The 110,203-nt window shown below is 66.6% G+C and carries 115 protein-coding genes and 2 tRNA genes (2 of these 117 cut by a window edge); 29 read left to right on the forward strand and 88 right to left on the reverse strand.

Going from position 1 to position 110,203, the window contains the following annotated elements:
- The 4 genes in view from HZF05_RS16800 to HZF05_RS16815 are tightly spaced (each overlapping or abutting the next) and all read right to left on the reverse strand, a layout consistent with a single transcriptional unit that may run on beyond the window.
- Positions 1-371, reverse strand: partial view of a carboxymuconolactone decarboxylase family protein gene (locus HZF05_RS16800; RefSeq protein ID WP_181638902.1) — the 5' portion only. 178 nt of this gene lie to the left of the window's left edge; the window shows 371 of its 549 coding nt (coding positions 1-371); its start codon is at positions 369-371; its stop codon lies beyond the left edge, outside the window.
- Entirely contained in the window at positions 368-1,345 is a 978-nt protein-coding gene (locus HZF05_RS16805; RefSeq protein ID WP_160362946.1) for a DODA-type extradiol aromatic ring-opening family dioxygenase, read from the reverse strand. The genes HZF05_RS16800 and HZF05_RS16805 overlap by 4 nt, the downstream gene beginning before the upstream one ends.
- Entirely contained in the window at positions 1,342-1,851 is a 510-nt protein-coding gene (locus tag HZF05_RS16810; RefSeq protein ID WP_160362947.1) for a nuclear transport factor 2 family protein, read from the reverse strand. Before HZF05_RS16810 ends, HZF05_RS16805 begins: the two co-directional genes overlap by 4 nt.
- On the reverse strand, positions 1,851-2,858 hold the full coding sequence (locus HZF05_RS16815) for a nitrilase-related carbon-nitrogen hydrolase (protein WP_160362948.1): 1,008 nt from the start codon (positions 2,856-2,858) through the stop codon (positions 1,851-1,853). Before HZF05_RS16815 ends, HZF05_RS16810 begins: the two co-directional genes overlap by 1 nt.
- A 272-nt stretch (positions 2,859-3,130) precedes the next feature.
- Here HZF05_RS16815 and HZF05_RS16820 point away from each other — a divergent pair, with 272 nt between their 5' ends.
- Positions 3,131-4,108, forward strand: a complete 978-nt coding sequence (locus HZF05_RS16820) for an AraC-like ligand-binding domain-containing protein (RefSeq protein WP_246332057.1) — start codon at positions 3,131-3,133, stop codon at positions 4,106-4,108.
- Positions 4,109-4,144: 36 nt separating this feature from the next.
- Here the strand turns inward: HZF05_RS16820 and HZF05_RS16825 are convergent, their stop codons facing one another.
- From HZF05_RS16825 to HZF05_RS16855, 8 genes are all read right to left on the reverse strand, one after another.
- Positions 4,145-4,780, reverse strand: a complete 636-nt coding sequence (locus tag HZF05_RS16825) for a glutathione S-transferase family protein (protein ID WP_160362950.1) — start codon at positions 4,778-4,780, stop codon at positions 4,145-4,147.
- 29 nt (positions 4,781-4,809) lie between these two features.
- Complete coding sequence (locus tag HZF05_RS16830; protein ID WP_160362951.1) at positions 4,810-5,898, reverse strand: phenylacetaldoxime dehydratase family protein; 1,089 nt, start codon at positions 5,896-5,898, stop codon at positions 4,810-4,812.
- Positions 5,837-6,475 (reverse strand): DsbA family protein, encoded by a 639-nt coding sequence (locus tag HZF05_RS16835; RefSeq protein ID WP_160362952.1) that lies wholly within the window; start codon positions 6,473-6,475, stop codon positions 5,837-5,839. The genes HZF05_RS16830 and HZF05_RS16835 overlap by 62 nt, the downstream gene beginning before the upstream one ends.
- Before the next feature lie 20 nt (positions 6,476-6,495).
- Complete coding sequence (locus HZF05_RS16840; protein WP_160362953.1) at positions 6,496-7,347, reverse strand: SDR family oxidoreductase; 852 nt, start codon at positions 7,345-7,347, stop codon at positions 6,496-6,498.
- A gap of 137 nt (positions 7,348-7,484) precedes the next feature.
- On the reverse strand, positions 7,485-9,935 hold the full coding sequence (locus HZF05_RS16845) for a TonB-dependent receptor (RefSeq protein WP_246332058.1): 2,451 nt from the start codon (positions 9,933-9,935) through the stop codon (positions 7,485-7,487).
- 133 nt (positions 9,936-10,068) lie between these two features.
- Positions 10,069-10,173, reverse strand: coding sequence for a hypothetical protein (locus HZF05_RS22445; protein ID WP_425505633.1), 105 nt, complete (start codon positions 10,171-10,173; stop codon positions 10,069-10,071).
- Positions 10,174-10,219: 46 nt separating this feature from the next.
- Positions 10,220-10,627 carry a hypothetical protein gene (locus tag HZF05_RS22195; RefSeq protein WP_281367530.1) on the reverse strand — a complete coding sequence of 136 codons (408 nt, stop codon included), beginning with the start codon at positions 10,625-10,627 and terminating at the stop codon, positions 10,220-10,222.
- A 332-nt stretch (positions 10,628-10,959) separates the two neighbouring features.
- Positions 10,960-11,034: transfer RNA gene (locus HZF05_RS16855), tRNA-Gln, on the reverse strand.
- 97 nt (positions 11,035-11,131) lie between these two features.
- Between HZF05_RS16855 and HZF05_RS16860 the strand changes: the two genes are divergently transcribed.
- On the forward strand, positions 11,132-11,626 hold the full coding sequence (locus HZF05_RS16860) for a MarR family winged helix-turn-helix transcriptional regulator (protein ID WP_160362954.1): 495 nt from the start codon (positions 11,132-11,134) through the stop codon (positions 11,624-11,626).
- A 2-nt stretch (positions 11,627-11,628) separates the two neighbouring features.
- Here HZF05_RS16860 and proC read toward each other — a convergent pair whose 3' ends face one another.
- From proC to HZF05_RS16915, 11 genes are all read right to left on the reverse strand, one after another.
- Positions 11,629-12,432 carry a pyrroline-5-carboxylate reductase gene (proC, locus tag HZF05_RS16865; protein WP_343046912.1) on the reverse strand — a complete coding sequence of 268 codons (804 nt, stop codon included), beginning with the start codon at positions 12,430-12,432 and terminating at the stop codon, positions 11,629-11,631.
- Positions 12,429-12,941: a type III secretion system chaperone family protein gene (locus HZF05_RS16870; RefSeq protein WP_160362955.1), complete on the reverse strand. Its 513-nt coding sequence runs from the start codon at positions 12,939-12,941 to the stop codon at positions 12,429-12,431. The genes proC and HZF05_RS16870 overlap by 4 nt, the downstream gene beginning before the upstream one ends.
- 95 nt (positions 12,942-13,036) lie before the next feature.
- Positions 13,037-13,303, reverse strand: a complete 267-nt coding sequence (locus HZF05_RS16875) for an accessory factor UbiK family protein (RefSeq protein WP_160362956.1) — start codon at positions 13,301-13,303, stop codon at positions 13,037-13,039.
- A 17-nt stretch (positions 13,304-13,320) separates the two neighbouring features.
- Entirely contained in the window at positions 13,321-13,875 is a 555-nt protein-coding gene (locus tag HZF05_RS16880; protein WP_160362957.1) for a TspO/MBR family protein, read from the reverse strand.
- 55 nt (positions 13,876-13,930) lie between these two features.
- Positions 13,931-14,686, reverse strand: a complete 756-nt coding sequence (locus tag HZF05_RS16885) for a TlyA family RNA methyltransferase (protein ID WP_160362958.1) — start codon at positions 14,684-14,686, stop codon at positions 13,931-13,933.
- Positions 14,687-15,021: 335 nt separating this feature from the next.
- A complete protein-coding gene (locus HZF05_RS16890) occupies positions 15,022-15,519 on the reverse strand; it encodes an SMI1/KNR4 family protein (protein WP_160362959.1) in 498 nt (165 codons plus the stop codon).
- Between the two features lies 1 nt (position 15,520).
- Positions 15,521-16,942, reverse strand: a complete 1,422-nt coding sequence (locus HZF05_RS16895) for an NAD(P)(+) transhydrogenase (Re/Si-specific) subunit beta (RefSeq protein ID WP_246332077.1) — start codon at positions 16,940-16,942, stop codon at positions 15,521-15,523.
- Positions 16,943-17,110: 168 nt separating this feature from the next.
- On the reverse strand, positions 17,111-17,410 hold the full coding sequence (locus HZF05_RS16900; protein WP_160362961.1) for an NAD(P) transhydrogenase subunit alpha part 2: 300 nt from the start codon (positions 17,408-17,410) through the stop codon (positions 17,111-17,113).
- A gap of 18 nt (positions 17,411-17,428) precedes the next feature.
- Positions 17,429-17,803: a hypothetical protein gene (locus HZF05_RS16905; protein ID WP_160362962.1), complete on the reverse strand. Its 375-nt coding sequence runs from the start codon at positions 17,801-17,803 to the stop codon at positions 17,429-17,431.
- On the reverse strand, positions 17,800-18,927 hold the full coding sequence (locus HZF05_RS16910; protein WP_160362963.1) for an NAD(P) transhydrogenase subunit alpha: 1,128 nt from the start codon (positions 18,925-18,927) through the stop codon (positions 17,800-17,802). The genes HZF05_RS16905 and HZF05_RS16910 overlap by 4 nt, the downstream gene beginning before the upstream one ends.
- Positions 18,928-18,939: 12 nt before the next feature.
- Complete coding sequence (locus HZF05_RS16915; RefSeq protein WP_160362964.1) at positions 18,940-19,071, reverse strand: aa3-type cytochrome c oxidase subunit IV; 132 nt, start codon at positions 19,069-19,071, stop codon at positions 18,940-18,942.
- 154 nt (positions 19,072-19,225) lie between these two features.
- Between HZF05_RS16915 and HZF05_RS16920 the strand changes: the two genes are divergently transcribed.
- Both HZF05_RS16920 and HZF05_RS16925 read left to right on the forward strand, forming a co-directional pair.
- The gene (locus tag HZF05_RS16920; protein WP_160362965.1) at positions 19,226-20,653 is read left to right on the forward strand and encodes a sigma-54-dependent transcriptional regulator; all 1,428 of its coding nucleotides are present in this window, start codon (positions 19,226-19,228) and stop codon (positions 20,651-20,653) included.
- A 341-nt stretch (positions 20,654-20,994) separates the two neighbouring features.
- The gene (locus HZF05_RS16925) at positions 20,995-21,138 is read left to right on the forward strand and encodes a hypothetical protein (RefSeq protein ID WP_181638903.1); all 144 of its coding nucleotides are present in this window, start codon (positions 20,995-20,997) and stop codon (positions 21,136-21,138) included.
- A 237-nt stretch (positions 21,139-21,375) separates the two neighbouring features.
- Here HZF05_RS16925 and folP read toward each other — a convergent pair whose 3' ends face one another.
- From folP to msrA, 4 genes are all read right to left on the reverse strand, one after another.
- Complete coding sequence (gene folP, locus HZF05_RS16930) at positions 21,376-22,503, reverse strand: dihydropteroate synthase (RefSeq protein ID WP_160363151.1); 1,128 nt, start codon at positions 22,501-22,503, stop codon at positions 21,376-21,378.
- Positions 22,500-23,636: a site-specific DNA-methyltransferase gene (locus HZF05_RS16935; protein WP_160362967.1), complete on the reverse strand. Its 1,137-nt coding sequence runs from the start codon at positions 23,634-23,636 to the stop codon at positions 22,500-22,502. The genes folP and HZF05_RS16935 overlap by 4 nt, the downstream gene beginning before the upstream one ends.
- 196 nt (positions 23,637-23,832) lie before the next feature.
- Positions 23,833-24,432: a ribonuclease HII gene (locus HZF05_RS16940; RefSeq protein ID WP_160362968.1), complete on the reverse strand. Its 600-nt coding sequence runs from the start codon at positions 24,430-24,432 to the stop codon at positions 23,833-23,835.
- A 330-nt stretch (positions 24,433-24,762) separates the two neighbouring features.
- Complete coding sequence (msrA, locus tag HZF05_RS16945; RefSeq protein WP_160362969.1) at positions 24,763-25,305, reverse strand: peptide-methionine (S)-S-oxide reductase MsrA; 543 nt, start codon at positions 25,303-25,305, stop codon at positions 24,763-24,765.
- Positions 25,306-25,449: 144 nt separating this feature from the next.
- Here msrA and HZF05_RS16950 point away from each other — a divergent pair, with 144 nt between their 5' ends.
- Positions 25,450-26,763 carry a nucleotide sugar dehydrogenase gene (locus tag HZF05_RS16950; RefSeq protein ID WP_160362970.1) on the forward strand — a complete coding sequence of 438 codons (1,314 nt, stop codon included), beginning with the start codon at positions 25,450-25,452 and terminating at the stop codon, positions 26,761-26,763.
- A 6-nt stretch (positions 26,764-26,769) separates the two neighbouring features.
- Here HZF05_RS16950 and HZF05_RS16955 read toward each other — a convergent pair whose 3' ends face one another.
- The 3 genes from HZF05_RS16955 to glmM all read right to left on the reverse strand — a co-directional run bounded on the left by HZF05_RS16955 (position 26,770) and on the right by glmM (position 28,656).
- Positions 26,770-27,000, reverse strand: a complete 231-nt coding sequence (locus HZF05_RS16955; protein ID WP_160362971.1) for a hypothetical protein — start codon at positions 26,998-27,000, stop codon at positions 26,770-26,772.
- A 94-nt stretch (positions 27,001-27,094) separates the two neighbouring features.
- Positions 27,095-27,319, reverse strand: a complete 225-nt coding sequence (locus tag HZF05_RS16960) for a DUF1272 domain-containing protein (RefSeq protein ID WP_160362972.1) — start codon at positions 27,317-27,319, stop codon at positions 27,095-27,097.
- On the reverse strand, positions 27,319-28,656 hold the full coding sequence (glmM, locus tag HZF05_RS16965; protein ID WP_160362973.1) for a phosphoglucosamine mutase: 1,338 nt from the start codon (positions 28,654-28,656) through the stop codon (positions 27,319-27,321). The genes HZF05_RS16960 and glmM overlap by 1 nt, the downstream gene beginning before the upstream one ends.
- Before the next feature lie 110 nt (positions 28,657-28,766).
- On the opposite strand from glmM, the gene HZF05_RS16970 reads away from it, so the two are divergent.
- On the forward strand, positions 28,767-29,696 hold the full coding sequence (locus HZF05_RS16970) for an L-threonylcarbamoyladenylate synthase (protein ID WP_160362974.1): 930 nt from the start codon (positions 28,767-28,769) through the stop codon (positions 29,694-29,696).
- Here the strand turns inward: HZF05_RS16970 and HZF05_RS16975 are convergent.
- The 3 genes from HZF05_RS16975 to HZF05_RS16985 form a co-directional block, all read right to left on the reverse strand.
- The gene (locus HZF05_RS16975; RefSeq protein WP_160362975.1) at positions 29,693-29,896 is read right to left on the reverse strand and encodes a hypothetical protein; all 204 of its coding nucleotides are present in this window, start codon (positions 29,894-29,896) and stop codon (positions 29,693-29,695) included. The two genes, HZF05_RS16970 and HZF05_RS16975, sit on opposite strands and share 4 nt — an antisense overlap.
- A 118-nt stretch (positions 29,897-30,014) precedes the next feature.
- Positions 30,015-31,184 (reverse strand): formate-dependent phosphoribosylglycinamide formyltransferase, encoded by a 1,170-nt coding sequence (gene purT / locus HZF05_RS16980; RefSeq protein WP_160362976.1) that lies wholly within the window; start codon positions 31,182-31,184, stop codon positions 30,015-30,017.
- 75 nt (positions 31,185-31,259) lie between these two features.
- A tRNA-Met gene (locus tag HZF05_RS16985) sits at positions 31,260-31,336 on the reverse strand.
- A 150-nt stretch (positions 31,337-31,486) separates the two neighbouring features.
- Here HZF05_RS16985 and HZF05_RS16990 point away from each other — a divergent pair.
- Positions 31,487-31,894, forward strand: coding sequence for a DUF3775 domain-containing protein (locus tag HZF05_RS16990; RefSeq protein WP_160362977.1), 408 nt, complete (start codon positions 31,487-31,489; stop codon positions 31,892-31,894).
- Positions 31,895-31,906: 12 nt separating this feature from the next.
- Here HZF05_RS16990 and HZF05_RS16995 read toward each other — a convergent pair whose 3' ends face one another.
- Positions 31,907-32,125, reverse strand: coding sequence for a hypothetical protein (locus HZF05_RS16995; RefSeq protein ID WP_160362978.1), 219 nt, complete (start codon positions 32,123-32,125; stop codon positions 31,907-31,909).
- A gap of 73 nt (positions 32,126-32,198) precedes the next feature.
- Complete coding sequence (locus HZF05_RS17000) at positions 32,199-33,413, reverse strand: hypothetical protein (RefSeq protein WP_160362979.1); 1,215 nt, start codon at positions 33,411-33,413, stop codon at positions 32,199-32,201.
- A gap of 256 nt (positions 33,414-33,669) precedes the next feature.
- Between HZF05_RS17000 and HZF05_RS17005 the strand changes: the two genes are divergently transcribed.
- Positions 33,670-35,820, forward strand: a complete 2,151-nt coding sequence (locus HZF05_RS17005) for a coiled-coil domain-containing protein (RefSeq protein WP_160362980.1) — start codon at positions 33,670-33,672, stop codon at positions 35,818-35,820.
- Between the two features lie 117 nt (positions 35,821-35,937).
- Here the strand turns inward: HZF05_RS17005 and HZF05_RS17010 are convergent, their stop codons facing one another.
- From HZF05_RS17010 to ndhC, 21 genes are all read right to left on the reverse strand, one after another.
- The gene (locus tag HZF05_RS17010) at positions 35,938-36,210 is read right to left on the reverse strand and encodes a DUF1467 family protein (protein WP_160362981.1); all 273 of its coding nucleotides are present in this window, start codon (positions 36,208-36,210) and stop codon (positions 35,938-35,940) included.
- 6 nt (positions 36,211-36,216) lie between these two features.
- Positions 36,217-37,857: a ribonuclease J gene (locus HZF05_RS17015; RefSeq protein ID WP_160362982.1), complete on the reverse strand. Its 1,641-nt coding sequence runs from the start codon at positions 37,855-37,857 to the stop codon at positions 36,217-36,219.
- Between the two features lie 4 nt (positions 37,858-37,861).
- A complete protein-coding gene (locus HZF05_RS17020; RefSeq protein ID WP_160362983.1) occupies positions 37,862-38,650 on the reverse strand; it encodes a type III pantothenate kinase in 789 nt (262 codons plus the stop codon).
- 4 nt (positions 38,651-38,654) lie between these two features.
- Entirely contained in the window at positions 38,655-39,365 is a 711-nt protein-coding gene (locus HZF05_RS17025; RefSeq protein ID WP_160362984.1) for a biotin--[acetyl-CoA-carboxylase] ligase, read from the reverse strand.
- Between the two features lie 121 nt (positions 39,366-39,486).
- Positions 39,487-40,944: an NADH-quinone oxidoreductase subunit NuoN gene (gene nuoN / locus HZF05_RS17030; protein ID WP_160362985.1), complete on the reverse strand. Its 1,458-nt coding sequence runs from the start codon at positions 40,942-40,944 to the stop codon at positions 39,487-39,489.
- A gap of 3 nt (positions 40,945-40,947) precedes the next feature.
- The gene (locus HZF05_RS17035) at positions 40,948-42,489 is read right to left on the reverse strand and encodes an NADH-quinone oxidoreductase subunit M (protein WP_160362986.1); all 1,542 of its coding nucleotides are present in this window, start codon (positions 42,487-42,489) and stop codon (positions 40,948-40,950) included.
- A gap of 28 nt (positions 42,490-42,517) precedes the next feature.
- Positions 42,518-44,635, reverse strand: a complete 2,118-nt coding sequence (gene nuoL, locus HZF05_RS17040; RefSeq protein WP_160362987.1) for an NADH-quinone oxidoreductase subunit L — start codon at positions 44,633-44,635, stop codon at positions 42,518-42,520.
- A gap of 10 nt (positions 44,636-44,645) precedes the next feature.
- A complete protein-coding gene (nuoK, locus tag HZF05_RS17045; RefSeq protein WP_110154549.1) occupies positions 44,646-44,951 on the reverse strand; it encodes an NADH-quinone oxidoreductase subunit NuoK in 306 nt (101 codons plus the stop codon).
- Complete coding sequence (locus HZF05_RS17050; RefSeq protein ID WP_160362988.1) at positions 44,948-45,565, reverse strand: NADH-quinone oxidoreductase subunit J; 618 nt, start codon at positions 45,563-45,565, stop codon at positions 44,948-44,950. The genes nuoK and HZF05_RS17050 overlap by 4 nt, the downstream gene beginning before the upstream one ends.
- Before the next feature lie 36 nt (positions 45,566-45,601).
- Positions 45,602-46,087, reverse strand: coding sequence for an NADH-quinone oxidoreductase subunit NuoI (gene nuoI / locus HZF05_RS17055; RefSeq protein WP_160362989.1), 486 nt, complete (start codon positions 46,085-46,087; stop codon positions 45,602-45,604).
- A 4-nt stretch (positions 46,088-46,091) separates the two neighbouring features.
- On the reverse strand, positions 46,092-47,162 hold the full coding sequence (gene nuoH, locus HZF05_RS17060; RefSeq protein ID WP_160362990.1) for an NADH-quinone oxidoreductase subunit NuoH: 1,071 nt from the start codon (positions 47,160-47,162) through the stop codon (positions 46,092-46,094).
- Complete coding sequence (nuoG, locus tag HZF05_RS17065) at positions 47,159-49,147, reverse strand: NADH-quinone oxidoreductase subunit NuoG (RefSeq protein WP_160362991.1); 1,989 nt, start codon at positions 49,145-49,147, stop codon at positions 47,159-47,161. Before nuoG ends, nuoH begins: the two co-directional genes overlap by 4 nt.
- Before the next feature lies 1 nt (position 49,148).
- Positions 49,149-49,853: a hypothetical protein gene (locus tag HZF05_RS17070; RefSeq protein ID WP_160362992.1), complete on the reverse strand. Its 705-nt coding sequence runs from the start codon at positions 49,851-49,853 to the stop codon at positions 49,149-49,151.
- Positions 49,850-51,151 carry an NADH-quinone oxidoreductase subunit NuoF gene (nuoF, locus tag HZF05_RS17075; RefSeq protein WP_160362993.1) on the reverse strand — a complete coding sequence of 434 codons (1,302 nt, stop codon included), beginning with the start codon at positions 51,149-51,151 and terminating at the stop codon, positions 49,850-49,852. The genes HZF05_RS17070 and nuoF overlap by 4 nt, the downstream gene beginning before the upstream one ends.
- Complete coding sequence (locus HZF05_RS17080) at positions 51,151-51,411, reverse strand: hypothetical protein (protein WP_160362994.1); 261 nt, start codon at positions 51,409-51,411, stop codon at positions 51,151-51,153. Before HZF05_RS17080 ends, nuoF begins: the two co-directional genes overlap by 1 nt.
- Positions 51,408-52,076: an NADH-quinone oxidoreductase subunit NuoE gene (locus HZF05_RS17085; RefSeq protein WP_160362995.1), complete on the reverse strand. Its 669-nt coding sequence runs from the start codon at positions 52,074-52,076 to the stop codon at positions 51,408-51,410. The genes HZF05_RS17080 and HZF05_RS17085 overlap by 4 nt, the downstream gene beginning before the upstream one ends.
- A complete protein-coding gene (locus HZF05_RS17090) occupies positions 52,069-52,260 on the reverse strand; it encodes a hypothetical protein (protein ID WP_160362996.1) in 192 nt (63 codons plus the stop codon). Before HZF05_RS17090 ends, HZF05_RS17085 begins: the two co-directional genes overlap by 8 nt.
- Positions 52,257-53,465: an NADH-quinone oxidoreductase subunit D gene (locus tag HZF05_RS17095; protein WP_160363152.1), complete on the reverse strand. Its 1,209-nt coding sequence runs from the start codon at positions 53,463-53,465 to the stop codon at positions 52,257-52,259. Before HZF05_RS17095 ends, HZF05_RS17090 begins: the two co-directional genes overlap by 4 nt.
- A 44-nt stretch (positions 53,466-53,509) precedes the next feature.
- Positions 53,510-54,169: an NADH-quinone oxidoreductase subunit C gene (locus HZF05_RS17100; RefSeq protein WP_160362997.1), complete on the reverse strand. Its 660-nt coding sequence runs from the start codon at positions 54,167-54,169 to the stop codon at positions 53,510-53,512.
- 9 nt (positions 54,170-54,178) lie between these two features.
- On the reverse strand, positions 54,179-54,733 hold the full coding sequence (locus tag HZF05_RS17105; RefSeq protein ID WP_160362998.1) for a NuoB/complex I 20 kDa subunit family protein: 555 nt from the start codon (positions 54,731-54,733) through the stop codon (positions 54,179-54,181).
- Complete coding sequence (gene ndhC / locus HZF05_RS17110; protein WP_110154559.1) at positions 54,724-55,101, reverse strand: NADH-quinone oxidoreductase subunit A; 378 nt, start codon at positions 55,099-55,101, stop codon at positions 54,724-54,726. The genes HZF05_RS17105 and ndhC overlap by 10 nt, the downstream gene beginning before the upstream one ends.
- Before the next feature lie 163 nt (positions 55,102-55,264).
- On the opposite strand from ndhC, the gene HZF05_RS17115 reads away from it, so the two are divergent.
- Positions 55,265-56,860, forward strand: a complete 1,596-nt coding sequence (locus tag HZF05_RS17115) for a glycosyltransferase family 39 protein (RefSeq protein ID WP_160362999.1) — start codon at positions 55,265-55,267, stop codon at positions 56,858-56,860.
- A gap of 91 nt (positions 56,861-56,951) precedes the next feature.
- On the opposite strand, the gene HZF05_RS17120 is transcribed toward HZF05_RS17115, so the two are convergent.
- From HZF05_RS17120 to HZF05_RS17155, 8 genes are all read right to left on the reverse strand, one after another.
- Positions 56,952-57,764, reverse strand: a complete 813-nt coding sequence (locus HZF05_RS17120) for an inositol monophosphatase family protein (protein WP_160363000.1) — start codon at positions 57,762-57,764, stop codon at positions 56,952-56,954.
- Between the two features lie 194 nt (positions 57,765-57,958).
- The gene (gene efp, locus HZF05_RS17125) at positions 57,959-58,522 is read right to left on the reverse strand and encodes an elongation factor P (protein ID WP_110154562.1); all 564 of its coding nucleotides are present in this window, start codon (positions 58,520-58,522) and stop codon (positions 57,959-57,961) included.
- A gap of 85 nt (positions 58,523-58,607) precedes the next feature.
- The gene (locus HZF05_RS17130) at positions 58,608-59,045 is read right to left on the reverse strand and encodes a GFA family protein (protein ID WP_160363001.1); all 438 of its coding nucleotides are present in this window, start codon (positions 59,043-59,045) and stop codon (positions 58,608-58,610) included.
- Positions 59,046-59,047: 2 nt separating this feature from the next.
- Entirely contained in the window at positions 59,048-59,629 is a 582-nt protein-coding gene (locus HZF05_RS17135; RefSeq protein ID WP_160363002.1) for a M23 family metallopeptidase, read from the reverse strand.
- Positions 59,626-60,678: a L,D-transpeptidase family protein gene (locus tag HZF05_RS17140; RefSeq protein ID WP_160363003.1), complete on the reverse strand. Its 1,053-nt coding sequence runs from the start codon at positions 60,676-60,678 to the stop codon at positions 59,626-59,628. The genes HZF05_RS17135 and HZF05_RS17140 overlap by 4 nt, the downstream gene beginning before the upstream one ends.
- 57 nt (positions 60,679-60,735) lie before the next feature.
- Positions 60,736-61,146, reverse strand: a complete 411-nt coding sequence (locus HZF05_RS17145; RefSeq protein ID WP_160363004.1) for a hypothetical protein — start codon at positions 61,144-61,146, stop codon at positions 60,736-60,738.
- Positions 61,143-61,832: a thiamine phosphate synthase gene (gene thiE, locus HZF05_RS17150; RefSeq protein ID WP_160363005.1), complete on the reverse strand. Its 690-nt coding sequence runs from the start codon at positions 61,830-61,832 to the stop codon at positions 61,143-61,145. Before thiE ends, HZF05_RS17145 begins: the two co-directional genes overlap by 4 nt.
- A 136-nt stretch (positions 61,833-61,968) precedes the next feature.
- On the reverse strand, positions 61,969-63,420 hold the full coding sequence (locus HZF05_RS17155; RefSeq protein ID WP_160363153.1) for a leucyl aminopeptidase: 1,452 nt from the start codon (positions 63,418-63,420) through the stop codon (positions 61,969-61,971).
- 222 nt (positions 63,421-63,642) lie between these two features.
- On the opposite strand from HZF05_RS17155, the gene HZF05_RS17160 reads away from it, so the two are divergent.
- The 4 genes from HZF05_RS17160 (at position 63,643) to rsmA (ending at position 69,249) form a co-directional block, all read left to right on the forward strand.
- Positions 63,643-65,970 carry an LPS-assembly protein LptD gene (locus tag HZF05_RS17160; protein ID WP_246332059.1) on the forward strand — a complete coding sequence of 776 codons (2,328 nt, stop codon included), beginning with the start codon at positions 63,643-63,645 and terminating at the stop codon, positions 65,968-65,970.
- A 119-nt stretch (positions 65,971-66,089) separates the two neighbouring features.
- Entirely contained in the window at positions 66,090-67,433 is a 1,344-nt protein-coding gene (locus HZF05_RS17165) for a peptidylprolyl isomerase (RefSeq protein ID WP_160363155.1), read from the forward strand.
- A complete protein-coding gene (pdxA, locus tag HZF05_RS17170) occupies positions 67,430-68,425 on the forward strand; it encodes a 4-hydroxythreonine-4-phosphate dehydrogenase PdxA (RefSeq protein ID WP_160363006.1) in 996 nt (331 codons plus the stop codon). Before HZF05_RS17165 ends, pdxA begins: the two co-directional genes overlap by 4 nt.
- A complete protein-coding gene (gene rsmA, locus HZF05_RS17175) occupies positions 68,422-69,249 on the forward strand; it encodes a 16S rRNA (adenine(1518)-N(6)/adenine(1519)-N(6))-dimethyltransferase RsmA (RefSeq protein ID WP_160363007.1) in 828 nt (275 codons plus the stop codon). Before pdxA ends, rsmA begins: the two co-directional genes overlap by 4 nt.
- Positions 69,250-69,251: 2 nt before the next feature.
- On the opposite strand, the gene HZF05_RS17180 is transcribed toward rsmA, so the two are convergent.
- From HZF05_RS17180 to guaB, 3 genes are all read right to left on the reverse strand, one after another.
- The gene (locus tag HZF05_RS17180) at positions 69,252-69,788 is read right to left on the reverse strand and encodes a tetratricopeptide repeat protein (RefSeq protein ID WP_160363008.1); all 537 of its coding nucleotides are present in this window, start codon (positions 69,786-69,788) and stop codon (positions 69,252-69,254) included.
- A 31-nt stretch (positions 69,789-69,819) separates the two neighbouring features.
- The gene (locus HZF05_RS17185) at positions 69,820-70,971 is read right to left on the reverse strand and encodes an SAM-dependent methyltransferase (protein WP_160363009.1); all 1,152 of its coding nucleotides are present in this window, start codon (positions 70,969-70,971) and stop codon (positions 69,820-69,822) included.
- Positions 70,972-71,088: 117 nt separating this feature from the next.
- Positions 71,089-72,546 carry an IMP dehydrogenase gene (gene guaB / locus HZF05_RS17190; protein ID WP_160363010.1) on the reverse strand — a complete coding sequence of 486 codons (1,458 nt, stop codon included), beginning with the start codon at positions 72,544-72,546 and terminating at the stop codon, positions 71,089-71,091.
- A 137-nt stretch (positions 72,547-72,683) separates the two neighbouring features.
- Between guaB and HZF05_RS17195 the strand changes: the two genes are divergently transcribed.
- The 9 genes from HZF05_RS17195 to HZF05_RS17235 all read left to right on the forward strand — a co-directional run bounded on the left by HZF05_RS17195 (position 72,684) and on the right by HZF05_RS17235 (position 79,476).
- Positions 72,684-73,673 carry an alpha/beta hydrolase gene (locus HZF05_RS17195; RefSeq protein ID WP_160363011.1) on the forward strand — a complete coding sequence of 330 codons (990 nt, stop codon included), beginning with the start codon at positions 72,684-72,686 and terminating at the stop codon, positions 73,671-73,673.
- Positions 73,674-73,715: 42 nt separating this feature from the next.
- Entirely contained in the window at positions 73,716-74,420 is a 705-nt protein-coding gene (locus HZF05_RS17200; protein WP_160363012.1) for a response regulator transcription factor, read from the forward strand.
- Entirely contained in the window at positions 74,410-75,993 is a 1,584-nt protein-coding gene (locus HZF05_RS17205) for a sensor histidine kinase (protein WP_343046913.1), read from the forward strand. Before HZF05_RS17200 ends, HZF05_RS17205 begins: the two co-directional genes overlap by 11 nt.
- Before the next feature lie 106 nt (positions 75,994-76,099).
- Positions 76,100-76,525: an HPr kinase/phosphatase C-terminal domain-containing protein gene (locus HZF05_RS21985; protein ID WP_160363157.1), complete on the forward strand. Its 426-nt coding sequence runs from the start codon at positions 76,100-76,102 to the stop codon at positions 76,523-76,525.
- On the forward strand, positions 76,522-77,403 hold the full coding sequence (gene rapZ, locus HZF05_RS17215) for an RNase adapter RapZ (protein WP_160363013.1): 882 nt from the start codon (positions 76,522-76,524) through the stop codon (positions 77,401-77,403). The genes HZF05_RS21985 and rapZ overlap by 4 nt, the downstream gene beginning before the upstream one ends.
- A 60-nt stretch (positions 77,404-77,463) precedes the next feature.
- The gene (locus tag HZF05_RS17220) at positions 77,464-77,871 is read left to right on the forward strand and encodes a PTS sugar transporter subunit IIA (protein ID WP_160363014.1); all 408 of its coding nucleotides are present in this window, start codon (positions 77,464-77,466) and stop codon (positions 77,869-77,871) included.
- Positions 77,868-78,143 carry an HPr family phosphocarrier protein gene (locus tag HZF05_RS17225; RefSeq protein ID WP_160363015.1) on the forward strand — a complete coding sequence of 92 codons (276 nt, stop codon included), beginning with the start codon at positions 77,868-77,870 and terminating at the stop codon, positions 78,141-78,143. Before HZF05_RS17220 ends, HZF05_RS17225 begins: the two co-directional genes overlap by 4 nt.
- Positions 78,144-78,239: 96 nt before the next feature.
- The gene (locus HZF05_RS17230; RefSeq protein WP_160363016.1) at positions 78,240-79,037 is read left to right on the forward strand and encodes a TrmH family RNA methyltransferase; all 798 of its coding nucleotides are present in this window, start codon (positions 78,240-78,242) and stop codon (positions 79,035-79,037) included.
- A gap of 130 nt (positions 79,038-79,167) precedes the next feature.
- Positions 79,168-79,476, forward strand: a complete 309-nt coding sequence (locus HZF05_RS17235) for a hypothetical protein (protein WP_160363017.1) — start codon at positions 79,168-79,170, stop codon at positions 79,474-79,476.
- Between the two features lie 6 nt (positions 79,477-79,482).
- On the opposite strand, the gene HZF05_RS17240 is transcribed toward HZF05_RS17235, so the two are convergent.
- From HZF05_RS17240 to recR, 3 genes are all read right to left on the reverse strand, one after another.
- Positions 79,483-80,886, reverse strand: a complete 1,404-nt coding sequence (locus tag HZF05_RS17240; protein WP_160363018.1) for a DNA recombination protein RmuC — start codon at positions 80,884-80,886, stop codon at positions 79,483-79,485.
- Positions 80,887-80,948: 62 nt separating this feature from the next.
- On the reverse strand, positions 80,949-81,485 hold the full coding sequence (def, locus tag HZF05_RS17245) for a peptide deformylase (RefSeq protein ID WP_160363019.1): 537 nt from the start codon (positions 81,483-81,485) through the stop codon (positions 80,949-80,951).
- An 80-nt stretch (positions 81,486-81,565) separates the two neighbouring features.
- The gene (recR, locus tag HZF05_RS17250) at positions 81,566-82,162 is read right to left on the reverse strand and encodes a recombination mediator RecR (protein WP_160363020.1); all 597 of its coding nucleotides are present in this window, start codon (positions 82,160-82,162) and stop codon (positions 81,566-81,568) included.
- Positions 82,163-82,215: 53 nt separating this feature from the next.
- Between recR and fmt the strand changes: the two genes are divergently transcribed.
- Positions 82,216-83,121 (forward strand): methionyl-tRNA formyltransferase, encoded by a 906-nt coding sequence (gene fmt / locus HZF05_RS17255; protein WP_160363021.1) that lies wholly within the window; start codon positions 82,216-82,218, stop codon positions 83,119-83,121.
- The gene (gene truA / locus HZF05_RS17260; protein WP_160363022.1) at positions 83,118-83,861 is read left to right on the forward strand and encodes a tRNA pseudouridine(38-40) synthase TruA; all 744 of its coding nucleotides are present in this window, start codon (positions 83,118-83,120) and stop codon (positions 83,859-83,861) included. The genes fmt and truA overlap by 4 nt, the downstream gene beginning before the upstream one ends.
- A gap of 41 nt (positions 83,862-83,902) precedes the next feature.
- On the opposite strand, the gene HZF05_RS17265 is transcribed toward truA, so the two are convergent.
- From HZF05_RS17265 to HZF05_RS17325, 13 genes are all read right to left on the reverse strand, one after another.
- Positions 83,903-84,274 carry a hypothetical protein gene (locus HZF05_RS17265; RefSeq protein WP_160363023.1) on the reverse strand — a complete coding sequence of 124 codons (372 nt, stop codon included), beginning with the start codon at positions 84,272-84,274 and terminating at the stop codon, positions 83,903-83,905.
- A gap of 155 nt (positions 84,275-84,429) precedes the next feature.
- Complete coding sequence (locus HZF05_RS17270) at positions 84,430-86,325, reverse strand: XrtA/PEP-CTERM system amidotransferase (protein ID WP_160363024.1); 1,896 nt, start codon at positions 86,323-86,325, stop codon at positions 84,430-84,432.
- A gap of 4 nt (positions 86,326-86,329) precedes the next feature.
- The gene (gene xrtA / locus HZF05_RS17275) at positions 86,330-87,853 is read right to left on the reverse strand and encodes an exosortase A (protein ID WP_160363025.1); all 1,524 of its coding nucleotides are present in this window, start codon (positions 87,851-87,853) and stop codon (positions 86,330-86,332) included.
- The gene (locus HZF05_RS17280) at positions 87,850-89,028 is read right to left on the reverse strand and encodes a TIGR03087 family PEP-CTERM/XrtA system glycosyltransferase (protein ID WP_160363026.1); all 1,179 of its coding nucleotides are present in this window, start codon (positions 89,026-89,028) and stop codon (positions 87,850-87,852) included. Before HZF05_RS17280 ends, xrtA begins: the two co-directional genes overlap by 4 nt.
- A gap of 4 nt (positions 89,029-89,032) precedes the next feature.
- Complete coding sequence (locus HZF05_RS17285) at positions 89,033-90,091, reverse strand: FemAB family XrtA/PEP-CTERM system-associated protein (RefSeq protein WP_160363027.1); 1,059 nt, start codon at positions 90,089-90,091, stop codon at positions 89,033-89,035.
- Positions 90,088-90,924, reverse strand: coding sequence for an XrtA system polysaccharide deacetylase (locus HZF05_RS17290; protein WP_160363028.1), 837 nt, complete (start codon positions 90,922-90,924; stop codon positions 90,088-90,090). The genes HZF05_RS17285 and HZF05_RS17290 overlap by 4 nt, the downstream gene beginning before the upstream one ends.
- A 19-nt stretch (positions 90,925-90,943) precedes the next feature.
- A complete protein-coding gene (locus HZF05_RS17295; protein ID WP_160363029.1) occupies positions 90,944-91,987 on the reverse strand; it encodes an XrtA/PEP-CTERM system-associated ATPase in 1,044 nt (347 codons plus the stop codon).
- Positions 91,988-91,999: 12 nt separating this feature from the next.
- Positions 92,000-93,610: a porin family protein gene (locus HZF05_RS17300; protein WP_160363030.1), complete on the reverse strand. Its 1,611-nt coding sequence runs from the start codon at positions 93,608-93,610 to the stop codon at positions 92,000-92,002.
- A complete protein-coding gene (locus HZF05_RS17305) occupies positions 93,607-94,563 on the reverse strand; it encodes an AAA family ATPase (protein WP_160363031.1) in 957 nt (318 codons plus the stop codon). The genes HZF05_RS17300 and HZF05_RS17305 overlap by 4 nt, the downstream gene beginning before the upstream one ends.
- Before the next feature lie 14 nt (positions 94,564-94,577).
- Positions 94,578-96,116, reverse strand: a complete 1,539-nt coding sequence (locus HZF05_RS17310) for an XrtA system polysaccharide chain length determinant (RefSeq protein WP_160363032.1) — start codon at positions 96,114-96,116, stop codon at positions 94,578-94,580.
- A 27-nt stretch (positions 96,117-96,143) separates the two neighbouring features.
- On the reverse strand, positions 96,144-96,785 hold the full coding sequence (locus HZF05_RS17315; RefSeq protein WP_160363033.1) for an XrtA/PEP-CTERM system exopolysaccharide export protein: 642 nt from the start codon (positions 96,783-96,785) through the stop codon (positions 96,144-96,146).
- A gap of 103 nt (positions 96,786-96,888) precedes the next feature.
- On the reverse strand, positions 96,889-98,130 hold the full coding sequence (locus HZF05_RS17320) for a pyridoxal-dependent decarboxylase, exosortase A system-associated (protein WP_160363034.1): 1,242 nt from the start codon (positions 98,128-98,130) through the stop codon (positions 96,889-96,891).
- The gene (locus tag HZF05_RS17325; protein WP_160363035.1) at positions 98,127-99,641 is read right to left on the reverse strand and encodes an AMP-binding protein; all 1,515 of its coding nucleotides are present in this window, start codon (positions 99,639-99,641) and stop codon (positions 98,127-98,129) included. The genes HZF05_RS17320 and HZF05_RS17325 overlap by 4 nt, the downstream gene beginning before the upstream one ends.
- 44 nt (positions 99,642-99,685) lie before the next feature.
- Between HZF05_RS17325 and HZF05_RS17330 the strand changes: the two genes are divergently transcribed.
- Genes HZF05_RS17330 through HZF05_RS17345 form a run of 4 tightly spaced genes read left to right on the forward strand, consistent with a single transcriptional unit; the run spans position 99,686 to position 102,421 of the window.
- Positions 99,686-100,693 (forward strand): GNAT family N-acetyltransferase, encoded by a 1,008-nt coding sequence (locus HZF05_RS17330; protein WP_160363036.1) that lies wholly within the window; start codon positions 99,686-99,688, stop codon positions 100,691-100,693.
- An 11-nt stretch (positions 100,694-100,704) separates the two neighbouring features.
- The gene (locus HZF05_RS17335) at positions 100,705-100,959 is read left to right on the forward strand and encodes an acyl carrier protein (protein WP_160363037.1); all 255 of its coding nucleotides are present in this window, start codon (positions 100,705-100,707) and stop codon (positions 100,957-100,959) included.
- Positions 100,956-101,618, forward strand: coding sequence for an alpha/beta hydrolase family protein (locus HZF05_RS17340; RefSeq protein WP_160363038.1), 663 nt, complete (start codon positions 100,956-100,958; stop codon positions 101,616-101,618). Before HZF05_RS17335 ends, HZF05_RS17340 begins: the two co-directional genes overlap by 4 nt.
- Complete coding sequence (locus HZF05_RS17345; protein WP_160363039.1) at positions 101,603-102,421, forward strand: hydrolase 1, exosortase A system-associated; 819 nt, start codon at positions 101,603-101,605, stop codon at positions 102,419-102,421. Before HZF05_RS17340 ends, HZF05_RS17345 begins: the two co-directional genes overlap by 16 nt.
- Here the strand turns inward: HZF05_RS17345 and trxB are convergent.
- The 5 genes from trxB to HZF05_RS17370 form a co-directional block, all read right to left on the reverse strand.
- Positions 102,370-103,344 (reverse strand): thioredoxin-disulfide reductase, encoded by a 975-nt coding sequence (gene trxB, locus HZF05_RS17350; RefSeq protein WP_160363040.1) that lies wholly within the window; start codon positions 103,342-103,344, stop codon positions 102,370-102,372. The genes HZF05_RS17345 and trxB overlap by 52 nt on opposite strands.
- A gap of 100 nt (positions 103,345-103,444) precedes the next feature.
- A complete protein-coding gene (locus HZF05_RS17355; protein ID WP_160363041.1) occupies positions 103,445-103,690 on the reverse strand; it encodes a hypothetical protein in 246 nt (81 codons plus the stop codon).
- Positions 103,690-106,398 (reverse strand): pyruvate, phosphate dikinase, encoded by a 2,709-nt coding sequence (gene ppdK, locus HZF05_RS17360; protein ID WP_343046914.1) that lies wholly within the window; start codon positions 106,396-106,398, stop codon positions 103,690-103,692. Before ppdK ends, HZF05_RS17355 begins: the two co-directional genes overlap by 1 nt.
- 5 nt (positions 106,399-106,403) lie before the next feature.
- Positions 106,404-108,533: a glycine--tRNA ligase subunit beta gene (gene glyS, locus HZF05_RS17365; RefSeq protein ID WP_160363042.1), complete on the reverse strand. Its 2,130-nt coding sequence runs from the start codon at positions 108,531-108,533 to the stop codon at positions 106,404-106,406.
- Positions 108,530-109,426, reverse strand: coding sequence for a glycine--tRNA ligase subunit alpha (locus tag HZF05_RS17370; protein ID WP_160363043.1), 897 nt, complete (start codon positions 109,424-109,426; stop codon positions 108,530-108,532). Before HZF05_RS17370 ends, glyS begins: the two co-directional genes overlap by 4 nt.
- A gap of 83 nt (positions 109,427-109,509) precedes the next feature.
- On the opposite strand from HZF05_RS17370, the gene HZF05_RS17375 reads away from it, so the two are divergent.
- Positions 109,510-110,203: the 5' portion of a TraB/GumN family protein gene (locus HZF05_RS17375; protein WP_160363044.1), read on the forward strand. The gene runs 218 nt beyond the window's last position; 694 of the gene's 912 nt are visible here — the first part of the coding sequence; the start codon lies at positions 109,510-109,512; its stop codon lies beyond the right edge, outside the window.

A 110,203-nucleotide genomic window follows, 5' to 3' on the forward strand; every position in this document is an offset into this window, starting at 1 on the left:
GCCGTGATCTCATCGGTACATCGCAGCACGATCCGCTCGCGCGGATCGAAGATATCTGCGGCCTGCCAATATTCGATCGCCTCGATCCTGGCTTCGTCCATACCGGCCCTGCGGGCCATGCCGACGTGCTGTCCCCATTCGTAGAGCGATTTCTGGAGGATCGCGCTGCGCAAGAAGATCAGCTCGCGCAACGCGCGCGGCAACGTGCAACCGTGTCGCACCTCATTATTCCATTCGGTCCAGGCGCTGACGATCCGCGGCTGGTGCGCGAGGACACGATAGAGATTGATCGGCGGACGGCCCCAGAGTTCGCGGACGCGTCGATCAGTCTCGGGCTCGAGATCGATCAGGTCGAAGCGCGCGTCCATCATGCCATCCCCGTCTCGAAGGTGTCGGCCATGCCATAGCCCAGGCCATATTCCAGCGCCGGCGCGTAGATCGAATGCGGCCGAACGCCCCCTCCAGCGGCGTCATAGGCGGCCGCAGCGGCAAGCCACGCATGCAGTTCCAGCGCGCCGAAACCCGCGACGTCCATGACCTCTTCGGGCGTGCGACTATCGAAAGCCGACAGATTCCCGTCCTCGATCACGGCCAGGAATTGCCTGTCGAAATCCGGGTTGAGATGAATGTCCTTCGCCGTGCGGCGCCCATCGACGAGCATCTCGGCCCCCTCGACGTGCATGTCGTGAAGCCTGGTCAGCCACTGCTCGTCAGTGAAGCTGCCGCCGGCGCTGCCGTCGAGCTGATAAGCGTAAACGTCGGGCGTCGCATGCCCGAGCAGCGGGAAATACCGGTCCGGATGATGCGACAAACCGCCGCTCCCGATGTAGAGCGTGCGACCATCGAGGCGCGCCAACGCTTTCCCCACGGCCGTTCCGAAATCCCGAGTCCGGCGATACGGCAGATGTGGCGGGACAAGCGAGCCCAGAAAGATCGGGATAACCGGATAGGCGCCGACGCCTCCGAGCAGGCGGTGGAGTGGTTGCGAGAAAGCATGATCCACCCGCATCTCCTGCGACCATGACGGGTCGAACCCGGTTGCGCGGAGATCCCGAATCAGGCCGAGCGCTTCCTCGCGCGGGACGTCGAGCTTTCCGTCGAAACCGCCAATGTCCCCGATCGCATGGCCTGCAAGGCCGATACAGAAAGCCGGCATGTTGCTGTAAGGGAAACCGGCAAAATGATCGGTCGCGAAGATGACAACGCGGTCGGGCCGCATCGCCTCGATGGCGGCGACGCAGCGGGAATAGTCTGCGAGGAGCGCCGGTTCCTCGATCGGCGCGCGGGCGCGATGCAGGATCAGCGGGGAATGCGAAACGCACACCAGCTGGGGTCCGGCCGTCATGATCCGACACCCAATCGAAGGACATCCTGGAAGCCCGCGCCGACGAACAGGCGCCGTGTTTCGCGGGACGCGAACAACCAGCGATCGCCGACCCGTTCGTAGCAATCGACATAATCCTGGACGAGTGCGACCTCCGCGCGAAGCGGTACCGTGCCATCACCGGCGAACAGTGTTAGGGTCGACAGACCGGCGGCGGTATCCTCCGTTTCGAAGCGGATCCGCAAATTGCTGAACAGATGGCGGCATATGCGGCCCGGACTGCCCTCGCCGCGACGAAGATAGGCATCGCGGATCGCTTCGCGTCCGATGCTGCGTGCGCCGTCCTCACGGCCATACCATCCCTCAGGCGTGAAGAGTTCGGCCACGCGATCGGTCTCTCCGAGATCGATCCGCCAAGCGAATTCAGCGACGAGAGCCGCGATCTCCTGATGGTCGACGATCCGAACATGATCGAACCACGGCCCTTCCGCCTCGCCCAAGACAAGGCTGCCTGCGAGGGCCGTCATCAGACCGGCTCCGCCTCGATGTCGACGGGCTCGTTGCGGGCATCTGAGGTCTCCGGCCCCGACATATCCTCGGTCGGGCGAAGCGGATTGCGGTTGAGCAGCAGTCGGGTCACATCGCGGCGGGAATAATGGCCGACCGGGTCAGCCGCCGACTTGGCGAGCGCGATCTCGCCCAGATCGAGCTCCGCATAGACGATCCCCTCTTCATTCTCGGGCAGATATTCCGCCAGTTCGCGGCCATCGGGACCGTAAATCATCGAATAGGCGCCACCCACCGGCAGGAGCTCGCGCTTGGCCGGTGTATCGCACAGCATGTCCTGCATCTCCTGCGAAAGGACCGCACAGCTAGCGATGACGAAGCACTGGCCCTCGACGGCATAGACGCGCGACACCGACTTGCTGACGAGCGGTCCGAGCGCGTGGGCTTTACCTTCATAGAGCGAGAAGCTCGGCCAGGAGGCGACGTGGATCTGCTCGTGCATCGAGAAGAGCGCATATTTGGTGAGCGGCTGGACATGCTCCCAGCAGCACAGGGCGCCGAGGCGTCCGATTGGGGTGTCATGCACGGCCAGGTGGCTGCCGTCTCCTTCGCCGAAGACGCTGCGCTCGACATGGGTGGGCTTCAGTTTTCGCCGATCATGAAGCACCTGTCCGTCGGGCGCGATCAGGGTCTGGCCGAGATAGAGCGAGCCGTGATCTCGTTCGCTCGTGCCGATCACGACATGGATGCCCGCATGCTCGACACAGCGACGGATCCGCTCCATCTCCCTGCTACCAACCGAGATCGAATTCTCGTGGTAGCGCTCGACGAACTGAAAGCCCCAAGCCGGTGCATCGAGCCAGATCCACCACGGATATCCTGGGATCCAGGCTTCGGGAAAAGCGACGATGTCCGAACCGTTCGCGGCTGCCTCCTCGATCAGCCAGCATGTCTTCTCGACGCCAGCAGCGAGGTTGAGGAAGGCTGGCGCGGCCTGAACGGCTGCGGCTTTGATTTTCTGGCCCACGGGGCACTCCTCATGCTTCCTGCACAGCAAAGGTTGCTGCCGGCTCTCGCAGAACCTTATGCCGATTTGAGTCGGGACCGCTTGCCTGCCCCGGTTGCGATGGTTGACCGGACCGGACCAGATCCCAAGGGCTTGCGAGGCCGCGATACACGATTTGACCGGACCGGCCTGCGCCCTTGCCTCGGGCGGCCATCGACCTCGGATCGCCGCTCCAATCTTGACGAACGGGGATGTCGCGCCCAGCTTCACGGAATCCTATCGGGACGATGCAGATGGAAGTGGATCTGAGCACCGAGCAGGTGGCAAAAAAGGATCGTGTGGCATTCTGGCGCGACGTGGTCTGCCAGACGTTCGTGGAACTCGAATGTGGCGGCATCGCCGCCACCGATTTCCAAGGTTCCGTATCCACTCGAAATCTCGGCAACGTGCAGTTTTCCAGCGTGCGCTCATCCTCACATTTCGTCTCGCGGACGCGCTCGATGATCGCTCAGTCGAGCAAGGACTATTTCCTGCTCAGCCTGCAGACCGACGGCGTCGGATTGGTCGAGCAGGATGGCCGCACCGCGGTGCTTCGTCCCGGCGACTTCGCCCTCTACGACACGACGCGCCCCTATGATCTGCGCTTCCATGGCCATTCCGACCAGCTGGTCCTGCGGCTTGCGCGATCGACCGTGGCATCGCGTCTTGCCGACCCAGAGAGCTGCACGGCGCGCCGGATCGCGGGCGATAGCGCGGCGGGTCGCCTCGCATCCACCTTCATTCGTCAACTGCACGACTCGCTCGATCAGCTCGATCCTAACAGCGTCTCGCGGTTGCACGGGAGCATGGTCGATCTGATGGCGACCGCGCTGGCGGAACAAGCCGGCGCTGCGATCGAAGGGAGCGAATGGCAGGTGCTTCTACGCCGGAAGGTGCTCGCTTATATCGACAGCAATATGGCAGACCCTCGCCTGACGTGCGAGAGCGTCGCCGCCGCGCACGGCATTTCGGAACGCTATATGCGCAAGCTCTTTGAAAACTCGTCGATGGGCGTGTCCGAATGGATCTGGACGCGACGGCTCGACCAAGCGAAGCGCGACCTCGGCGATCCGATGTTGACGCATATCGGGATCACGGCGGTCGGCTATGACGCTGGGTTCAAGGATCCGGCGCATTTCAGCCGCGCCTTCAAGGCGCGGTTCGGGATGACGCCCAGCCAGCACCGTGCGCAAACCATCGCGTCCCGAGCAGCGTCGGCCGCCGGTCATTAGAAATGGCGCGGCCGGTCACGGGCCGCGCCACGCCTGTCACATCGTCAGCAGGACGCTCTTTTCACGCTCCAGGGCGCGGCGTGCGGCTGGACGCTCGATCACGCGGTCTTTCAAAGTGGTATAATTCTCGAGTTCATGCACCGGCAGCCCGAGCTCCTTCCCCCATGGATAGAAGACAAGGGCATAAGGATCCGCGACGGTGAAGCTCTCGCCCATGATCCACGGCTGCCCTGCGAGCATCTTGTCGATCTCCTGAAGATAATCCCAGAAGTTCGCCCTACCGAGCGCCTTCAGGTCGGCATAACCTGATGCATCCTCAAGGAAGCGTTCCGGATGTACGAAACGGGCGAAGGCCGGATGTACTGTGCTCGATAGCCAGGCGCAGGTTGCAATCGTCCGCGCGCGATCGAGATCATCGTCACCCAGTAGCTTCGCCTCGGGAAAGTTGTCACCCACCCACCCGAGGATCGCCGTGCTTTCCAGCAGCACTCTCCCGTCGTCGAAGCGCAGCGCCGGTACCTTCGCTCGCGGGTTGATTGCGCGATATTCCGGCGTGAGGTGCTCACCACGAAAAATGTTGATCTTCTGCGTCTCGAATGTCGCACCGGCTTCTTCGAGCGCGACATGTGACGCCATCGAGCAGGCGAGCGGGCAGTAATAGAGGGTGGGCATGATGAACTCCGATGAAAGATGCCGACGGGTCAGGACGCGTCGGTTTGGGGGAAGAAACCCAGCAGACCAGTCCGGTCGTGGCAGTTCACATAGTCGAATGTTGCGCCCCCGGCCGGGATGACGGCGACCTCGTGCCAAAGGCGAAGTTGCAGATCAGCCCCTTGCGCCTGCGCATAGCGGGAGAATACGTTGTAGATCGCAAGGTGGGTGGGGTGGCTCTTGGACCAGCGTTCCAGATCGCCCAGCGTCAGGAACCAGGCAAAGCCGAAACTACGCTCGCTGGGCTCGCCGTCCTTCTCCACCTCTGTCATGAACCGGCACGCGCAGCAGCCGGATTCCAATGGATGATCCCGGAGGTAGTCCATGCCGCGCTCGAGCACCGGGCGGATCGAGCGCTGATATTCCGAGAATTCCTCGACCGAGCAGAGCGAAGCATCCTGGCCGGACCGGATCAGCGCGAGATTGGCAGGCGCTCGGACCGAAATCCGGCGGCCGCTGCCGTCGCCGCTCGCGCGCACGGCCAAGGCTTCTCCCCAATCGCTTTCCAGCGCATCGTGACGCGAGACCGGCAGGCGATCGCGCATCGATCCCCAATAGCCATGCGTCTTAATCGGACCTTCGACCTGGGGCGCGATCCTGCCCGATCCGATCCGGATGGCAGGCTCCGACAGTATCGTCTCAAACCGGGCCGAGGGAACCACGACGATCTCCCGCCAGATGCCGACCGGACCCAAGACGCGATCGTCATGCCCCCACCAGGAGACAATGGCGGCCGAGGATAGCCAGGCTCTGTGCTCAAGCGGGTCGCGCCAGTACAGGATAAGGACTTCGTTCATCCAGCCTGCGGCATCGACGAAGCGCGCGCGCTCGCAGACGTCCGGGCCGTTGGCCTGCTCGACCGCTGCACCGATCCACATTCGCCAAGCGCCGAGATCACTAGGACTACGCGCCTGCGCGCCGTAGAGTGCGACGGTGATCTCGGCCTTTTCCGCAAAGGTCGCGGACCAGGCCGGCGGCGGGGCGGTCTTGGATTTGCGGCTCACGATCCCGACCCCGTCAGACCGGCACGCCAAGCGCCTGCGCAGTGAGCGCGGCGGCGAACGCCTCCGGTCGCCCATAAAACGCCTCGTGTGCGACGTGGGCAAGCTCGCCGTCACACTCGAGGAGGAAACTCGGATAACCCTGCAAGCCCCGGCCCAGCATCAGCGCACGCGTCTCTGCGATATGGCGATCTACCGGCACTTGCTCGAGCAGTTCGGCAAAATGCTGTCCATCGAAACCGGCCGCTATCGCCGTCGCGACCAGAATATCGGCGTCGACGACGCGCAACCCGCCGACGTAATGGGCACGCTGGATGGCCGACATCATCGCCAGGCCCGAACCGCCATCGATTGCCTCGCCGGCCAGCACGGCCGCGATGGTCGGTCGGGACCACCAGACCGTCTCGGGATCGGCGAGCAGACCGTCGAGGTAGGCAGCGCCGAACAGTTGACCGGTCATCGTGGCGATGCGCTGGTCGGATGCACGAATATAGGCCCGCTTCGTCGCATCGGAGCGGCTTGCTGGATCCCACAGGCCGCCACCATGAAGCACGAGTGGGAAGCCGGCTGCGGCAACCGCCTGCACCAGGGGTTCTGCCGCGTAGCACCAGCCGCACAACGGATCGTGGATATAATGAAGGATGGCGTCAGCCATGGTCGGCCTCTCCGTTGCGATCATGCAAGCTCACGCAGGACAATCTCGCGCAAAGTCTCGGTAGGCCGACCGATCAGGCGGCTGAGGGTCTGGCTGTCGTCGGCGAGGATGCCGCCGGCGGCGTCTGCGCTGTAGGATGCCAGCGTCGCGGCAAAGGCCGCAGGTACGCCTGCATTTGCCAGTGCATCGCGGTAGGCCTCCTCTGGCAAGTGATGGTAGGTGACCGGCTTGCCGGAAGCCTCGCTCAGCGCGGCTGCGACATCGGACAACGTGAAGGCATCGTCCCCGCCGAGCTCGTAAACACGGCTATCCGGCGTCGGCTCTGTCAAGACCGCGACGGCGGCAGCCGCATAATCAGCGCGGCTCGCCGCCGAGATCCGGCCTTCGCCAGTGCTGCCGAGCAGCGCGCCGTGAGCGACCGCTGCGTCTGCCCCGATAAGGTAGTTCTCGATGTACCAGCTGTTGCGCAGCACCGCATAAGTGATCCCGCTGTTGCGCAGCATGGCCTCGGTTTCGCGGTGCGACGGGGCGACGCTGATCGGATTGTCATCGGCGTGGATGACGCTGGTATAGGCGATGAACTCGACCTTCGCGGCAATGGCAGCATCAATCACCGCGCGGTGCTGGCCGATCCGGCGCACGACATCGTCAGACGAGATGAACAGCAGCCGCGTCACGCCCTGCAACGCCGCCGCCAGTTGATCAGGCGCGTCGTAATCGAACGGTCGGACGGTCACGCCCGTCTGTGCAATATCCTGCGCTGCCGAAGGGTCACGCGCGAGCGCGATCATCTCGCTCGGAGAGACCTTCTCGAGCAGGCCATTGATCACCAGGCGGCCCAGCTGGCCTGTCGCTCCCGTCACGGCGTACATAATATTCTCCGTTTCTGATCCTGTGCGGCCCTGATCCGCCGCAGCTGTGATTTGGGGTGTGGAATGAATTTGATCACCGGTTCGTTCAAGAGAGAGCCGGTTGCGGCCATCGGTCGATCCGCTCCATCCAACAGGCGTCAGCGAAAGCTGACGCTGAAGCGCCCCCCGAACGTGCGCGGTGCCCGCAGGATCACGACCGGCAAGCCGACAACCGGTTGCACGAAAGAGAAGGTCTTGATCCGGCTGTCCTCGATATTGTCGATGAAGAGACCGACGGCATAACGATCGCCGTGCAGATGCCAGGTGAGGCTGGCATTGGACGCGGTACTGAACTTTTGCAGCTCGCCAGGCAGATATTCCTCTCCGGTGAAGTAACGGCTCTGGATTTGGGTACCGATCTGCGCATCGATCTTGGTGTCACGCAATTCGAAGGTATGGCGGTAGGAAAGGTTCGCGGTCCATGTCGGCGCGAGCGGTAGCGGCCGGCCCGAACAATCCACGGTGACGGCAGAGGCGCCTGCGATCGGGATGGTCGGGCAGGCGGTCTGCGGTGGCCCGCTCACCGTCGTCTGCGAGTAGCGGAAATCCTTGTAGCGGGCGTGCAGATACTGGAGGTTGGCGCTGAACGCATCGTCGTGGGTGGGCTGCCAGATGATTTCGAGTTCGGCGCCCTTGATAGTCGCCTTACCGGCATTCTCGGTGATGAGGTTGAAGCCCGATGGCAGGATCGGCCCGAGATGGGTGACCTGCTTGTTCTTGTACGTCCAATAGAAGGCCTCGGCATTGACCTGCAGACTGTTGTCGAAGAAGCGATTCTTTGTGCCCAGCGTGTAGGCGGTCAACGTCTCCGGCTTGTAGCTGTTTGGTGGCAGCGAGCCGAAGAAGCCGCCTGCCTTGAAGCCCGTCGCGACATTGCCGTAGATCAGCGATCGAGGACCGGCATCATATTCGAGGCCGGCCTTCCAGGTCACGCTCTGCTTTTTCAGATCACCGGTCAGGCCAAAATAGCATGTCGCCGTGCTCGGGTCGTAAGGCTGGCAGGCCGCATTGTAATAAGCTGCGGGAGACCCGTTATAGCCCGCAGGAAGCGCGGGAAGCGGGCCGCCGTTGCGTCCGGCCTGGGTTTTGTGTTCGTCGGTGTAGCGCAGGCCACCCGTCGCCCTGAGATGCGGGAGGATCGCGTAGCTGAGCTGCCCAAACGCTGCATAGCTGCGGGTATGAAGCAGCGGTTCCGTGCGTGCGAAGGCGACGCCTTGGTCGGCGAATAGATCGAAACCGATCTTCTCGTTGTAGAAATAGCCGCCGATGATCCACTGCAATGGCGAATGGCCGGTGGAGGTGAGCCGCGCTTCGATCGACGTGGCGCGTGACCGTTCCGAGGAAGATACCGGAAAGCCCGGATTATATTGAAGATAGTCATTGTCGGAGTGGCGATAGGCCGGCAATACGGTCAGTTTGGCCCCGCCCAGATCGAGATCGATCGTGGCGCTAGTTCCCCAATTCCGCTGGTCGACGAAGCCGTTATCAAGGATGGGCGGAAGGAGCGTCGGGTTGGTGCCGCCGCTGATGGCAAGCGAAATGTCCTTGAGCAACGCGTTCGAGCCATCCTTGGTCGATCCAAGGAACGGGTTTGAAGGCACCAGATAGGGCGAGAAGACTCCGTTTGGTCCCTTCCCACCGACATGTTCATAATCACCGACCAACAACACCGAGAGGCGGGCCGTCGGCAGCCAACGAAGCTGCAGCCGCCCGGCCTGAGTCTTGTCATCGTTATAGCCATCGCTCGAATAGCCGTCGCGATGGGTGAGCGTGCCTGATGCGCGAACCTGCAGCGTCGGCGAAACAGGCACGTTGAGCGCCGCCATACCGCGCCAGAGCCCATAATTGCCTGCCTCCAGGCTCGCATCCAGCGACAAATCCTTGGTGGGCTTCTTCGTGATGATATTGATCGCACCCGCTGTCGCGTTGCGCCCATAAAGCGTCCCCTGCGGCCCCTTCAGCACTTCGACACGGTCAAGATCGTAAAAGAGGCCGTCGGGCCCGCCCGAACGCGCCAGATAGACGCCATCCAGGTTAACCGCGACAGCTGGCTCCGCATAGGGGTTGCCGGCGAAGTTGCCGACCCCGCGCACCGTCACCTGCGTGCCGCCACCTCCGACGCCCGCCAGCTTGAGCGCGGGAACCAGCTTCGTCAGATCCTGCGGCTGGGAGACGCCGGCACGCATCAGCTCATCGCTGCCGACGGCCGTCACCGCCACGGCGGCACGTTGCAGGTTTTCGTTTCGCCGCTGGGCCGTGACGACAATGTCGGCGATCCCCTTACCCGAAACAGGGACGGAGGTGGCGTCGGCCGGTCCGCGAGCGACATTGTTTGCGACGGGCCTTTCGTGGCCCGATGGTTCGGGGAGGGTTTGCGCTCCCAGACAAGAGGGCCCTGCAAGCCAGGCAGCTGTCGTCAAAGCAACATGGAATGATGGCTTCGCCATATGGACCCCCCTCAGGTATGACCGGTGCCTGGCGCACCTCGTTTCACATGTCGGGGAATGATATCGCGAACAGACGGGGGTAACTTGCTTGTGGCGGTTCAAAACCCTGCACGGAAGGGATTATCCATATATCTTGCAGCCGCGGCCTCGGTACCGCGCTCGACTTGGAATCTCGGTGTGACCGGCCGCCATTCCCTTATCGAGACTGACTGGGAGAACCAGGCGAGACGTGAGGTCAGCCGGGACTTTGGTAGATCTCGAGGAATCCGGCAGCCATGAAGCGCGCCATGTAGGCCTTGATCGCCTCAAAATCCTCCGACCCGCACAGGCCCTCGGACAACCGGTCGATACGTCCGGTACGCGCGAGGGAAAGCCCAGGCCGCCTATCACGAAATGATATCCCAGAAGATCCTGTCCTTCGGACAATCGGGGAGTGCTCGGCTCAACAGACTGATGAGCCTCAACACGACCGGGTCGAAGTGGGTGTCAAACCACGCAGTTCCCCATTCTGGCGTCATCGCGACCTGTGCACCGAGCGTCACATAGTTGCGCCACCCTTCCCCGCCCATGATGTAAAGATCGAGATCCGTGTCGAGATAGGCGTGAAGTGCACCCTCGACCGTCGGATCGTCGCCGCATTCCTTCTCGTACCGGTCAAGCGCTGCCATTCGCAACTTGGCGGTGATGGCCGCGCGCCTAGCGAATACAGCATCGAAAATCGCTTTCTTGTCGTAGAAATAATAATGAAGCAGCGAAGTGTTGATTTCGGACTGTCTCGCGATATCCTTGAGCATGACGCCATGCAGGCCGTGCCGGGAAACAAGAGTTCAGCAGCATCTAGGCCGTGTTGACAAAGTGGATTCCCAAGCGGGTTGATCTCTGATTCAAAGCTGCTCTTTGGGGGGAGCAGCGATGGCTCGGGGTGATCTGACGGACGAGGAATGGAACGTGATCGGCCCCAGGCACCATCCGCCGGAAGTGATAGACGCCTCCGCGCCTGACCGTATTCGGGATGCCTCCTACGTCCACAGAACCCCGGTTCTGTAGCAGGGCGCTGTAGCAAAGCCCCACCACGGTTCCGGCACCGTCCGAAAAGCCATTTCAGGTCAGTTCGTTGGGAGAAACTTGGCTGGGGCGGCAGGATTCGAACCTGCGAATGCCGGTACCAAAAACCGGTGCCTTACCGCTTGGCGACGCCCCAGTGCGGAGGCGCGTCCCTAGCGCGGGTTGGCGCCGGAGGGAAGCCCAGCGCCATACCTCGCTTGCATATCGGTGCGAGCCGGGACTAGGCCGAAGTCATGGCCTTGCCTCAAAGCCCCGCCTCCCCCCTGTTCCTGCGAGAAGCCGAGATAAGGCGCGGGATCGAACTCATGCATTTCGGTCATGGCCGGCTGTTCGAGGCAGTCGATCGCAGACTGGAGGACGAGGGACTGGGGCGGGCGCACCATCGTACGCTCTACTTCATCGCCCGCCAGCCGGACCTGAGCGTCAGCCGGCTGCTGGCGCTGCTGGGCATCACCAAGCAGTCGCTGGGTCGTGTGGTGACCGAACTCGCCGCGCGGGAACTGATCGAGACGCGCGTCGGGCGAGACGATCGGCGCCAGCGCCTGCTTCGGCTCACGCCGACCGGGGCCGCGCTGGAAAGCGAGCTGTTCGAGATACTGCGTGCTCGCATGTCGGCGGCCTATGTCGATGCCGGGCCGGCGGCAGTGGCGGGATTCTGGCTGGTGCTGGAGGGGCTGGTGCCACCCGAGGAGCGGCCGATGCTGCACAAGCTGCGCGGCGGCGCCTGAGATCAGCGCGCGGCAGCCGCCATCTCTTCGTTGCGCCGGGCCGAGGCCGTCAGCACGTTCTGCATCAGGCGATCGAGCGCGGCGCCTTTGTCGATCACATTGAGGCCAGCGCGGGTCGATCCGCCTGGGCTGGCGACGCGATCGGCCAGCTGAGCCGGCGTCTCTTCCGAAGCTGCCGCCAGTTCCGCCGCCCCGCCGACCGTCGCTAGCGCAAGCCGCGCCGCCTGATCGGGAGCGAGACCCTGCGCCTCGCCGGCCTTTGCCATCGCATCGATGAAGCGGAACAGAAACGCAGGGCCGCAACCCGACAGGGCCGAGACACGGCCGAACAGGGCCTCGTCGTCGATCCACTCGGCAAGGCCGAGCGGCCTCACCAGCGTCTCGGCTTCCACGCGCACCGCTTCGTCACCGTCGGTGTGAAGCAGCGAAACGCCCTTGCCGATCGCAGATGGCGTATTGGGCATCACCCGCACGATCGCTCGGTGCTTCGGGAAGCGCTTTGCCAGCGACGGCAGCTCTACGCCGGCAAGCACCGAGACGATCAGCGTCCCCTCGCCCGTCGTGGGTGCCAGCGCGGACACCGCTTCGTCGAGCTTCTGCGGCTTCATCGCCAGCAACATCACGGCCGGCACTTCGCCGTCGGGCGGTGGCGCCTTGAGCACGGTCACGCCCTCGATCGGCGTGCCGGAGGGACGGATCACGGTAATGCGGGCCGGATCGATGCCGGAGGCGAGCCAGCCGCGCAGCATCGCGCCGCCCATATTACCCGCGCCGACCAGCCAGATCGGCCCGTCGCCCGCGATCACGCCTCGCCCCGGGTCTCGATCAGCGCGGAGGCGATCGCGTCGGCCGGGGTCTTGTTGCCCCAAAGGACGAACTGGAACACCGGGTAGAAGCGCTCGCACTCGTCAATCGCGGTCTCGATCAGCGTCTCCGCCTGGTCGAGCGAGAGGACACTGCCCTCTTCGCCCTCGATCAGCGTGGCATTGCGGTAAAGCGCAAGGCCAGAGGCGACCCATAGCTCGAAATGGCCGAGCCAGAGCTGCTCGTTGATCAGGCCGATCGTCTCGTAGATCGCATTGCGCTTATCGGCGGGCACGCGGATGTCGGGCAGGCACAGGAACTGGAGGACGCGATCTTCCGGGCGCCACACGCCACGCAGCTCGTACTGCGTCCAGCTGCCCTGCACTGTGGCGACGATCTCGTCGTCGCCCATCCGCTCGCACGACCAGCCATGCGCCTGGAAATAGCTTTCCAGCATGTCGATCGGCGCCGACGGCTCGGACCGTTCGTCTTCGAGATCGTCCAGGTTCATGACAGCGCCCCTACTCTACCCCACCGGGCGCGCCAAGCTGTGCCGCGCCGGGACGGGGCGGGCAAGTGGCCCGCATCACGAAATCTGTGGAAGAATCAGGCTTTCCCGGCCTTTGTCGTGGACAACTTCGCCTCCAGCGCATCGAGGCGCGCCTTGAGCAAATCCGCCTCGTCGCGCGCGGCGGCGGCCATCGCCTTCACCGCGTCGAATTCCTCGCGGCTGACGAAGTCCATGCCACCGAAGAAGCCCTTGGCCTTCTCGCGCATCTGCGCCTCGGCCTCGCGCCCCGCACCGGCCACGGTGCCGGCGAGACCGTTCATCATCTTGGCGAAATCGTCGAAAAAGCGGTTCTCGGACTGCATCTCTAATTCCCTCCGGATCAGAGCTGCACTTGGGTGCTCCCGGCCGCCGGCGCAAGCGTTTCCGCGTTGGGGTTCAAAACCTCGATCGCGTGATTGAGGTAGGCCGCGAAGCACAGCCAGACCAGATAGGGCAGCATCAGCAGCGCCGCGCGCGAGCGGATGCGGGCGAATGACAGGATGGCGGCGATCGTCACGACGATCATCAGCAGGATGATCGCGAAGGCCGCGCCGATCTTGTGGCCTGCAAAGAATACGGGCGACCAGGCGAGGTTCAGCGCGAACTGCACGAGGAACAAGCCGATCGCGATGCCACGCCCGCTCGCGCCCCGCGCCCACACGATCATCGCCAACGCGAAGCCGATCAGGATGTAGAGCAGTGTCCACGCCACCGGGAACACCCAGCCCGGCGGCATCGCGGCGGGCTTGGCGAGCGAGGCGAACCAGGGGTTGCCAAAGCCCGATCCCGCCAACGCGCCGGACAGGATACCCAGAAACAGGATCAGCGGCACCGTCACCAGCGCCACGCGCAGGAACGACATCCGCAACTGCCCCGCCGACGCCAGCTCGCTCATCCGTCCGCCCCGTTAACCAATTCCGTGCGAAGGGGTAAAGCGTTGCTGCGGCGCGTCAACCTGCCTTGTCGATCGACTGTCTCATAGCGGCAACCAGAAACTCTATATTGCCCTCCGGGCCGGTGATCGGGCTGGTGGTGACGCCGATCACGCCCCAGCCGATCGAATCGAGCCACGCCACGACATCATCGCACACGCGCTGATGGACGACGGGATCGCGCACCACGCCACCCTTGCCCACTTCGCCCTTGCCCGCCTCGAACTGCGGCTTGATCAGAGCGGCGAGGCGCGCGCCGGGCTTCGCTAGTTCGAGCGCGGCGGGCAGCACCTTGGAAAGCGCGATGAAGCTGGCATCGCAGACCACGATGTCGATCGGATCGATGATCTGCTCGGCGGTGAGGTGGCGGGCGTTGGTCCGCTCCAGCACGACGACGCGGGGATCCTCGCGCAGCTTCCAGGCGAGCTGGCCGTGGCCGACGTCCACCGCATAGACCTTGGCGGCGCCGCGCGTCAGCAGCACGTCGGTGAAGCCGCCGGTCGAGGAGCCGACGTCTATCGCAATGGCGCCGTCCACGTTCCATCCGAAATGGGCCAGAGCATGATCGAGCTTGAGCCCCCCGCGCGAGACCCAGGGATGATCCTTGCCCTTCACCTCCAGCGGCGCGTCGGGCGGCAGCGCCTGCCCCGCCTTCTCCACCTTGCGATCGCCCGTATAGACGAGGCCCGCGAGGATCAGCGCCTGCGCGCGCGTGCGGCTTTCGGCGAGGCCGCGATCGGCCAGCAATTGATCGGCGCGGATACCCTTGGTCATTGGGAAGCCTCGTGTTGCATTTTATGCAATCGTGCGAACATTACCCGCACTTGAAATAATATTTCGTCCGACTTATCTCACGTTTCGTCGCAGGGCAACGTCTTGTCCCCCCTCTCCAAGAGGCGTTGCCCTGCGCGCACAACAATAGGAAATCAATATGCGTATTCTCGAGAACGTGGCGATGGCCGCGGCCCTGCTCGGCGCCCAGTCGCTGGCGATCGCCACCATCCTGATCCACTAAGGCACGGCGGCACTCACGCCGTCCGCCTCTCCGGCCGCCGAGCCGGGTGTCCAAGCCGCTTAGGGAAACCTTGGCGGCTTTCGCATGTGTGGCGCTATTCGAGGAAGCCAGACCAGAACCGGATAGACCGAGGCTCACGCGCGAGAGGCCATGTCGGTCGAGCGCTAAACTCCCGAGCGAAATAATCGGCCAGATCATAACCGTAGTGAATGATGTCGGCTTGATGGACCGATAAGACGGGGTTGCCACGCTCATCCGGTTCGCCGGGTAGATAGCGATGGCCATACAGCGGAATCAGCTTGGGAGCAGTCGCCACCAATTCGATAACGGCCGCCTTACGATCCGCCAGTTGCTTGGGCCTGTCACCCCATTCGGAAAGCCACAGGCTGTTGTGCTCAACATCGAACAACAGGCCTTCAAGCGGCCAAGCTAACGCCTTGTGTGTCGGCTCGCCGCTCCCGGTCCAATCATAGCCCCGAGCCGGTCTCTTCTCGATCAGCAGTTCGACCAAGTCCGGCGGAAAGCGCAACTCGAACCGCTCCTGCGCCCTATGCAGATCGCTCCAGTGGTAGCCGGGCGCCCAATCGGACACGTTAGCCCATCGCCTTGACGATCTCCTCGACCATCTTCTTGGCATCCGCCAGCAGCATCATCGTGTTGTCCATGTAGAAGACCTCGTTGTCGACGCCGGCATAGCCGACGCCGCCCATCGAGCGCTTCACGAACAGCACGGTCTTGGCCTTCTCCACGTCGAGCACGGGCATGCCGTAGATGGGCGAGCTCTTGTCGGTCTTGGCGGCCGGATTGGTGACGTCGTTGGCGCCGATCACGAAGGCGACGTCGGTCTGCGCGAACTCGCCGTTGATGTCCTCCAGTTCGAACACCTCGTCATAGGGGACGTTGGCCTCGGCGAGCAGCACGTTCATGTGGCCCGGCATGCGGCCCGCGACCGGGTGGATGGCGTATTTCACCCGGACACCCTCTTTCTTGAGGATGTCGCCCATCTCGCGCAGCGCATGCTGGGCCTGCGCCACCGCCATGCCGTAGCCCGGCACGATGATGACCTGCTCGGCCTGCTGCATCAGGAACGCCGCGTCCTCGGCCGAGCCGCGCTTCCACGGGCGGTCGATCGCCTGTCCGCCGCCGCTCGCGCCGCCGGTCTCCGCGCCGAAGCCGCCGGCGATCACCGAGATGAAGCTGCGGTTCATCGCGCGGCACATGATGTAGGAGAGGATCGCGCCCGACGAGCCGACCAGCGCGCCGGTGATGATCATCGCCGTGTTGTGCAGCGTGAAACCCATCGCGGCGGCCGCCCAGCCCGAATAGCTGTTCAGCATCGACACCACGACCGGCATGTCCGCGCCGCCGATCGGGATGATCAGCAGGAAGCCGATCACGAAGCTGAGCGCGGTGATCGCGGCGAAGACGGGCAGGCTGTCGTCGGTGACGAAATAGGCGATCAGGCCGATGATCAGCGCCAGCGTGCCGAGGTTGATGACGTGGCGGCCGGGCAGCATTATCGGCTTGCCCGACATGTTGCCGTTGAGCTTGAGGAAGGCGATCACCGAGCCGGAGAAGGTGATCGCGCCGATCGCGATGCCGAGGCCCATCTCGATACGGCTGACCGGCTCGATGTGATCCATGAACGGTATTTTGATGCCGAACGCCGCGGGGTTAGCGTAAGCCGCCACCGCCACCAGCACCGCCGCCAGGCCGACCAGAGAGTGGAAGGCTGCGACAAGCTGCGGCATGTCGGTCATCTTGATCTTGCGGGCAGTGACGAAACCAATTGCGCCGCCGATTGCGATCGCGGCAACGATTTCCAGCATCGTCGGAAGGTCGAGGGTGAAAATTGCCATGCCGCAGTCAATGAAACCCGGCCTGCAGGGCGCCGATGGCGTTGCATTAGGGGCGTGCGTAACGAGCGTCGTCACCACCGCGATCAACATGCCCGCCATGCCGTAGCGGTTGCCCTTGCGGCTGCTCTCGGGGCTGGAAAGCCCGCGCAGCGCCATGATGAAGCAGATGCCTGCGATCAGGTAGGCCAGCGCCACCCAGGGATTTATCGCGATTTCTTCCACTACCTCTGCCCCCTACCGTCACCCCGGAGTTGATCCGGGGTCCCGCTCCCTTCCCGCATTCAAAAAGCGGGCCCCCGGATCAGGTCCGGGGCGACGAATGGATCAATGCTTGGCCGCTGTCGGCCGCTCTTTCTTCTTGTACATCGCCAGCATCCGCTCGGTGACGGCGAAGCCGCCGAAGATGTTGACACTAGCCAGCACGATCGCCAGCAGCCCCAGCCATTTCGAGGTCGCGCTGCCCGCCGCGGCGCCCGCGATCAGCGCGCCGACGATGATCACCGAGGAGATCGCGTTGGTCACCGCCATCAGCGGCGTGTGCAGCGCCGGCGTGACCGACCACACCACGTAATAGCCCACGAAGCAGGCCATCACGAAGATCGACAGGATCGAGATGAAATCCATGGCCTTCCCCCAGTAAACTCAGTCGTTTGCCCGCTTGTCGGCCTTGGCGACCACACCCGCCGCGCAAGCGTCCACCTCGGCGGTGCGGCACGTGCCGGTGAACGAGGCGAGCCGATCGGGCGTCACCATGTCGCGCGCCTTCATCAGATCGACCGCATAGCTGAACTTCTTGCCGTCCTCTTCCACGGGGAAAAGGATCGCCAGATAAAGATCATCCGCATCGTCGCCGGACCAGGGCTTCATGTGCCTGGCATGCGGGATCGCCTTGCGCAGTGCGTCGGCGAACTTGTCGGTGAGCGGATCGCTCGCGTCCGACTTGACGTCTGTGGCGTGGAGCACCGGCCCGTTGGCCTGACCAGACGCCAGGAGGACAGAGAGAAACAGCGCGTTCATGTCAGCAACCTCGGATTCACGACCTTGCCGCCCTGCGTCAGCCGGATGGCATCGCCGATTTCCGCGTCGAGCACGGGCGCTCCCTTATCCTTGTCCCAAAAGGCTGACAGGAAGTTGAACAGGTTCCGGGCGAACAGCGCCGAGGTGTCCGCCGCGAGGCGGCTGGGCACGTTCCTGTGGCCGACGATCTTGACACCGTGGCGCTCGATCACTTCGCCCGCGACCGCACCCTCGACGTTGCCACCGCTCTCCACCGCGAGATCGACGATCACGCTTCCGGATCGCATCGAGGCGATCTGCGCGTCGCTGATCAGGCGCGGCGCCGGCCGGCCCGGGATCAGCGCCGTGGTGATGACGATGTCCTGCTTGGCGATGTGCGAGGAGACCAGTTCGGCCTGCGCCTTCTGATACTCTTCCGACATTTCGGTGGCGTAGCCGCCGGAGCCCTCGCCCTCGATGCCCTTCACGCTCTCGACGAAGATCGGCTTGGCGCCCAGCGAGAGGATCTGCTCCTTGGTCGCCGATCGCACGTCGGTGGCGGAGACCTGCGCGCCGAGGCGCCGCGCCGTCGCGATCGCCTGCAGGCCCGCGACGCCGACACCCATGATGAACACGCGCGCCGCCGACACCGTGCCGGCCGCCGTCATCATCATCGGGAAGGCGCGGCCATATTCGCCCGCCGCGTCCAGCACCGCCTTGTAACCCGACAGGTTGGACTGGGAGGAGAGGATGTCCATCGACTGCGCACGGGTGATGCGCGGCATGAACTCCATCGCCAGCGCCTCGATCCCCGCCGCCGCATAAGCGTCGACACGCGCCCGCTCACCGAAAGGATTGAGGCCGGCTGCCAGCCACGCGCCGCTCTTCGCGCTCGCGATCGACGCCGGCTCCGGCCCCTGCACGCCCAGGATGATGTCGGCATCGGCCAGTACGCTCGCACGATCCGCGACGGTCGCGCCGGCGTCGGCATAGGCCTGGTCCGCGATCGATGCCGTAGCACCCGCACCGGCCTCGACGGCCAACTCCGCGCCAAGCCCGATGAATTTCTTTACCGTCTCCGGCGTGGCCGAGACACGGCGCTCACCCTCGGCCTGCTCGCGCAGGACAGCGATCTTAACCCCCATGATCGCTCAGGCTCAGTGCGAGATCAGATAGACGACGATGGCCGCCACGATCAGGCAGGCAACCGTGCCGAACTTCAGCAGCGTAAGGAAACCGCCGTAGGTCTGCTCGTGCGCCTTCATCTCCATACCGCCATGGTCCGACATGTCCGCCCTCCTCAAGTCTTTGGCGCGGTTTGGCGTGCCCTGCCCGGCACTGCAAGCGCAATCGTCCCTTGTGGCAGTTGCCGGTGCTTGCAGGCGCTTAAGCCTGTCTTTACCCGGGCAAGGTAGCACTCCCTCCGATTTCGAGGGAAACGGGATGCCGCGCGAGACGATCCGGAGCCTGCTGCTGATTGACGAGGATGCCGGGCAGCGCCGTCTGGTGTCGGCGATCGCCGCGCGTGCGGGCTGGCGCACGGTCGTCGCCGATTCGAGCGTCGCCGCGCTCAAGGTGCTGAAATCGCCGCAGGGCGCGACGATCGAAGCGGTACTGATCGATCAGCGCGAGGATACGCCCATCGTCGTGGCCGAGCTGCGCGGCGCGCATCCGGACAAGGTCGTACACGTCCTCACCACGCTGGACGATCTGGCCGTCGCCGTGGAAGCGATGCGGCAGGGCGCCACCGACTATCTCGTCAAGCCGATCGCCCCCGAGCGGCTGATGGCTGCGCTCGACACGGCCGCGAACCGCGATTCGATCGAGGGTGAGCTCCGCCCGATGGCCGAGAAACTCTGGCAACCGCTCAGTTTCGACGAAATCGTCGGCACCGTGCCTGCCTTCCGCGCCGCGCTCGCCACCGCCGAGCGCGCCGCCGAAAGCCGCGTCCCCGTGCTGATCGAAGGCGATCGCGGCACCGGCAAGGAGATGTTCGCCGAGGCGATCCACGCGGCCTCCCCCCGTGCACAACGTCCGCTGATCGTGATCGATTGCGGCGCGGTGCCGGCCAACGTGATCGATTCGACCCTATTCGGCCACGAGCAAGGGGCCTTCGCCGGCGCCTTTGATCGCAAGCATGGCCGCTTCGTGGAGGCGGACGGCGGCACGTTGTTCCTCGACGATGTCGCAGCGCTGCCGCTCGACACGCAGGCGCGGTTGCTGGCGGTGCTCGAATCGGGCCGTATCTGGCCGCTCGGCGCGCGCGGTTGCCGCGAGGTCGACGTCCGCGTCGTCGCCGCGAGCCGCGTCACGCTCGCGGAAGAGGTGGCGCAGGGACGTTTCCGCGAGGATCTGCTCTATCGCCTCGCGGGCGTGCACGTCGCCCTGCCGCCCCTGCGCGAGCGCGCCGCCGATCTGCCGGCGCTGGCCCGCCACCTGCTCGATCGCATCGCCCGTCAGCCGGGCCTGCGCGAGCTCGACATCACCGACGACGCGCTGGCGCTGCTCGGCGCCTATGACTGGCCGGGAAACATCCGCCAGCTCCAGAACGCCCTGTTCCGCGCCGCCGTGCTGTGCGACGCGCCCTCGCTCACCACCGCCGACTTCCCGCAGATCGCGCAGGAGAGCTTCTCCCGCCGCCGTCCGCGCGTGGAGAGCGGCCACCGCATGCCCTCGGTCGCGACCGGCGGCGTGCTGCTCTACACGCCGGAAGGTCACCTCCGCCCGCTCGAGGATATCGAGGGCGACGTGATCCGCCTGGCGATCAGCCACTATCGAGGCCGGATGAGCGAGGTTGCCCGGCGGCTCGGGATCGGGCGCTCGACACTGTACCGCAAGCTCGGCGACCTCGGGATCGACAGCGCGGCGTGATAGCCTTCGCGAAGTTGACGAAGTTGACAGCGACAGGACTGAAAAGAAGACATTCCTACAGGCTGGGCACGACATCAGGATGCGCGCCACCGGACCAACCGGTGCGTCGACCGTGACACACGAAATCCTACATTGGAAGGGCTGCTATCGCCCCAAAGTCAGCCCTAGAGCAGCCCTGAGCTGCCTCCCATTAGCGGACGGTGTTGAGCTACGTAGCTGCACCACAAAGGCCAAATTTCATCGATCGCTACCGCGGCATTCTTGGTTGCCGTGAGCGTGTTCGCTTCGTCTCGGGCCGGCCGGTATGTGGGGTTGCTGGCGGGTGACACGATCACAGGCGCGTGGCCGAACTGGTCAGCGGTTATGTCGACCAGGAACTCATTCGCCTCTACCCAGGCATGGCCCATCCATCCATCGGCGGTGAACAGGCCGCAATCCTCACCAGCCATGCCCGGTGCTTTCTCCGGAGGCTGACCGCTTTGTAGCCTCGCCTCGATCCCGCATCGATGAAGCGCTTTCACGAGAAACATGCTCGATCGAACACACGTCCATTGGGATGCCACGGCCGGCAGGGGCGGCCCCCATAACTGATGCCAACGCGACCAGTGAGGAAGCAAGAACGTCCTGGCGGTGGTCGCGACAGCAAGGAGCATCCTTTGAACGTCCGCTAATCGTCCGCGGAGATCAATAGCCGCCCGACCGCTTACCACCCCTAACGGACATCACCCAGGCGTCAGCGCCTCGTCGCGCATCCCGCGCCACACGCGCACCGCCTGCACCGTCTCGAACACGTCGTGGACGCGCAGCAGTTGCACGCCTTGCGCCGCGCCCTTCAGCGCCAGCGCGATCGAGCCGCCCAGCCGCTGCTCGACCGGCGCCTCGCCCGAGAGCGCGCCGATGGTGCGCTTGCGGCTCGCGCCCAGCACGATCGGCAGGCCGAGCCCGTGGAACAGCGACAGGCCGTTCAGGATCTGGAGATTGTGGCGCAGGTTCTTGCCGAAGCCGATGCCGGGATCAATCAGCAACCGCTCGCGCGCCACGCCGGCGGCGACCACGCTGTCGATCCGCGCCTCCAGCCAGTCGTACACGTCGAGCAGGGCGTCGCGGTAGCGCGGGTCCTGCTGCATCGTCGCCGGGTTGCCCTGGTGATGCATCAGCACCACCGGCGCCGTGGAGCGCGCGGCAACCGCCAGCGCCTCGTCGTCCCATGTCAGCGCGGCGACGTCGTTGATCAGGTGCGCGCCGGCCGCCAGCGCCGCCTCCATCACCTGCCCCTTGCGCGTGTCGATCGAGAGCGCGAGGCCGGCGTGGTGGAGCTTCTCCAGCACCGGCTTCACGCGGGCGATCTCGTCGCCCTCCCAGACGGTGCGCGCGCCGGGGCGGGTGGATTCGCCGCCGATATCGATGATCGCGGCGCCGCTTTCGGACATCTCGACGGCGCGGGCGGCGGCGGTGTCGGGATCGCTCTCCAGCCCGCCGCCCTCGGAGAAGCTGTCCGGCGTCACGTTGAGGATACCCATCACCTGCGGCTGGTCGAGCCGGACGGTGCGCTGGCCGAGTGTCAAGGCAGCGCGCGGGCTGGTGAGGCGGCGGAGCTGGGTGCAGGCCGAGGAGGATTGCGGCTCGGGCAAGCTCTCGACGAAGTCCTCGATCCGCTCGACTGGAACCAGCGCGCTGGCGAAGCGGCCATTCTCGTCGGCGGCGATCGCCTCGACCATCGCGAACCACAGCAGTCCGCCGGCCAGCCTGAGCGTTTGCCCGTCATAGCCGAACGGCGCATCGACGAAGCCAGTGGGGCGGAGATAGACGCGCGCGGAGTGGCCGCGGCGCGCGATTTCGGCGGAGATCATCCCGCCGGCTGCATCGCCAGCCATTGCTGGCGCAGCGTATCGATCGACTCCAGCCTGCCTTCATGCTCGACATGCCAGAAGGTCCAGCCGTTGCACGACGGCGCGCCTTGCAGTGTCGCGCCGAGCTTGTGGATCGACCCCTCGACCGACTCACAAAATAGCGAACTGTCGGCGCGCACGCTCGCCTTCCAGCGGCGCTTGGCGTCGGTCAGCACCGTGCCCGGTGGCAGTATCCCCGCTTCCACAATCGCGCCGAACGGCACGCGCGGCGCGGTGCGCTTTGTTGGCATCACGGTCATCGCGCTCTCGTCGAGGGGGAGCGCGGCGGCAATCCGCTCACGGGCGACGCGGATATATTTAGGCTCGCGCTCGATGCCGATCCAGCGGCGGCCGAGGCGCTTCGCCACCGCGCCGGTCGTGCCCGTGCCGAAGAAGGGATCGAGCACCACATCGCCCGGCTTGGTCGTCGCCAGCAACACGCGATAGAGCAGCGCCTCCGGCTTCTGCGTGGGGTGCGCCTTGGCGCCGTCGTCATCCTTCAAACGTTCGGCGCCCGAGCAGATCGGCAAGCTCCAGTCGGAGCGCATCTGCAGTTCGTCGTTCAGCGCCTTCATCGCCTGATAGTTGAATGTGTAGCGTGCGCCTTCCGACTTCGACGCCCAGATCAAGGTCTCGTGCGCGTTGGTGAAGCGCGTGCCCTTGAAATTGGGCATGGGGTTGGCCTTGCGCCAGACGATGTCGTTGAGGATCCAGAAACCCTCATCCTGGATCGCAGATCCGACCCGGAAGATATTGTGATAGCTTCCAATTACCCAGATCGTGCCGTTGTCCTTCAGGATGCGCCGTGCCTGAGCGAGCCATGCCTGGGTGAATCGATCGTAGCTGGCGTAGCTGTCGAACTTATCCCAGTCATCATCGACCGCGTCGACCTGACTGCCGTCCGGCCGGAACAGATCGCCGCCCAGTTGAAGATTGTAGGGCGGATCAGCAAAGATGCAGTCGATCGATTTGTCGGGCAACTGGGACATCGCGCGGATGCAATCGTCCCGCAGGATCTGGTCGAGCGGCAGCACGCCCGCTGCCGCCCGCGCCCGCGCGATCTTCGAACCCGTCCCCGTATCGACCTGATGCATGCTTCGCCCCGAACCGTTTCGGCGCGCAACCTGAGTCGGCGGGGACTCCGGGTCAAGCGTAAAAGTTTAGGGATTCCGCCGAGTCGCGCAATAAGCGGGGCGAGTTATCCACAGGCAACACAGGATGTTGAGTCCGCCGGACTCGACGGACTCAATCCCTAGTGGTGTGGCCGCAAGGGCTCGCCTTGTCGCTTTCTCAGATCGACAGGCAGAGTTGCGCCACCGGCGCGAAGCTGCGGCGGTGAAGCGGGGTAGGGCCGAGGCGGATCAGCGCGGCCTTGTGCTCGGGCGTGCCGTAGCCCTTGTTCTGCCGCCAGCCATAGCCCGGCCAGTCGGCATCGTGCACATGCATGATCCTGTCGCGCGTCACCTTGGCGACGATCGAGGCGGCGGCGATCGATCGGCTGAGCGCGTCGCCCGAAACCAGCGCGGTCGCCGGATAGCGCCATTTGGGCAGTGCATTGCCGTCGACCAGCACCATGCCCGGCTCGATGCCCAGCGCGTCCACGGCGCGCGTCATCGCCAGCATGGTCGCATGATAGATATTGAGCCGATCGATCTCCTCGACATCGACGATACCGACGCCCCAACCCGCCACGCGTGTGATCTTCGCGTAGAGCGCCTCGCGAGCTGGTTCGTCGAGCTTCTTGGAATCGTCGATGCCGTGCGGCAGGCGCCGCCGGTCGAGGATCACGGCGGCGGCGACCACGGGACCTGCGAGCGGCCCGCGCCCGGCCTCGTCCACGCCCGCGCAGGGCTCGGGATGATCGCGCTCGAAACGGAAGCTCGGTGGCATGGCCCGTACCTAGCGCCCTCATCTGCCCGTGCAAAGATGGCAACCGGATTAGACGAAGGTGGAACCTCCCCGACGCTCGCCCATTAATAAGTCGCTAAGCGAACGCGAAGTATAAGTGGCTTAGTGTGAGGACCCTGAAGATGGTGCGCAGAGAAATCGACATCATGCCGCGTCAGTTCGCGGTCACGCTCATGGTCGGTGCCTTCGCGGGCATGACCTTCTGGGCGAGTCTGATCGCGATCGTCGTTCGCTGAATCGAAACCGGCCCCGCTGCACTGCAACGAGACCGGTTGCTCGTCAGCCTTTACGCCCCTTTTACCTTGATCGCCATCACGCCGTCTGACGCTTGAGCCGCGCAGCGTAGCTCTTCCGGAACTTCTGCAGCTTGGGCGCGACCACCGCCATGCAATAGGGGTTCGAGCTCCCTTCCCGCTCGAAATATTCCTGGTGATAATCCTCGGCGACGTACCATGGCGCTTTGGCCTCGATCGTGGTGACGATCGGCTGGCCCCAGTCCGCCTGCGCCCGCTCGATCGCCTTGCGCACGGAGGCCTCCTGCTCGGGCGAATGCGGGAAGATCGCCGATCGATACTGGGTGCCGACATCGTTGCCCTGCCGGTTGAGCTGGGTCGGATCGTGGATGTGAAAGAAGATGTCGAGGATGTCGTCGTAGCTGATGACGGCCGGATCGAAGGCGATGCGGATCGCCTCGGCATGGCCGGTGTCACCGCCGCAGACCTGCTTGTAGGTCGGATTGGAGACGGTGCCGCCGGTATAACCGCTCTCGACGGATTCGACGCCGATCACGTCGTCGAACACCGCCTCGACGCACCAGAAGCAGCCGCCTGCCAGCGTGGCGATTTCATGGGTCATGATGGATGGCTCCTAAGGGAGGAATTGACGCCCATTTCGGCGGCGCCGGGCGATTTTTCAAGGGCCGATGGCTCATTCCGAAACGGATGCAAAAGTGTATGCGGTTGACGAAGCCTTTACGGCCTCGTCCTATGGAGTGTGGCCATGGACGCACGCATCGCCGATCTCCGCTCCGTTCCGGCCGCCGCCGAGGTGGCCGTCCAGTCCGTCGTCGTGGTGGGGCTCGGCTATGTCGGCCTGCCGCTGGCGGTTGCGCTGGCGAAGAGCTTCCCGACCGTCGGCCTCGACATCGACGAGAGCCGGATCGCCGAGCTGAAGGCCGGCCACGACCGCACCGACGAGATCGACGACGCACGCCTCGCGGCGTCCCAGCTCCAATATGCCGCCAAGGCCGATGCCTGCACCGCGGCTGATGTCTATATCGTCACCGTTCCCACGCCGGTGGACGAGCGCAACCGGCCCGACCTGCGCGCCCTCCTCTCCGCGTCCGAGATGGTCGGCAAGATGCTGGACGGCAGCCGCAAGCCGCTGATCATCTTCGAGAGCACCGTCTATCCGGGCGTCACCGAGGAACTCTGCGTCCCCGCCATGGAGCAGGCCTCTGGCCTGATCTGGAAGGAGGATTTCTTCGTCGGCTACAGCCCCGAGCGGATCAATCCGGGCGACCGCGAGCATACCGTCGATCGCATCATCAAGGTCGTCTCGGGCGATTGCCCCGAGACCACAGATCGCGTGTCCAAGATCTACGAGCGAGTGACCACGGGCGGCACGTTCCGCGCCGCCTCGATCAAGGCGGCCGAGGGCGCCAAGGCGATCGAGAACGCCCAGCGCGACGTCAACATCGCCTTCATGAACGAGGCGACCCGCATCTTCCAGAAGCTCGGCGTATCCATCTGGGACGTGATCGACGCGGCGAAGACCAAGTGGAACTTCCTGCCCTTCACGCCGGGCCTGGTCGGCGGCCACTGCATCGGCGTCGATCCTTATTACCTCTCGCACCGCGCGATCGAGCTGGGGCATCTGCCGGAAGTCATCCCCGCCGCCCGCTCGGTCAACGACGACATGGCGCGCTGGATCGCCGATACTTTGCACCTGACGCTCAAGCGCCGCTCGCTGCGCGTGCTGATCCTCGGCGTGACCTTCAAGGAGGACGTGCCGGACCTGCGCAACTCCAAGGTCGGCGACATCGTCAAGCGCTTCTGGTTCCACGGCCATTCGGTGACGGTCCACGATCCGCACGCCGATGCCGCCGAGGCCGAGCGTGATTATGGCGTCCACCTCGATCCGGAAGCTCTGGACCGGAAATACGACTTGGTCGTCGCGGCGGTGTCGCACCGTTTCTATCGCGAGATGGACGATGCCACGCTGGCCGGGCTGGTCGAGGAAGACGGTCTGTTCGCCGACGTGAAGGGCGTGTTCCGCGGCCGCGACTTCGGCCGGAGCATGTGGACGCTGTAAGTCCGCTCATTCCTCGGGCGGCGGCGCGATCAGGATGCGCAGGCAGGCGACGAAGGTAACGATGCCGACCATCCGGCCGAACGGCGCCAGCTCGCCCGTGCGCACCGCGAAATAGATGGTGTAGAGCAGGATCGTGCCGAACAGCACCAGCGATATCCCGAGCACCAGCGACGCGACGTCGCGCAGCCAGAGCATCAGCCCGGCGAGCCGTCCCTTTCTGTCGCTCTCGGAATGCACGTCCGGTCCTTCCCCGGCCGCCCGGCCGGCCCTTCGACCTTCGTCTAGCGCCGGCCGGTAAAGGCGCTATCAGGAAGCAGGGTTAACGGAACGCTCAGCCCTTGTGCCGGCGCTCCGTCGAGGCGGGGTGTTCCTTGAGCGCCGCTCCGACGCGCGTGGGCCGGTCGAGCAGTTCCCCGCCGCAATTGGGACAGTGATCGTCGAGCGCATCCGAACATTCGGCGCAGAAGGTGCACTCGAACGAGCAGATGAACGCGCCCGGCTGGCTGGCCGGGAGGTCGACGCCGCAGCGCTCGCAATCGGGGCGCATCTCCAGCATCAGGCGGCGCGCCTCACGGCCTCGCAGACATCCTCCACGACCGCGGAGACGAGCGCCGGATCCTCGGCCTCCGCCATCACGCGGATCAGCGGCTCGGTACCGGATTTGCGGATGACGAGGCGGCCCGAGCCTTCCAGCCGCTTCTCGGCATCGGCGATCGCCGCCTTCACGCCGTCGGTCTCCAGCGGCGCGCCGCTCTTGAAGCGGACGTTCTGCAGCTTCTGCGGCAGGGGTTCGAAGCAGGCGAGCAGCTTCGAGGCGGGCTTGCCGCTCTCGACCAGCTCGGCCAGCACCTGCAGCGCGGCGACCAGGCCATCGCCGGTAGTGGCGTAATCGGACAGGATCAGGTGGCCCGACTGCTCACCGCCGACGTTGAAGCCGTCGCGCCGCATCGCCTCCAGCACGTAGCGGTCGCCCACCGCCGTGCGATGGAGCGTCAGCCCGGCCTTCTCCAGATATCGCTCCAGACCGAGGTTGGACATCACCGTCGCGACGATTCCGCCGCCCTGGAGCAGCCCGCGCCGCTGCCAGCCGGTGGCGATCAGCGCCATGATCTGATCGCCGTCGACGATCTTGCCCTTCTCGTCGACGATGATCAGGCGATCGGCATCGCCATCGAGCGCGATGCCGATATCGGCGCGCGTTTCCAGCACCTTCTGCTGGAGCGCCTGCGGGGCGGTCGAGCCGACGCCGTCATTGACGTTGGTGCCATTCGGCTGGACCCCGATCGCGATCACGTCGGCACCCAATTCCCACAAGGCGGCAGGCGCGACATTGTAGGCTGCACCGTTGGCGCAATCGAGCACCACGCGCAGCCCATCCAGCCGAAGATCCTCGGGGAAGGTCGCCTTTACCGCGTGGATATAGCGACCGCGTGCATCCTCGATGCGCTGGGCGCGACCGATCGCCTCGGCGGCCGCCAGCCTGGGTGCCTTATCCAGCGCCTTCTCGATCGCCGCCTCGTCCTCGTCGGAGAGCTTGAAGCCGTCCGGTCCGAACAGCTTGATGCCGTTATCCTGATAGGGATTGTGGCTGGCCGAGATCATAACGCCGATATCGGCGCGCATCGCCTTCGTCAGCATCGCCACGGCCGGCGTCGGGATCGGGCCGAACAGGATCACGTCCATGCCGACCGAGGTGAATCCCGCGACCAGCGCCGATTCCATCATGTAGCCGGAAAGCCGCGTGTCCTTGCCGATCACGACACGGTGGCGGTGATCGCCGCGCAGGAAGTGCGCGCCCGCCGCCTGGCCGACCTTCATGGCCAGCTCCACCGTCATCGGCGCCTCGTTGGTGCGCCCGCGAATGCCGTCCGTGCCGAAATACTTACGCGCCATAGAATCCTCTTCAGGCTCTGGCCGAGGCTCTTACACCCGGGAAGGTTGACGGTTCCACCCCGGCAACGATCATTGCGGAGCTTTCATGCGTGGGGTAGCGGGGCGGCGCCATGATCCTGCCCCTCGACGATGCCGCCATCGCGCGCGCTGCGGACCTGATCCGCGCAGGTCAACCGGTCGCGGTGCCGACCGAGACGGTCTACGGCCTGGCTGCGGATGCGACCTCGGGCGAGGCGGTGGCACGGATCTACGCGGCGAAGGGACGGCCAAGCTTCAACCCGCTGATCGTGCATGTCGCGAGCATGGCGCAGGCGGAGACACTGGCGGTGATCGGCCCGGTCGCCCGGCGGCTGGCGGATGCCTTCTGGCCCGGCCCGCTCACCATGGTGCTGCCGCTTGGCGCAGGATCGCCGGTGTCCTCGCTGGTGACGGCCGGTCTGCCGACGCTGGCGCTGCGCATGCCGGCGCATCCGGCGATGAAGGCCCTGATCGAGGCATCCGGCCGCCCCCTCGCCGCGCCCTCCGCCAATGCAAGCGGCCGGATCAGCGCGACCCGCGCAGAGCATGTCGCCTCATCCCTGGGCGATCGCGTGCCGCTCGTGCTCGACGGCGGCCCGACGCGGCACGGTATCGAATCGACGATCGTAGCGGTCGAACCGGAACGGCTGCGCCTGCTCCGCCCCGGCCCGATCACGGCAGAGCATCTCTCGGACGCTGGCGGGCTGCCGGTCGATACGGTCGAAGATGGCAGGATCGAAGCGCCGGGCCAGCTCTCCAGCCACTATGCGCCCGGCAAGCCGGTGCGGCTCGAGGCAACCGGGCGGCTCCCCGGCGAATGGCTGATCGGCTTCGGCCCGATCGAAGGCGACGATAACCTCTCGCCCATCGGCGACCCCATCGAGGCGGCGGCGCGGCTGTTCGACGCGTTGCATCGCGCCGATGCGGCGGAGCCACCGGCTATCGCCATCGCGCCGATCCCGCGGACAGGGCTCGGCCATGCGATCAATGACCGGCTGAAGCGGGCAGCGGCGCCGCGCTAGAGTTTCTCTCGCTCGGTCAGTGCCGGCAGCGCCCTGATAGCGAGACGATAGACCTGCCTGCGGGCCTTGCTGTCGGTGCGCGCCATCCGGTCGCGCAGCGCCTGCTCCGCACCGGCGCCCTTCACGCGAATGGCGTTGACCGCCTCCTCGCGCGCCATGCGGCGCGTCGCTACCGAAGCGAAATAATCCAGCAATGCCATGGCTTCCCCCGATCCGCCTTCGATCAGGACCCGCTCCCACCCCATATTATGAACGAATCTCACCGGGAAAGATTAACGGATTGCCAACCGCCATCCCCGTGACGACCGCGAAACGATCTCAGTCACCGTAGCCAATCCGGATCTTGCCTGCCGCCTCGGCCGCGATCCGGCGCGCATCGTCGGTCGTCTCCGCCAAAGCGAGCGTCACACCCATGCGACGATAGGGGCGCGAGTTCGGTTTGCCGAACAGTCGCACGTCCACCTCGCCACCCGGCATGGCCAGAGCCTCGGCCAGCCCGTCATAGCGCAGCGTCGTCGCGTCGCGATCGGCGAGGATCACGGCGGAAGCGGAAGGCCCACGCAGCACGATCGAGGGGATCGGTAAGCCAAGGATCGCGCGCGCGTGCAGATCGAATTCGCTCAGATTCTGCGAGATGAGCGTCACCATGCCGGTATCGTGCGGACGCGGCGACAGCTCGGAGAAGATCACCTCCTCGCCCTTCACGAAGAATTCGACGCCGAACAGGCCGTAGCCGCCGAGATCGTCGACGACCTTGCGCGCCATGTCCTGCGCGGAAGCGATAGCGGCATCGGACATCGGCGTCGGCTGCCAGCTCTCCTGATAATCGCCGCGTTCCTGCCGGTGGCCGATCGGCGGGCAGAACAGCACACCGTCGCGGGTCCGAACGGTGAGCAGCGTGATCTCATAGTCGAAGGCGATGAACTCCTCGACGATCACGCGCCGCCGGTCGCCGCGCATGTTGGCGACGGCATAGTTCCACGCCGCCTCCAGCTCGCTTTCGGCTCGCACCGTGCTTTGCCCTTTGCCAGACGAGGACATGACCGGTTTGATCACGCAGGGCAGGCCTGTGTGCGCCGCACCGGCGCGCACCTCTTCCAGCGTCTCGGCATACCGATAGCGTGAGGTGCGCAGGCCGAGTTCGCCGGCCGCCACCTCGCGGATGCCGTCGCGATTCATCGTCATCATCGTGGCGCGGGCGGAGGGGACGACAGTGACGCCGTGCTTCTCCACCTCGGCCAGGATCTCGGTGCGGATCGCCTCGACCTCGGGCACCACGAAATCGGGACGGTGCTTCTCGATCGCGGCGCGCAGCAGATCGCCGTCGAGCATCGAAAAGACCTCGAACCCATCCGCCACCTGCATGGCCGGCGCGCCAGCATAGCTGTCGCACGCCACGACCTCGCAGCCGAGCCGCTTGGCCGAGATCACGAACTCGCGCCCGAGCTCGCCCGATCCGAGCAGCAGGATCTTCGCGGTGAACGCCATGCTTCTGCCCTTTCGCGGATGATCGGCCGTGATTGGCCGCATCCGTCGATTCTGTCCATTGCTGAAGGGCGGCGGTGGTAGCGGAGGAGGGACTTGAACCCCCGACACGCGGATTATGATTCCGCTGCTCTAACCAGCTGAGCTACTCCGCCCCGCCGCGCATCGAAGCGCGCGGGCGCTTCGGAAGCGCGGCCTATAGGCATGGCCGCGCGTACGGTCAACAGGATGTCGCGATCATCCGGAACCGGTACGGCCAAGCGTCGTTTCGCCGAGAAGCCACGCCCATCTGCCAAGGACCGACGATGGATCTTTCGACCCCCCTCGACCTCATCTGCCGCATCATCATCCGCGCCCGCGAGGTCGAGGCGCAGGTGCCGGGGATCGATCCGGACAATGACGATCCCGTCGATGATTCGGATGACGAGCGCGACGTGCTGGAAGACGAGCTGGACGAGACCGCGGTCGACGAGCTGCGCACCGCGATCGACGATCTCGCCGACGATCAGCAGATCGAGCTTCTGGCGCTCGCGCTGGTCGGCCTCGGCACCTACGACGCCTCCGAGTGGGACGACGCACTGGAAGAGGCCGGCGATGCGAATTCCGAACCACCGGTCGATCTGCTGATCGACATGCCGACCCTGTCCGAAAATCTGGAGGCGGGCCTCGCCGCCTTCGATCTCAGCTGCGAAGGCGTCGGCCAGATCGACTGACGCCCGCGAGGGCTATTGGACGTTCGCCATACGCATTGTGCCGTTCTCGTCCGGAATCATGCCCAGCACCGCATCGCTCGCGCCCTGCGCATCGTTGTTCTCTGCCTGCAGAGTGTTGAGAGCAGCATCCTCGTTGGCATCCTCGGCAGTGTAGTTGAACGTCTGCTGACGCTCGCAGGCCGTCAGGAACGCCAGCGCGGTGACGGCTACGGCGAATGCAATCTTGCGCATGATGGGCGATCCCCCAATTGTCCATCACTCCCGCATCGGGTTGTAGGGAGCCGGATCGATCGCGTCCACCGTCTCAGGCGCGGATCCGCGCAAGGCCGATCAAACGCTGCTGGACGACCGCGAAGGACGCGGCCGCATAGAGGCCGAGCGCACCGAGCCCCGGCAGGGTCTGCTGGACGAGCGCGAACGGCAGGAACAGCAGCACCAGCGCATCGGCATCGGCTACCCACAACGGTGCCGACAGACCGCCCAGCCGCCGCAATATCCAGCGTTCGCGCGCGGTAGCGACCATGACGGCGATCGTGCTCAATGCGAGCACCAGCGGCGTCGCGCCGGAATCCACGCGATGCCAGGCAAAGCCCAGTAACCCGAGCGCCATCGCGCCTGCCCGCCCGAGTGCCAGCCGATCGTCGGGCGCGGCGGGCGAGAGCCGCAAGGCCGCGAGCAGTCGCCCCGTTGCATCGAATAGCGCTCCGATCACCAGCAGCACCAGCCCCAACAGCAACCAGCCCTTCAGCATCGCCGGCATTGCGAGCAGGGCCGCCGCGATGCCGCCCCAGCGCAGCCAGCGCGATTCGAGGTTGCGATCGAGCACCAGGCCGACGAGCAAACGTGCTGCCGGGCCGTAGAGCAGCCGCGAAGGCCAGCCCTCACCCGCGCGATCGACCGTGAAGCTCGCCTCGGTCGCGGCCCGCGCGCCCCCCTTGGAGCGCACCAGCATTGCGGGAAAGGCCTCGCCCAGCCCCGCTCCGTCCGCCATGTCGACGCGCCGCGCCGAGGCCCCTACCGCGCGGCGCAGCAATGTCGAGTGCAGGTCCCAGTCGCCCAGCATCGCCACCGTCTTGCGCAGCATGTCGCCCGTGACGAGCGCGAGCCCGGCCCAGCGCGTCGCCGCATCGATCCGCTCGAACGGACCCGGCGGCGCGCCCTCGCCCAGCGTCAGCAGTGCCGGAGCGTTTCCCGTGATCAGCCGCTCGATCGCACCGCTGCCGGCCACCGCACCGTCCGCGAAGACCAGCACGCGCTCATCGGGATGGAACCGATCGGCCGCATCCCCGGCGCTGCGCGCGACATCGACCGCGATCCCGTCGCGGCGCAGCCGGTCGATCGCGCCGGTCAGGCCGGCAGGCAGGCGTTCGACGAGCAGCACGACATGTTCGGCCCCGGCGCGTGCCGCGAGCCGGGCCTGCCGCTCGATCAGCGTGCGACCGGCGACCGGCAGCGTGCCGACCAGGCCGCTGCCATCCTCCGCATCGCGCACCGCCGCGATCAGCGCCGCAAGCGCCATGTCGTTTCCTGAACCCGCATCATGACCGGATAGCTTGGGCGGGCGCCCGGCGCCAGTCGTTCCGGGTGTTCTTCGATTCACCGCTTCGCTACACGGTTCGGCTCTCGGCCCGCTTCCGTTCCGCGCACTTGGGTGTAAAGTCCCGGTCATGAACCAGGGGGCCTATTGGGCGGGATCGCCGCTGTCGCAGAGCAATGAACCGGGAACCGTGCGCGCCGTGGAGCCGCAGCAACCCCAACCACAATTGGGAATCGCCTTGACCGACCTCGACGACGAGCCGCTGGCTCCCCCGCCCGTCTCGACGGGCGAGAAGCTGGTGCTGGGCGGGCTCGGCCTCGTCGCCTTCCTGTGGATCGCCGCGATGATCGGCATGGCGATGAGCGCGTTCGGGGAGCGCACGCTCGATCCGGTCGATGCGATCAAGGGAATCAGCATGGCCTGCGGACCGCTGGCGCTGATCGTAGCCGTGCTGATCCTGTGGCAGCGCAACTCCGCGCGCGAGGCGCAGCGCTTCGCAGACGTAGCGCGCAACGTGCGGATGGAGAGCCTTGCGCTCGACGCCGTACTCGGTCTCGCCTCACGCCGGCTGGCCGAGGACCGCGTCGCGGTGGCCGACCAGGCCGACAAGCTGCTGCTGCTCGCCGACCAGACCGCGCTCAAGCTGCGCGAGGCGACCGACGACATCGCCCGCGAGATCGCAGAACTCGGCCGCCGCACCAAGGACCTGGATGCCGCCGCCGGCACCGCGCGCGTGGACATGGGCGTGCTGCTGGCCGATCTGCCCCGCGCGGAGGAGCAAACGCGATTGCTCGCCGAGACGATCCGTTCGACCGGCGTCGGCGCACACGAGCAGGCCGCCGCGCTCGACGCCGTGCTGGCCGGCATCTCGTCGCGTGCCAAGGATGCCGAGGAAAGCGCCGCAGGCGCTGCCAACCGCCTCTCTGGCCAACTCTCGCACATCGGCGGCGCCAGCGAGATCGCCGCGCGCGCGATCGAGGACGCCTCGCAGCGGATGACCGCGTCGGTCGATGGCGTGCTCGGGCGCGCCACCGAGGCTGTCGAGCGCACGCGCCAGGGCATTATCGCGCAGGGCGAGGCGATCGGCACGATGATCGATCGCGCGCAGGCCTCGTCCGAGGCCGCCGCCAAGCAGGCTGCCGACGCGCTCGAGCGGCAGGATGGCCTCGGCAGCCAGATGATCGAGCGGCTGCAGCGCGGCCTCGCCAATGTCGAGGCGCGCTTCACCGAGCTGGACGAGACGGGCCGCGCCCGCACCGAGAAACTGGGCCAGGCGCTGGGTACGCTCGGCGGCCATGTCGAGCGGGTGATGGCCTCGCTCAACGACGGCGGCACCGCGGCGACCACCTTCATCAACCGCGCCGAGACGCTGCGCGGCGCGATCAACGCCTGCCTCGCCGAACTGGGCGAATCGCTCCCCGCCGCGCTTTCCGAACTGGAGGCGCAGGCCGGACGCAGCCGCGAGCTGATCGCGAGCGCCGGGCCGGAGGCGGAGAAGCTCAATGCCGCTGCCAGGGAGGCGTCCAACGCCCTCGATGCCGCCCGCACCGCGCTGGAGGAACGGCGCGCCGCGATCGACACGCTGGCAGATGCGATCGACTTGCGCCTTACCGCCGCGCATGAAGGAACGACATCGTTGGGGGACGCGATCCGGGACGTCGATGCCGAATCCGCCAAGCTCGCCGACAGCACGTCTCCGCAGCTGGTCGACGCGTTGATCCGCGTGCGCGAGACCGCGACACAGGCTGCGGAACGCGCCCGCGAGGCGCTCGGCACGATCATCCCGCGCAGTGCGGAGGCGCTCGGCGATGCCGGCCGCGAGGCGCTGGAGAAGGCCGTCGAGGGGCAGGTGGAGAGCCAGATCGAGCGGGTCCGCACCGTCTCGCAGACCGCGATCGAGGCGACGCAGGCCGCCGCCGCCCGGCTGGAAGAACAGCTCGCCCGCATCGCCGAGACGAGTGCCTCCGTCGACCAGCAGATCGCAGAGGGCAAGGAATCGGTCGAAAGCTACGATCGCGACAATTTCTCGCGTCGCGTCGCGCTGCTGATCGATTCGTTGAACTCGACCTCGATCGACGTGACCAAGCTGCTTTCCAACGAGACCAGCGACAGCAGCTGGGCTTCCTACCTCAAGGGCGATCGCGGCGTGTTCACGCGCCGCGCGGTACGCCTGATCGACAATGGCGAGGCGCGCGAGATCGCCAAGCATTACGAGGAAGAGCCCGAATTCCGCGAGCAGGTGAACCGCTACGTCCACGATTTCGAGACGTTGCTCCGCCCGATCCTTTCGACCCGCGACGGATCGACGCTGGCGGTGATCCTGCTGTCCTCGGACATGGGCAAGCTGTACGTCGCGCTGGCCCAGGCGATCGAGCGGCTGCGGGCCTGATCCCTTATCTCCGTTCGTCCTGAGCGAAGTTGAAGGACGTGCTGCAAGCGATGTCGCTGGGGCACGCACTTCGACAGGCTCAGTGCGAACGGTGTGAGATGGCGTTCGGGAAAGGCCTCACGGCATCCGGTTGAGCGCGTTGTCCGGAATGTCGACGTTGAGCGCGCCGGTCCGGTAAATGCCGTAGAAGCCCGCCGTCAGGATCACCGCCGCGATCGTCGTGCGGATCACGATCGACCACGGGCGGAAGACGTGCGGCGCGCTCTCGGCATGGCCGATCTCAGGTTTCTCCCCGGCTTCCTCGGCCGTCCCTGCGCTGAACGGCAACACCGCGAACAGCGACAGGAACCAGAACAGGAAGAAGATCGCGAGGATCGAGAACCAGCGCATGCCGGCCTACACCCGCACCAGCATCACATCGACGACCGGCTTCTTGCCTGTCCACTGGGTCGCGCGCCTCCGCACCGCAAGCCGCACCGTCTCGCGCAGCTTGGCCTCGTCGCGCGGCGCGCCCTCCAGCGCATCGAGCACCGCCTCGGCGGTCTCCTCGAGGAAGTCCTCGCGGTCCTCTTCGACCGGAATACCCTGTAGCGCGACCTGCGGCCGCCCCTTCGCGCGATTGCCCTTGTCGAGCGCAACCGCCACGGACACCAGCCCGTTGGCGGCGATCTTGCGACGATCGTTCATCGTCGTGCCGTTCGCTGCTAGGATCACGTCGCCGTCGAGCACCAGCCGTCCGGTCCGCTCGCGGCCGACGATCTTAGGCCCCTCGGGCGCCAGGCGCACCATGTCGCCGTTCGACTGGACCAGCGTGCGCGGCACGCCGATGGAGGCTGCGAAGCGGGCATGCTCGGCCATGTGACGGCGCTCGCCATGCACGGGGATGACGATCTCGGGCTTGAGCCAGCCGTAGAGCTGCTCGATCTCCGGCCGCCCCGGGTGGCCCGAGACGTGGATGTGCGCCTGCCGCTCGGTCACCATGCGGATGTTGCGGCCGGCCAGCGCATTCTGGACGATGCCGATCGCCTCCTCGTTGCCGGGGATCTGCTTGGACGAGAACAGCACCGTGTCGCCCTCTGTCAGTTTCAATTTGTGGCTGTCATGCGCGATGCGGCTGAGCGCGGCACGCGCCTCGCCCTGCCCGCCGGTGGCGATGATCATCAGCTCCTTGGGCGGCAGCCGCATCGCCGCATCGAAGTCGACGGTCGGCGGAAAATCGAGCAGGTAACCGGCCGCCTTGGCGATGCGAATGATGCGGTCGAGCGAGCGGCCCGCAACGCAGACCTGCCGCCCGGTCGCGACCGCCACCTGCCCCAGCGTCTGCAGCCGCGCGGCGTTGGAGGCGAAGGTGGTGATCAGCACGCGCCGGTCGGCCTCGCCGACGAAGCGCTCGAGATCGGCCTTCACGCTCGATTCCGAGCCGGAAGGCTGCTCGTTGAACACGTTGGTGCTGTCGCCGAGCAGCGCCAGCAGGCCGTCCTTGCCGATCTTCTTCAACGCGTCGGCGCTGGCCGGCTCGCCGATCACCGGCTTGTCGTCCAGCTTCCAGTCGCCGGTGTGGAAGATCTTGCCGAACGGCGTCCCGATCAGCAGCGCGTTCATTTCCGGGATGGAGTGCGCCAGCGGCACCCACTCAACGGTGAAATCGCCTAGCTTCAGCGTCTCGCCGACCTTGACGATCTTTACCTTCACGCGATCGGCCAGCCCCTCTTCGGAAAGCTTCTCGCGTATCAGCCCGGCGGTGAAGGCGGTGGCGTAGATCGGCACGCCGAGATCCAGCGCCAGATAGGGGATGGCGCCGATATGGTCCTCATGCCCGTGCGTGATGACGAGGCCGAGCAGATCGTCGGCGCGCTCCTCGATGAAGGCAAGGTCGGGCAGCACCACGTCGATGCCGGGATAGTTCGCGTCGGCGAAGCTCACGCCGAGATCGGCCATGATCCACTTGCCGCGGCAGCCGTAGAGATTGACGTTCATGCCGATCTCCCCCGAGCCGCCGAGGGCCAGGAAAAGGAGCTCGTCTCCGGGTTTGGTCAAATTCTTATCCTTGTTGGGGTTCGGCCCAGCGGCGGTACATCATCGCGAGGCCGTTGATAGTGAGGTCGGGTTCGACCTGATCGAACACCGAACTATGCTCGTCGAACAGGGTTGCAAGGCCGCCGGTGGAAATTACCTTGGTCGGGCGGCCGATCTCGGCCTTGATGCGGGCGACGAGGCCCTCGATCATGCCGATATAGCCCCAGTAGATGCCGCTCAGCATCGCATCCTGGGTGTTGCGGCCGATGACGTTTTCCTTGTCCGGTATCTCGATCGCGATGCGCGGCAGCCGCGCGGCGGCGGCGAACAGGGCGTCGAGCGACAGGTTGATGCCCGGCGCGATCACGCCGCCTTTGTAGGCGCCCGAATAGTCGACGATGTCGAAGGTGGTCGCCGTGCCGAAGTCGATCACGCAGAGGTCGCCCTCGTGCAACGCATGGGCGGCGATGGCGTTGACGACGCGGTCGGCGCCCACCGCCTGCGGCTCGTCGAGATCGATCGGAATGCCCCATTCCACCGGCGCGCGGCCGGCGATCAGCGGGGTCACGCCAAAATATTTGTCCGCCAGCACCTCCAGATTGTGGAGGGCGCGTGGCACCACCGTGCAGATGATGACAGCGCTCACCTGGGTGCGGTGATAGCCCTCCATCTCGATCAGCTGGTTGAGCCAGACGGCATATTCGTCGGCCGTGCGGCGCGGATCGGTGGCGATGCGCCAGCGCGTCTTGATCTCCGTGCCTTCGACGAGCGCGAAGACGACATTGGTGTTCCCGGCGTCGATCGCAAGCAGCATCGGTTCAATCCCGGATCAGGAAGACGTCGGCGGCGTGAATGACATGCACTTGGCCATCCGCCAAGCGCAGCCTGAGCGCGCCCATCGCATCGAGGCCGTCGAACAGGCCTTCGAGGCTGCTGCCGTCGGGCAGGCGCGCGGTGAGCGCGGTGCCGATCGGGTGGGCCTTTTCGAGCCAGCGGGCGCGGATGGGGGCAAGGCCCTCGGCGCGCCAGCGGTAGAGCCAGCGGGCGAAGCTTTCGGCGAGCGCGGTGATGAAGGCATCCGGATCGGGCGCGTGGCCGAGGGCGGCGGCAAGGCTTGTGGCGGGCCGATCGATGTCTTCGGGATGATGCGCGAGGTTCACGCCTATACCGACCACGACCGCGCCATCGGCACGCTCAAGCAGGATACCGGATAGTTTTGCGCCATCGACCAGCAGGTCGTTGGGCCATTTGATCTGCGCGGTGGCGCCGAACGCTTCGACGGCTTCGGCCACCGCCACCGCCGCGACGAGCGCGAGACTCGGTGCCGGTGGATCGTGCGGCTGGAGGCGGACCAGCACGCTCGCATAGAGGTTGCCCGGCGGCGAGACCCATGTGCGGCCCTGCCGCCCGCGCCCCCCACGCTGCTGCTCGGCGCGGACCCACACGCCCTCCGGTGCGCCCGCCTGCGCGAGCGCCAACACCTCGTCGTTGGTGGAAAGCGTGTCGCGGATGGTGCGGATGTCGGTCATGACCCGCCCCATAACCCGTTCGCACTGAGCTTGTCGAAGTGCTGCCCTTCTTCTTCGATCGCAAGAAAAAGTAAGGGCAGGGCTTCGACAGGCTCAGCCGGAACGGTGGGAATGCGGTGCGTCAGAACAGCGATTTCGCCGCCGCGTTGGTGCCGAGCTCGATCGCCGGGATCAGCAGATAGCCGAGCGGCGACACGAACAAAGCGGCGATCGCGATCAGCACGCCTTCGATCAGCGAGCGCGAGGGCGCCAGCTCCACGGCCGGCTCGTCGAAATAGATCGTCTTGACGATCTTGAGGTAATAGAAGGCGCCGATCACCGAAGTAGCGATGCCGATCAGCGCCAGCGGCCAGAAGCCGGCGGCGACGAGGGCGGAGAACACCTCCCACTTCCCCCAGAAACCGAAGAGCGGCGGGATGCCGGCAAGGCTGAACATGAAGATCGCGAACGCCGCCGCGAGCCCCGGGCGCGTGCGCGACAGGCCGGCGAGCGAGGCGATCTGCTCGGTCGGAAGCCCATCCTTGGTCCGCATCTGGAGGACGCAGATCAGCGAGCCGAGGGTCATCGCTATATAGATGGTCAGGTAGAAGAGTACCGAGGAAGCGCCCTCCGCCGTGCCCGGCACGAGGCCGAACAGGATGAAGCCGACATTGTTGATCGACGAGTAAGCGAGCAGGCGCTTGATGTTGGTCTGGCCGATCGCCGCGACGCCGCCGAGGATGGTCGAGGCCAGCGCGCAGAAGATCACGATCTGCTGCCAGTCGTGCGTCGCCGGCCCCATCGCCGAAATGGCGACGCGGGTGGTCAGCGCCATCGCCGCGACCTTGGGGGCCGAGGCGAAGAAGGCCGTCACCGGCGTCGGCGCGCCTTCGTAAACGTCGGGCGTCCACATGTGGAAGGGCACGGCGGCGATCTTGAAGGCGAGGCCGGCCAGCACGAAGACGAGGCCGAAAAGCAGGCCGTAATAGGCCGGATCGCCGTGCGTCGTGCCGTGGAAAGCCTGCGCGACCGTGGCGAAGCCGGTGCCGCCGGAGAAGCCGTAGAGCAGCGAGATGCCGTAGAGCAGGATGCCCGAGGCCAGAGCGCCCAGCACGAAATACTTCAGGCCCGATTCCGCCGAGCGGCTGTCCCGGCGCAGGAAGCTCGCCAGCACGTAGGAGGCGAGGCTGTTGAGCTCGAGGCCCACGTACAGCGTCAGCAGGTCGGCGGCCGAGACCATCATACCCATGCCGACGGCGGCGAGCAGGATCAGCACGCTATATTCGGCGCGTAGCGGCTCGTTGTCGGTCTCGAAGAAGCCCGGCGCGATCAGGATGGCGACCGCGGACGAGACATAGATCAGCAGCTTGGCGAAGCCGGCGAAGGTATCGGCATGGAAGGCGCCGGCATAGCCGACCGCGCCCGAGGTCGGCGCGCCGATCAGGGCGACGGCCGCCGCCGCCAGCAGCGCCACGCTCACGTAGCCGATCACGCGCGCGCTCTTGTCGCCCGCCCAGGCCACCACCAGCATCAGCACGATCGCGCCGGCCGAGAGGATTTCCTCGGGCAAAGAGAGCGCGAAGGACGAAACGTAATCCATGTCTCAATGCTCTCCGGCGACGGCGGCAGCGGCCGGCTTATGGGGAATCTTCAGCGCGGCGTCGCTCGCCGGCGCGGTCGGGTGGAGGCGCTCCAGCAGCAGGACAACGTCGCCGCGGATCGGCTTCAGGAAGCTCTCCGGATAGACGCCCATCCACAGCACCGCGAGCGCGATCGGCGCCAGCGTCAGCCACTCGCGCGGCTCGAGGTCCGGCATCGCGGCGGCGTCGGCATTCTTGCGCGGGCCAAAGGCGATGCGGCGGTAGAGGTACAGCATGTAGGCCGCGCCGGTGATGATGCCCGTCACCGCGATGAATGCCGCCCAGCTCGATTGCTCGTAGGTGCCCATCATCGACAGGAACTCGCCGGGGAAGTTGGAGAGGCCGGGCAAGCCCACCGACGCCATGGTGAAGAACAGGAAGAAGGTGGCGTAGGCCGGCATGTTGTCGGCGATGCCGCCGTAGCGGCTGATCTCGCGGGTGTGCAGGCGGTCATAGACCACGCCGACGCACAGGAAGAGCGCGCCCGAGACGAGGCCGTGGCCCAGCATCACCAGGAAGCCGCCCTCGATGCCCTGCTGGTTGAAGGCGAAGAGGCCGAAGGTGACGAGCGCCATGTGCGCGACCGACGAGTAGGCGATCAGCTTCTTCATGTCCTTCTGCACCAGTGCGACCAGCGCGGTATAGACGGTCGCGATCATGCTGAGCGCGAAGACCAGCCACATCCAGTGGGCGGACGCCTCCGGGAACATCGGCAGCGAGAAGCGGATGAAGCCGTAGCCCGCGAGCTTCAGCAGCACGCCCGCCAGGATCACCGAACCGGCGGTCGGCGCCTCGACGTGCGCGTCGGGCAGCCAGGTGTGGACCGGCCACATCGGCATCTTCACCGCGAACGAGGCGAAGAAGCAGAGCCAGAGCCAAGTCTGCGCCTGCGACGTGAAGTTGTAGGCCATCAGCTGCGGGATGCTGGTCGTGCCGGCATGCTGCGTCATGTAGAGCATGGCGATCAGCATCAGCACCGAGCCGAGCAGCGTGTAGAGGAAGAATTTGTAGCTGGCGTAGATGCGCCGCGCGCCGCCCCAGATGCCGATCGTCATGTACATCGGGATCAGGCCGCCTTCGAAGAAGACGTAGAACAGGTACAGATCCTGCGCCATGAAGACGCCGAGCATCATGATCTCGGTGACGAGGAAGGTCGCCATGTAGAGCGGCACGCGCTTGGTGATCGACTTCCACGAAGCGAGGATGCAGATCGGCATCAGGAACACGCTGAGCACGATCAGCAGCATCGCGATGCCGTCGATGCCGAGCGCCCAGCTGAACTTGCCGAACAGATTGCTGTTCTCGACGAACTGCCAGCGCGGGCCGCCGGGGACGTATTGCACCCACAGCACGATGCCGAGCGCGAAATCGATCAGGGTCGCGGCGAGCGCGGTGACGCGGGCATTCTGGTCGCGGCTCTCGGCCGATCCGGGCGCGAACAGGCACCAGAGCGCGCCCAAGAACGGCACCGCCAGCATGATGGAGAGGATCGGGAAGCCGCTCACGCGCCAGCCCCCATCGAGATTACGCGGCTCATCGAGTCATCGCCCAGGTCGCGACACCGGCCAGCCCGAGGAGCATGACCAATGCATAGGTGTAAACATAGCCCGATTGGACGCGGGCGGTGATGCGGTTGCCGACGACCGCCAGCTTGGCGATGCCGTCCGGCCCGAAACGGTCGATCGTGCCCTCGTCGCCCTTGTGCCAGAGGAATCGGCCGATGGCGAAGGCAGGCCGCACGAAGATCAGGTCGTACAGCTCGTCGAAATACCACTTCCTGAGCAGGAAGACGTAGAGCCCGCGGAAGGTCGCGGCGAAGCGGCCGGGGATCGACGTGTCCCTGATGTAGGCGAACCAGGCGATCGCGAAGCCGATCAGCATCACGATGCTCGGCGCCAGCGCCCAGGCGCCGAGCTTCTCGGACGCCTCGTGCAGCTCCGGCGAGTAAGCGACGCTGCCCTGCCAGAAGGAGCCGTTGAGAAAGGTCGGCGCGAAGGCCCAGCCGGCGAACACCGCGCCGAGGCTCAGCACCAGCAGCGGCACCGTCATCGTCCACGGGCTTTCGTGGGGATGATAGTCCAGCGTGCCGTGCTCGACCTCGGTGAAGCCGCGCATGTCGGGCTTCGGCTCGTGGCCCGCATCCTCGGCGTCCGGCTCGGCATGATGCGCGTCGTGGCCGTGATCGTCATGCGCCGCATGAGCGACCGCATGATCGGCATGGGCATCGTGCGCGTGGTCGTCATGGCCGTGAGCATGGGCAGCGTGCTGGATATGCTCTGAGGCGGCCCAGCGCGGCTTGCCGAAGAAGGTCAGGAAGATCAGGCGCCACGAATAGAAGCTGGTCAGCAGGGCGGCGAACACGCCCATGAACCAGGCGAAGCCGCCCACCTCCGTGCCCGACGCGAGCGCCGAGGAGATGATCGCATCCTTCGAATAGAAGCCCGCGAACCCGAACACGCCCTCCAGGCCCACGCCGGTGATCGCCAGCGTGCCGGCCACCATCACCCAGAAGGTGAGTTTGATGTGCTTACGCAGGCCGCCATAATAACGCATGTCCTGCTCGTGGTGCATCGCGTGGATCACCGAACCCGCCGAGAGGAACAGCAGCGCCTTGAAGAAGGCGTGCGTGAACAGGTGGAACATCGCCGCGCCGAACGCGCCGACGCCGGCGGCGAAGAACATGTAGCCGAGCTGCGAGCAGGTCGAATAGGCGATCACGCGCTTGATGTCGGTCTGCGTCGTGCCGATCGTCGCGGCGAAGAAGCAGGTGCAGGCGCCGATCACCGTCACCACCGTCATCGCGGTGGGACTGGTCACGAACATCGGCGAGAGGCGGCAGACCATGAACACGCCGGCGGTCACCATCGTCGCGGCGTGGATCAGCGCCGAAACCGGGGTCGGGCCTTCCATCGCGTCGGGCAGCCAGGTGTGCAGGCCGAGCTGCGCCGATTTGCCCATCGCGCCGATGAACAGCAGCAGGCACAGCAGGGTCATCGTGTCGACGCGGTAGCCGAGGAAGCCGATCGTCGAACCCGCCATGTGCGGGGCTGCGGCGAGGATCTCGGGAATCTGCACGGTGCCGAACACCAGGAAGGTGCCGAAGATGCCGAGCGAGAAGCCGAAATCGCCGACGCGGTTGACCACGAAGGCCTTGATCGCGGCGGCGCCGGCCGAAGGCTTGTAATACCAGAAGCCGATGAGGAGGTAGGATGCGAGGCCCACGCCTTCCCAGCCGAAGAACATCTGGATCAGCGTGTTCGCCGTCACCAGCATCAGCATCATGAAGGTGAAGAGCGAGAGATAGGCGAAGAAGCGCGGCTGGCTGTCGTCTTCCGCCATATAGCCCCAGCTATACAGGTGGACGAGCGCCGAGACGCTGGTGATCACCACCAGCATCACCGCCGTCAGGCTGTCGACGCGCAGCGCCCAGTCGACCTTGAGATCACCCGAATGGATGAAGGTCAGAACGTTGGCGACGTAGGCGTGCGAGGTGCCCTGCAGGAAGGGAATGAAGATCGACCACGCAATCGCGCACGATACGAACAGGCCGGCGGTCGTCACCGTCTTGGCGACGGTGTTGCCGATGAAGCGGTTGCCCAAACCGGCGATCGCCGAACAGAGCAAGGGCAGGAAGACGAGGAGCTGGATCATGGGAGGCGGCTCAGCCCTTCATCCGGTTGATGTCGTCGACCGCGATGGTGCCGCGGCCACGGAAATAGATGACGAGGATGGCGAGCCCGATGGCCGCCTCGCCCGCCGCGACGGTCAGCACGAACATCGCGAAGATCTGGCCGACCAGATCGTGCAGGAAGGCCGAAAAGGCCACCAGGTTGATGTTCACCGCCAACAGGATCAGCTCGATCGCCATCAGGATGATGATGACGTTCTTGCGGTTGATGAAGATGCCCAGCACCCCCATCACGAACAGGATCGCCGAGACGGCGAGATAATGGGGAAGGCCGATCACAGCTCGACTCCCTGGCCGACGGGCGGATTGGTCATGCGGGTGGCGTCCTGCGGGCGGCGGCGGTTCTGGTAGGCGATGTTCTGCTTGCGCACGCCGCCGCGATTGCGGTGGGTCAGCACGATCGCGCCGATCATCGCGACGAGCAGCACGAGGCCCGCGCCTTCGAAGACGAAGAGATACTTGGTGTAGAGCAGGGTGCCGAGCGCCTGGATATTCGGCACGGCGGCCGGGTCCGGCGTCGGCGCGGCGCGGCCGGCGGTCTGGATCGGCCCGGCTTCCCACGCACCCACCGCGACGACGATCTCAACCGCCATAGCCGCCGCCAGCGCGAAGCCGAAGATCGCATATCTGGCGACACCCGCGCGCAGCTCGCTGAAATCGATGTCGAGCATCATCACGACGAACAGGAACAGCACCGCGACCGCGCCGACATAGACGATGACGAGCAGCATCGCGATGAACTCGGCACCGAGCAGCAGCATGAGGCCGGCGGCGTTGAAGAACGCCAGGATGAGCCAGAGCACCGAGTGCACCGGATTGCGCGCCGTGATGGTGAGCAGCCCCGAGAGGCACACCATGATGGCGAACAGGTAGAAGGCGAGGGTCTGGATCACGGTGCCGGCTGGCTCCCTTGCGGTCGGAACGGGCGATTAACGATAGGGCGCATCGGCGGCAAGGTTCGCGGCGATCGCGCGTTCCCAGCGGTCGCCGTTATCCAGCAGCTTGCCCTTGTCGTAGATCAGCTCCTCCCGCGTTTCGGTGGAATATTCGAAGTTCGGCCCCTCGACGATCGCATCGACCGGGCAGGCTTCCTGGCAAAAGCCGCAGAAGATGCACTTGGTCATGTCGATGTCGTAGCGCGTGGTACGGCGCGAGCCATCGTCGCGCGGCTCGGCCTCGATGGTGATCGCCTGCGCCGGGCAGACCGCCTCGCACAGCTTGCACGCGATGCAGCGCTCCTCGCCGTTCGGATAGCGGCGCAGCGCATGCTCGCCGCGGAAGCGGGGCGAGAGCGGGTTCTTCTCGTAGGGATAGTTGATCGTCGCCTTCTTCCTGAAGAAGTATTTCAGGGTCAGCGCATGGCCCTTCACGATCTCCCAGAGGGTGAAGGACTTGACGTAGTAGCCGAGGCTCATGGCGTCAGGCTCCGATCGGATGGTAGCGGGTCAGCATCAGCCAGCCCGAGACGAGGAAGACGAACAGCAGCGACAGCGGAAGGAATATCTTCCAGCCCAGCCGCATCAGCTGGTCGTAGCGATAGCGGGGCAGCGTCGCCTTCACCCAGGAGAAGACGAAGAAGCAGATGCCCATCTTGAGCAGCAGCCAGAACAGGCCGAGGCCGATCGTCGTGCCGGGGATGACATAGAGGAACGGCAGGTCCAGCGGCGGCAGCCAGCCGCCCCAGAACAGCGTCGCGTTCAGCGCGCACATCAGGATGACGTTGGCATATTCGCCCAGCCAGTAGAGTGCGAAGCTCATCGAGCTGTATTCGGTCTGGTAGCCGGCGACGAGCTCGCTCTCCGCCTCGGTGAGGTCGAACGGCGTGCGGCTGGTCTCGGCCATGGACGAGATCAGGAACACGATGCCCATCGGGAACAGCAAGGGATTGAAGATGTTAGCGTTGATGAAGCCCAGCACCTCGCCCTTCTGCGCCAGCACGATGGTCTGCAGGTTGAAGCTGCCCGCCCACATCACCACCGAGATCAGCACGAAGCCGATCGCGACCTCGTAGCTCACCATCTGCGCGGCGGCGCGGATCGCGGAGTAGAAGGGGTATTTGGAGTTGGACGCCCAGCCGGCGAGGATCACCCCGTACACGCCCAGCGACGATGCCGCGAGGATGTAGAGCAGGCCGACATTGATGTTGGCCACCACCGAGAAGCTGCTGAACGGGATCACCGCCCAGGCGATCAGCGCGACCGTGAAGGTGATGATCGGCGCGATCAGGAACAGGCCGCGATTGGCGGCCGCCGGGATGATCGTCTCCTGCAGGAACACCTTGGCGCCATCCGCGAAGGACTGGAGCAGGCCGAACGGGCCGACCACGTTGGGGCCGCGCCGCAGCGCCATCGCCGCCCAGATCTTGCGATCGACATAAATGATCATCGCGACCGCCAGCATCACCGGCAGCGCGATCACCAGGATATCGATGATCGTCGCGATGAAATAGGCCCAGCCATACGGCAGAGCGGGGGTGAACCAGGAGATCATTCCGCCGCCTCCGCGAAGGTCTCGCCCTTGATGAGTTCGGCCGAGCAGCGCTGCATGGTGGGCGACGAGCGGGCGATAGGGTTGGTCAGGTAGAAGTCGGCGATCGGATAGACGATCGCGCCGGAGACATCCCCGCCCTTCGGCGCCGGATCGAGCGCGCCGGCTAGGTGGTTCCCCTCCTCGGCCAGACCCGGATGGTCGGCGGCGATCTTCGCACGAAGCTGCGCGAGGCTGTCGAACGGCAGCGTCTTGCCCAGCACGGCGGAGAGCGCGCGCAGGATCGTCCAGTCCTCGCGCGCATCGCCGACCGGGAACACGGCGCGTTCTGCGCGCTGCACGCGGCCTTCCATATTCACCCAGGTGCCCGGCTTCTCGACATAGGTCGCGCCCGGCAGGATCACGTCGGCGGCATGCGCGCCGCGATCGCCATGCGTGCCGATATAGACCTTGAAGCTGTTGGCGAAGCCGGACAGGTCCGTCTCGTCCACGCCGAGCAGGAACACCAGCTTCGGCGCGGCCTGCACGACAGCGGCGAAACCGCCCTCGGCCGCGAAACCGACGTCCAGCGCGCCGACACGGCCGGCGGCGGTGTGGAGCAGGCCGAAGCCCGCGCCCAGCGCCGCGGCGGTCTGACGGGCGGCACCGTAGCCGCCCTCGATCGCGCAGGCGCCCATGCCGGCGATGACGATCACGTCCTCGGCCTTGGCGAGCGCTTCCGGCAGATCGTTGAGCGCGGACAGGTCCGAACCCAACCACTCGGCCTTGTAGGTCAGGTCGACCTCGGGGCCGACGGCATAGACCTTGGCGCCCTTCTTGATCGCCTTGCGGATGCGCGTGTTGACCAGCGGCGCTTCCCAGCGCGGATTGGCGCCGACCAGCAGGATCGCCTTGGCATTCTCGACGCCCGCGATCGTCGGGTTGAAGCGATACGAGGCCGGATTGGCGACATCGTAAAGCGCGCCATCGACGCGCGCCTCATGCAGCGTCGAGCCGTAGGCGGCCAGAAGCTGCTTCAGCGCATAGACGCTCTCGACCTCGGCGAGATCGCCGGCGAGGCCCGCGACGTCGTTGCCGGTCAGGCCGTCAGCGGCCTTGGCGATCGCCTTGAACGCCTCTTCCCAGGTCGCCGCCTTCAGCTTGCCGTCGACGCGGATGTAGGGCTTGTCGATGCGGTTGCGCACCAGACCGTCGACCGCGTGGCGGGTCTTGTCCGAAGCCCACTCCTCGTTGACGTCCTCGTTGATGCGCGGGAGCGACCGCAGCACCTGCCGGCCACGGCTGTCCAGCCGCACGTTGGTGCCGACCGCGTCCATCACGTCGATGCCCGGCGTCTTGTGCAGCTCCCACGGCCGCGCCTCGAAGGCGTAGGGCTTGGAGGTGAGCGCGCCGACCGGGCAGAGATCGACCACGTTGCCCGAAAGCTCGCTGGTGACGGCGTGCTCCAGATACGACGTGATCTGCATGTTCTCGCCGCGATAGATCGCACCGATCTCCTCGACGCCCGCCACTTCCTCGGCGAAGCGGACGCAGCGCGTGCACTGGATGCAGCGCGTCATCTGGGTCTTCACGATCGGACCCATATACTTTTCGGTGACGGCCCGCTTGTTCTCGTCGAAGCGGCTATGGCCCTTGCCATAGGCCATCGACTGGTCCTGCAGGTCGCACTCGCCGCCCTGATCGCAGATCGGGCAATCGAGCGGGTGGTTGATGAGGAGGAACTCCATCACCCCCTCGCGCGCCTTCTTCACCATCGCGCTGTCGGTGCGGATTTCCTGCTTGTCGGCGGCGGGCAGCGCGCAGCTGGCCTGCGGCTTGGGCGGCCCCGGCTTCACCTCGACGAGGCACATGCGGCAATTGCCGGCGATCGACAGGCGCTCGTGATAGCAGAAGCGCGGGATCTCCTTGCCGGCCGCCTCGCACGCCTGGAGCACGGTGGCGCCGGCGGGGACTTCGACCTCGATCCCGTCTACGGTGAGTGTGGGCATGTTACGGCTTTCCCGCGCTGGCAGGCCTAACGCCTGGCCTCACCGCTTCGCGGTAGAGGGCTTCGGCGATCAAGCCGTGGATGACGGCTTTGCTGAATGTTATTTTTGTTCCTTGCGCGAGACACGCGCTGAAGCTCGAAGAAAGAACGGAAAAATCAGCGGTTTCAATCTTGCTGCCGACATCAGATAGGATAAGCGAGCGGCTATTGGACGGGTCTTTCCGTACTACGCAGTCTGCGAACTGCCGCAATCCGATATAATTCTGAGCCTCGTTTCCAGTTGCACCAGCAATATCAGGAGTAAAATCTATAGGCTGATCCGCAAGCGGAGGAGAAATCTTGCGATAATTCAGTCGATATAGTGCGGCGTACAATCCACCGCGCAACAGCGTCGCATCCATTCTCAGTTCGCCATAGCGAAGACAATCGTCGATGGCGAGATCGGAAAGAAGCTTGTTTTGGTTGCTGCCGATTGGATTGGCAGACAAGACACGCGCAACGCCATGCGCTTCCCTCAACACGACGCACTGGGAAAACGCGATGATTGTGGCGCGCGCACGATCGGCGTCGGATAGCTTGGAATAATAGGGGATTTCGGCCGGTGCAGGCGTTCTGATATTGGATCCTGTCTCGGCCTCCATCTGACCTGACGCCATTGTTGGTATCATCGCCAACAAAATGATCGTGAGGAAGCGAGACATCCTCATTCCGCCGCCTCCATCATCGGAGCAGCGCCGCCGTTCTTCGCCGCGATGCGACGCTCCAGCTCGGGGCGGAAGTGGCGGATCAGGCCCTGGATCGGCCAGGCCGCCGCGTCACCCAGCGCGCAGATGGTGTGGCCTTCGACCTGCTTGGTGACTTCCTGCAGCATGTCGATCTCCTCGACCTCGGCATTGCCTTCGCGCAGCCGCTCCATCACGCGCCACATCCAGCCGGTGCCCTCGCGGCAGGGCGTGCACTGGCCGCAGCTCTCATGCTTGTAGAAGTAGCTGAGACGGCTGATGGCGCGGACGATGTCGGTGGACTTGTCCATCACGATCACCGCCGCCGTGCCGAGGCCCGAGCCCAAAGCGCGCAGGCCGTCGAAATCCATCGGCGCGTCCATGATCTGCGCCGCCGGCACCAGCGGCACCGAGGAGCCGCCGGGGATCACCGCGAGCAGATTGTCCCAGCCGCCCCGGATGCCGCCGCAATGCTCCTCGATGAGCTGGCGGAACGGGATCGACATCGCCTCTTCCACCACGCACGGCTTGTTCACATGGCCGCTGATCTGGAAGAGCTTGGTGCCGCGATTGTTCTCGGCGCCGAAGCTGGAGAACCAGGCCGCGCCGCGCCGCAGGATGGTCGGCGCCACCGCGATGCTCTCGACATTGTTGACCGTCGTCGGGCAACCGTAGAGGCCCGCACCCGCCGGGAACGGCGGCTTCAGGCGCGGCTGGCCCTTCTTGCCCTCCAGGCTCTCCAGCATCGCGGTCTCTTCGCCGCAGATGTAGGCGCCGGCGCCACGGCACAGGAACACGTCGAAATCATAGCCCGAACCGCAGGCATTCTTGCCTATCAGGCCCGCCGCATAGGCCTCGTCGAGCGCCGCGTACATCGTCTCGGCCTCGCGGATATATTCGCCGCGAATGTAGATGTAGGCGGCGCGCGCGCGCATCGCGAAGCCGGCGACCAGCGCGCCCTCGATCAGCTTGTGCGGATCGTGGCGGATGATCTCGCGGTCCTTGCACGAACCCGGCTCGGACTCGTCGGCGTTGATGACGAGGAAGTTGGGTTTGCCGGGCTTCGGCTCCTTGGGCATGAAGCTCCACTTCATGCCGGTCGGGAAGCCGGCGCCGCCACGGCCGCGCAGGCCGCTGTCCTTCATCGTCTGGATGATGTCATCCGGCGCGATCTCGAGCAGCTTCTTGGTATTGTCCCAGTCGCCGCGCTTGCGGGCGGCCTCCAGGTTCCACGGCTGGAAGCCATAGACGTTGGTGAAGATGCGGTCCTTGTCAGCGAGCATCACTCGGCGTCCCGTCCGTCATGCAGGTCGAGCCGGCGCTCGATGCGATCCAATCGATTTTCCATCCGGTCCATGCGCTTCCCGAGACCCGTGATGCTGACCTCCACGGCGGCGATGCGGACCGAGGCGGAAGCGAGACCTTCCTCGACATTCGTCATGCGCGTTTTGATATCCAGCATGTCGAATGCCATGGCCTCGACGCGGGCGTTCATCCGTTTGAGCAGTTCGTAGGTGTGGTTGGCGATCTCGGAGTCGGTCATGCCCACTCACCCCGGTAATCGTGGTTTTCGGAGACCATCGCGACGAGGCTGGTCGGGCCACCCTCGGGCGCGCTGACCTGGCGATCGATCTGCGGGCCGGGCTTGGGCTGCTTGCCCTCGGCCAGCGCCTCCAGGATGGCGATCGTGCTGTCGTAGGTCAGGTCTTCGAAATTGTCGTCGTTGATCTGGACCATCGGCGCGTTGGCGCAGGCGCCCAGGCATTCGACCTCGGTCAGCGTGAACAGGCCGTCGGGCGTGGTCTTGCCCTTGACGAGGCCCTTGTTCTTGCACGCCGCCAGCACGTCGTCCGATCCGCGCAGCATGCACGGCGTCGTGCCGCAGACCTGCACGTGATAGCGCCCGACCGGCGCCAGGTTGAACATCGTGTAGAAGGTCGCGACCTCGTAGACGCGCATGTACGGCACGCCGATCTGCTTCGCGACATATTCGATCACGGGGACAGGCAGCCAGCCCTGCGTCTGCGTATCGGCGCCGACCTGCCGCTGGGCGAGATCGAGGAAAGCCAGCGACGCCGACTGCTCGCGCCCCTTGGGGAAGCGGGCGAGGATCGTCTGCGCCTTGGCCTCGTTCTCCGGCGTCCAGGCGAAATCGCCCCAGCGCGCGCGGGTCTCGGCCTCGTCGGGGATGTGAACTGCGTCAGCCACGAACTTTGATGCTCCTAAACCGGCGGACGACGAGCACGGCCGCGCTGCCGATCAGCGTCCAAACCATGAAGCCAACGACGGGAGAATATGCCCGGTGATCCTCGATTGTGAGCCCGACGAGAGCGAGGAAAGCCGTAGCAGCCGTGCCGAGCAGGAATGCGTCGATCTTGCCGAATTGGCTCACCGATCGCACTCCCCGAACACGACGTCGATCGCGGAGAGGATGGCGGTGGTGTCGGCCAGCATGTGGCCCTTCATCATGAAGTCCATCGCCTGCAGGTGGCTGAACGCCGTCGGGCGCAGCTTCACGCGGTACGGCTTGTTGGTGCCGTCCGAGACGAGATAGACGCCGAACTCGCCCTTGGGGCTCTCGGTCGCGACGTACACTTCGCCCGCGGGGACGTGGAAGCCCTCGGTATAGAGCTTGAAGTGGTGGATCAGCGCCTCCATCGAGCGCTTCATCTCACCGCGCTTGGGCGGCGCCACCTTGCGGTCGGTGGACGCGATCGGGCCGTCCGGCATCTGCGCGATGCACTGCTTGATGATCCGCGCGGACTGGCGGACCTCCTCCACGCGCACCATGAAGCGATCGTAGCAGTCGCCCGCCGTGCCCACCGGCACGTCGAACTCCATGCGGTCATAGACCTCGTAGGGCTGCGACTTGCGGATGTCCCACGGCACGCCCGCCGCGCGGATCATCGGGCCGGAGAAGCCCCAGTTGATCGCGTCGTCGCGGCTCACCACGCCGATATCGACGTTGCGCTGCTTGAAGATGCGGTTGTCGCCCACAAGGGTGATCGCGTCCTCGAACAACTGCAGGCGGGTGTCCAGCCAGTCGCCGATGTCGGTCAGCAGCTTCAGCGGCACATCCTGGTGGACGCCGCCGGGGCGGAACCACGCCATGTGCATCCGCGCGCCGGACGCGCGCTCGAAGAAGCCGTAGGTGTCCTCGCGCACCTCGAACATCCACAGGTTCGGCGTCATCGCGCCGACGTCCATGATGTGCGAGCCGAGGTTCATCATGTGGTTGGAGATGCGGCTCAGTTCGGCGAATAGCACGCGGAGATACTGGGCGCGCAGCGGCACCTCGATCCCCAGCAGCTTCTCGATCGCGAGGACGTAGCTGTGCTCCATGTTGAGCGGCGAGCAATAATCCAGCCGATCCATATAGGGCACGTTCTGGAGGTAGGTGCGCGCCTCCATCAGCTTCTCGGTGCCGCGATGGAGCAGGCCGACATGCGGATCGACGCGCTCGACGATCTCGCCGTCCAGCTCCAGCACCAGGCGCAGCACGCCGTGCGCGGCCGGGTGCTGCGGGCCGAAGTTGATCGTGTAGTTCTTGATCTCGACATCGCCGACCGAGGGCTTGTCCTCGCCGGTGTAGAGCATGTCGGCGGCGACGCGCGCGTCCTGCATCTCGTGGAGGTCGGCCATCACTTCTTCTCCGTGGCCGGTACGGGGGACGGAGCGCCCGGCGCCTGCGGCGCCTTCTCGTCACCCGGCAGCATATATTGCGCGCCTTCCCACGGGGAGAGGAAGTCGAAGCTGCGGAAATCCTGCGCCAGCTGCACCGGCTCGTACACCACGCGCTTCGCCTCTTCCGAATAGCGCAGTTCGACATAGCCCGTCATCGGGAAGTCCTTGCGTAGCGGATGGCCGCGGAAGCCGTAATCGGTGAGGATGCGGCGCAGATCGGGATTGCCGTCGAACAGCACGCCGATCATGTCGTAAACCTCGCGCTCCAGCCAGCCGGCATTGCGCCACAGGCCCGTCGCCGACGGCACCGGCTTCGCCTCGTCCGTCTGCACATGGACGTGGAGGCGGTGGTTCTTCGTCAGCGACAGCAGGCAATAGACCACCTCGAAGCGATCCTGCCCGCGATCGGGATAGTCGACGCCCGCAATCTCCATGAGCTGCTGATATTCCAGCCCCTTGGTGTCGCGCAGGATGCCGAGCGCGGTGGCGGTCGCCTCGCGCTTCACATGCAGCTGGATCTCGCCGGCCTGCTCGAACGCATCGACCAGCGCATCGCCGAGTGCGGCCTTCGCCGCCTCGATCACGCCGTCATTGGTCGAGAATTTGGGATAGTTCATGGCCGTCCCTCAGCGCTCGACCGTGCCGACGCGGCGGATCTTCCGCTGCAGCTGCATGATGCCGTAGAGCAGCGCCTCGGCGGTCGGCGGGCAGCCGGGGACGTAGATGTCCACCGGCACGATCCGGTCGCAGCCGCGCACGACGCTGTAGCTGTAATGGTAATAGCCGCCGCCATTGGCGCAGCTTCCCATCGAGATGACGTATTTCGGCTCCGACATCTGGTCATAGACCTTGCGGAGCGCGGGTGCCATCTTGTTGCACAGCGTACCGGCGACGATCATCACGTCCGACTGACGCGGCGATGCGCGCGGGGCGGCGCCGAAGCGCTCCAGGTCGTAGCGCGGCATGTTGACGTGGATCATCTCCACCGCGCAGCACGCCAGACCGAAGGTCATCCACCAGAGCGAGCCGGTGCGCGCCCACTGGAACAGCTCCTCGGTCGAAGTGACGAGGAAGCCCTTGTCCTGCACTTCCGCCGACAGATCGTCGAAGAAAGCACGATCGGGCACCTGCCCCTCGGGCATGAACGGCGCGTTCGGATCGCGGGCGACTTCTACTCCCATTCGAGAGCTCCCTTCTTCCACGCATAGACGAAGCCGAGCACCAGTTCGGCCAGGAAGCCCATCATCGCGAACCAGCCGGTCCAGCCGATCTCCTTGAGCGAGACCGCCCACGGATAGAGGAAGGCCGCTTCGAGATCGAACACGATGAACAGGATCGCGACTAGGTAGAAGCGCACGTCGAACTGGGCGCGGCTGTCCTCGAAGGCCGGGAACCCGCATTCGTACTCGGCGAGCTTGTCGGTGGTCGGCTTGTGGCTGCCGGTGAGGCGCGAGACGACCATCGGGAGCACCACGAAGGCCGTCGAGAGAAGGAGCGCCACCCCCAGGAACAGCAGGATCGGGAGATATTGGGCGGCGACGGACGCCATGGCTTTCTCCGGAACGCAGGAACGGACCCCCGAAGAGGCCCCATTAACGGGGGCTGTCTAGGCCCGCTGCACCTGCGAAGCAAGGTGTCCAGGCGCTGAGAATGAATCGCAAAAAGGCGGTTTTGCTGGGGTTTTTAACCTGTCGGGGGATATCGCCCGTGGAATGAACCGGCTCCGCTCGCTTCCGCCCGCTCTGCTATGGGCGCCGCTGCTCGGGCTGGCGGCGCTAGCGCTGTCAGCGGCGACCGGCGGACTGTCGCACAGCTTCCTCGATCCGGACGAGTCGGCGCATTACGTCAACACGTTGTTCATCGCCGACTGGCTGCGCGCGGGCTGCCCCTCGCCGATGCCGTTCGCGCGGGATTTCTACGCGCATTTCCCGAAGCTCTCGATAGGCCACTGGCCGCCGGGCTGGTACGCGATGCTGGCGCCGCTGTTCGCGGTTCTGCGCCCCTCCCCGTTCGGCGCGGCGATCCTGTTGGCCTTCATCGCTGGCCTGCCCGCACTGACGATCGTCTGGGCGCTGGACCGTGTGGGTGCGAAGCGCTGGGGGATCGTTGCCGCCTTCGGCTACCTGCTGCTCCCGCTGGTCGCCAACGAGGCGCGCTATTTCCGGATCGACCAGCCGGTCGCGCTGGTCGCGGGCCTCGCGGCGATCGCCTGGTTCCGCGCGACAGAAAAGCCGGGGCTGTGGCGCTACCTGCTGTTCGGCGCGCTCACCGCCTTCGCGACGCTGACCAAGGGCAATGGCGCGCTCGCGGTGCTGATCCCCGCGCTCGACATCGTGATGGCGGGGCGCTGGCGACAGCTGGCCGACTGGCGACTGTGGACTGCGGCGGTTGCGACGCTGCTGGTCGTGGCGCCGTGGTATTATGTGTCGTTCAAGATTTCGGCGGGCGGCTTCAATTACACCCCCGGACCGGCTTACGCGTGGCTGTCGCTGAAGACGGACGGTGCCGCGCTCCTCGATACGCTGGGCTATGTCGGCCTGCTCGCCGCATTGCTCGGCGCCATGGCGGGCTGGCAGGAGCCCCTCTTCCGGCCAATCGTCCGCCTGTCGATCGCGGCCATCCTCGCGACATTGCTGTTCCAGGCCGCGATCCCGGTGGCGCTCGAGGACCGCTACGTGCTGCCGGCGATTCCGTGGCTGGTGGTGCTGATCGCGATCGGACCGGTAGCGACGGCGGAACGCAACCCGATCGGCGCGATCGTGCCGACGATCTTGATCCTCGCGGCGCTCATGCCGTTTGTCGCGGATCTGATCCGACAGCCGCCCAAGCCCGACATCGGCGCGCCGGCCATCGCGGTGCAGATGCAGTCGGCTCCCGGCATCTGGCTGATCGACGGCCGCGCCGGCGGCGAAGGCGCGGCGATCGCCGAGGCGGCCTATGCCGATGACGGCCGCCGCGCGATCTGGGCGGCCCGCGCTTCCCAATGGCTTTCGACCAGCGACTTCATGGGCCGCGACTATCGGCTAAGCGTCCATTCGTCGGCCGAGGCGCGGGCGGTGCTGGATCGGCTGGGCGTGCGTGGCGTCGTGTCGGTGGCGGAGAAGGGGCAGCTCGCTTATCCGCACAGCAGGCTGCTGCGTGGAGCGGTGATGCTGCCGGGATTCGTCGGCGTCGATCAGCGTTTTCCGCGCGGCGCGGGCCGGAGTCTCGTCGCGGCCCGCCTGGTTCCGATCCGCGCGCATCCGGAGCTTCTGTCGTCCGGCAGCGGATCGGCCGACGTCGCCTCGATGACGAAGGCTTTCCGCTAAAGCCAAATCGTCATCCCGAGGTGCGAAGCCCAGTGGCGATCCACATTCCACGCCATGGATTGCTTCACTTCGCTCGCAATGACGATCGAAATCAGCGCAGCGCGGCGGCCACGAGCTTGAGGAGGCGCGGGTGGAGGCTGTCGTTGGCGGCCAGCCACTGCTTGCGCTCGCGGGTCTGGTCGCCGCCGCGGAAGTCGGTGACGAAGCCGCCCGCCTCGCGGACCAGCAGCTCGCCCGCCGCGACGTCCCACATCTGGAGATCGGTTTCCCAGAAACCGTCGAAACGACCCGCCGCCACCCAGGCGAGATCCAGCGCGGCCGAGCCGAAGCGGCGGATGCCTGCGATTTCCGGGCCGACGGCGTTGAAGATCTTCTGCCACTCGGCGAAATCGCCATGGCCCCTAAACGGCGCGCCGGTGGCGAGCAGCGCCTCGGACACGTCGCGGCGGGAGGAAACACGAAGCCGACGGTCGTGCAGCCAGGCGCCCCGGCCCTTCTCGGCCCAGAAGCTCTCGTCGGTCAGCGGCTGGTACACCAGGCCCGCGACCAGCTCGCCCTTGCCGGACGGGCGCGGCTCCTCGACCGCGATCGAGATCGCGAAATGCGGGATCGAGTGGAGGAAGTTGGAGGTGCCGTCGATCGGATCGACGATCCAGCGCGGCTTGCTAGGATCGCCCTCGACCGAGCCGCCCTCTTCCGCGACGATGCCCCAGTCCGGACGCGCGTGCCGCAATTCCTCGAGGATCGTGCGCTCGGCGGTCCGGTCGGCGGCGGAAACGAAGTCCGCCGGCCCCTTGCGAGAGACCTGCAGCGCATCGACCTCGCCGAAATCGCGGCGCAGCTTCGGCGCGGCCTTGCGCGCGGCCTTCTGCATGACGGTGATCAGGCCGGAATGGGCAACCATGGTGTCTTCTCTCCCCCCTCCCTTTCAAGGGAGGGGCGTAATGGGTGAACCATGCCCCGCATGGTTCAGCGATGCCGGGGGCATCGCGACCCATTACGGGTGGGTGACGTCGGCCTCCCCAAGCGCGACGGCTATCGGGGCAGGCGTTCAAACCCACCCCAACCCCTCCCTTGAAAGGGAGGGGCTAGAGCGGATCAATCCGCGCGGCGGACGTAGGTCTGTTCGTAAACGTCGACGACGATCTTCGTCCCCGAACCGATATGCGGCGGCACCATCACGCGCACGCCGTTGTCGAGCAGCGCCGGCTTGTAGCTGGACGAGGCGGTCTGCCCCTTCACCACGGCATCGGCCTCGACGATCGTCGCCTCGACGGTGTCGGGCAGTTGCACGCTGATCGGCTCCTCGTCGTACAGCTCCATCACCACGTCCATGCCGTCCTGCAGGAAGGCCGCCGCATCACCGAGCAGATCGCGCGGCAGGTTGGTCTGGTCGTAGGTTTCCTTGTCCATGAAGGTCAGCATGTCGCCGTCCGCGAACAGGAACTGGAAATCCTTGGTGTCGAGGCGCACGCGCTCCACCGTCTCGGCCGAGCGGAAGCGGACGTTGTTCTTGCGGCCGTCGCGCAGGTTCTTCATCTCGACCTGCATGTACGCGCCGCCCTTGCCCGGCTGCGTGTGCTGGATCTTCACGGCGCGCCAGATGCCGCCTTCATATTCGATGATGTTGCCGGGACGGATGTCCACGCCGCTGATCTTCATTGCGACACCTGGTTTCTGTAGGATGGAAAAGAGCAGGCGCGGCCTGTAGCGCCCGACGGGCCGGCGGGCAAGTCAGCCCGGAATCTTAAGCCCGCATCGCGGCGGCGACACGCGCCTGCTGGGCGGGCGTGAACAGGCTCTCGCCCTCGCCGGGCAGTGTCTCGAAAGCCGGCACGCCCTCGGGCAGTGCGATCCATGGGTGCTTGGAGCGGACGAAGAAGTGGCTATCGGGGGCCAGCCGATCGGATTCGTCCAGCGTTCCGGCGCGCAGGAAGAGGATCTTGTCGCCGAACATCGGGTGTGTCGCCCAGAGCAGCACGCCGCAATGACCGCATTTCGTGCCGAACTCGTCGGTGACGGGCTCGCCCTCGGTCAGGGTCACGCGATCCTTCTCGATCATCGCGTTGACCGCGAATGCCGCGCCGGTGAGCGTCTGGCAATCGCGGCAATGGCAGCCGTTGATGCAGATCGGATCACCCTCCATCCGGTAGCGCACCGCGCGGCAATAGCATCCGCCGTCCATCGTCACTTCCCCGCCAGCACCGGATACGGATTGATCTCCTCGCCCTGCCACCAGCCCTCGCCTGGCGCCATGCGGTGGATCTCGAAATGGAGGTGCGGCGCGGAGGGCGCGGCATCGCCGGTCGAGCCGACCGTCGCGATCTGCTGGCCCGCCTTCACCGCCTGCCCTTCGACAAGCGTCGGCGCGTAACGATCGAGATGGGCGTAATAATAGACGATGCCGCCATCCGTCGAACGTTCGTAGATAGTGGTGCCGCCGAGCTTGCTCTGGAACAATTTCTCGATCGTACCGTCCGCCGCCGCCAGGACCGGCGTGCCGGTCGGCGCCATGATATCGATGGCGTGGTGGACGCGGGTGCCGTCGCCGCGCGCCTCTCCCCAGTCGTCGTGCAGCGCGGAGGCCTGGACTCCCTGCACCGGCAGCACGAGCTTGCCGTGAACCGGCGCCGGCGCACGCGCCACCTGCGGCCCCGTCGTCGGCCCGCCCGCCCCGCTCCAGCCCGGTCCGGTGACGCGCACCATCGCCGCGAAGGCAACGATCCCCGCGAGGATTAGCAGCGCGACGATGATCCCGAAGCGGCTCATGGCTGGAAGATAGCAGGCGTCCCGGCTTTGACCATCAGCGAAAGCCGCGCTGCATCCCAGTTGGTCATCCGCACGCAGCCGTGGCTGGCGGTGCGTCCGATATTCTCCGGCACCGGCGTGCCGTGGATGCCGTAATGCGCCTTGTTCAGGTCCATCCAGACGACCCCCACCGGCCCGTTCGGCCCCGGCGGCAGCATCGCCGATTTTTCGCCCGGCGAGGCATCCCAGAACAGCTTGGGATTGAAGTGGAACTTGGGATTGTAATCGAGCACCATGATCTTCCAGGTGCCGATCGGCAGCGGATCGTGGCTGCTCCCCGTCGTCACCGGAAACTGGGCGAGCAGCTTGTCCTGCGCGTCATAGACGGACAGCGTCTTGTCGGTCTTCGAGACGACGAGATGGTCCGCCTGCGGCTGCGAGCTGTCGACATTCAGTCCCGCGAGTGTCTGCTTGTAGCCCTCGGGCAGATTGGCGGGATAGTCGCGCCCGGCCGTCACCACGTTGGGCACCTTGATCTTCGCGCCCGCCGTCACCGGCGTGTCGGGGGAGTTGAGCGCGATCAGCACCGCGTTGGTGGTGTGGTAGCGTTCGGACAGCATCTCCAAGGGATTGGAGTAGCCGAGCACCGGCAACTTCGCCTGCGCATCCTCCTTCTTCGGGATCGGGCCGACGAACTGACCGGCGAGATCGGCGTCGGTCAGCACGATTTCACGCACCGGCTGGGTGGTATTATATTGATCGAGCGCCGCGCCGGTGCGCTTGTCGATCTCGCCCGTCGCAATCACGCCATTGGCTTTCTGGAAGCCCGCGATGGCGCGTTTCAGGCCGGCACCCGCCTTACCGTCGATCACGCCCGGCGAGAAGCCGAGATGATCGAGGATCACCTGCGTCTTCATGATGTTGAGATCGGGGCCGGGTTTCGGTTTGGGCGGCGCGGGCTTCGGCACCACCTTCGCGGGCGCCTTGGCCGGAGGCTTCGGCGCGGCGGCGAGCGGCCCCGCCAGCATCACCGCCATAGCGCCCAGAGCGATCGAACGGACCCGTACCATGCTCACCTCTCGTCATCGTGACGGAGGAGTAACGCCCTGTCGCCGCTCAAATATCCGTCATGCTCGGTTCAGCCGGCCGATCGGCGCGCGCGGCCGGGCCTGCGAGAGCGCCAGCGCGATCAGCGCGACGCCCGCGAAGAAGATGTAAAGGCCGAAGCGCTCACCCATCGCCGCCAGTGTCGCGATGCCGCCCAGCACGGCAGCGCCGACATAGCCGCGCGGTACCACCAGCGGCAGCCGGATCGTATCGACGGTGCGGATCGGCCCTTGGCTACCGGCCGGCTGGCGCAGCCGCTTCGCCACCGCCGCCAGGAAGGCCAGCGCGCACGGCACCAGCGCGATCGCCGTCGCCAATGCCGCCCAGCGCAGCGAAAGCGGGCGGCCGTCCTGCTGCCAGTCCAGCCACGCGCCCGCGCCGTCCACCGCGACCGCGCCCAGCGCGGCGAAGCGGGCAACGCGACGGATCATCCCCGCATCGCCCTGTCGAAGGCGGCGACGGCGGTCGCCGGGCCACCTTCCGCGTTCCAGATCGCGCCGCACACGGCAAGAAAATCGGCTCCGGCCTTCACCAGCGGCACGGCGTTGTCCGGCGTGATTCCGCCGACCGCTACGCAGGGCAGCTCGAACAATGTCGTCCACCAGCTCAGGATCGAGGGGTCGGGCCGCGCGTCCGAATCCTTGGTGATGCTGGGGTAGAAAGCGCCGAACGAGATATAGTCGGCCCCCGCCTCGCCCGCCTCCATCGCGAGATGACGGCTGTCGGCGGCGGAAACGCCGATTTGCGCGGCCGGTCCCAGCACCTGCCGCGCCTCGCGCACATCGTCGAGACCGTGCTCGAAATGCACGCCATCGGCACCCAGCCGCTTGGCGAGGCCGATCGACTCGCTGACGAGGAAAGCCACGTCGCGGTCCGCGCATAGCTTCTGGATCGGCTCGGCCAGCTTCGCGATCGCGTGATCGTCGATGCCGAGGAGCCGCAGCTGGAACGCGGCAACCGGCCCGCCGTCCAAGGTCGCGGCCAACGTATCGACGAAGGCCGGCGTGATCGTCGGCGGGGAGATCAGATAGAGCTGGCAGGCGGGGCGCCGGTCCTCGCTGTCGAAGCGATCGGCAAAGCGCGGGTCCAGCTTCAGTTCAGAATCCTCGATCTCCATGGGCGCGGCTCTAGACTCGCGATGGCGAGGTGGAAAGCCGCCGGAGCGTCGAGCCGATACGCAATGGGCGACGTGATGCGCCGAAGCCTCACTTGGCGTACCGGACCGGGAGGCGCGCGCCCGGTCCGGTGCCGAATCACGCCTCCAGATTGTCCGCCACGAACCTGTCGAGGATACGCACGCCGAAGCCGGTCGCGCCCTTGTCCCATGTCGCGCCGGCCTTGGCCGACCAGACCATGCCGGCGATGTCGAGGTGCGCCCACTTCACGCCGTCCTCGACGAAGCGCTTGATGAACTGCGCCGCCGTGATCGAGCCGCCGCCGCGCGGGCCGACATTCTTCATGTCCGCGATCGGACTGTCGATCAGCTTGTCGTACGCGTCGCCCAGCGGGAAACGCCACATCTTGTCGCCCGAGGTCTCGCCGGCCTTGAGCAATTTGTCGGCGAGCCCGTCGTCGTTCGAGAACAGGCCGCCATATTCGTTGCCGAGGCTGACGATCATCGCGCCGGTCAGCGTCGCGAGATCGACGATCGTCTTCACGCCGTGGGTCTTCTGCACCCAGGTGATCGCGTCGCACAGCACCAGGCGCCCTTCCGCGTCGGTGTTGATCACCTCGATCGTCTGGCCGGACATCGACGTCACGACGTCACCGGGGCGCTGGGCGTTGCCGTCGGGCATGTTCTCGACCAGGCCGCACACGCCGATGACGTGCGCCTTCGCCTTGCGTCCGGCGAGCGCCATCATCGCGCCCGCGACGGCGCCGGCGCCGCCCATGTCCCACTTCATGTCCTCCATGCCGGCGGCGGGCTTGATCGAGATGCCGCCGGTGTCGAACGTCACGCCCTTGCCGACGAAGGCGACCGGCTCTTTGTCCGCGCCCTTCCAGCGCATGACGAGCAGGCGGGCGGGCTTGCGCGAGCCCTGTGCGACGCCGAGCAAACCGCCCATGCCGAGATCGGCCATCTGCTTGTCGTCGAGCACGGTGATCTCGACGCCGAGATCCTTCAGCTTCTGACAACGCTCTACGAAGCTCTCAGGATAGATGATGTTGGCCGGCTCGGTCACCAGTTCCTTGGTGAAGGCGACGCCGTCGGCCAGCGCCTTCGCAGAAGCCCAGGCGGCCGCCGCGCCTTCGCCGGCACCGACGATAACGATCTCGTCGAGCTGCGGCTTCTGCGCGGCCTTCAGCTTGGTGCGATAGACGTCGTAGCGCCAGTTGCGCATCACCGCGCCGAACGCCAGCGCGGCGGCCCGGGCGCCGCTCGTCTTGTGACCCGAGAAATCGACGACGAGAGTCTTTTCCGAGGTCTGCACCTTGGCGATCAGCGCGCCGCCGGCCTTCTCATAGACCTTGTCCGAATCACCGTCGCCGAGGCCGACGAGCAGGATGCGGCCGTTGCCGGCATAAAGATCGGCCAGTGCGCCGGCCTCGCCCTCGAACTTTGCGGCCGCGGCGGCGCGGGCGATGAAAGCGGCATCGTCAGCGGAAAGACCAGCGAGTCGAGCGGCTTCCACCTTGCCGGCGGTCAGCGGAATGGCGAGGGCGTGCGGTCCTTCGGGGCGGCGGTCTGCGAAGCGGACGTTCATTGCTGTTATGGTCTCCATGATGGCGCTCCCGGCGCCTTGCCGCCGCATATGGCAAGCCGCCCGCCCCCGCGCTACCCCTGCAGCCCGGCGCAGGGCAGCGCGCGGGACATTGCGGAGCGGACGCTGCGGTGCGATAGGCGCTGGAAAAGCAAGGCCGTTCGGGCACCTCTTGGGGGACGTGTGGATTTCAGAAGCCCGAAGACCGTGTTGAACGCCCAGGGCATGTCCACGGCCCTGACGCTCGTGCTTGCGCTGACCGCGATGCCTGCGTTCGCACAGAGCACGCCGGACGCCAGCATCGGCGCGGGCGGCAGCTTCGGCGCGAGCGACAACGGCCGCCCCGCGCTGGTCGAACCGTCCACGCCGGCCCTGTCGGTCGAGGATGTGAACAAGCCGCTCGCCGACAACGAGGCGGCCTTCACCGCAGACCAGCTCGATTACGACACCGAGAAGCATATCGTCACCGCCACCGGCGACGTCCGCATGATCCGCCAGGGCAACCGGATGCGCGCCGACAAGGTGATCTGGAATCGCGACAGCGACGACGTCCACGCCTACGGCAACGTCGCGATCCAGAACCCGCAGGGCGACATGACCTACGCCCAGGATGCCGAGCTCACCGATTCGATGAAGGACGGCGTCGCGCAGGACATGCTGCTGGTGCTGGAGAATGGCGGGCGCATGGCGGCCGCCAGGGGCGCGCGCAAGGACGGCGTCTATACGCTCAACCACGCCGCCTACACGCCCTGCGACGTCACCACGAGCAAGGGCTGCCCCAAGGAGCCGATCTGGAAGATCACGGCAGCGAAGGTGGTCTATGACCCCAGCCGCCACCGCGTCTCCTATCGGGACGCACGGCTGACCTTCCTGGGCCTCCCGATCTTCTGGCTCCCCGCCTTCTCGCACCCGGACGGGTCCGGCGCGGGCGGCAATTCGGGCCTGCTGGTGCCGGACGTCAGCTACAACAGCCGCAACGGCATGATGTATGCGCAGCCGTACTACATCCAGTTCGCGCCCAATCGAGACCTGACGGTCACGCCCTACGTCTTCACCAGCGTCCTGCCCATGCTGAGCGCCGAATATCGCTCGCTGAGCGAGAAGGGCGCCTGGCGCGTCCAGGGCTATCTCACCGACTCGAGCCAGTCGACGACCGCAACCACCGGCGGATCGAAGAGCGTGCGCGGCTATATCGAGGCGAACGGGACGTGGCAGCTCAGCCCGAACTGGACGCTCACCGGATCGCTCCGCGCGGTGACCGACAAGACGTTCCTGCAACGCTACGATCTCAATTACGACGACACGCTGCGATCGGTGGTGAAGGCCGAGCGGATCGACGGAGACAGCTATCTTTCGATCGCCGGCTGGGCCTTCCAGACGCTGGTGCCCAACGTCCCCGGCTCCAATCTGGCGCAGGCCAGGCAGGGCCAGCAGCCGATCGCCATTCCCGCGATCGACTATCGCCGCCGGATCGGCGACCCGTGGCTCGGCGGCACGCTCACGCTGCAGGCCAACACGCTCGGCCTGATCCGTACCGACGGGCAGGACAAGCAGCGCGCCTTCGTCAGCGCCGAATGGCAGAAGTGGCTGCTGACCGGCATGGGCCAGCTCGTCACCTTTACCGCCTATGGCCGGGGCGACATCTATCATTCGGACCAGAACGACCTCACCCAGACGGTGGTCTATCAGGGCCATCCCGGCTGGGAGGGGCGCGGCATCGCCGCCGCCGCCGTGGACGTGCGCTGGCCCTTCGTCGGCGACGTGTGGGGCGGCACCCAGCGCATCACACCGCGCATCCAGTTCGCCGGCAGCCCCAGGACGCGCAACATGGCGATCCCCAACGAGGATTCGCGCGCGGTCGACCTGGAGGACACCAACCTCTTCTCGCTCAACCGCTTCCCCGGCTACGATCGCTGGGAGGATGGCGCGCGCATCACCTACGGCGTCGAATATGCGCTGGACCTGCCGCGTTTCTCTCTGCGGTCCGACATCGGGCAGAGCTACCGCTTCAACAACCGCGACAGCATCCTGCCGCCCGGCACGGGGCTTTCGGGCAAGACCTCCGACATCGTCGGCCGCGCCACCGTCCGCTACGGCAGCTTCGTCAGCGTGACGGAGCGGTTCCGGCTCGACAAGAACAGCTTCGCCATCCGCCGCAACGAGATCGACGCGACGCTGGGATCCGCCAACACCTATCTCCAAGTCGGATACCTGAACCTCAGCCGCAACATCGATCCGTCGATCGAGGACCTGCGCGATCACGAGGAGGTGCGGCTCGGCGCGCGGCTGGCGATCGGCAAGCGCTGGTCGCTGTTCGGATCGACCACGCTCGACCTGTCCGACGAGACGCAGACGGTCAGCGCGAGCCAGAGCCAGACGCTCACCGACCTCGACGACGGCATCGATCCGGTCAAATCGCGCGTCGGCCTCGCTTATGAGGACGACTGCTTCGAGGCGAGCGTCCAGTGGCGGCGCAACTATGCGGCCTTCGGCGATGCGCGCTACGGCAACAGCTTCCAGTTCCGGCTGGCATTCAAGAACCTCGGCCGCTAAAGCCTGCATTCATCGAGGACATGCCATGCCTCGCGGTGCCGATTTGCGCTTCCGAGGGGGAAGCCGGCACGGGCGACATGACGGGCGGGATTGAGAACGGCGTGATTTCCATAAAAGCTATGTTCAAGCCGCGGCTGGCGGCGCTTTGCCTCGCGGGCGCTCTCGCCCTGATCGGCCCCGGCCACGCCTTCGCGCAGGGTGACGACGACGACACGGCGGTCAGCAATCCGCTCAATCTGCCCAACGACGTGCAGATGTTCGGCAAGTTCGATCCGACGATCCGCAAGGCGACCGCGATCGTCAACGGCTTCATCATCACCGACACCGACGTCGACCAGCGCCTCAACCTGGTGCTCGCCGCCAACGGCCAGCAGGTTTCGGGCGACGAGAAGGATCGTCTGCGCCTGCAGGTGCTGCGCAACCTGATCGACGAGACGCTGGAGATCCAGGAAGCCAAGTCGAACGACGTCACCGTGCCGTCGTCGGACATCGATTCCACTTTCCAGCGGGTCGCCGCCCAGTTCAAATATACGCCCGACCAGTTCGCGGCCTTCCTGAAGTCGAAGGGCTCCTCGCAGGCATCGATCAAGCGCCAGATCGAAGGCGAGATGGCCTGGCAACGCCTGCTCGATCGCAAGGTCCAGCCCTTCATCAACGTCGGCGACGACGAGGTGAAGCAGGTGATCGCGCGCCTGAACGCATCGAAGGGTGCCAAGGAATATCATGTCGGCGAGATCTTCATCTCCTCGACCCCGGCGACGGACGCCCAGGCGCACGAAAATGCCGACAAGGTGTTCGAGCAGCTGAAGAAGGGCGGCAGCTTCGTCGCCTATGCCCGCCAATATTCGGAAGCCTCCACGGCGGCCGTCGGCGGCGATCTCGGCTGGGTCCGCGCCGAGCAGCTGCCCGATCCGATCGCGCAGGCGCTGCCGCAGATGCAGAACGGATCGGTCACGCCGCCGATCCAGGTGTCCGGCGGCTATTCGATCATCGCGCTGCAGGACACCAGGCAGGTGCTCACCTCCGATCCGCGCGACGCGCTGCTGAGCCTCAAGCAGATCACCATCAGCTTCCCGGCCGGCACCACCCAGGAAACCGCCAGCCCGCGTGTCGCCGCCTTCGCCGATGCGACGCAGAAGATGGCCGGCTGCGGCGCCGCCAAGGACGTCGCCGCCAGGTTCGACGGCAACATGGTCGAGAACGACAACATCAAGATCCGCGACCTGCCGCCGGCGCTGCAGAACCAGATGACCGCGCTCTCGATCGGCCAGTCGACCACGCCGTTCGGCTCCGTCGAGGATGGCGTGCGCGTGCTGGTGCTGTGCGGCCGCGACGATCCGCAGACCGCGAACGCCCCCTCCTTCGATGCCATCTACAATCAGATGGAGCAGGAGCGCGTCGATCTGCGCGCCCGCCGCTATCTGCGCGATCTGCGCCGCGATGCGGTGATCGAGTACCGATGAGCGTTGCCCCGATCGCCGTCTCGATCGGCGATCCGGCCGGGATCGGCCCCGAGGTGCTGGCCAAGGCTTGGGTGCGGCGCGCCCAGAACCGGCTGACGCCCTTCTTCGCGATCGGGGACCTGCGTTCGATCTCGACCGTATGGAAGGGACCGCTCCGCAAGGTCGACGGGCCGGCAGAGGCCGTCGCCTGCTTCGGCGAGGCGCTGCCGATCATGGAGGTGGAGGATGCCGGCGCGATCGTGCCGGGCCAGCCCAACATGCCGGGCGCGCGCTGCGCCATCGCCAGTCTGGAGATCGCGGTCGGCCTCGCGCGAGAGGGCGCGGCATCGGCGATCGTCACCGGGCCGGTCTCCAAGGCCGAGCTCTACGCGATCGGCTTCACCCATGCGGGCCAGACCGAGTTCGTCGCCGAGCGTTGCGGCGTGGCGCCGGGCAACGTCGCGATGATGCTCGCCGGGCCGACGCTGCGCACGGTCTGCATCACCACCCACGTGCCGCTGGCCCGGGTGTCGGAGCTGCTGAGCGTCGAGCTGGTCGTCTCCCGTGCCCGGGTGACGGCGCGCGGGCTCCAGCGCGATTTCGGCATCGCCGATCCGCGCATCGCCATAGCCGGTTTCAACCCGCACGCGGGCGAAGGCGGCTCGCTGGGCCGCGAGGAGATCGAGATCCTGCTGCCCGCGATCGAGCAATTGCGGGACGAAGGCATCGACATCGTCGGCCCGTTGGCGGCGGACACGATGTTTCATCCCCGCGCCCGCGCCCGCTACGATGCGGCGCTGTGCACCTATCACGATCAGGCGCTGATCCCGCTCAAGACGCTGCATTTCGACGAGGGCGTCAACATGACGCTGGGCCTGCCGATCGTGCGCGTCGCGCCCGATCACGGCACCGCCTTCGAGATCGCCGGCAAGGGCCTCTCCGAACCGGGCGCGACGATCGCCGCGATCCGCATGGCCGGCGAAGCCGCGGAGCGCCGCGCCGCCGCGTCATGAGCGGCCTCGCCGACCTTCCTCCGCTGCGTGAGGTGATCGCGAGGCACGGGCTTTCCGCATCCAAGTCGCTCGGGCAGAACTTCCTGCTGGATGGCCAGTTGCTCGATCGCATCGCGCGGGTGGCGGGCAATCTGGAGGCGCAGCGCGTCTATGAGGTCGGCCCTGGCCCCGGCGGCCTGACCCGCGCCCTGCTCCGCGCCGGTGCGACGGTGACGGCGGTGGAGCGCGATCGCCGGTGCCTGCCCGCGCTCGCGGAACTGACCGAAGCATCAGGCAACCGCCTGCGCGTGATCGAAGGCGATGCGCTGGAAATCGACGAGCAGTCGGAAGCGGGCGATGGCGCCCATATCGTCGCCAACCTACCCTACAATGTCGGCACCGTGCTGCTGGTCCGCTGGCTGGAGAGCGAGGCATGGCCGCCCTGGTGGGCTTCGCTCAGCCTGATGTTCCAGAAGGAGGTCGCCGAGCGGATCGTGGCGAAGCCGGGCACCGACGCTTATGGCCGCCTCGCCGTGCTCGCCCAGTGGCGCGCGGAAGCGAGCATCGCGCTCAACGTCCATCGCTCCGCCTTCGTGCCGCCGCCCAAGGTGATGTCGGCGGTGGTCCACCTCGTGCCCAAGGCCATGCCCGGGGGAGTGGATCCGGCGAAGCTCTCCGCGCTGACGGGCGCCGCATTCGGCCAGCGCCGCAAGATGCTGCGGCAAAGCCTGAAAAGCATGGCGGGAGCGCTCGACGCCTTGTCGACATTGGGCATCGCGGCCGAGCGTCGGCCGGAAACGCTTTCGGTGGAGGAGTTCGTCGCGGTCGCCCGCGCGCTCTCCTGAACTCAGTTCTTCTCCGGCACTGCCGACTGTTCCTGGCCCTTGGGGGGAACCTTGTCGCTGGCCTGGGCCGTCTGCACCGGAGCGGGCGGGCCCTTCGCGATCGCGGCGGCGAGCGTCGTCGCGGCCGGGCAGGTCGCGTTGCCGCAAATCTTCTGGACGCGCGCAAGATTGTCCTTCGCACGATCGACCGCGCCGCGCTGAACCAGGGCGCCGCCCTCGCCCGAAAGCGCCGCGACGTCGTTCGGTTCGAGAAGCAGCGCGTCCTTGTAGTAGCGGATCGCCTTGCCCGGCAGCTGCTGCGCCTGCGCGACCTTGCCCAACGTCACATAAGCGGCGCGGTTCTTCGGATCGGCGACCAAAGCTGTCTCAAGCGCATCGTTGGCGGCAACGAGATTGCCCGCAGCCAGCGCCGCCTCGCCCTGTTTCTGGAAGGTGATCGAGACCGGGTTGATCTGGTCGTCCGGCTTCTGGCCGAAACTTCCGCTCGACATCGTGAGCAGGCCGAGGGCTGCGGCAGAGGCAAGGGCGAGGAACCGCATCTGTTTCTCCGAAGGCGTCATTCCGGTTCTTCTAGCACGGCGCCTTGAGCCTCGCGACGAAAAACCCGTCGGTGCCGTCGTCCGATGGTGTGAGGCGCAGGCCGGGGCCGCGTTGCGAGCCGGCCGGAAGCGTGACGGGTTCTGTCCGCCAGCCTGGATGGCGCGACAGGAACGCCTCGACCTGCCCCGCCCCTTCCTCGTCGAGCAGCGAGCATACGACGTGGACCAGAGTTCCGCCCGGCTCCACCAGCCTGGCCGCGACATCCAGCAGGCGCGCCTGCAACGCCACGACGCGCGCCAGCCGCTCCGGCGTAAGCCGCCAGCGCGCCTCCGGGTTGCGTCGCCAGGTGCCGGTACCCGAACAGGGCGCGTCCACCACCACCAGATCGGCCGCGCCGAGCAGATCGCCAAGCGCCACGATCTCGCGCCCGCCGTCCAGCAGGCGGGTCTCGACGATGGTGATGCCGGCCCGCTCCGCGCGGGGTGCAAGGCGGGAGAGGCGCGCGCGATCGGCGTCGCAGGCGAAGATCACGCCGCGATCCTCCATCGCCGCCGCCAGGCCCAGCGTCTTGCCGCCAGCGCCCGCGCAGAGATCGACCACCTTCATACCGGGCTCCGCACCGCAGGCGAGCGTAACGAGCTGGCTGCCCTCGTCCTGCACCTCGATCAACCCGGCCTTATATTCGGGCAGCTGCTCGACCGCGCTGCCTTCGGGCATGCGCAGACCATCGCGCGCGTGCGGCGCCGGCACCGCGCCCACAATATCGATCTTGCCGGTCTTCAGGCGGTTGATCCGCAGATCGAGCGGCGCACGCTGGAGCAACCCCAGTCCGCCGAGCTTATCGCGCAACCACATCGGCACTTCGGCCGCCTCGGCGCGAGGCTCGTTGGCGGCGATCGGTAGAGGACCGTGGACCGATCCGTCGAACAGCAGCGCGAGTGCCGGATCCCCCTCCGCCAGTCCGATCATCGCCGCCCGCCCGGTTTCGGGGCGCTCGCCGGATCGCCGGATCGCGGCATAGACGAGGTCACGGACCGCGCGGCGGTCCTTCGACCCGGCGTAGCGGCGCGCCCGGAAGTATCGCTGGACGATAACGTCGGCAGCGGCGCCATTGTCGCGCGCACCGGCGATCACCTCGTCGAGAATGTCGATCGCCGCCTGTACGCGCGCCTGGGGAATCACGATTCAACCTCCAACCGTTCGGGCTGAGCCTGTCGAAGCCCTGCCCTTCCTTCTTCGCGTTCGGACAAGAAGGAGGACAGCCCTTCGACAAGCTCGGGGCGAACGGTGTTCAATGGTTCAGCGCGTCGGATAATTGGGCGCCTCGCGGGTGATCGTCACGTCGTGGACGTGGCTTTCCTTGAGGCCGGCATTGGTGATCTGCACGAAGCGGGCGCGCTCCTGCAGCTCCTCGATCGTGTGCGATCCGGTATAGCCCATCGCCGCCTTCACGCCGCCGACGAGCTGGTGGATCACGTCCTTGGCCGGGCCCTTGAACGGCACCTGCCCCTCGATGCCCTCGGGCACGAGCTTGAGCTGGTCCTTGATGTCCTGCTGGAAATAGCGATCGGCCGATCCGCGCGCCATCGCGCCGACACTTCCCATGCCGCGATAGGATTTGTACGCACGCCCCTGATAGATGAAGGTTTCGCCCGGCGCCTCCTCGGTGCCGGCGAGCAGCGAACCGACCATCACGGTCGACGCACCCGCCGCCAGCGCCTTGGCGACGTCGCCGGAGGTACGCAAGCCGCCGTCGCCGATCACCGGCACGCCGGACTTCTTCGCCTCCTCTGCCGCATCCATGATCGCGGTGAGTTGCGGCACGCCGATGCCGGCGACCACGCGCGTCGTGCAGATCGATCCCGGCCCGATGCCGACCTTGAGCCCGTCCGCGCCCGCATCGATCAACGCCTTGGCGGCCTCGGCGGTGGCGATGTTGCCGGCGACGACCTGCACATTGTTGGACAAGCGCTTCACCCGGTCCACCGCCCGCGCGACGTCCTTGTTGTGGCCGTGGGCGGTGTCGATGACGATCAGGTCGCATTCGGCGTCGATCAGCGCCTCGGTGCGCTCGAAGCCCTTGTCGCCCACCGTCGTCGCGGCGGCGACGCGTAGGCGGCCCGACGCATCCTTGGTGGCCGACGGGTAGGTGACGGCTTTCTCGATGTCCTTCACCGTGATCAGGCCGACGCAGCGATAGTCGCCGTCGACCACCAGCAGCTTCTCGATACGGCGCTGGTGTAGCAGGCGCTTGGCGTCCTCCGTGCCGGTGCCGAGCGGCACGGTGGCGAGGTTTTGCGCGGTCATCAGCTCGGAAACCGGCTGCTTGGGGTTTGCGGCGAAGCGCACGTCGCGGTTGGTGAGGATGCCGACCAGCTTGCCCGACGCCTCGGTGACGGGGATGCCGTTGATCCGGTGGCGCGCCATCAATTCCTGCGCATCGGCCAGCGTCGCGTTCGGCGCGATGGTGATCGGATTCACCACCATGCCGCTCTCGTAGCGCTTCACCGCCTTCACCGCCGCCGCCTGCTCCTCGGCCGTCAGGTTGCGGTGGAGCACGCCGAGACCGCCCAACTGCGCCATCACGATCGCCATGTCGGCCTCGGTGACGGTGTCCATCGCCGCCGACAATACGGGGATGTTGAGCGCGATGCCCTTGGTGACGCGCGTCTGGGTGTTCGCCATGCTCGGCAGCACTTCGGACTCCGCCGGCTGAAGGAGCACGTCGTCGAAGGTGAGGCCGAGGCGGATCTGCATGGGGGTCGAATCTTTCGCTGGGCGATGGGATTCGCACCCCTATAGGAGCGGGTCGGTTGCTTTTCCAGACCGTGCAGGCGCAGGAACAAAGCCGGGCGCGATGCGATGACCCTGCGAACCGCCCGACGGGAGACCGGATGATCTTCGATCGACGCGCATTGCTGGCCAGCATCGCCGCCGCCGCCTCGCCCGTGACGCGGGAGGGCAAGCCGGTCAGCCTCGTCCCCACCGACCAGCAGACCAAGAAGCCGGCGTCGGCCACGATCAAGCTGTGGCCGGGCACCGCTCCGGGATCGCCGCCGCCGCCCGACCTGCCCGCGCCCAAGCTCCAGCGCGCTCCGGTCACGGGAGGCAAGGAGTATCGGCTGAAGGGCATCGCCGCACCGGCGCTGTTCGTTTACCGGCCCGCCGTGCCCAACGGCGTCGCGCTGATCGTGATGCCGGGTGGTGGCTTCAGCTTCCTCTCGGTGGAGAATGAGGGCAGCGCGCCCGCGACCTTCTACACCGATTTCGGCTATACCGTGTTCGTGCTGAGCTACCGCCTGCCCGGCGAAGGCTGGACGAACCGCGCCGATGCACCGCTGCAGGATGCGTTGCGCGCGATGCGCGTCGTGCGATCGCAGGCCAAGGCCTACGGCATCGATCCGGAGGGGGTGGCCGTGCTGGGCTTCTCGGCGGGCGGCCATGTCGCGGCGAGCCTTGCCACGGATCACGCCACGCCGCTCTACGTCCCGGTAGATGCGGCGGACAAACTCTCTACCAGGCCCGCGGCCGTGGGGCTGATGTACGCCGTCACCACGATGAAGCCGTTCGAGACCCGCTCGGTCTCGCGCGCCAATCTGCTCGGCCCCGATCCCTCGGCCGAAGTCGTCGCCCGCCGGTCGCCGCTCTCCCATATCGGCGCGAGTACGCCGCCCTGCTTCGTCGGCTGCGCGCTGGACGATCCGATCGTGCCGCCCTTCTGTTCGATCGACTGGCTCGCCGCCTGCCAGGCCGCCAGGGTGCCGGTGGAGGGGCATTTCTTCGAGAAAGGCGGTCACGGATTCGGGCTTCGCCTCTCGACGGACAATCCGGGGGCACTGTGGCCGGAGCTGTTCCGGCTATGGCTGGGCAAGCACGGGCTGTAAGGTCGCATTTGCCCAAACGCGCGGCTCTGCTAGGGATCGCGCATGTCCGCCTCCATTGCCCTCGTCGACGACGATCGCAACATCCTGACCTCCGTTTCGATCGCGCTGCAGGCCGAGGGCTTCACGGTGCGCATCTATTCGGATGGCGAGGCCGCGCTGAAGGCCTTCGCCGAGAATGCGCCCGACCTCGTCGTGCTCGACATCAAGATGCCGCGCATGGACGGGATGGAGGTGCTCCGCCGGCTGCGCGAGAAGAGCCAGGTGCCGGTGATCTTCCTCACCAGCAAGGATGACGAGCTGGACGAGGCACTGGGCCTCGCCATGGGCGCCGACGACTATATCGCCAAGCCCTTCTCGCTGCGCCTGCTGATCGCCCGCATCCGCGCGATCCTGCGCCGCACCGACGCGCGCATGGCCCCGGCGCCCGAGGAGGACATGCCCGCCGAGATGCTCGAGCGCGGACGGCTGGAGATGGACCCCGCCCGCCACAAGGTCCGCTGGGGCGGCGAGGAGGTCGTGCTGACCGTCACCGAATTCATGATCCTGGAGGCGCTGGCCCAGCGCCCCGGATTCGTGAAGTCGCGCGATCAGCTGATGGACGCCGCCTACCAGGACGACGTCTATGTCGACGATCGCACCATCGACAGCCACATCAAACGCCTGCGCCGCAAGTTCCGGCAGGTCGATCCCCAGTTCAAGGCGATCGAGACACTCTACGGGGTGGGATACCGCTTCGGTGAGGAATGATCCCCTGCCGCGCTCGCAGCGCGCCGACCCCGACGACAATCCGCTCACCTGGTCGGCGCGCTGGTCGCTGACCAGCCGCATCCTGGCGGTCAACATCTTCGCGGTGGCGATGCTGGCGGGCAGCTTCGCCTATCTCGACAGCTATCGCTCGCGCGTATCCGAGGAGCGCATCGCCGCCGCCGAGGATGATGCCCAGATGATCGGCACCGCGCTCGCCGCCGTCTCGCCTGAAAAGCGCGCGCTGCTCGCCACGAAGCTGGCGCTGTTCGAAGGCGAACGCGTGCGGGTCTATGACGCCTCCGGCAAGCCGGTCCTCGACAGCTGGCGCAACGGGCCGATCACCTACCAGCTTATCGATCCCGAGACCCAGCCCTGGCAGAAGCACGCCGCGCGCGCGATGGACAAGGCGTTCGACCATATCGTTGGCGCCGATCGCGTGCCGCGTTTCGAGGAGCCCGCCGTCGACACTCTCGATGCGTGGCCGGAGGCGAAGCTCGCGGCGGCGCATCCAAACCGCGTCTATTCGATGCGCCGCAACGCACCGGACCGCACGCCGGTGCTTTCCGCCTCGGTCGCGGTGCCCGGGGTCGGCACGGTCCTCACCACCGACAATGCGCGCGACATCACCCGGATCGTCCGTGCCGAGCGCTACGCCATCGGGCTGGTGATCGGCGGGGTGCTGATCGTCTCGGTGCTGCTCTCGCTGTTTCTGGCGCGGACGATCGCGCGGCCGCTGCGCCGGCTGGCGCTGGCTGCGCACCGGGTTCGACTGGGCCGCGCGCGAGAGGTGGTGGTGCCACGCCTGCCCTCGCGCCGCGACGAGATCGGCCTGCTCGCCCGTGCGCTCTCGGACATGAGCCAGGCGCTGCGCCGCCGGATCGACGCGGTGGAGGCGTTCGCCGCCGACGTCTCGCACGAGCTCAAGAACCCGCTGGCCTCGCTGCGCTCCGCGGTGGACAGCCTCGGCGTGGTCAAGGACCCGGCGCTGCAGGAACGGCTGCTCGACATCGTGCGCGACGACGTGATCCGGCTCGATCGCCTGATCACCGACGTCGCGGAAATCTCGCGCCTCGACGGCGAGCTGTCCCGCGCCCGCTTCGAGGCGGTCGACCTCGGCCCGCTGGTCGAGGGCATGGTCGCGGCGCGGGACGATCGTGGCCGCAACGGCGACGTGCGCGTGGCGTTCGCGCGGCCCTATGTCGATACCGCCGTGGTGTTCGGCGATCCCGCCCGCCTGGCCCGCATGATCGAGAACGTCATCGACAACGCCGTCTCCTTCTCGCCGCCCGGCGGGCTGGTCGAGGTCAGCGCGATCGGCATCGGGGACATCGTGCTGATCGCCATCGAGGACGAAGGCCCCGGCGTACCGCCGGACAAGCGCGAGAGCATCTTCCGCCGCTTCCACACCGACCGCCCCGACGCCGAGAAGCCCGCGCGCCATTCCGGCCTCGGCCTCGCCATCGCCAAGGCGATCGCCGACGGGCATGACGGCACCGTCGAGGTGCGCGACCGCTCGGACGGCCGCAGCGGCGCGCATTTTCTCATCACCCTGCCGAGAGCGCCCGAGGCATGATACGGAAGGGCGATCATCCCAATCCTCCACCGCCGGGGGGAGGATTTGGTAAGTCTCGATATGCTGTAGTGGTTTCCGCCACCCACGTCGAAGCGGATCAGCACGCATCATGACCCAGCTATCCTCCGATCTCCTTCACGCCTCATGTGTCGCGATCGCGGGACGGGCGGTGCTGCTCGCGGGTCGCTCGGGCACCGGCAAGTCGGATCTCGCGCTCCGCCTGATCGATCGCGGCGCGGTGCTGGTGTCCGACGACTATACCGAGTTGCGCCGGCGCGATCGCAAGCTGTTCGCCACTCCGCCCACCCGGATCGTCGGCAAGATCGAGGTGCGCGGCGTCGGCCTCGTCGACATGCCGCACCTCGACGAGGCCGAGGTGGCGCTTCTGATCGATCTCGACGGCGAGGTGGAGCGCATGCCCGAGGCGCGCACTCGCCGGCTGGCGGGGATCGACGTGCCCGCCGTCGCGCTCGCCCCGCTCGAGGCTTCGGCCCCGATCAAGATCGAACTGCTGCTGAAAACGCTGCCGTGAGCGGGGACACGCATCATCGTCGCCTGATCCTCGTGACCGGCATGTCCGGCGCCGGCAAGTCGACCGCGGTGCGAACGCTGGAGGATCTCGGATGGGAGGTGGTCGACAACCTCCCGCTGATGCTGCTCGATCGCCTGCTCGACGCGCCAGCTCCGCCCGGCGCCGACGGCGAGGACCAGCCGCTCGCCGTCGTGGTGGACAGCCGCACGCGCGGTTTCGATCCGGACCGCATCGTCGCGCGGATCCAGAAGCGCCGCGATCAGGGCGACGATGTCGGCATCCTGTTCCTCGATTGCACGGGCGCCGAGCTGGTGCGCCGCTATTCGGAAACGCGCCGCCGCCACCCGCTCGCGCTTGACCGTCCCGCCGAGGACGGGATCGCGCGCGAACGGGAATTGCTGCACCCGCTCCGCCAGGTGGCCGACCAGCTGATCGACACCACCGACCTCAACGTCCATACGCTTGCGCAGGAGCTGCGCGGCCGCTTCGCCACGCCCGAGGCCGGCACGACCATCTCGCTCATGTCCTTCGGCTTCGCGCGCGGCGTGCCCCGCAACGCCGATCTGGTGCTGGACATGCGCTTCCTGCGCAATCCGCACTGGGATCCGACGCTCAAGCCGATGACGGGGCTCGATCGGCCCGTGGCCGATTATGTCGCCGCCGATCCCGCTTATGCCGAAGCGCTCGATCGCATCGACGGGCTGCTGGCCCTGTTGCTTCCGCGCTACGCTGCCGAAGGAAAGAGCTACGTCACCGTCGCGTTCGGCTGCACAGGCGGCAGGCATCGTTCGGTCCATGTTGCCGAAACGATAGGCAGACGGTTGCGCGACCGCGGATTTTCGCCCACCATCCTTCACCGCGATCTGGTCCGAAACTGAGAGGCCGGACGCACGGGAGCGAAGGGTGACCGCGGAGAAGGGCCAAACTCGGGTGGATCGATGATCGGTTTGGTGCTGGTGACGCACGGACGCCTTGCGGCGGAATTCGTGACCGCGATGGAGCATGTGGTGGGACCGCAGGAGGCGATCGTGCCGATCTGCATTGGGCCGGAGGACGATATGGAAGGCCGGCGCAACGACATTGCCGAGGCCATCAAGTCGGTCGATACCGGCGACGGCACCATCGTGCTGACCGATCTGTTCGGCGGCACGCCTTCGAATCTCGCCATTTCGCTGATGAAGTCGGACAGCGTGGAGGTGATCGCCGGCATCAACCTGCCGATGCTGATCCGCCTCGCGTCGGCCCGTCGCACGATGAAGATCAAGGCCGCCGTCGCCGCCGCGCGCGACGCGGGCCGCAAGTACATCTCCGTCGCATCGGATCTGCTGGGAGAAGCCGCCGCGTGACACAGCCCGTCAGCCAGACCGTCCAGATCACCAACAAGCGCGGCCTGCACGCGCGCGCCTCTGCCAAGTTCGTGACGCTCGCCTCCGGCCAGCCGGCGGCCGTGGAGGTGGAGAAGGACGGCTCGAAAGTGGCCGGCACCTCGATCATGGGGCTGATGATGCTGGGCGCCGCCAAGGGCGACCATGTCACGATCAGCGCCGAGGGCGAGGGTGCGGTGGAGACACTTGCGGTGCTGGTCGAACTCGTCGAGAACAAGTTCGGCGAGGAGTAACAGCCGCCTGCCGCACCCACTCCGTTCGGGCCGAGACCGTCGACAAGCTCAGGGCGAACGTCTTGGATGATCCTGAATATTCGCTAGAGAGCGGCCATGCCCCGCGAGATCACCGCCTTCTCCAACTCCCTCGTCAAGCGCGTGCGAAACCTGCGCGAGAAGCGTCATCGCCGCGAGGAGGGCCTGTTCATCGCCGAAGGACTCCGCATCCTGACAGACGCCGAGGAAGCCGGGCGCCTGCCGCAATGGATCTTCTACACCGCCGAGATGCGCAACCATCCGCTCGTCCGCCGCCTGAGCGCCGCCTGCGAGGCGGACGGTGGCGAGGCGATCGAGACCAATGTCGACATCCTCCACAAGCTTTCCGGCAAGGACAATCCACAGACCGTGCTCGGCGTCTATGCCGAGTTCGAAACGTCGCTTGATCGGCTCGATCGCGCGGCCTCGGGCATCTGGATGGTGGCGCAGTCGCTGCGCGATCCCGGCAATCTCGGCACCATCCTGCGTACTGGCGACGCGGTCGGCGCGGGGGGGTTGATCCTCGTCGACGATTGCGTCGATCCCTTCTCGGTCGAAGCGGTGCGCGCCTCGATGGGGGCACTGTTCACGCAGCGGATCGCCAAGGCGAGCTGGGCGGAGTTCCTCGCCTGGCTGCGATCCGGCCCCGGCCAGCTCGTCGCGCTCAGCCTGCGCACCGACATCGATTATCGCCAGCCCTCGTATGAGGCTCCCACCTTCCTGCTCGTCGGCAACGAGGCGCGCGGCCTGCCTGCCGCCTATGAGGACGCCTGTGATCTGCGTGTGAAGTTGCCGATGCGCGGGCGGGCCGATAGCCTCAACGCCGCGATCGCCACCGCCGTGATGGCCTACCAGGTGCTCGGCCAGCGGCTCTGATCGATCGGGCCGATCACCTAAACCACATCAAGCTACTGGACCGTCCGCCCGCAAGGGGTCATCCTCCCGCCATAACGACGAGAGGGTGCCCGATGAACTATGCTCCTAGCCGATTGCCGGCGGCGGCGGCGTGACGTCGCCCATGCAGATCGTCCACGATCTGTCCGCGCTGCATCCCGGTACGATCTACTGGGTGCCGGCGGTCGAGGCGCCGGAGCGCGGCTGGGCGGGGCTGGCGGGCAGCCATCGCGGATCGCGCTACCTGATCGACGCCGAGACATTGCGCCCCGGCCATGACGGCTTCCCGGCCTTCGGGAGCCGGTCCGACTGCCTGCGTTGGATCATGGCAAACCAGCGCGCCATCTCGGAGGGCGCTCCGGGTGCGCATGTCCATGCGGCGAGGCTCGATGCCTGGATGCTGGGGCTGGACGCGATCTGAAGCCGCTTATTCCGCCGCTTCCGCCTGCGGCCCTTCCAGCTCCGGCGTCGTCGGATTGCTGGCCAAAGCCTCGATCGGGCGAATGTCTTCCAGATCCTTGCCGCCGGTCTCGATATTGAGCTCGCGGAATCGTCGGGCCGTCACCATCACGCGGCCGTCGAAACTGCTGACGAACTTGTTGTAATTATCGACTGCCGAGTTGAGGCCGCCGCCGACGCGCTTGAGATGGCCGACGGCAATCGACAGCCGTTCGAACATCTCCTTGCCAAGCGTACCGATCCGTTGCGCCTCGACTGCCAGCTTCTCCTGCCTCCAAACGCCGGCGACGGTGCGGGCCAGCGCGACGAGATTGGTCGGCGCCGCGAGCAGCACGCGCTTCTGGAAGGCATAGTCCCACAAGGTCGGATCGGCGTCGGTGGCTGCTGAGAGAAAATGCTCGCCGGGGATGAACATCACCACGAACTCCGGCGTGTCCTCGAACTGGCTCCAGTAGCTCTTGGCGGCGAGCGCGGTGACATGCGCCTTGATCGCGGCGGCGTGGGCCTGGAGGAATCGCGCACGCTCGGCCTCGTCGATCGCCGCATAGGCATCCTGATAGGCGTTGAGAGACACCTTGGCGTCGATCACCAGGCTCTTGCCGCCCGGCACGCGGATCACCGCATCGGGACGCAGGCGGCCATCCTCCGTCGAAACCGAGACTTCCATCTCGAAATCGGTATGCTCGGCGAGCCCGCACGTCTCCAGCACGTTGCGCAGCTGCTGTTCGCCCCAGCGTCCCCGCGCCTTGGGCGCGGCCCGCAGCGCGTTGACCAGCCGCGCCGCCTCGCCGCGCACCGCCTCCTGCCCCTCGCGCATCGCGCTGATCAGGCCGGTGAGGTTGCCATAGGCCTCGGTCCGCTCCTTCTCGATCTTGCCGACATTCTCCTCGTAGCGCTTGAGCGTTGTCTCGACCGGCGTGAGCAGCGCCTTCAGCCGCTCGCCCTGCCGCTCGTCGGCCTGCGCGAATCGCTGGTCGGCGCGCTCGAGGAACGCCTTTTGCGCCTCGCCGAGGATCCTGCCGCCGATCGCGCTGAACTGGGCCGAGAGCGCCTCCTTCGCCTCGCGCAGCTCGGCGAGCCGCGCCTCGAATGCTTCGGCACGCTGGCCGGCGGCGGCGCGCTCAGCCGCGAGATCGCGTTGCGCCGAGTCGCGTTCCCTCGTCACCTCGTCGAGGGTCGTGCGCAGCAGCGCGGCCGTGTTGGCGCGCTCTTCGGCCGTCGCTCTGGCGGTCTCGGCAACGCGCGAGCGCTCGTCGAGACGATCGCGCTCCGCCTTGAGCGGCGCCATTCCGCGCGATGCCAGCAGCCAGCCGGCCGCGAGGCCGGCGACCAGCATCACGCACGCGATCAGGACGGCGACGACAGGCTCCAAGCGCCCCTCCATATGGAACGAAGAGAGAACGTAGCCGACGACAACCTACGGCGCAAGGCCGATCACGCGGCGCGGTTCTGCTTGCGCTGTTTTTCGAGCTTCTTCAGCACCATGTCGCGCTTCATGCGCGAAAGGTGGTCGGTGAAGACGGTGCCGTCGAGATGATCCACCTCGTGCTGCAGGCAGGTCGCGAGCAGGCCGTCGAGCAGTTCGTCATGCGTCTTGCACTCGCGGTCGAGCCACCTGGCGCGGATCGTGTCAGGCCGCTCGACATCGGCATATTGGTCCGGGATCGACAGGCAACCCTCGGTATAGACGCGCAGTTCCTCGGACGGATCGGAGAATTCGGGGTTGATGAAGACGCGCGGATTCTTCGGGCCGGGCTCGTCCGAGCCTTCCTCGCTCTCCTGCAGGTCGATCACGAGCAGGCGCAGCGGCACGCCGACCTGGATCGCGGCGAGACCGATGCCGGGCGCGTCGTACATCGTCTCGAACATGTCGTCGATCAGCGTCTGGAGTTCCGCGTCGAAGGTCTCGACGGGCTTGGAGATCTGCCGCAGGCGCGGATCAGGGACTTCGATGATCGGAAGAATGGCCATGGCGATCAGCTATGTATCACGGGCGCGCGGGTCAAGCGAAGCGAGTCGATTACAGCGATCGATCGATTCGCGCTTGTACGCTAGTCGATCGGCCGTCTCGCCCGCAGCGCCTGCGCCAGCGTGCCCTCGTCGAGATAATCGAGCTCGCCGCCCACCGGCAGGCCGTGGGCGAGACGGGTCAGACGCACCGGGAACCCCTCCAGCCGCTCGGCGATGTAATGCGCGGTGGTCTGGCCTTCCAGCGTGGCGTTGGTGGCGAGCACAACCTCGTCGATCCCGCCCGCCGAAAGCCGCGCGACGAGGCGATCGACCGACAGATCCTCGGGCCGCACCCCCTCCAGCGCCGAGAGCCTGCCGCCGAGCACGTGGAAACGACCGGGGAACAGCCGCGAGCGCTCCAGTGCCCAGAGGTCCGCCACCTCCTCCACCACGCAGAGCGAGCGCTGGTCGCGGCGCGGGTCGGCGCAGATCGCGCACGGGTCCGACGTGTCGACATTGCCGCAGGTGGAGCAGGTGGAGAGCCGCGTGCTTACGGTCTCCAACGCGCGCAGCAGCGGAGTCAGCGCTGTCTCGCGCTTCTTGAGCAGGTGGAGAACGGCGCGACGGGCCGAGCGCGGGCCCAATCCGGGAAGCCGGGCCAGCGCCTGCGTCAGCGCCTCGATTTCGGGGGAAGCCATGCCGACATGCATATGGGCTTGCGCTGCGGCTTGCCAAGCGCTTGGGAGGCACGATGCGCATCGCCTTCATGGGAACGCCCGATTTCGCCGTGCCGACGCTCGATGCGTTGCATGAGGCCGGGCACGACATCGCCGCCGTCTACACCCAGCCGCCGAGGCGCGCGGGCCGAGGGAAGGCCGTGCAGCCCTCGCCAGTGCAGAAGCGCGCCGAGGCGCTGGGGCTGGAGGTGCGCTCGCCCCTCGCCCTGCGCGATGCGGAAGAGCAGGCGGCCTTCGCGGCGCTGGGGCTCGATGTCGCGGTGGTGGCGGCCTACGGGCTGATCCTGCCGGTGCCGGTGCTGGAGGCCCCGAGACTCGGCTGCCTCAACGTCCACGGCTCGCTGCTGCCGCGCTGGCGCGGCGCCGCTCCGGTGCAGCGTGCGATCCTGGCCGGCGATCGCGAGACTGGCGTCGGTATCATGCAGATGGAGAAGGGCCTCGATACCGGCCCGGTGCGGCTGGAAGGCCGGGTGCGCATCGACCACAAGACCGCCGGCGCGCTCACCGCCGAACTGGCCGAGCTCGGTGCAAAACTGATGGTGCAGGTGCTGGCCCGCCCGGATACATATCCGCCGCTGCCCCAGCCCGAGGATGGCGTCACCTACGCCGCCAAGATCGAGAAAGCCGAGGCGAAGATCGCCTTCGACCGGAGCGCCGGGGAGGTCGAGCGGCACGTCCGCGCCTTCAACCCCACGCCCGGCGCCTTCTTCGAATATGGCGGCGAGCGCATCCAGATCCTCGCTGCTGCGATCGAGGATGGCGATGGCCAACCCGGCGAGGTGCTCGACGAACCCCTCCGCATCGCCTGCGGCAGCGGCGCGATCCGGCCGCTGATGGTGAAGCGCGCGGGCCGCGGCGCGATGCCGACGCCGGAGTTGCTGCGCGGCTTCCCCATTCCCAAGGGCAGCCAGCTCGCGTGACCCGCTTCAAGCTGATCGTGGAGTTTGACGGCCGCCCCTTCATGGGCTGGCAGCGACAGACGCACGGGCCGAGCGTGCAGCAGGCGATCGAGGAGGCGGTCACAATCGTCACCGGCGAGTCGCAGGCGGTGCATGCCGCGGGCCGCACAGACGCGGGGGTGCATGCCACCGCCATGGCAGCGCATGTCGAGATCGAGAAGCCGATCACGCCCTTCCGGCTGATGGAGGCGCTCAACGCGCGGATGCGGCCAAACCCGGTCGCGATCCTCGCCTGCGAGGTCGTGCCCGAAGACTGGCACGCCCGCTTCTCCTGCATCGGTCGCCGCTACATCTACCGCATCGCCGAACGCCGCGCGCCGCTGGTGCTGGAGGCGGGCAAGGCGTGGCGGATAGCGCCGCCGCTCGATGCGGACGCCATGCACGAGGCGGCGCAGCGGCTGGTGGGGCTGCACGACTTCACCACCTTCCGCTCGGTCCACTGCCAGTCGGACAGCCCGGTCAAGACACTCGACCGGCTCGACGTGCGTCGCGTGGCGGGCGGCATCGAAGTGGAGGCGGCGGCGCGCTCGTTCCTGCACCACCAGGTGCGATCGATGGTAGGGTGCCTCGCGCTGGTGGGTCAGGGCAAGTGGTCCGCAAACGACGTCAGCGCCGCGCTGGACGCGAAGGACCGTGCCGAGCTGGGATTGAACGCGCCGCCGGACGGGCTGTATTTCGTGGAGGCGGTTTATCCGGATTGAAGGTCAGCTAACACCCCGGTAGCGGACGTTCTGCAACATTGTCAGCGAACGCCCAAGCGACGCTCCGACTGCCGCAGAGCCGCTTTCAAGTGTGCCTCCTCACCGCGATAATGCGGACATTTGAAGCCAATGGGAATGATCTCCTGATTGGGCTCTACTGGATCGAGAAGGTGGCGGTCAGACAACGAAGCGCGCAGGCGATCCTGCCGAGCTTTGTATTTTCGATCAAAATGTTGCTCCGCATCGTCGATCGGCATCCCCCGACAATGCATCTCGTAGATTGTGTCGCGGGAGAGGGCGCGCCGGTAAAGTGATATGTCTGGCGTATCAGCCGCCTGAGCGCTTGCGGTAGCGATCAGGGAAAATAGAAATGTGAGCCTTTGCATCTGTCGATCATAGCTGCCCGCGATCACGCTTCAATGACCGCTTTCCGCCAATTCCCGTCATCCCCGCGAAAGCGGGAATCCATGCACGCTGTTCTCCAAGATCGCGCGCCGGGCCTATTAACCCCGGATCAAGTCCGGGGTGACGGAAGAGATAACAACCGGCGCTTTCCGACCAATAGGCGTCAAGCCCCGAACAGCCGCGTCAGCGACTTGTCGAGCATCAGCAGTTGCCACAGCAACCGGCCGTGATCGGCGCGGCCCGTGCGGTGCTCGTTGGCGATGCGGCTCAGTTCCTCCGGCCGGAACCAGCCCGTATTCGCCAGCGCCGCGCCGCGCGCGATGCGGTCGGCTTCGCCCGCGAGCGGTCCACGGAACCAAGCCGAGATCGGCGTCACGAAGCCCATCTTGGGGCGGTAGAGGATGTCCTCCGGCAGGTAGCGGCGCATGGCGTGCTTCATCAGCCACTTGCCCTGCCCGCCCCGCAGACGCATCGGCTGGGGCAGGCTCGCCTCGAAGGCCAGCAGCTTGTGATCGAGCAGCGGCTCGCGCGCCTCGAGGCCGACGGCCATGCTCATCCGGTCGACCTTGGTGAGGATGTCGCCCGGCATCCAGACCGTCATGTCGGCATATTGGGCGCGACCGAGCCAGTCGGTGGCGGGGGCGTTGCGCATCGCCGCCTCGATCCGCGCCTCGGCCCGGTGCCCGCCGAGTGCGCGCGTCGCCTCGGGCGTGAAGAGGCGCGCCCGGATTTCCGGCGCGGTGAAGCCGATGGCGCGGGCGTAGGCCTCCTCGGGCGATTGGGCGAGCGCCTGGAAGGTGGACTTGGCGCGCAGCGGGCGTGGCGCCCAGTCGGCCTTGGGGTAAGCGCGGCCCAGTGCCCCGAACACGCGCCCGCTCATCTGGTTGCCGAACATCCCGCGCGCGCGGTTCTCGGCGACGAAGAAGCGGTGGCGGCGGTATCCGGCGAGCGCCTCGTCGGCGCCGTCGCCGGAGAGCGCCACCGTCACCCTCTCGCGCGCCAGCTCGCAGACGCGGTACATCGGCAAGGCCGAGGCATCGGCGAAAGGCTCGTCGAAATGATGGACCAATGTGTCGATTAGCCCGAAATCGTCGGGCGAGACGACCCGCTCTCGATGGTGCGTGGCGAAACGCTCGGCGACGAGGCGGGCGTGGCTGGTCTCGTCAAGGTCGGGCTGGTCGAAGCCGATCGAGCAGGTCTCGACCGCCGACCGGCTCGCCTCGGCCATCAGCGCCACGACGCTGGACGAATCCACCCCGCCCGACAGGAAGGCGCCCAGCGGCACGTCGGACACCATGCGCGAGCGCACCGCCATCCGCATGTAGTCGGTCAGCTGGTGCTCGAGGTCCTTCGCCGATCCCCTGGCGTCGGCGGGAAACGCGATATCCCACCAGCGCTGCGGCTCCGGCAGTCGGTGGTTGCGCCGCAGAGTCATGTGGTGGCCGGCGGGCAGCTTCTTCACGCCGGCGACGATGCAGGCGTCATCCGGCACGTAGCCGAGTCCGAGGAAATCCTCGACCGCTGAGAGATCCGGCGAACGGCGCAGGCGTGGATGGGCGAGCAGCGCCTTCAGCTCGGACCCGAACAACACCGCGCCGTCGGGCAGTTCCGTGAAAAAGAGCGGCTTCACCCCCAGCCGGTCGCGCGCCATGAACAGGCATTGCTGATCGGCGTCGAACAAGGCGAAGGCGAACATGCCGGTGAAGTGATCGAGGCAGGCCGGCCCCCAGCGCCGCCAGCCATGCAGGATCACCTCGGTGTCGGACTGGGTGCGGAACTCGGCGCCCCACGTCTCCATGTCGACGCGTAGCTCGCGATAATTGTAGATCTCGCCGTTGAAGACGACGGTGAGCCTGCCGTCGGCCGAGTGCATCGGCTGCTGGCCGGTGGCGAGATCGATAATGGCGAGGCGGTTTTGTCCCAGCCCCACGCCGGGTGCGGTCCACACCCCCTCCCCGTCCGGCCCGCGATGCGCGAGCGCATCGAGCATCTGCTTCACCCGCGCCGGATCGACCGGCTTGGGCGTGTCGAGGTGGAAGATGCCGGCGATGCCGCACATGGGTCTAGTGCGCCCCCGCGATCGTCTTGAGGACGGGCTGGACAGGGCCGATGCCGGCAAGGAAGGCATCTACCGCCGCACGGCCACCCTCCGCCTCGTCGGCCGAGACAAGCAGCGCCATCGCGTGCCGGTCCCCCCCGAGGAGACGGCGCTTGAGTGTTTCCATCTTCACTCGCGCCGGGCTGCCGGTGATCATGCCGCCGACGTTGTAGAAGCTGACCACGGTCCGCAGCGGCTGGCCGCCGGCGAGAAGCTGCTCGGCGCGTCCATTGGTTGGCGCCGGCAGATCGGAGGTCCACGACCATGGCCCCTGCGGATCGACCGCGCCATGGCCGTAGCCGACCAGCGAGTGCTGCTCGTCCTGAACAGGCAGGTAGGCGATGGCGAGATCCACCTGCTGGCCGGCGGCGTTGCGATAGCCCTGCATCAGAAGCGTGGCTCCATCGAAGCGAGGCCGCCAGCTACGCCCCGCCTCGACCTTCGTCCAGCCTTGCGGTGACGGCAAGGTGATCTCGTAAGCGTTCGAGGCGCCTTCGGTCGCGACGATGCGGCTCCAGACCGGCGCCACCATGGACACCAACAGCACCGCGACGACCGCCGGAGCGAGTGGCCACACCGCTCGCTGCTTCGCCACCTCGCGTTCGGCGCGCGCTGCGTCGAACGGCGGTGCATCGGCGGGTCGGTCGAAGAATTTCCAGCTGAGCGCCAGCACAACCGCGATCACCGCGCCGAAGAAGAACCAGCCATAGACGACGTGATCGAATCCCTCCGCCGCCTGCGCGCCGCGATATTGGGCGACCCAGATCGTCCCGAATGCACGCAGCCCGTTGGCGAGTATCGGCACCACGATGCAAACCGCCATGAAGGCGGCGCGCCGTCCCCAACTGCGGAAACCGAGGTTCGCGACCAGCACGCCGAGCGCGATCATAGCGACGAGGAACTTGGCGCCCGAGCAGGCCTCCGCCACCTTGAACAGGCCGGCAGGCGTGGTGATGAACACTCCGTCGATCGTCGCCGGCACGTGCACGGCGGCGAGGAACACCATGCAGAGCTTGGCGGTGATCGTCTGGAGCGGCGGGATCACGCCGTCGCCGGCGGGCACGAGGAAGAAAGCGTAGAAGAGCGGGAAGATCAGCCCCGCCGTCACGCCCCGGCCCAGCATCGCAGCCACCGCGCCCTGCAGCATCATGACGAGCCCGAGCTGACGCGCGAGCGAGACGCCCGCCGCCTCGCCGACCAGCCAGCCGAGCCCGCCGATGGCGATCCACAGCAGAGGCAGCGGCCAGGCGTGCGGCTCCATCCTCTTCAAGAGCGGCGCGCGCTGCCAGACCAGCCAGCCGATGATCGGCACGATGACCAGGCAATGCTCGTAGGTGGAACTATGCCACCAGGTCGAAGCCATCGCGGCGGCATCGCGGCGGAAGATAGCGAGGATCGCCACCGCGATCGCGCCGAGCGCCGCCAGATGCGCGCGCCAGCCGACGAAGGCGAGGCGAGCCGGCGCCGAAGGGAGCACCGCCTCGCTCATATATGCTCCAGCATCGCATCGAGCGGGGCGAGCCGCGCGTCCCACGCATAGCGCGCCTCGACGCGCGCGCGGGCAGCGGTGCCTATCGCCTCGGCACGGATCCGATCGGACAGGAGCGCGGCGACAGCCTCGGCCTCGGCCTGCGGGCCGTCCGCGACGATCAGATCGCGCCCCGGGTCGGCATCGATGCCCTCGAAGGCCTGCGGGCTGGCGACGACCGGGCGGCCCATCGCCATCGCTTCCAACACCTTGTTCTGGATGCCCCGCGCGATGCGCAGCGGCGCGACCACCACGTCGGCCTGCGCCAGCCACGGGCGGACATCGGCCACCTCGCCCGTCACCTCGACGCCATGGCGGCCGGCGAGTGCCATCAGCGATGCGTCCGGCTTGCGGCCGACGATCGCGAAGCGCGCTTCCGGCGCGCGGGCGCGGATCATCGGCATCGCCTCGCGCGCGAAGCTTGCGGCGGCCTCGATATTGGGCGGATAGTCCATCTGGCCGGTGAGGACGATCAGCGGCGCCTGTCCCGTCGGATGCGGCGCGGGCCGGTAGCCGTCGAGATCGATGCCGTTCTCCAGCACCTGAACCGCTTCCTCGCCCAGCTTGGTGCGTGCGCGGAACAGCGCCGCCTCGGCCTCGCTGACAAACAGCGAGACGACGGCACGGCGCGCGGTCTCACGCTCGAAATGGAAGAGGCGCCGCGCCTCGCGCTGCCACATCCAGCGCATCGGCGGCTTCGCGGCGCGGCCGTAGGCGACGAACTTCTCCGAGTCCATGTCGACGAAGTCCATCACGAAGGGCCGGTCGTCAGGCGCATACTGCGCCATCTGGCTGGAGAAGACGTAGAGATGCTCGATCGGCTCGTCGGCCAGCAGGCGATCGACGAAGCCGGCCATCCCCGGATGCGCGAAGGCCGTCACCGACACCGACTTGTGCGTTGCTAGCGCCAGCATCGCCGCGGTGCCGCGGGATCGGGTGCGCCGCTCGATATGCATCTTGGCGACCAGCGGCTTCAGTCCCTCCGCCGCGCGCTCGTCCGCCTCATCGTCGGCGAAGGCGGCCAGGTGAACACGGTGGCGCTCCGCCAGATGTTTCAGGATGTTGTAGGAGCGGATCTTGTCGCCGCGATCTGGAGGGTACGGAACGCGGTGGGCGAGGAACAGCAGGTCGCCCATGCGATCAGCCCAGCCCGCGCGCGATCGGCGGCCCCAGCCGGTTGGCGAGCCACAAGGGCAGTTTCTGCCACGCCCTGATCTTCGCCTGATATTTGGGGTTGAGCGGGTTCACCTCGCGCGGTGCGGCACCATCGGCGGTGCGGATCGCGTAACCGAGCGGCTGCGGATCGAAGCCCCAATTCTTCTTGTAGGCGAAAGCCCCCGTCTCGGGCTTGGAACGACCGAAATCGAATGCCGAGCAGCCGCGTGTCCGGGCGTGACGCATCAGCGCGAAATACATCAGCTCGTTCGCTCGCAACTTCCGCGCCTCGAAGGTGCCACCGCCCCAATACGGCATCGCTGTCCCGTTGTGGTACAGGCTGAGCACCGAGGCAACCGGTCGTCCTTCATGGCGGACGGTCAGGATGTCGGCATCTTCGCCGAACGCATCGAGCACGGCGGCGAACAGCTTTTTGGGGAATACCGGCGTGCCGAGGTTTCGGACGCTCTCGGCATAGACGGCGTAGTGCGCTCGCGCGTCCTCGCGGCCGCGCCCGACGCTTACGGTCATGCCGGCATCGAGCGCCTTGCGCACCTCGGCACGCTGCTTGCGCGGGACCGCCTTGAGCTGGGCGTCGTCGTCCTGCTCGATCGGCCGGACAAAGCCTGCATAGCTTTCGAGCTTGTGCGTCCAGCCCTCGCCCTCGGGCAGCGGGCCGCCGCGCAGCTCGAGGCTCGGAAACCTGCCCCAGCGCGCCAGATCCCACGCCGCCTCGACCAAAGCGGCCTCCGCCACCCCGTCATCGGCAAGCACGCCGCCGCCGACCGCGAAACCGCTCGATACCAAGGCCTTGCCGAACAGCACCGACTTCACCGCCGTCAGCGGCAGCACGCCGGCCACCACCCCGCCCCGCTCGGCGACCAGCATGGTCGCGGCATGGCCGGTCGCGGTCTCGATCGCGTCGATCCAAGCGGGCAGATGGAAAGGCGTGCCCTGCGCATGCGCGCGGACGTAGTCGCCGGTCAGCGCCTCGTCGACATCGTCGCGGATGGTGACGGGAAGCACCGCCTCGGCCGGGTTCATGGCTGCTGGCCCGCGACGACGCGGTCGACGCGGTCCCAGGTGAAGTCCTTCAGCAGCCGCTCCAGCTTGCCCTCCATCGCCGAGAGGCGGCTGTAATGGCGCACCTTGGACTTGAGCGGCGCATCGGCGACGCGCGGCTGGCCGGGATCGATCTCCCACGGGTGGAAATAGAATACCGCGGGGCGCCCCGCCTCGCCGTTGACCTGCCGGATCGCCCAGCTGCTGAACCTGTACGGCAGCAGCCGGAAGAAGCCCCCGCCGCCGGCCGCCAGCGTCCGATCGCCCAGCTTGGCTGTGGTGACGGGCAGCTCGATCATCTCGCTCCCCTCCACCGGCTTCCAGACGAAACGCGGGCTTTCGGGCCATCCGTAATGATCGTGCTTCACCGGCGCGACCGACGAGGAATAGGCATAGCCCTCCTCCGCCAGCACGGCGTGCGCCCACGGCGTACGCTTGTCGATCGAGAAGCTCGGCGCGCGATAGCCCGTGACGGGCGCGCCGGCCGCATCCTCAATCGCGGCCTTGGCGCGGCGGAGGTCGGTGCGGAACTGCTCGGCGGTCATCGTGAAGACGCGGTCATGGTCCCAGCCGTGGCTGGCGATCTCGTGCCCCTCGGCAACGATTCGGCGCATCTGCTCGGGGGCGCGCTCAGCCACCCAGCCGAGCGTGAAGAAGGTCGCCTTCACCCCCGCGCGCTGGAACAGGTCGAGCACAGCATCGGTGTTGCGCTGGACGCGGCTTTCGAGGCGCGGCCAGTCACCCTTGTCGATCACCCTCTCGAAGGCGCCGACCTGGAACCAGTCCTCGACATCGACGGAGAGCGCGTTGCGCATCACCGGGGGCATCCCTTCCTCAGCGGGCGTAATGCTGGGTAGCAGGTTCCTCGCGCTCGACCCAGTCGATCAGCAGGCCGAGCACGCGGCGCAGCGCCGCCTCCTGCTCGTCCAGACGCTCTTCCAGCTCGGCGATGCGATCGAGCAGCGCCGGGTCCTGCGCGGTGACGATGCGGACGGGCGCGGCCTCGGTCGGCGGCGCGGCGTCGGCGGCACGGCGGCGCTGGGGGGCGCCCTCCGCGGCGGCGGCGCGCTCCTCGCCCTGATCGGCCGCGACCAGATCGACGGTCGCCCCATCGATGCGGCTCAGCCCCTCGACCGAACCGTGCAGCAGCACGCGGCCCGCCAGCACGTTGAGCCGGCGCGGAACGCCGCCGGAATGCCTGTAGAGCGCGGCCCACGCATCCTCGGTGAAGCTCGGATTGTTCTGCCAGCCGACCAGCTTCAGGCGATGCTGGATGTAGGGCGCGATCTCCTCGGCCTCCATCGGCGTCAGGTGATGCGTCGCGATCACGCGCTGGCGCAGCTGCTCCAGATGCTGCGAGGTCTCGAACCGCTCGCGGAATTCCGGCTGGCCGAGCAGGAAAATCTGCAGCAGCGACTGCCCGCCATTCTGGAAATTGGAGAGCATGCGCAGCTCCTCCAGCGCGGAGAGCGGCAGGTTCTGCGCCTCGTCGACGATCAGCAGCGTCTGGCGGCCTTCGGAGGCGTGTAGGCGCAGCGTCCGCTCGATCCGGTCGAGCAGCTGCGCCTTGGCCAGCCCTTCGGTGGCGAGGCCGAGCTGCTGGGCGGTGAGCCGCAGCATGTCCTCGCCCTCCACCTGCGTCGAGACGAGGCGCAGCGCATGGAGCCGCTGCGGATCGATCGAGCGCATCAGGTGGCCGACCAGCGTCGTCTTGCCCGCGCCGACATCGCCGGTGATGACGATGAAGCCCTCGCCCTGCGACAGCCCGTAGCCCAGATAGGCCATGGCGGTGCGGTGCGTCTTGCTCTCGAACCAGAAGCGCGCGTCGGGCGTCAGCTGGAAGGGGCGGTCGCCGAAGCCATAGTAGCGATCGTACATGCGAACCCTTCCTTACATCGTGTAGCGGATGGAGACGAGCGCCGTCCCGATCACGTCGTTGTCGCGATTGTCGCCCGCGCTGGACGACGCGCTGACCGAGGCGGTTCCGGAGAGATGCCGCCCGAAGTCGCGATAATAGCTCACCGCGCCACCATAGACCCAGTAGGGCGTCGATCCGAACTGGTCGCTGTCGTACCAGGCGCCGAGCCCGTTGAACGACACGCTGGATACCGAGGAGAGCTTGCGCACCGCGACGCCGTTGATCGTCACGCTCTGGTCGTTCGCGCCGGTGAAGGCGAAGAGCGAACTCTCGCCATAGACGGGCGCCAGATAGTGGCGGTGATCGTAGCCGACGCCGAGGCCATAGGTCCAAAGCCCGCGGCTCGACGACCAGTTGGCCCACACGCCGCGCGACCGATAGAAGTCCGAGCTGACCGAGTTGAGCGCCGGCAGGCAGCCGCCCTGGCCCCCGTTGGCGCCGAACACGCAGCCGGACAGCGTCGTCGGGATCGGCGGGGAGTAGCTGTTGAAGCTGTCGGGCAACGCGCCGATGCCGCTGGTCAACTGGCGGCCGAAACTGGTGACGTCGTCATAGGCCACGACCTCGACCGCGCTCGATGCGTTGATCTGATGCTCGAACTTGCCGAACACCACGGTTTCGCCGTAGCGGCGGCCACCGTGGACCTCCAGCGTGGTGCGGGCACTCGGACGCCACAGCACGCCGACATCCCAGATCAGGCCGTCCTGATCGTAGGTCAGCTGGCGCTTCTTGCTCTTGTCCGCCTGCAGGTGCCGATGATCGTCGAGGATAGCATTGCCCTCGGCATCCGTCAGGATCTGGCGCGAGGAGGCCTTGTTCTCCTCCCAGCCCACGCCGCCTTCCAGCGCGACCGTGGTCGAGACCGGCAGGGTCGCGTCGGCACGGCCGAAATAGCTGTCCAGCCGCGCGTCGAGGAAGTGAACCTGATCGCGGTTGGCGCCGCCCGACAGCTTCAGGCCGAAGGGCAGGCCGTAGCCGCCCGGATCGGTGCCGGCGGACGCATAGACCGAATTGCTGATCGTGGTGAAATCGTTCTGGAGCACCGGCTGACCCGGCCCGAGATCGAAATCGCTGCCGCTGCCCGTCTTGGTCCAGCCGAAGCGATAGTCGGCGCTGACGCCGATGTCGCCGACGCGCGTGGCATAGCTCGGCCCGGCCTGCACGGCATAGACCTGCTCGGTATTGCTGTCGTCGCCGAACACGAAGCCCGGCGAACGGCGCCCGAAGCCGCCGCTGGCGCGCGTCGCGATGCCCGCCGCGTCGAAGCTCAGGTCCTGTGTCGGCTTGTAGGTGATCACGCCCAGGCCCTGGTGCGTGTCGGTGTCCTGATATTTGTGCGACCAGGCGAAATAGTGATCGTAGCGATAGTCGATCTGGCCCTGCACGTGCGCGCCGTCGAGCGTCGCGTCGACGCCGGCGGAAAGGCCCGTATAGGTCACCGCGTCCTGGTCGTTGCCGGTCAGGTCGGCCGTGAAGACCTGCTGGGCCTCGATATAGGGGTGGATACTGGTGCGCGCGCCCGCCGGTGCCGCGGCGAGCGCCGGCAGCGTCAGCAAAGCGGCGGAAAGGGCGAGCCGCTTCATCCGTCGATCCCGTAATATTGGCCGAAGCGGCGGCTGGACCCGCCGAACTCGACGCCATTGAGGAGGAGCTGCGGCTTCGGGCAGGCCGAAAGCAGCTCGAGCGCTTCACGCAACTCAGTCTCGCCGGTCTTCTCGGCGCGGACGACGAACAGCAACTGGCCGGCGTGCATCGCCAGCACCGATCCCGTCGAGGCGGCCAGCGCCGGCGAGGAATCGAACAGGATGATCCGGCGCGGATCGCGGCTACGCAGCCGCTCCAGCACCTGCGTGGTGCGGGCCGAGGCGAGCAATTCGGTCGCCTCGTTGGTCTGGCGGCCGGCGGGCAGGACCGACAGGCCCTGGATGTCGGTGCGGATGATGCAGCCCTCGACGTCCACCGACGGATCCGCGATCGCGTCGATCAGGCCGGGGCCACCTTCGAGGCCGAGCGTCGAAAGTATTTCGGGCTTGGCGACGTCGGCGTCGACCAGCACCACCTCGACATCCTTCTCGGCGGCGAGGCTGAGCGCGAGATTGACGGCGCAGAAGGTCTTGCCCTCGTCGGGACGGGCCGAGGAGATCAGGATCGTCCGGCCTTTCGGCGTGTCGTCCATGCCGCGCAGAAGCTGGCGCTTCACGATGCGGAATTCCTCCGCGATCGGAGTCGCGCCGCTGCCCGGCACGATGAAGCCGCCTTCGCGGAGATCCTCGATCTTGACCGTGCCGAAGCGCGGCTCGGCGGCCGGGCCGAAATCCACCGGTTGCGGCTGATAGGACGAGGATTGCGCTGGCGCGAAAGAGACAGGCGCCGCCGGCTCGACCGGCCGGGGCGCCGTCTCGGGCTGGCCGGCGCCGCGCAGGTTGGAACCGAAATCATAGACGTTGGCCGCACGCTCGACGAGCGAGGGGCCGCGCGGCGCCTTGGGGCGCTCGCCGCCGTTGGGATCGGGCGCGATCGGGGTGTGCTTGCTCATGCCGTCGTCCCCTGTCACGCCATCAGTCCGCGCTGGACGAACTCGACCGCGAGCAGGAGCACGAAGGCCCCGACCAGCGCGCCGCCCGCCCCCGCGAACCATTTGAACTGCTGCGCCGCCTCGGCCTTCTGCTTCGCGCTGTGCACGAAGCTGACCGCACCCAGCACCGGCAGGCCGCTCGCCGCCGCCAGCGCCGTCGGCGTAGAGTAGCTGGACTGCATCTTGTGCTTCAGGAAGGCCACCGCCGCGCCGCCCAGTAGCGCCAACAGCAGCACGCCCGTCAGCAGCAGCGGGCGCATCGGCTTGGCCGGCACCTTGGAGAAGCTCGGTGGCGCGATCACGCGGAACTGAACGCTGCCATCCTGATTCTGCGCGTCGGCGCGCAACTTGATGCCCTCGCGGTCCTGCAGCAGCTTGTCGTACTGCTGCTGGAGCACGTCGTGATCGCGCGACAGTTTGGCCTGCTCGGCCGTGATCTCGGGCGCCCCGGCCTGCTTGGCGGCGAAGGTCGCGAGATCCGACTGGAGCTGGGCGCGGCGCGTGGAAAGCGCGGCGTAGGTCGCCTGCTTGTCCGCCTGCATCGAACGCAGCGAGAGATAGGCCGGATTGGGCTGGCTGCCCGCACCGCCACCGGTATCGGCGGCCGCCGCGCCGGAGATGCGGGCGATCTGCTTCTTGAGCGAAATGACGTCGGGATGCTGGTCGGTCCAGCCCTGCGCCTGATCGGCGGCGAGCTGGCCCTGCAGCTGCGCGAGTTGCTGGCGCGGGCCGCCGACGGTGCCGGGAACGGCCACGCCGGGGATGGTTGCGGGCGTGCCAGCCATCTGGCCGTTCACCGCCGCCAGCGCCGCCTGCGCGGAGGCAAGCTGTGTCTCGACGTCCTGCAGCTGACCCTGCGCGGTCTGCATCCGGTCGGCGATCGACCCGGTGCCGGGCAGCATGCCCATATATTTCGCCTCGAACGCCTGCTGCTTGTTCTCGGCATCCTGCAGCTGCGCGCCGCGCTGGGCGAGCTGCGCGTCGAGGAACTTGAGCGAGCGCTGCGCCTCGTCGGCATTGCCGGCGGAATAGCTGGTGTAGAAGGCGTCGAGCAGCTTCTGCGTCACCGTCTGGGCGAGGTGCGCGTTCTGCGAGTCCGAATAGCCGCCGCCGGACAGCGCGACGCTCACGTCGAACAGATTGTCCTGCGTCGACTTGATGCTGACGGCGTCGGCGAGGCGCGACACCTGGGTGGCAAGATCGCGCGGCGTGCGCGCCTGCCTGGCGAGCGCCGGCGTCGACTGGATCACCCCGGTCAGATTCTCGGCCGAGGTCAGCGTCTGGCGGAAGCTGTCGATATCCTGCTGCTGGTCGTTGGCGCTGATGCCCACCGCTTGCGGAAGGATCGACTGCGGCGTGATGTAGACGCGCGCCACGCTCTGATAGGTGTTCGGGATCAGCGAGACGGCGAGCCATCCCACCAGGGCGATCGCCCACGCCACCGCCAGCGCCAGCCAGCGGCGGCGCCAGACGGCGTGGATGCCCACCCGGATCTCGTCGAGGATCGCCTGCATGATCTGTTACGCCTCGCTACCGGCCGCTCAGAACATGCTCTCGGGGATGATGATGACGTCACCCGGCTCGAGCTTCACGTTCGCGCGGACGTCGCCATGCTTCACGAGCTTCGCAATCTGGAGCGGATACTCCTTCTGCTTACCTGTCGCCTTGTCGAACCGCACCAATTTGGCACGGTCACCTGACGCATATTGGGACAGTCCGCCCACCGCGATCATCGCGTCCAGCAACGTCATGTTGGCGCGATAGGGCAGGCTCGCCGGCTTGTCGGTCGCGCCTACGATGCGGACCTGCTGCGAGTAGGTGCCCTGGAAATTGTCGACCATCACAGAGACGAGCGGATCCTGCACATACTTGGAGAGCGCCGCCTTGATGTCCTCGGAAAGCTGCGCGGGCGTCTTGCCCACGGCAGGCAGGTCGGCGATCAGCGGCGTCGTGATCCGGCCGTCGGGGCGTACCTGCACCTTGCCGCCGAGCTCCGGATTGCGCCACACGAAGATGGTGAGCTGGTCCATCGGGCCGATGACATAGGTCTCGCCCGGTTCTTCCTGCGTGGAGACGAAGTTGGCGGGCGGCAGCGGCGGACCGCCGGCCCCCGATGCGCATCCCGTCACGACGCTGCACAGCATCGCCGCCAGCACCGTCTTCGAAGCGCCTTCGAACCGCATGACTCAATCCCCTTCATTCGCCGCGAAGGGACGTGCGCCGAGGCCTTCGGCACGCGCTTTCGCGGGTCTTCCGATGCTCGGCCTACGCGGTAAGAGGTTATTTTTACGTTAGGATAACAGCGCTTTCGGCGGAAATCGCGATTTCGCACGGAGCCGGATGGCCGAGGAAGGCGGTCGGCGACGCGGTCGCCCCATAGGCACCAGCCAAGAACACGGCGATGATATCGCCTGGCTCTGCGCGAGGCAGCATGGCGTCGTCGGCGAGGCGATCGAGCGGGGTGCAGAGACATCCGACGACGCTGGCTTCCTCCCCCGGCTCCGCGCCGAATTTCGTCGCGACCGCAACGGGATAGTTACGACGAACCACCGTGCCGAAATTGCCCGAGGCGGCGAGCTGGTGGTGCAGGCCGCCATCGGTGACCAGGAAGACCTTGCCGTGACTGACCTTTCGGTCGACGATGCGGGCGAGATAGACGCCCGCCTCCGCCACCAGCCAGCGCCCCAGTTCGATCGCATAGCGTTCGGCCTCCCCATCTATCCTCCCCGCCAGCGCGGCACCGATTGCCTCGACATCGAGCGCGACGTCGCCCGCAAAGTACGGAATGCCGAAGCCACCGCCGAGATTGACCAGCGGAGCGCGGATGCCGGTCCGGTCGTCGATCTGCCGAGCGAGGGCGACGCTGTTCGCCTGCGTCTCGATGATGGCGTCGCCGTCCAGCGACTGCGACCCGGCGAAGACGTGCAGGCCGCGATAGTCCGCCCCCGCCTCCGCCAGCCGCCGAACCAACGGAGCCACACGCTCCTGATCGACGCCGAACGGCTTGGCGCCGCCGCCCATCCGCATCCCCGATCCGCGCAATTCGAACTCGGGATTGATCCGGACCGCGAGGCGCGGCGTCAGCCCCAACGCCTCGCCGATCGAGAGCGCGCGATCAGCCTCATGTTCGGATTCGAGGTTGATCGTGGCGCCGGCTCGGATTGCGGCTTCCAACTCGCGCGCCTTCTTGCCGGGTCCCGCAAAGCTGACATGCGCCGCCGCCATGCCGGCCTCGATCGCGCGCCGGAGCTCGCCGTCGGACGCGACATCGAAACCATCGACGATCCCCGCCATCGCCGACACCAGCGGCGCGAACGGGTTCGCCTTGACCGCATAGTGGATTTCCAGGCCGGCCGGCATCGCCGCGCGCAGCCGCTCGACCCGACGAGCGACCATCCCGAGATCATAGACGAACAGAGGCGTATCCCCCGCCGCCTCGATGAGCGCGGTGACGTCATGGCCTCCGATCAGCAGCCGGCCTTCCGTATTGGCCCCGTAGCCGGACGGGATCGGGCCGAGCGGCTTCATGCGCCATGCATCTTCGCGATGGCGACACGGTCCAGCTTGCCGTTGGGGTTGCGCGGTAGATCGTCCACCCAGATCACCTCGCGCGGCTGCTGAAAGGTCGGCAATTCGGCCTTGAAATGCGCGAGCAGGCGCGCCTCGTCACCCGTACCGCGCACGACCAGCCGGATCGCCTGCCCCAGCCGTTCATCGGGCACGCCCAGCGCAACGGCTTCCGACGCGGCACCGCTGGCGACAGCGGCCTCCTCGATCTCGGTCGGGCTGACCCGGTTGCCCGAGACCTTAATCATCTCGTCGTCTCGCCCGACGAAGCGAAGCAGCCCATCCGCATCCCGCTTCACCGTATCGCCCGACCACACCGCCATGCCGCCGAGCATCGATCCGGCGGGCGCGGGCCGATAGCGTAGCGCGGTCCGCTCGGGATCGCGCCAATAGCCCTGCCCGACCAGCGAGCCGGCATGGACCAGTTCACCCGGTTCGCCGTCGGCGGCGATGCGTCCATCCGGCCGCACCACCATCACCTCGGCGAAAGGAATGGCCCGCCCAATCGATTCGGGATGGGCATCGACTAGCGCGGGGTCGAGTCGGGTCGAGCGAAAGGCTTCGGTGAGACCATACATCAGTGTCAGGCTGGCCCGCGGAAACAGTTCGCGCAAGCGCCGCACGAGCGGCACCGGCATCCGTCCGCCCGTCGCCGACAGGATGCGCAGCCGGGCAGCGACCTCCGGCGGCCATTGCGCCTCGGCGAGCTGGATCCACAGCGGCGGCACCCCCGCGAGCGTGGTGATGCCGTGCCTTTCCACCGCACGAACGACATCGTTGGCCACCAGATAGTCGAGCGGCACGGCACGGGCGCCCGCCGCCCAGGTGGAAAGCAGCTGGTTGAGACCTGCGTCGAAGCTGAGCGGCAGGACGGCCAGTGTCCGATCGCCCGGCTCGACACGGAGATAGTGCGCGACCGCGATCGCGCCGAGCCAGAGGTTGGCGTGACTGAGCATCACGCCCTTGGGGCGGCCGGTCGATCCGGAGGTGTAGAGCAGAGCCGCCAGCACATCGGTGTCGCCGCTCGACGGCGGCAGCGGCACGGGATGATCGAGCAGGCAATCTTCGGACAATATCCTGCAGCCGACCGGCAAATCACTGTCTTCCAGCAGCTTTTCTCGCGCCGGCTGCGTGATCAGCAATCGCGCGTCACTGTTGGCGAGAATATGCGCGACCTGCGCGCGCTTGAGGAGCGGATTGACGGGCACGTGCACCAGCCCCGCCCGCGCGCAGGCCAGCGCCAGCAGGCAGGCGGTGCGGGTCTTGGGGAGCCAGCTCGCTATGCGATCGCCCGGGACGGCGCGATCGGCGAGGTGCGCAGCCAATGCGCCCACCGCGCGATCAAGCCCGTCAAAATCCAGTTCGCCATCGCGATCGACCAGCGCGACGTCGCCCGGCCGGCCGCACAGCGCGAGCCGGTCCAGCCGCTGCGGCAGGGGTTCCAGCCCGTCCCATTCGTTCGCGACTTGCAAATTCCCACCCCGACGCGCCACAGATTGCGCGTGGGGATAACGCGATGACCGCCTCGGTGGAATGGCTGAATGATTGGGATCGCATCGCGGCGGCAGCCGGCGATACGCTCGATCGTGCTCGCCAGCCACGCTTGTTCGACCGGCTCGACTGGTATCGCCTGATGGGCGAGCATCTCTATCCGGGCGATCCTCCCAGCGTACTTCACCTATCCGACGGGGCGTCGGCCAGTTGGCTGTTTCTGGTCGACGATGGCTCGCGGCGAGGTTTGGCTTTGTCGAAATGGTACGGGCTTTCCTGGCGGCCTGTGGTCGATGAAGGCTATCTCGATATCCTCCTGCGCTTCGCCGCCAAACGTCACGACCATCTCGTGCTTCAGCCGCTCGACGCGCGGGAGACTACTCGGCTCGAATCCGCTTTGGGGCGATCAGGCTGGCAGACGTTCTGCGATCGTGTCTCGACCAACTGGACGATCGACGTCGCCGGGAAAAGCTTCGCCGACTATTGGCGGGAACGCCCCGGCCAGCTGCGCAGCACAGCGGCCCGTCGCATGCGACGCTACCCGCTCGGCATCCGCATCCATCGCGTGTTCGACGAGGCTGCGTGGCTGGATTACGAGGCGATCTACGCCGACAGCTGGAAACCCGACGAAGGCTCGATGCCCTTCCTGCGCGCGTTGGCCGAGCAGGAGGGCGCGGCGGGCACGCTGCGGCTCGGCATCGCAAGCGACGATCAGGGCCGGGCCATCGCCGCCCAGCTCTGGCTGGTCGAGAACGGCATCGCCACGATCCACAAGCTCGCGCACCGCGAAGGCGCCAAGCATATCTCGCCCGGCACGATCCTGAGCCACGCCATGTTCCGCGCAGCGATCGACGAGGATCATGTCGAGCACATCGATTTCGGCCTCGGCAACGAGTCCTACAAGGCGGAGTGGATGGATACGGCCAACCCGATCTATCGCATCGATGCGTATCGCCCCGACAGCCTGCGTGGTCTCGCCGGGATCGGACGTGAGCGCGCGGCGCGGCTTGTCCGTCGTCTTCGAGGCCGCTAGTCGAGCAGGCGATGACGATCGACGACCAATTGCGCGCCATCCTGCGCGACGTGCTGGGGCTGAGCGCCGACCGCGCTGCCACCATCGATGCCGGAACGCCATTGTTCGGTGCGATGCCCGAACTCGATTCGATGGCGGTGGCAGGGCTTTTGACGGAGATCGAGGATCGACTCCACATCCTGATCGAGGATGACGAAGTGGGCGGCGAAATGCTGGAGACGTTCGGCAGTCTCTCCGCCTTCGTGAAGGGCAAGCGTGGCGAATGAACGGACGCGGGCCGCGCGTTCACACCTATGCGGAGGGCGAGTTCATGCTCGCTTATGGCCCACGAAACGGCCCGCAAATCCTTGTTATTCAGCCACTCTTCGAAGAATTGAATCGCTGTAGGGCAATGCTTGCCAGTGCCTGCCGCGCACTTGCCGAGCGCGGAGTCGGCGTCTGGATGCCCGATCTGCCTGGCACCGGCGAAAGCCTGCGGGCACTGGACACAATCGTATGGAAAGACTGGTTTGATGCCGTAGGTGCCGCGGGCTCCGTCGTGCGAGAGGAAACGGGATCAGAGCCCGGAATCTTGGCGATACGGGGCGGCGCCCTGCTCGATCGTCCGCTGTTTTGGCGATCGCTTCGGCTGTCTCCGACCAGCGGCCGCTCGCTGCTGAGCGACCTGCGACGCAGCGCGCTCGCCAGTGGCAGCGATCCGGCGCATCCGGCCGGCTATACGCTCTCGGCTTCGCTCGTCGAAGCGCTGGCCGGCGCCGAACCCGCACCGGAGGGCGACATTCTGACGATCCGCCTTTCCACGGACGATCGCCCGGCCGATCGTCGTATCGATGGCCAGCCACTCTGGCGCAGGCCGGAACCAGCGATCGACATCCCGACCGAGCAAGCGCTGATCAGCGAAATCCTTTCATGGGCAAGGCCATGAGATTGATTATCGGCATCCCGTGCGAAGAAGAAACGCTACTCGCGACGCTCGATGGGCCGGCGGATGCCACGATCGGATGGGTCTTCGTCATCGGTGGCAGCCAGACCCGCGTGGGCCCACACCGCCTTTACGAACGCCTGGCCATTCGGCTTGCCGAGACCGGACAGGCCGTCATCCGCTTCGATCGACGCGGCGTCGGTGACAGCAGTGGAAACGATGCCGGATATTCGGGGAGCGGCCCCGATATCGAATCAGCTCTGCATGCACTTAATATCCATTTTCCCAATATATCTGATATATTTGGCTTTGGACTCTGCGACGGTGCATCAGCCATCGCACTCGTCGCTCCGAAGCTATCGGGCGCGGTACTGGCCAATCCCTGGGTGGTGGAACCCATGGACGATCTGCCGCCAGCTGCAGCGATCCGGGGTCATTATGCCCGGCGTCTGCTCGACCTACGCGCGTGGCGGCGTCTGTTCGGCGGCGGCGTGAACCTGCGACGGCTGGCGCGAGGCATCCTACGTTCGGGCGGCCCGATGAACGACAGCCTCGCCCGTCGATTCGCCGAACGAGCGCCGGGAAACAGTCGTATCGTGCTCGCCGATGGTGATGGCACGGCGCAGGCATTCTCCGCCGCTTGGAAGAGCCTCAAGAACGAGCGACCGCCGATGGAAATCGTCTCGATCCCAACCGCCAGCCACAGCTTCGCCGATCCGCCCGCTTCAGAGGCGCTGGCGAAAGCGTTGCTCGATTACTCGGCGGCGACCGCTTCCTCGGCCTCGAAGTCCGCCTCGGCGAGATAGCGCTCGGCATCGAGCGCGGCCATGCAGCCGGTGCCGGCCGCCGTGATCGCCTGGCGGTAGATCTTGTCCATCACGTCGCCGCAGGCGAAAACGCCTGGCACCGAGGTGCGCGTCGTGCCCGGCTCCACCTCGATATAATGATCGGCGTCGAGCTCCAGATGGCCTTGGAACAGCTCGGTCGCCGGGTGGTGGCCGATCGCGACGAAGCCGCCATGCACGTCGAGCCGGCTGCTCTCGCCCGTCCGCGTGTCCTTGAGGTTGAGCGCGACGAGGCCTTCATTGCCCTCGCCGCCGACGAACTCCTCCACCTCGGTGTTCCACAGCACCTTGACGCCGTGATGCTTGAACAGCCGCTCCTGCAGGATCTTCTCGGCGCGCAGCGTATCGCGGCGGTGAATCAGCGTGACGTCATGGCTGTGGTTGGTGAGGTAGAGCGCCTCCTCCACCGCGGTGTTGCCGCCGCCGATCACCGCCACCTTCTTGCCGCGGAAGAAGAAGCCGTCGCAGGTTGCGCAGGCGGAGACGCCCTGCCCGCGCAGCTTCTGCTCGCTGTCGAGGCCCAGCCACTTGGCCTGCGCGCCGGTCGCGATCACCAGTGTATCGCCGAGATAGACATGGCCGCCGTCGCCGACGAGGCGGAACGGGCGCTGCGAGAGATCGACCTCGACGATCGTGTCCCACATCATCTGCGCGCCGACATGCTCGGCCTGCGCCTGCATCTCCTCCATCAGCCAGGGACCTTGGATGACCTCGCGGAAGCCGGGATAATTTTCGACGTCGGTGGTGGTGGTGAGCTGCCCGCCCGGCTGGATGCCCTGCACGACGATCGGCGCCATGCCCGCGCGCGCGCCATAAATGGCGGCGGACAGGCCGGCGGGGCCGGAGCCGAGGATGAGCATGCGGGTGGAGTGCGTGGCGGTCATGGCAAGCCTTCGTGTCGGAATCAAACGCTCAAATAGGGTTCCGACACCCCTTCACGCAACCGCGGGATTTCCGTTCACCGATATCGATCGCGCGATGCGATCAGCCGTGCGGTTTTGGCTCCGGAGGCAACGGAAGCTGGGCCGGCGTGCCGGGCGCCGGCGCCGGATCTTCGGCCGAACCGGCGTCGGCAGGTGGCACCGCCAGCGGCTCCGGCCCATTCTTCTGGCGCGCCGCAGCACCCACCGGCTGGGCCGGCTTGTCGTCGGCGGGTGCCAATTGAACCTTCGGCGCGGGCGCCGCCGCGATCAGCAACCCGCCCGCAACGAGACCCAATACGACACGCATCACTTCTTCGCCCTCAGCGCCGCCTGTGCCGCTGCCAGCCTGGCGATCGGCACGCGATAGGGCGAGGCGGAGACGTAATCGAGGCCGGTCTGCTCGCAGAAGGCGATCGAGGCCGGGTCGCCGCCATGCTCGCCGCAGATGCCGAGCTTGATGTTCGGGCGGGTCCTGCGGCCGCGCTCGGCGGCGATCTCGATCAGTTCGCCGACGCCCTCGACATCGAGGCTGACGAACGGATCCTTCGCGTAGATGCCCTTCTCGACATAGACGCCCAGGAACCGCGCCGCATCGTCGCGCGAGACGCCGAGTGTGGTCTGCGTCAGGTCGTTGGTGCCGAACGAGAAGAACTCGCCCACCTCGGCGATCTCACCCGCCTTCAGCGCCGCGCGCGGCAACTCGATCATCGTGCCGACGAGATAATCCAGCGTGCGGCCCTTCTCCTCGAACACCGCCTTGGCGGCGGCATCGACGACGGCCTTCATCAGCTCCAGCTCGCGCCGGGTGGCGACGAGCGGGATCATGACCTCGGGGATCGGCGCCTCGCCGGTCTTCTCCGCGACCTCCACGGCCGCCTCGAAGATTGCGCGCGCCTGCATCTCGTAGATTTCGGGATAGGTGACGCCAAGACGGCAGCCGCGATGGCCGAGCATCGGGTTGAACTCGTGCAGCTCGGAGGCGCGTTGCCTGAGCGCCTCCACCGTCAGCCCCGTCGCGTTGGCGACCTCCTGGAATTCGGCCTCCTCGTGCGGCAGGAACTCGTGCAGCGGCGGATCGAGCAGGCGGATGGTGACAGGAAGCCCGGCCATGATCTCGAAGATCGCGGCAAAGTCGGCGCGCTGCTCGGGCAGCAGCTTGTCGAGCGCGGCGCGGCGGCCGGCTTCCTTCTCGGCGAGGATCATCTGGCGCACCGCCGTGATCCGCCCCGCCTCGAAGAACATATGCTCGGTGCGGCAGAGGCCCACGCCCTCGGCGCCGAAGTCACGCGCCGTCTTGCAGTCGAGCGGGGTCTCGGCATTGGCGCGCACCTTCAGGCGGCGGCCTTCGTCGGCCCACACCATCAGCGTGCCGAAATCGCCGGCCAGTTCGGGCTGCACCGTCGCCACCTCGCCGGCCATCACCTCGCCGGTGGAGCCGTCGATGGTAATGACGTCGCCTTCCTTGAACTCGCGTCCCGAAACCCGCAGCGTCTTGCCCTTGGCGTCGATCGCGAGCGTGCCCGCGCCGGAGACGCAGGGGCGGCCCATGCCGCGCGCCACCACGGCGGCGTGGCTGGTCATGCCGCCACGCGCCGTCAGGATGCCGCGCGCCGCGTGCATGCCGTGGATGTCCTCGGGCGAAGTCTCGATGCGCACCAGGATCACGCTGTCGCCACGCTCGGCGCGCTGCTCGGCGGTCTCCGCGTCGAACACGACGATGCCGCTGGCCGCGCCCGGCGATGCCGGCAGCCCCTTGGCGATCACGTCGCGCGGCGCGTCGGGATCGAGCGTCGGGTGGAGCAACTGGTCGAGCGCCAGCGGATCGACCCGCAGGATCGCCTCCGTCTGGTCGATCAGCCCTTCATTGGCCATGTCCACCGCGATCTTGAGCGCGGCCTTCGCCGTACGCTTGCCGGAGCGCGTCTGGAGCATCCAGAGCTTGCCCTCCTGCACGGTGAACTCGATGTCCTGCATGTCGCGATAATGCGTCTCCAGCAGGTCGAACACCTTGGCGAGCTGCGCATAGACCTCGGGCATCGCCTCTTCCATCGAGGCGGCCTTGGCGCCCGCCTCCTCGCGCGCGGCCTTCGTCAGATATTGCGGCGTGCGGATGCCCGCCACCACGTCCTCGCCCTGCGCGTTGATCAGGAACTCGCCATAATAGGCGCGGTCACCCTTCGAGGGATCGCGGGTGAAGGCCACGCCCGTCGCCGAGGTGTCGCCCATGTTGCCGAACACCATCGCCTGCACGTTGACGGCGGTGCCCCAGCTCGCCGGGATATCGTTCAGCCGGCGATAGACCTTGGCGCGCTCGGACTGCCAGGAGCCGAACACCGCGCCCACCGCGCCCCACAATTGCTCGTGTACGTCCTGCGGGAAGGGCTTGCCCCATTGCTGCTCGACGAGGCCCTTGTAGGTCGTCACCAGCGCCTTCAGGTCGTCCGCCGACAGCTCGGTGTCGAGCGAGTAGCCGTGATCCTCCTTGGCGATCTCCAGCGCTTCCTCGAAGCTACCGTGATCGAGTTCCAGCACCACGTCCGAATACATCTGGATGAAGCGGCGATAGCTGTCCCACGCGAAACGCGCGTCGCCCGACCCTTCGGCCAGCCCCTCGACCGTCTGGTCGTTGAGGCCGAGGTTCAGCACCGTGTCCATCATGCCCGGCATCGAGGCTCGCGCGCCCGAGCGGACCGAGACGAGCAGCGGATTGGCCGCATCGCCGAAGACCTTGGCGGTGATGCCCTCGATATGGGCGATGCCGTCCGCCACCTCGGCCTTCAGGCTGTCGGGGAAGACGGCGCCGTCCTCATAATAGCGGGTGCACATCTCGGTGGAGATGGTGAAGCCCGGCGGCACCGGCAGGCCGATCGAGGCCATCTCGGCGAGATTGGCGCCCTTGCCGCCGAGCAGATTGCGATCGCCCGCGCCGCCGTCCGACACGCCGCCGCCGAAGCGATAGACGTAGCGCTCCGCCCCCGTCTTGGAATCGTTCTGCGCGGAGAGGATAGTGGCCACGAATCTTATCCCTCTATCTTCGAGAAATCGGCGATCTTGTGCATTGCAGCACGCAATTTTTCAAGTAGAGCAAGCCGAGTGGTGCGCTTCGCCTGTTCTTCCGAATTGACGATGACGTCATCGAAGAAGCGATCGATCGCCGGGCGAATGACTGACAACGCCGTCATCGCACCCGCGAAATCTTCCGTCTCGATTGCGGCTTCCGCGATCGGCAATTGCGCGTCGAGCACCTCGGCCAGCTTCGCTTCCGCAGCATCGGGGGTATAGGCGAAACCGGCGAAGGGCTGCGCCTCGGTGCCCTTCTTCGCCTCGGCGCGCAGGATGTTGGCGGCGCGGCGATAGCCGGCGAGGAGATTGGCCCCCTCCTCCGTCTCGACGAACGCCTGCAGCGCCTTCACCCGGGCGAGCAGTCGGACGAGATCGTCCTCCCCGCCGAGCGCGAACACCGCGTCGATCAGGTCGTGGCGGACACCCGCCTCGCGCTGCTGCACCTTGAGGCGGTCGGCGAAGAAGGCTGGTAGCGAGGCGAAAGTCGCTTTCATCGCCTTATTATGTGCGTCGAATTGATCGTCCGGCATTTCTGGTGAGCAACGCAGGTCCGTTAGCCCCCGCAAACCCCGACTGATCCACTCCGATAGATCCAATCGCAGATCGTTGCGGGTGACAAGTTCAAGAACGCCAAGGGCAGCGCGGCGAAGTGCGAACGGATCCTTCGATCCCGTCGGCGGCATGTCGGCGTAAAAAAATGCGATCAAAGTATCCAGCTTGTCCGCCAAGCTCACCGCAACCGTCACCGGTGCGGTGGGGACGTCGTCGCCCTGGCCGACCGGCTTGTAGTGATCGCGGATGGCGTCGGCGACGGCATCGCGCAGGCCCTCGGCCCGCGCATAATAGCCGCCCATCACGCCCTGCAGCTCGGGGAACTCGCCGACCATGCCGGTGACGAGGTCCGCCTTGGCGAGCCGCGCGGCTTGCTCGGCCTCGTCGGTGCTGGCGCCCTTGACGATCCCCTCCTCCACCAGCCAGCGCGCCAGCTTCGCGACGCGCTCCACCTTGTCGGCGACGGTGCCGAGCTTTTCGTGGAAGACGATCTGGTCGAGCTTCTTCGCTTGGCTCTCGAGCGGAACCTTGAGGTCCTGCTCCCAGAAGAAGCGCGCATCGGACAGCCGCGCGGCGAGCACCTTGGCGTTGCCCTCGACGATCTTCACGCCGCCGTCCGTCGCGACGATGTTGCCGGTGCAGACGAAGGCCGGAGCCAGTGCGCCCGCGCCATCGGTGCAAGCAAAATATTTCTGATTGGTCCGCATGGTGAGCTGGATCACCTCGCGCGGCACCTCGAGGAACGCCGGATCGAAATGGCCGAGCAGCGGCACCGGCCATTCGGTGAGGCCCGCATTCTCGGCGACCAGCCCCTCGTCGGGCACTAGCGCGAGGCCCTCGGCGGCAGCGGCAGCCTCGGCGCCCTCGCGGACGATGCGGCGGCGCTCCTCGCTGTCGACGATGACGTGGCAGGCGCGCAGCTTGCACGCATAGTCCGCCGCCGAACCGATCGTCACGACGTCCGGATGGTGGAAGCGATGGCCGACCGTGGTCGCGCCCGAGGCGACGCCGGCGATTGCGAACGGCACCACGTCCTCGCCGAACAGGGCGACGATGCCCTGCAGCGGGCGCACCCAGCGCAGGCTCTCGGTGGAGAGCGAGGCCTCGCCCCAGCGCATCGACTTGGGCCAGGGGAAGGCGCGCACGATCGCGGGGATCGCCTCGGCCAGCACCTCGGCGGTCGGACGGCCGGGCTTCTCGATGACCGCGAACAGCACCTTGTTGCCCTTGGCATCCTCGCGCTCGACCAGTTGGTCGCGGGTCAGCCCGGTCTTGCCGAGGAAGCCGGCGAGCGCCTGCTCCGGCGCATCGGCGCGCGGGCCTTTCAGCTCCTCCGAGACGGCCTCGGTGGCGGCGGGCAGGCCCCTAGCGATCAGCGCGAGGCGGCGCGGCGTGACGAAGCTCTCGATGGCGTCCGCCTTGAGGCCGCTCTTCGCCAGCTCCGCCTCGAACAGACGCGCGAGATCGGCCGACGCCTTCTCCTGCATCCGCGCCGGGATTTCCTCGGAGAGCAGTTCGAGCAGGAAATCGGTCATGCCGCCCATCCCGGAAAGCGCGCTTCCCATTCGGGCGCGTTCTTCTCCATCCAGCTCGCGCAAGCGCCCTTCGCCAGATCGCGGACACGGCCGATATAGGCTTGGCGCTCGGCGACCGAGATCACGCCGCGCGCCTGCAGCAGGTTGAAGGTGTGGCTCGCCTTGATCGCCTGCTCGTAGGCTGGCAGCGGCAACTTCCTGTCGAGGCACACCTGGCATTCGGCAGTCGCCTTGCGGAAGGTGTCGAACAGCGCTTCAGTGTTCGCGACCTCGAAATTGTAGGCGCTCTGCTCGCGCTCGTTTTCCAGGAAGACGTCGCCGTAGGTCACGCCCTCGTCGTTGAAGCGCAGATCGTACACCCGGTCCACGCCCTGAATATACATGGCGAGGCGCTCCAGCCCGTAGGTCAGCTCGCCCAGCACCGGCTTGCAGTCATAGCCGCCGACCTGCTGGAAATAGGTGAACTGGGTCACCTCCATGCCGTCGCACCAGACCTCCCAGCCCAGCCCCCACGCGCCGAGCGTCGGGCTTTCCCAATCGTCCTCGACGAAGCGGATGTCGTGCTTCGTGAAATCGATGCCGATCGCCTTCAGCGAGCCGAGATACAGCTCCTGCAGGTTCGGCGGCGAGGGCTTCAGCACCACCTGATACTGGTAATAATGCTGGAGGCGGTTCGGATTCTCGCCGTAGCGGCCGTCGGTCGGGCGGCGCGAGGGCTGGACGTAGGCGGCCTTCCACGGCGTCGGCCCGAGCGCGCGCAGCGTGGTCGCGGGGTGGAAGGTGCCCGCCCCCATCTCCATGTCATAGGGCTGGAGGATCAGGCAGCCCCGGTCGCTCCAATAGTCATGGAGAGTCAGGATCAGCCGCTGGAAGCTCATGGGCTCTGTGGACATGGGTGCCGCCTCTGGCGTGTCGGTACGCGTGGGTCAAGCAAAGGGCGCTTGTGCGCGCCCAAGCCGGGTGTAAGGCGGACGATATGAAGCTGACTCGCTGGCGCACGATAGCCGCCGCTTTCCTCGCCCTGCTCCAGCCTGCCTTGCCCTCCGCGCTGCTGGCCCGCCAGCATGTCGCGAAGCCGCAGGCGCATCCCGCGGTGTGGCGCGTGCAGAAGGGCAATTCGACCGTCTATCTGTTCGGCACGATCCATGCGCTGCCGCCGAATTTCGAGTGGGAGACGCCGGAGGTGCGAAAGGTGGTCGGCAGCGCCGACAAGCTCGTGCTTGAGGCGGTGATCGATCAGGATCCGACCAAGTCTGCCGCCGCCTTGTTCAAGATCGGCATGGCACCGGGCGAAATCGCCCCGCTCGCCGAGCGGATCGATCCCAAATATCGGACGGCGCTGACCGATCTGGAGAAGAAGTCCGCCGTTCCTGCAGCGACACTCGACAAGATGAAGACGTGGGCGGCGGGCATGGTGCTATTCGGCGCGACCGTGCAGACGCTCGGCGTCAACTCGGCGGACGGCGTGGAGGAGCGGCTGAAGGCCGAGTTCCGTGCCGCCAACAAGCCCATCGAAGGGCTGGAGACGCTGGAGCAGCAGCTCGGCTTCTTCGACACCATGGCCGAGCCGCAGCAGCGCGAGTTCCTGGAGGGCGTGGTCGATCAGCAGGCCGACGACGTCGCCGATTTCGGCAAGATGCTGGGCGCCTGGGCGCATGGCGACGAGAAGG

The organism is Sphingomonas chungangi (assembly GCF_013778325.1).
Taxonomy (GTDB): Bacteria; Pseudomonadota; Alphaproteobacteria; order Sphingomonadales; family Sphingomonadaceae; genus Solisphingomonas; species Solisphingomonas chungangi.

Excerpts from the sequence above, each read along its gene's own strand:
- pdxA (WP_160363006.1), top strand. The coding sequence starts at position 67,430 with ATGAGCGTTGCCCCGATCGCCGTCTCGATCGGCGATCCGGCCGGGATC.
- HZF05_RS16905 (WP_160362962.1), bottom strand. The coding sequence starts at position 17,803 with ATGAACGCGCTGTTTCTCTCTGTCCTCCTGGCGTCTGGTCAGGCCAAC.
- HZF05_RS17320 (WP_160363034.1), bottom strand. The coding sequence starts at position 98,130 with ATGAAGCCGCTCGGCCCGATCCCGTCCGGCTACGGGGCCAATACGGAA.
- def (WP_160363019.1), bottom strand. The coding sequence starts at position 81,485 with ATGGCCATTCTTCCGATCATCGAAGTCCCTGATCCGCGCCTGCGGCAG.
- purT (WP_160362976.1), bottom strand. The coding sequence starts at position 31,184 with ATGGCGTTCACCGCGAAGATCCTGCTGCTCGGATCGGGCGAGCTCGGG.
- HZF05_RS17280 (WP_160363026.1), bottom strand. The coding sequence starts at position 89,028 with ATGGGCGACCTGCTGTTCCTCGCCCACCGCGTTCCGTACCCTCCAGAT.
- HZF05_RS16940 (WP_160362968.1), bottom strand. The coding sequence starts at position 24,432 with ATGCCACCGAGCTTCCGTTTCGAGCGCGATCATCCCGAGCCCTGCGCG.
- HZF05_RS17200 (WP_160363012.1), top strand. The coding sequence starts at position 73,716 with ATGTCCGCCTCCATTGCCCTCGTCGACGACGATCGCAACATCCTGACC.
- HZF05_RS17300 (WP_160363030.1), bottom strand. The coding sequence starts at position 93,610 with ATGAAGCGGCTCGCCCTTTCCGCCGCTTTGCTGACGCTGCCGGCGCTC.
- HZF05_RS17070 (WP_160362992.1), bottom strand. The coding sequence starts at position 49,853 with ATGAGGATGTCTCGCTTCCTCACGATCATTTTGTTGGCGATGATACCA.
- msrA (WP_160362969.1), bottom strand. The coding sequence starts at position 25,305 with ATGACCCATGAAATCGCCACGCTGGCAGGCGGCTGCTTCTGGTGCGTC.
- HZF05_RS17330 (WP_160363036.1), top strand. The coding sequence starts at position 99,686 with ATGACCGCCTCGGTGGAATGGCTGAATGATTGGGATCGCATCGCGGCG.
- nuoG (WP_160362991.1), bottom strand. The coding sequence starts at position 49,147 with ATGCCCACACTCACCGTAGACGGGATCGAGGTCGAAGTCCCCGCCGGC.
- guaB (WP_160363010.1), bottom strand. The coding sequence starts at position 72,546 with ATGCAGATCCGCCTCGGCCTCACCTTCGACGACGTGCTCCTTCAGCCG.
- nuoN (WP_160362985.1), bottom strand. The coding sequence starts at position 40,944 with ATGGATTACGTTTCGTCCTTCGCGCTCTCTTTGCCCGAGGAAATCCTC.
- HZF05_RS17195 (WP_160363011.1), top strand. The coding sequence starts at position 72,684 with ATGATCTTCGATCGACGCGCATTGCTGGCCAGCATCGCCGCCGCCGCC.
- HZF05_RS16910 (WP_160362963.1), bottom strand. The coding sequence starts at position 18,927 with ATGGGGGTTAAGATCGCTGTCCTGCGCGAGCAGGCCGAGGGTGAGCGC.
- HZF05_RS17145 (WP_160363004.1), bottom strand. The coding sequence starts at position 61,146 with ATGATCCGTCGCGTTGCCCGCTTCGCCGCGCTGGGCGCGGTCGCGGTG.
- HZF05_RS16825 (WP_160362950.1), bottom strand. The coding sequence starts at position 4,780 with ATGCCCACCCTCTATTACTGCCCGCTCGCCTGCTCGATGGCGTCACAT.
- HZF05_RS16900 (WP_160362961.1), bottom strand. The coding sequence starts at position 17,410 with ATGGATTTCATCTCGATCCTGTCGATCTTCGTGATGGCCTGCTTCGTG.
- HZF05_RS16835 (WP_160362952.1), bottom strand. The coding sequence starts at position 6,475 with ATGGCTGACGCCATCCTTCATTATATCCACGATCCGTTGTGCGGCTGG.
- glyS (WP_160363042.1), bottom strand. The coding sequence starts at position 108,533 with ATGACCGATTTCCTGCTCGAACTGCTCTCCGAGGAAATCCCGGCGCGG.
- HZF05_RS17315 (WP_160363033.1), bottom strand. The coding sequence starts at position 96,785 with ATGCGGTTCGAAGGCGCTTCGAAGACGGTGCTGGCGGCGATGCTGTGC.
- HZF05_RS17135 (WP_160363002.1), bottom strand. The coding sequence starts at position 59,629 with ATGAGCCGCTTCGGGATCATCGTCGCGCTGCTAATCCTCGCGGGGATC.
- HZF05_RS17025 (WP_160362984.1), bottom strand. The coding sequence starts at position 39,365 with ATGACCGACATCCGCACCATCCGCGACACGCTTTCCACCAACGACGAG.
- HZF05_RS17230 (WP_160363016.1), top strand. The coding sequence starts at position 78,240 with ATGCCCCGCGAGATCACCGCCTTCTCCAACTCCCTCGTCAAGCGCGTG.
- HZF05_RS16870 (WP_160362955.1), bottom strand. The coding sequence starts at position 12,941 with ATGAACCTGGACGATCTCGAAGACGAACGGTCCGAGCCGTCGGCGCCG.
- glmM (WP_160362973.1), bottom strand. The coding sequence starts at position 28,656 with ATGGCGCGTAAGTATTTCGGCACGGACGGCATTCGCGGGCGCACCAAC.
- HZF05_RS17155 (WP_160363153.1), bottom strand. The coding sequence starts at position 63,420 with ATGAACGTCCGCTTCGCAGACCGCCGCCCCGAAGGACCGCACGCCCTC.
- HZF05_RS16990 (WP_160362977.1), top strand. The coding sequence starts at position 31,487 with ATGGATCTTTCGACCCCCCTCGACCTCATCTGCCGCATCATCATCCGC.
- HZF05_RS16830 (WP_160362951.1), bottom strand. The coding sequence starts at position 5,898 with ATGGGCGACCGGAGGCGTTCGCCGCCGCGCTCACTGCGCAGGCGCTTG.
- HZF05_RS16805 (WP_160362946.1), bottom strand. The coding sequence starts at position 1,345 with ATGACGGCCGGACCCCAGCTGGTGTGCGTTTCGCATTCCCCGCTGATC.
- HZF05_RS16860 (WP_160362954.1), top strand. The coding sequence starts at position 11,132 with ATGGCCTTGCCTCAAAGCCCCGCCTCCCCCCTGTTCCTGCGAGAAGCC.
- nuoI (WP_160362989.1), bottom strand. The coding sequence starts at position 46,087 with ATGAGCCTCGGCTACTACGTCAAGTCCTTCACCCTCTGGGAGATCGTG.
- HZF05_RS16810 (WP_160362947.1), bottom strand. The coding sequence starts at position 1,851 with ATGACGGCCCTCGCAGGCAGCCTTGTCTTGGGCGAGGCGGAAGGGCCG.
- HZF05_RS16880 (WP_160362957.1), bottom strand. The coding sequence starts at position 13,875 with ATGAGCGAGCTGGCGTCGGCGGGGCAGTTGCGGATGTCGTTCCTGCGC.
- HZF05_RS17160 (WP_246332059.1), top strand. The coding sequence starts at position 63,643 with ATGTCCACGGCCCTGACGCTCGTGCTTGCGCTGACCGCGATGCCTGCG.
- HZF05_RS17180 (WP_160363008.1), bottom strand. The coding sequence starts at position 69,788 with ATGCGGTTCCTCGCCCTTGCCTCTGCCGCAGCCCTCGGCCTGCTCACG.
- HZF05_RS16935 (WP_160362967.1), bottom strand. The coding sequence starts at position 23,636 with ATGCATCAGGTCGATACGGGGACGGGTTCGAAGATCGCGCGGGCGCGG.
- HZF05_RS17010 (WP_160362981.1), bottom strand. The coding sequence starts at position 36,210 with ATGCGCTGGTTCTCGATCCTCGCGATCTTCTTCCTGTTCTGGTTCCTG.
- HZF05_RS17165 (WP_160363155.1), top strand. The coding sequence starts at position 66,090 with ATGTTCAAGCCGCGGCTGGCGGCGCTTTGCCTCGCGGGCGCTCTCGCC.
- HZF05_RS17095 (WP_160363152.1), bottom strand. The coding sequence starts at position 53,465 with ATGCTCTACACCGGCGAGGACAAGCCCTCGGTCGGCGATGTCGAGATC.
- xrtA (WP_160363025.1), bottom strand. The coding sequence starts at position 87,853 with ATGAGCGAGGCGGTGCTCCCTTCGGCGCCGGCTCGCCTCGCCTTCGTC.
- HZF05_RS16895 (WP_246332077.1), bottom strand. The coding sequence starts at position 16,942 with ATGGCGCTGCGCGGGCTTTCCAGCCCCGAGAGCAGCCGCAAGGGCAAC.
- HZF05_RS16920 (WP_160362965.1), top strand. The coding sequence starts at position 19,226 with ATGCCGCGCGAGACGATCCGGAGCCTGCTGCTGATTGACGAGGATGCC.
- HZF05_RS17100 (WP_160362997.1), bottom strand. The coding sequence starts at position 54,169 with ATGAACTATCCCAAATTCTCGACCAATGACGGCGTGATCGAGGCGGCG.
- HZF05_RS16970 (WP_160362974.1), top strand. The coding sequence starts at position 28,767 with ATGATCCTGCCCCTCGACGATGCCGCCATCGCGCGCGCTGCGGACCTG.
- nuoH (WP_160362990.1), bottom strand. The coding sequence starts at position 47,162 with ATGATCTCCTGGTTCACCCCCGCTCTGCCGTATGGCTGGGCCTATTTC.
- HZF05_RS17020 (WP_160362983.1), bottom strand. The coding sequence starts at position 38,650 with ATGCTGCTTGCGATCGACGCCGGGAACACCAATGTCGTCTTCGCGCTC.
- HZF05_RS17370 (WP_160363043.1), bottom strand. The coding sequence starts at position 109,426 with ATGTCCACAGAGCCCATGAGCTTCCAGCGGCTGATCCTGACTCTCCAT.
- fmt (WP_160363021.1), top strand. The coding sequence starts at position 82,216 with ATGCGCATCGCCTTCATGGGAACGCCCGATTTCGCCGTGCCGACGCTC.
- HZF05_RS17285 (WP_160363027.1), bottom strand. The coding sequence starts at position 90,091 with ATGAACCCGGCCGAGGCGGTGCTTCCCGTCACCATCCGCGACGATGTC.
- rsmA (WP_160363007.1), top strand. The coding sequence starts at position 68,422 with ATGAGCGGCCTCGCCGACCTTCCTCCGCTGCGTGAGGTGATCGCGAGG.
- HZF05_RS17340 (WP_160363038.1), top strand. The coding sequence starts at position 100,956 with ATGAACGGACGCGGGCCGCGCGTTCACACCTATGCGGAGGGCGAGTTC.
- efp (WP_110154562.1), bottom strand. The coding sequence starts at position 58,522 with ATGAAGATCAGCGGCGTGGACATCCGTCCCGGCAACATCATCGAATAT.
- HZF05_RS17000 (WP_160362979.1), bottom strand. The coding sequence starts at position 33,413 with ATGGCGCTTGCGGCGCTGATCGCGGCGGTGCGCGATGCGGAGGATGGC.
- HZF05_RS17220 (WP_160363014.1), top strand. The coding sequence starts at position 77,464 with ATGATCGGTTTGGTGCTGGTGACGCACGGACGCCTTGCGGCGGAATTC.
- HZF05_RS16950 (WP_160362970.1), top strand. The coding sequence starts at position 25,450 with ATGGACGCACGCATCGCCGATCTCCGCTCCGTTCCGGCCGCCGCCGAG.
- HZF05_RS16960 (WP_160362972.1), bottom strand. The coding sequence starts at position 27,319 with ATGCTGGAGATGCGCCCCGATTGCGAGCGCTGCGGCGTCGACCTCCCG.
- HZF05_RS17355 (WP_160363041.1), bottom strand. The coding sequence starts at position 103,690 with ATGCGTGTCGTATTGGGTCTCGTTGCGGGCGGGTTGCTGATCGCGGCG.
- HZF05_RS17140 (WP_160363003.1), bottom strand. The coding sequence starts at position 60,678 with ATGGTACGGGTCCGTTCGATCGCTCTGGGCGCTATGGCGGTGATGCTG.
- HZF05_RS22195 (WP_281367530.1), bottom strand. The coding sequence starts at position 10,627 with ATGCTCAAGGATATCGCGAGACAGTCCGAAATCAACACTTCGCTGCTT.
- ndhC (WP_110154559.1), bottom strand. The coding sequence starts at position 55,101 with ATGGCGTCCGTCGCCGCCCAATATCTCCCGATCCTGCTGTTCCTGGGG.
- trxB (WP_160363040.1), bottom strand. The coding sequence starts at position 103,344 with ATGACCGCCACGCACTCCACCCGCATGCTCATCCTCGGCTCCGGCCCC.
- HZF05_RS16885 (WP_160362958.1), bottom strand. The coding sequence starts at position 14,686 with ATGACCAAGGGTATCCGCGCCGATCAATTGCTGGCCGATCGCGGCCTC.
- HZF05_RS17270 (WP_160363024.1), bottom strand. The coding sequence starts at position 86,325 with ATGTGCGGCATCGCCGGCATCTTCCACCTCGACACGCCCAAGCCGGTC.
- HZF05_RS16875 (WP_160362956.1), bottom strand. The coding sequence starts at position 13,303 with ATGCAGTCCGAGAACCGCTTTTTCGACGATTTCGCCAAGATGATGAAC.
- HZF05_RS17290 (WP_160363028.1), bottom strand. The coding sequence starts at position 90,924 with ATGCGCAACGCGCTCTCCGTCGATGTCGAGGACTGGTTCCAGGTCGGC.
- HZF05_RS17115 (WP_160362999.1), top strand. The coding sequence starts at position 55,265 with ATGAACCGGCTCCGCTCGCTTCCGCCCGCTCTGCTATGGGCGCCGCTG.
- nuoL (WP_160362987.1), bottom strand. The coding sequence starts at position 44,635 with ATGATCCAGCTCCTCGTCTTCCTGCCCTTGCTCTGTTCGGCGATCGCC.
- HZF05_RS17305 (WP_160363031.1), bottom strand. The coding sequence starts at position 94,563 with ATGAGCAAGCACACCCCGATCGCGCCCGATCCCAACGGCGGCGAGCGC.
- HZF05_RS17345 (WP_160363039.1), top strand. The coding sequence starts at position 101,603 with ATGGGCAAGGCCATGAGATTGATTATCGGCATCCCGTGCGAAGAAGAA.
- folP (WP_160363151.1), bottom strand. The coding sequence starts at position 22,503 with ATGATCTCCGCCGAAATCGCGCGCCGCGGCCACTCCGCGCGCGTCTAT.
- HZF05_RS16975 (WP_160362975.1), bottom strand. The coding sequence starts at position 29,896 with ATGGCATTGCTGGATTATTTCGCTTCGGTAGCGACGCGCCGCATGGCG.
- HZF05_RS16915 (WP_160362964.1), bottom strand. The coding sequence starts at position 19,071 with ATGTCGGACCATGGCGGTATGGAGATGAAGGCGCACGAGCAGACCTAC.
- HZF05_RS16820 (WP_246332057.1), top strand. The coding sequence starts at position 3,131 with ATGGAAGTGGATCTGAGCACCGAGCAGGTGGCAAAAAAGGATCGTGTG.
- HZF05_RS17130 (WP_160363001.1), bottom strand. The coding sequence starts at position 59,045 with ATGGACGGCGGATGCTATTGCCGCGCGGTGCGCTACCGGATGGAGGGT.
- HZF05_RS16995 (WP_160362978.1), bottom strand. The coding sequence starts at position 32,125 with ATGCGCAAGATTGCATTCGCCGTAGCCGTCACCGCGCTGGCGTTCCTG.
- thiE (WP_160363005.1), bottom strand. The coding sequence starts at position 61,832 with ATGGAGATCGAGGATTCTGAACTGAAGCTGGACCCGCGCTTTGCCGAT.
- HZF05_RS17105 (WP_160362998.1), bottom strand. The coding sequence starts at position 54,733 with ATGGGAGTAGAAGTCGCCCGCGATCCGAACGCGCCGTTCATGCCCGAG.
- nuoF (WP_160362993.1), bottom strand. The coding sequence starts at position 51,151 with ATGCTCGCTGACAAGGACCGCATCTTCACCAACGTCTATGGCTTCCAG.
- HZF05_RS17080 (WP_160362994.1), bottom strand. The coding sequence starts at position 51,411 with ATGACCGACTCCGAGATCGCCAACCACACCTACGAACTGCTCAAACGG.
- HZF05_RS17120 (WP_160363000.1), bottom strand. The coding sequence starts at position 57,764 with ATGGTTGCCCATTCCGGCCTGATCACCGTCATGCAGAAGGCCGCGCGC.
- HZF05_RS17310 (WP_160363032.1), bottom strand. The coding sequence starts at position 96,116 with ATGCAGGCGATCCTCGACGAGATCCGGGTGGGCATCCACGCCGTCTGG.
- HZF05_RS17335 (WP_160363037.1), top strand. The coding sequence starts at position 100,705 with ATGACGATCGACGACCAATTGCGCGCCATCCTGCGCGACGTGCTGGGG.
- recR (WP_160363020.1), bottom strand. The coding sequence starts at position 82,162 with ATGGCTTCCCCCGAAATCGAGGCGCTGACGCAGGCGCTGGCCCGGCTT.
- HZF05_RS17295 (WP_160363029.1), bottom strand. The coding sequence starts at position 91,987 with ATGTACGATCGCTACTATGGCTTCGGCGACCGCCCCTTCCAGCTGACG.
- HZF05_RS16840 (WP_160362953.1), bottom strand. The coding sequence starts at position 7,347 with ATGTACGCCGTGACGGGAGCGACAGGCCAGCTGGGCCGCCTGGTGATC.